At 63.8% G+C, this 114799-nt stretch carries 101 protein-coding genes and 1 pseudogene; 47 read left to right on the top strand and 55 right to left on the bottom strand.

Annotated features, from left to right (window positions below):
- Positions 1-373 precede the first annotated feature (373 nt).
- Genes AC1DE1_RS16245 through AC1DE1_RS16255 form a run of 3 tightly spaced genes read left to right on the top strand, consistent with a single transcriptional unit; the run spans position 374 to position 2682 of the window.
- Positions 374-1099 (top strand): SseB family protein, encoded by a 726-nt coding sequence (locus AC1DE1_RS16245; protein ID WP_477179138.1) that lies wholly within the window; start codon positions 374-376, stop codon positions 1097-1099.
- A 60-nt stretch (positions 1100-1159) separates the two neighbouring features.
- Positions 1160-1846: a DNA adenine methylase gene (locus tag AC1DE1_RS16250; protein ID WP_477179139.1), complete on the top strand. Its 687-nt coding sequence runs from the start codon at positions 1160-1162 to the stop codon at positions 1844-1846.
- Positions 1837-2682, top strand: a complete 846-nt coding sequence (locus tag AC1DE1_RS16255; RefSeq protein WP_477179140.1) for an 8-oxoguanine DNA glycosylase — start codon at positions 1837-1839, stop codon at positions 2680-2682. The genes AC1DE1_RS16250 and AC1DE1_RS16255 overlap by 10 nt, the downstream gene beginning before the upstream one ends.
- 562 nt (positions 2683-3244) lie before the next feature.
- Here AC1DE1_RS16255 and AC1DE1_RS16260 read toward each other — a convergent pair.
- Genes AC1DE1_RS16260 through AC1DE1_RS16270 form a run of 3 tightly spaced genes read right to left on the bottom strand, consistent with a single transcriptional unit; the run spans position 3245 to position 5410 of the window.
- Positions 3245-3868: a 7-cyano-7-deazaguanine synthase gene (locus AC1DE1_RS16260; RefSeq protein WP_477179141.1), complete on the bottom strand. Its 624-nt coding sequence runs from the start codon at positions 3866-3868 to the stop codon at positions 3245-3247.
- Complete coding sequence (locus AC1DE1_RS16265) at positions 3865-5082, bottom strand: PfkB family carbohydrate kinase (RefSeq protein ID WP_477179142.1); 1218 nt, start codon at positions 5080-5082, stop codon at positions 3865-3867. The genes AC1DE1_RS16260 and AC1DE1_RS16265 overlap by 4 nt, the downstream gene beginning before the upstream one ends.
- 1 nt (position 5083) lies before the next feature.
- Positions 5084-5410 (bottom strand): hypothetical protein, encoded by a 327-nt coding sequence (locus AC1DE1_RS16270; protein WP_477179143.1) that lies wholly within the window; start codon positions 5408-5410, stop codon positions 5084-5086.
- A gap of 485 nt (positions 5411-5895) precedes the next feature.
- Here AC1DE1_RS16270 and AC1DE1_RS16275 point away from each other — a divergent pair, with 485 nt between their 5' ends.
- Together AC1DE1_RS16275 and AC1DE1_RS16280 are read left to right on the top strand one after the other, a co-directional pair.
- Positions 5896-6618 (top strand): hypothetical protein, encoded by a 723-nt coding sequence (locus AC1DE1_RS16275; protein ID WP_477179144.1) that lies wholly within the window; start codon positions 5896-5898, stop codon positions 6616-6618.
- Between the two features lie 290 nt (positions 6619-6908).
- Positions 6909-7613 carry a hypothetical protein gene (locus AC1DE1_RS16280; protein WP_477179145.1) on the top strand — a complete coding sequence of 235 codons (705 nt, stop codon included), beginning with the start codon at positions 6909-6911 and terminating at the stop codon, positions 7611-7613.
- 38 nt (positions 7614-7651) lie between these two features.
- Here AC1DE1_RS16280 and AC1DE1_RS16285 read toward each other — a convergent pair whose 3' ends face one another.
- The 3 genes from AC1DE1_RS16285 to AC1DE1_RS16295 all read right to left on the bottom strand — a co-directional run bounded on the left by AC1DE1_RS16285 (position 7652) and on the right by AC1DE1_RS16295 (position 10244).
- Entirely contained in the window at positions 7652-8401 is a 750-nt protein-coding gene (locus tag AC1DE1_RS16285) for a DUF6988 family protein (protein WP_477179146.1), read from the bottom strand.
- 101 nt (positions 8402-8502) lie between these two features.
- Positions 8503-9684: a nucleotidyl cyclase domain-containing protein gene (locus AC1DE1_RS16290; RefSeq protein WP_477179147.1), complete on the bottom strand. Its 1182-nt coding sequence runs from the start codon at positions 9682-9684 to the stop codon at positions 8503-8505.
- On the bottom strand, positions 9681-10244 hold the full coding sequence (locus AC1DE1_RS16295) for an ImmA/IrrE family metallo-endopeptidase (RefSeq protein ID WP_477179148.1): 564 nt from the start codon (positions 10242-10244) through the stop codon (positions 9681-9683). Before AC1DE1_RS16295 ends, AC1DE1_RS16290 begins: the two co-directional genes overlap by 4 nt.
- 361 nt (positions 10245-10605) lie before the next feature.
- Here AC1DE1_RS16295 and AC1DE1_RS16300 point away from each other — a divergent pair.
- From AC1DE1_RS16300 to AC1DE1_RS16310, 3 genes and pseudogenes are all read left to right on the top strand, one after another.
- A pseudogene (locus AC1DE1_RS16300) lies at positions 10606-10752 on the top strand (JAB domain-containing protein); the annotation flags it as partial.
- A 522-nt stretch (positions 10753-11274) separates the two neighbouring features.
- The gene (gene argS, locus AC1DE1_RS16305; RefSeq protein WP_441601699.1) at positions 11275-12966 is read left to right on the top strand and encodes an arginine--tRNA ligase; all 1692 of its coding nucleotides are present in this window, start codon (positions 11275-11277) and stop codon (positions 12964-12966) included.
- On the top strand, positions 12967-13719 hold the full coding sequence (locus AC1DE1_RS16310) for an SPOR domain-containing protein (RefSeq protein ID WP_441601700.1): 753 nt from the start codon (positions 12967-12969) through the stop codon (positions 13717-13719). It begins immediately after the preceding gene.
- A gap of 149 nt (positions 13720-13868) precedes the next feature.
- Here AC1DE1_RS16310 and AC1DE1_RS16315 read toward each other — a convergent pair whose 3' ends face one another.
- The 5 genes from AC1DE1_RS16315 to speA all read right to left on the bottom strand — a co-directional run bounded on the left by AC1DE1_RS16315 (position 13869) and on the right by speA (position 19622).
- A complete protein-coding gene (locus tag AC1DE1_RS16315; RefSeq protein WP_441601701.1) occupies positions 13869-14729 on the bottom strand; it encodes an NAD(P)-dependent oxidoreductase in 861 nt (286 codons plus the stop codon).
- A 16-nt stretch (positions 14730-14745) separates the two neighbouring features.
- Positions 14746-15936: a DUF3734 domain-containing protein gene (locus AC1DE1_RS16320; protein ID WP_441601702.1), complete on the bottom strand. Its 1191-nt coding sequence runs from the start codon at positions 15934-15936 to the stop codon at positions 14746-14748.
- 16 nt (positions 15937-15952) lie between these two features.
- Entirely contained in the window at positions 15953-16693 is a 741-nt protein-coding gene (locus AC1DE1_RS16325; protein WP_477179149.1) for an acetoacetate decarboxylase, read from the bottom strand.
- Positions 16694-16798: 105 nt separating this feature from the next.
- Complete coding sequence (locus AC1DE1_RS16330; protein WP_046971977.1) at positions 16799-17584, bottom strand: 3-hydroxybutyrate dehydrogenase; 786 nt, start codon at positions 17582-17584, stop codon at positions 16799-16801.
- Positions 17585-17732: 148 nt separating this feature from the next.
- Complete coding sequence (gene speA / locus AC1DE1_RS16335) at positions 17733-19622, bottom strand: biosynthetic arginine decarboxylase (RefSeq protein ID WP_441601703.1); 1890 nt, start codon at positions 19620-19622, stop codon at positions 17733-17735.
- Positions 19623-19899: 277 nt separating this feature from the next.
- Between speA and speE the strand changes: the two genes are divergently transcribed.
- Complete coding sequence (gene speE, locus AC1DE1_RS16340) at positions 19900-20754, top strand: polyamine aminopropyltransferase (protein WP_121883865.1); 855 nt, start codon at positions 19900-19902, stop codon at positions 20752-20754.
- Between the two features lie 62 nt (positions 20755-20816).
- Here speE and AC1DE1_RS16345 read toward each other — a convergent pair whose 3' ends face one another.
- A complete protein-coding gene (locus AC1DE1_RS16345) occupies positions 20817-21017 on the bottom strand; it encodes a hypothetical protein (protein WP_046971974.1) in 201 nt (66 codons plus the stop codon).
- 166 nt (positions 21018-21183) lie between these two features.
- On the opposite strand from AC1DE1_RS16345, the gene AC1DE1_RS16350 reads away from it, so the two are divergent.
- From AC1DE1_RS16350 to AC1DE1_RS16370, 5 genes are all read left to right on the top strand, one after another.
- Positions 21184-22212: a hypothetical protein gene (locus tag AC1DE1_RS16350; RefSeq protein ID WP_441601704.1), complete on the top strand. Its 1029-nt coding sequence runs from the start codon at positions 21184-21186 to the stop codon at positions 22210-22212.
- 110 nt (positions 22213-22322) lie between these two features.
- Positions 22323-22955 (top strand): ParA family protein, encoded by a 633-nt coding sequence (locus tag AC1DE1_RS16355; protein ID WP_046971972.1) that lies wholly within the window; start codon positions 22323-22325, stop codon positions 22953-22955.
- A gap of 202 nt (positions 22956-23157) precedes the next feature.
- The gene (locus AC1DE1_RS16360; RefSeq protein WP_441601705.1) at positions 23158-23631 is read left to right on the top strand and encodes a SixA phosphatase family protein; all 474 of its coding nucleotides are present in this window, start codon (positions 23158-23160) and stop codon (positions 23629-23631) included.
- Positions 23628-24212 (top strand): YceI family protein, encoded by a 585-nt coding sequence (locus AC1DE1_RS16365; RefSeq protein ID WP_441601706.1) that lies wholly within the window; start codon positions 23628-23630, stop codon positions 24210-24212. The genes AC1DE1_RS16360 and AC1DE1_RS16365 overlap by 4 nt, the downstream gene beginning before the upstream one ends.
- A gap of 30 nt (positions 24213-24242) precedes the next feature.
- Complete coding sequence (locus AC1DE1_RS16370) at positions 24243-26108, top strand: phospholipase D-like domain-containing protein (protein WP_441601707.1); 1866 nt, start codon at positions 24243-24245, stop codon at positions 26106-26108.
- Positions 26109-26514: 406 nt separating this feature from the next.
- Here the strand turns inward: AC1DE1_RS16370 and AC1DE1_RS16375 are convergent, their stop codons facing one another.
- Positions 26515-27045 (bottom strand): energy transducer TonB, encoded by a 531-nt coding sequence (locus AC1DE1_RS16375; protein WP_441601708.1) that lies wholly within the window; start codon positions 27043-27045, stop codon positions 26515-26517.
- 26 nt (positions 27046-27071) lie between these two features.
- Positions 27072-28355, bottom strand: coding sequence for an acetyl-CoA C-acetyltransferase (locus AC1DE1_RS16380; RefSeq protein ID WP_441601709.1), 1284 nt, complete (start codon positions 28353-28355; stop codon positions 27072-27074).
- Positions 28356-28471: 116 nt separating this feature from the next.
- On the opposite strand from AC1DE1_RS16380, the gene AC1DE1_RS16385 reads away from it, so the two are divergent.
- Together AC1DE1_RS16385 and AC1DE1_RS16390 are read left to right on the top strand one after the other, a co-directional pair.
- The gene (locus tag AC1DE1_RS16385; RefSeq protein ID WP_441611134.1) at positions 28472-29599 is read left to right on the top strand and encodes a hypothetical protein; all 1128 of its coding nucleotides are present in this window, start codon (positions 28472-28474) and stop codon (positions 29597-29599) included.
- 104 nt (positions 29600-29703) lie between these two features.
- The gene (locus tag AC1DE1_RS16390) at positions 29704-32169 is read left to right on the top strand and encodes a sensor domain-containing protein (RefSeq protein WP_441601711.1); all 2466 of its coding nucleotides are present in this window, start codon (positions 29704-29706) and stop codon (positions 32167-32169) included.
- Between the two features lie 48 nt (positions 32170-32217).
- On the opposite strand, the gene AC1DE1_RS16395 is transcribed toward AC1DE1_RS16390, so the two are convergent.
- From AC1DE1_RS16395 to AC1DE1_RS16410, 4 genes are all read right to left on the bottom strand, one after another.
- The gene (locus tag AC1DE1_RS16395; RefSeq protein ID WP_441601712.1) at positions 32218-32667 is read right to left on the bottom strand and encodes a GNAT family N-acetyltransferase; all 450 of its coding nucleotides are present in this window, start codon (positions 32665-32667) and stop codon (positions 32218-32220) included.
- Between the two features lie 10 nt (positions 32668-32677).
- On the bottom strand, positions 32678-34075 hold the full coding sequence (ntrC, locus tag AC1DE1_RS16400; RefSeq protein WP_441601713.1) for a nitrogen regulation protein NR(I): 1398 nt from the start codon (positions 34073-34075) through the stop codon (positions 32678-32680).
- The gene (locus tag AC1DE1_RS16405) at positions 34068-35081 is read right to left on the bottom strand and encodes a two-component system sensor histidine kinase NtrB (protein ID WP_441601714.1); all 1014 of its coding nucleotides are present in this window, start codon (positions 35079-35081) and stop codon (positions 34068-34070) included. The genes ntrC and AC1DE1_RS16405 overlap by 8 nt, the downstream gene beginning before the upstream one ends.
- A gap of 142 nt (positions 35082-35223) precedes the next feature.
- Positions 35224-35898 (bottom strand): type 1 glutamine amidotransferase domain-containing protein, encoded by a 675-nt coding sequence (locus AC1DE1_RS16410; protein WP_441601745.1) that lies wholly within the window; start codon positions 35896-35898, stop codon positions 35224-35226.
- 278 nt (positions 35899-36176) lie between these two features.
- On the opposite strand from AC1DE1_RS16410, the gene AC1DE1_RS16415 reads away from it, so the two are divergent.
- Positions 36177-36950, top strand: coding sequence for a class I SAM-dependent methyltransferase (locus AC1DE1_RS16415; protein ID WP_477178520.1), 774 nt, complete (start codon positions 36177-36179; stop codon positions 36948-36950).
- Between the two features lie 215 nt (positions 36951-37165).
- On the opposite strand, the gene AC1DE1_RS16420 is transcribed toward AC1DE1_RS16415, so the two are convergent.
- The 3 genes from AC1DE1_RS16420 to AC1DE1_RS16430 all read right to left on the bottom strand — a co-directional run bounded on the left by AC1DE1_RS16420 (position 37166) and on the right by AC1DE1_RS16430 (position 39696).
- Positions 37166-37354: a hypothetical protein gene (locus AC1DE1_RS16420; RefSeq protein WP_441601747.1), complete on the bottom strand. Its 189-nt coding sequence runs from the start codon at positions 37352-37354 to the stop codon at positions 37166-37168.
- 105 nt (positions 37355-37459) lie between these two features.
- Positions 37460-37912, bottom strand: coding sequence for a fasciclin domain-containing protein (locus AC1DE1_RS16425; RefSeq protein ID WP_441601748.1), 453 nt, complete (start codon positions 37910-37912; stop codon positions 37460-37462).
- A 239-nt stretch (positions 37913-38151) separates the two neighbouring features.
- The gene (locus tag AC1DE1_RS16430) at positions 38152-39696 is read right to left on the bottom strand and encodes a glycoside hydrolase family 30 protein (RefSeq protein WP_441601749.1); all 1545 of its coding nucleotides are present in this window, start codon (positions 39694-39696) and stop codon (positions 38152-38154) included.
- A 481-nt stretch (positions 39697-40177) separates the two neighbouring features.
- Here AC1DE1_RS16430 and AC1DE1_RS16435 point away from each other — a divergent pair, with 481 nt between their 5' ends.
- Positions 40178-40690, top strand: coding sequence for a PepSY domain-containing protein (locus AC1DE1_RS16435; RefSeq protein ID WP_441601750.1), 513 nt, complete (start codon positions 40178-40180; stop codon positions 40688-40690).
- Between the two features lie 68 nt (positions 40691-40758).
- Here the strand turns inward: AC1DE1_RS16435 and AC1DE1_RS16440 are convergent, their stop codons facing one another.
- Positions 40759-41667 carry an alpha/beta hydrolase gene (locus tag AC1DE1_RS16440; protein ID WP_441601751.1) on the bottom strand — a complete coding sequence of 303 codons (909 nt, stop codon included), beginning with the start codon at positions 41665-41667 and terminating at the stop codon, positions 40759-40761.
- A gap of 173 nt (positions 41668-41840) precedes the next feature.
- Complete coding sequence (locus AC1DE1_RS16445; RefSeq protein ID WP_441601752.1) at positions 41841-43067, bottom strand: MFS transporter; 1227 nt, start codon at positions 43065-43067, stop codon at positions 41841-41843.
- 203 nt (positions 43068-43270) lie between these two features.
- Here AC1DE1_RS16445 and AC1DE1_RS16450 point away from each other — a divergent pair, with 203 nt between their 5' ends.
- Positions 43271-44998, top strand: coding sequence for an aspartyl protease family protein (locus AC1DE1_RS16450; protein ID WP_441601753.1), 1728 nt, complete (start codon positions 43271-43273; stop codon positions 44996-44998).
- 10 nt (positions 44999-45008) lie between these two features.
- Positions 45009-46418: an FUSC family protein gene (locus AC1DE1_RS16455; RefSeq protein ID WP_441601754.1), complete on the top strand. Its 1410-nt coding sequence runs from the start codon at positions 45009-45011 to the stop codon at positions 46416-46418.
- On the opposite strand, the gene AC1DE1_RS16460 is transcribed toward AC1DE1_RS16455, so the two are convergent.
- Positions 46419-48224: a family 43 glycosylhydrolase gene (locus AC1DE1_RS16460; protein WP_477179150.1), complete on the bottom strand. Its 1806-nt coding sequence runs from the start codon at positions 48222-48224 to the stop codon at positions 46419-46421.
- A gap of 226 nt (positions 48225-48450) precedes the next feature.
- Between AC1DE1_RS16460 and AC1DE1_RS16465 the strand changes: the two genes are divergently transcribed.
- The 3 genes from AC1DE1_RS16465 to AC1DE1_RS16475 all read left to right on the top strand — a co-directional run bounded on the left by AC1DE1_RS16465 (position 48451) and on the right by AC1DE1_RS16475 (position 52466).
- Positions 48451-50010, top strand: coding sequence for a GH39 family glycosyl hydrolase (locus AC1DE1_RS16465; RefSeq protein ID WP_441601756.1), 1560 nt, complete (start codon positions 48451-48453; stop codon positions 50008-50010).
- 148 nt (positions 50011-50158) lie between these two features.
- Positions 50159-51301 carry a M23 family metallopeptidase gene (locus AC1DE1_RS16470; RefSeq protein WP_441601757.1) on the top strand — a complete coding sequence of 381 codons (1143 nt, stop codon included), beginning with the start codon at positions 50159-50161 and terminating at the stop codon, positions 51299-51301.
- 289 nt (positions 51302-51590) lie between these two features.
- Complete coding sequence (locus tag AC1DE1_RS16475) at positions 51591-52466, top strand: polysaccharide deacetylase family protein (protein ID WP_441601758.1); 876 nt, start codon at positions 51591-51593, stop codon at positions 52464-52466.
- 42 nt (positions 52467-52508) lie between these two features.
- Here the strand turns inward: AC1DE1_RS16475 and AC1DE1_RS16480 are convergent, their stop codons facing one another.
- Positions 52509-53840, bottom strand: a complete 1332-nt coding sequence (locus AC1DE1_RS16480; protein ID WP_441601759.1) for a hypothetical protein — start codon at positions 53838-53840, stop codon at positions 52509-52511.
- 97 nt (positions 53841-53937) lie between these two features.
- Positions 53938-55353 carry a type I glutamate--ammonia ligase gene (gene glnA / locus AC1DE1_RS16485; RefSeq protein WP_441601760.1) on the bottom strand — a complete coding sequence of 472 codons (1416 nt, stop codon included), beginning with the start codon at positions 55351-55353 and terminating at the stop codon, positions 53938-53940.
- A gap of 323 nt (positions 55354-55676) precedes the next feature.
- Between glnA and AC1DE1_RS16490 the strand changes: the two genes are divergently transcribed.
- Positions 55677-56474 carry an undecaprenyl-diphosphate phosphatase gene (locus AC1DE1_RS16490; RefSeq protein ID WP_441601761.1) on the top strand — a complete coding sequence of 266 codons (798 nt, stop codon included), beginning with the start codon at positions 55677-55679 and terminating at the stop codon, positions 56472-56474.
- Positions 56475-56519: 45 nt separating this feature from the next.
- Complete coding sequence (locus AC1DE1_RS16495) at positions 56520-58085, top strand: winged helix-turn-helix domain-containing protein (RefSeq protein WP_477179151.1); 1566 nt, start codon at positions 56520-56522, stop codon at positions 58083-58085.
- Here AC1DE1_RS16495 and AC1DE1_RS16500 read toward each other — a convergent pair.
- The gene (locus tag AC1DE1_RS16500) at positions 58082-59200 is read right to left on the bottom strand and encodes a serine hydrolase domain-containing protein (RefSeq protein ID WP_441601763.1); all 1119 of its coding nucleotides are present in this window, start codon (positions 59198-59200) and stop codon (positions 58082-58084) included. The two genes, AC1DE1_RS16495 and AC1DE1_RS16500, sit on opposite strands and share 4 nt — an antisense overlap.
- A gap of 116 nt (positions 59201-59316) precedes the next feature.
- Complete coding sequence (locus AC1DE1_RS16505; RefSeq protein WP_204634934.1) at positions 59317-60267, bottom strand: LysR family transcriptional regulator; 951 nt, start codon at positions 60265-60267, stop codon at positions 59317-59319.
- A gap of 145 nt (positions 60268-60412) precedes the next feature.
- Between AC1DE1_RS16505 and AC1DE1_RS16510 the strand changes: the two genes are divergently transcribed.
- The 8 genes from AC1DE1_RS16510 to AC1DE1_RS16545 all read left to right on the top strand — a co-directional run bounded on the left by AC1DE1_RS16510 (position 60413) and on the right by AC1DE1_RS16545 (position 71533).
- Complete coding sequence (locus tag AC1DE1_RS16510; RefSeq protein WP_441601764.1) at positions 60413-61609, top strand: efflux RND transporter periplasmic adaptor subunit; 1197 nt, start codon at positions 60413-60415, stop codon at positions 61607-61609.
- Between the two features lie 217 nt (positions 61610-61826).
- Entirely contained in the window at positions 61827-65027 is a 3201-nt protein-coding gene (locus AC1DE1_RS16515; protein WP_441601765.1) for an efflux RND transporter permease subunit, read from the top strand.
- 97 nt (positions 65028-65124) lie between these two features.
- Complete coding sequence (locus AC1DE1_RS16520) at positions 65125-66603, top strand: efflux transporter outer membrane subunit (RefSeq protein WP_441601766.1); 1479 nt, start codon at positions 65125-65127, stop codon at positions 66601-66603.
- 71 nt (positions 66604-66674) lie between these two features.
- The gene (locus tag AC1DE1_RS16525; protein WP_441601767.1) at positions 66675-67364 is read left to right on the top strand and encodes an SDR family oxidoreductase; all 690 of its coding nucleotides are present in this window, start codon (positions 66675-66677) and stop codon (positions 67362-67364) included.
- A 139-nt stretch (positions 67365-67503) separates the two neighbouring features.
- Positions 67504-68475, top strand: coding sequence for a TolB family protein (locus AC1DE1_RS16530; protein ID WP_441601768.1), 972 nt, complete (start codon positions 67504-67506; stop codon positions 68473-68475).
- 112 nt (positions 68476-68587) lie between these two features.
- A complete protein-coding gene (locus AC1DE1_RS16535; RefSeq protein WP_441601769.1) occupies positions 68588-69664 on the top strand; it encodes a sensor histidine kinase in 1077 nt (358 codons plus the stop codon).
- A complete protein-coding gene (locus AC1DE1_RS16540; RefSeq protein WP_441601770.1) occupies positions 69661-70428 on the top strand; it encodes a LytR/AlgR family response regulator transcription factor in 768 nt (255 codons plus the stop codon). The genes AC1DE1_RS16535 and AC1DE1_RS16540 overlap by 4 nt, the downstream gene beginning before the upstream one ends.
- Before the next feature lie 127 nt (positions 70429-70555).
- A complete protein-coding gene (locus AC1DE1_RS16545) occupies positions 70556-71533 on the top strand; it encodes a hypothetical protein (protein WP_477179152.1) in 978 nt (325 codons plus the stop codon).
- Here AC1DE1_RS16545 and AC1DE1_RS16550 read toward each other — a convergent pair.
- The 13 genes from AC1DE1_RS16550 to AC1DE1_RS16610 all read right to left on the bottom strand — a co-directional run bounded on the left by AC1DE1_RS16550 (position 71527) and on the right by AC1DE1_RS16610 (position 80297).
- Positions 71527-72468, bottom strand: a complete 942-nt coding sequence (locus tag AC1DE1_RS16550; protein WP_441611144.1) for a prolyl oligopeptidase family serine peptidase — start codon at positions 72466-72468, stop codon at positions 71527-71529. The genes AC1DE1_RS16545 and AC1DE1_RS16550 overlap by 7 nt on opposite strands.
- 34 nt (positions 72469-72502) lie before the next feature.
- The gene (locus AC1DE1_RS16555) at positions 72503-72964 is read right to left on the bottom strand and encodes a GNAT family N-acetyltransferase (RefSeq protein ID WP_441601773.1); all 462 of its coding nucleotides are present in this window, start codon (positions 72962-72964) and stop codon (positions 72503-72505) included.
- On the bottom strand, positions 72961-74028 hold the full coding sequence (locus AC1DE1_RS16560) for an AI-2E family transporter (protein WP_441602133.1): 1068 nt from the start codon (positions 74026-74028) through the stop codon (positions 72961-72963). Before AC1DE1_RS16560 ends, AC1DE1_RS16555 begins: the two co-directional genes overlap by 4 nt.
- 95 nt (positions 74029-74123) lie before the next feature.
- Positions 74124-74435, bottom strand: a complete 312-nt coding sequence (locus AC1DE1_RS16565; RefSeq protein ID WP_441601774.1) for a hypothetical protein — start codon at positions 74433-74435, stop codon at positions 74124-74126.
- Entirely contained in the window at positions 74432-74893 is a 462-nt protein-coding gene (locus tag AC1DE1_RS16570) for an ABC transporter ATP-binding protein (RefSeq protein ID WP_441601775.1), read from the bottom strand. The genes AC1DE1_RS16565 and AC1DE1_RS16570 overlap by 4 nt, the downstream gene beginning before the upstream one ends.
- A gap of 20 nt (positions 74894-74913) precedes the next feature.
- Positions 74914-75279: an ElaB/YgaM/YqjD family protein gene (locus AC1DE1_RS16575; protein WP_441601776.1), complete on the bottom strand. Its 366-nt coding sequence runs from the start codon at positions 75277-75279 to the stop codon at positions 74914-74916.
- An 84-nt stretch (positions 75280-75363) separates the two neighbouring features.
- Entirely contained in the window at positions 75364-75519 is a 156-nt protein-coding gene (locus AC1DE1_RS16580; protein ID WP_441601777.1) for a DUF1328 domain-containing protein, read from the bottom strand.
- A gap of 130 nt (positions 75520-75649) precedes the next feature.
- A complete protein-coding gene (locus AC1DE1_RS16585; RefSeq protein ID WP_441601778.1) occupies positions 75650-76270 on the bottom strand; it encodes a YbhB/YbcL family Raf kinase inhibitor-like protein in 621 nt (206 codons plus the stop codon).
- Between the two features lie 55 nt (positions 76271-76325).
- Complete coding sequence (locus AC1DE1_RS16590) at positions 76326-77420, bottom strand: PQQ-dependent sugar dehydrogenase (RefSeq protein WP_477179153.1); 1095 nt, start codon at positions 77418-77420, stop codon at positions 76326-76328.
- Between the two features lie 61 nt (positions 77421-77481).
- On the bottom strand, positions 77482-77871 hold the full coding sequence (locus tag AC1DE1_RS16595; protein WP_441601780.1) for a DUF3224 domain-containing protein: 390 nt from the start codon (positions 77869-77871) through the stop codon (positions 77482-77484).
- A gap of 75 nt (positions 77872-77946) precedes the next feature.
- Positions 77947-78954, bottom strand: a complete 1008-nt coding sequence (locus AC1DE1_RS16600) for a YheT family hydrolase (RefSeq protein WP_441601781.1) — start codon at positions 78952-78954, stop codon at positions 77947-77949.
- The gene (locus tag AC1DE1_RS16605) at positions 78951-79769 is read right to left on the bottom strand and encodes a lysophospholipid acyltransferase family protein (RefSeq protein WP_441601782.1); all 819 of its coding nucleotides are present in this window, start codon (positions 79767-79769) and stop codon (positions 78951-78953) included. The genes AC1DE1_RS16600 and AC1DE1_RS16605 overlap by 4 nt, the downstream gene beginning before the upstream one ends.
- Before the next feature lie 51 nt (positions 79770-79820).
- A complete protein-coding gene (locus AC1DE1_RS16610; RefSeq protein WP_441601783.1) occupies positions 79821-80297 on the bottom strand; it encodes an Lrp/AsnC family transcriptional regulator in 477 nt (158 codons plus the stop codon).
- A 145-nt stretch (positions 80298-80442) separates the two neighbouring features.
- On the opposite strand from AC1DE1_RS16610, the gene phhA reads away from it, so the two are divergent.
- The gene (gene phhA / locus AC1DE1_RS16615) at positions 80443-81333 is read left to right on the top strand and encodes a phenylalanine 4-monooxygenase (protein WP_441601784.1); all 891 of its coding nucleotides are present in this window, start codon (positions 80443-80445) and stop codon (positions 81331-81333) included.
- Between the two features lie 169 nt (positions 81334-81502).
- Positions 81503-82120: an OmpW/AlkL family protein gene (locus AC1DE1_RS16620; protein ID WP_441601785.1), complete on the top strand. Its 618-nt coding sequence runs from the start codon at positions 81503-81505 to the stop codon at positions 82118-82120.
- A gap of 70 nt (positions 82121-82190) precedes the next feature.
- Here the strand turns inward: AC1DE1_RS16620 and AC1DE1_RS16625 are convergent, their stop codons facing one another.
- Both AC1DE1_RS16625 and AC1DE1_RS16630 read right to left on the bottom strand, forming a co-directional pair.
- On the bottom strand, positions 82191-82874 hold the full coding sequence (locus tag AC1DE1_RS16625) for an RES family NAD+ phosphorylase (RefSeq protein ID WP_441601786.1): 684 nt from the start codon (positions 82872-82874) through the stop codon (positions 82191-82193).
- 161 nt (positions 82875-83035) lie between these two features.
- Complete coding sequence (locus AC1DE1_RS16630; protein WP_441601787.1) at positions 83036-83428, bottom strand: MbcA/ParS/Xre antitoxin family protein; 393 nt, start codon at positions 83426-83428, stop codon at positions 83036-83038.
- A gap of 162 nt (positions 83429-83590) precedes the next feature.
- On the opposite strand from AC1DE1_RS16630, the gene AC1DE1_RS16635 reads away from it, so the two are divergent.
- The gene (locus AC1DE1_RS16635) at positions 83591-84133 is read left to right on the top strand and encodes an SRPBCC family protein (protein ID WP_441601788.1); all 543 of its coding nucleotides are present in this window, start codon (positions 83591-83593) and stop codon (positions 84131-84133) included.
- A 51-nt stretch (positions 84134-84184) separates the two neighbouring features.
- Here the strand turns inward: AC1DE1_RS16635 and AC1DE1_RS16640 are convergent, their stop codons facing one another.
- From AC1DE1_RS16640 to AC1DE1_RS16670, 7 genes are all read right to left on the bottom strand, one after another.
- Positions 84185-85975, bottom strand: coding sequence for a DUF885 domain-containing protein (locus AC1DE1_RS16640; protein ID WP_441601789.1), 1791 nt, complete (start codon positions 85973-85975; stop codon positions 84185-84187).
- Positions 85972-87642 carry a SulP family inorganic anion transporter gene (locus AC1DE1_RS16645; RefSeq protein WP_441601790.1) on the bottom strand — a complete coding sequence of 557 codons (1671 nt, stop codon included), beginning with the start codon at positions 87640-87642 and terminating at the stop codon, positions 85972-85974. The genes AC1DE1_RS16640 and AC1DE1_RS16645 overlap by 4 nt, the downstream gene beginning before the upstream one ends.
- An 870-nt stretch (positions 87643-88512) precedes the next feature.
- Positions 88513-89220, bottom strand: a complete 708-nt coding sequence (locus AC1DE1_RS16650) for a helix-turn-helix transcriptional regulator (protein WP_441601791.1) — start codon at positions 89218-89220, stop codon at positions 88513-88515.
- A gap of 127 nt (positions 89221-89347) precedes the next feature.
- Positions 89348-89977 carry a glutathione S-transferase family protein gene (locus tag AC1DE1_RS16655; protein WP_441601792.1) on the bottom strand — a complete coding sequence of 210 codons (630 nt, stop codon included), beginning with the start codon at positions 89975-89977 and terminating at the stop codon, positions 89348-89350.
- A gap of 37 nt (positions 89978-90014) precedes the next feature.
- Positions 90015-90419: a GFA family protein gene (locus AC1DE1_RS16660; protein WP_441601793.1), complete on the bottom strand. Its 405-nt coding sequence runs from the start codon at positions 90417-90419 to the stop codon at positions 90015-90017.
- Positions 90416-90610 carry a hypothetical protein gene (locus tag AC1DE1_RS16665; protein ID WP_441601794.1) on the bottom strand — a complete coding sequence of 65 codons (195 nt, stop codon included), beginning with the start codon at positions 90608-90610 and terminating at the stop codon, positions 90416-90418. Before AC1DE1_RS16665 ends, AC1DE1_RS16660 begins: the two co-directional genes overlap by 4 nt.
- A 23-nt stretch (positions 90611-90633) precedes the next feature.
- Positions 90634-91251 carry a DJ-1/PfpI family protein gene (locus tag AC1DE1_RS16670; protein WP_441601795.1) on the bottom strand — a complete coding sequence of 206 codons (618 nt, stop codon included), beginning with the start codon at positions 91249-91251 and terminating at the stop codon, positions 90634-90636.
- A gap of 327 nt (positions 91252-91578) precedes the next feature.
- Between AC1DE1_RS16670 and AC1DE1_RS16675 the strand changes: the two genes are divergently transcribed.
- The 7 genes from AC1DE1_RS16675 (at position 91579) to AC1DE1_RS16705 (ending at position 99415) form a co-directional block, all read left to right on the top strand.
- Entirely contained in the window at positions 91579-92592 is a 1014-nt protein-coding gene (locus AC1DE1_RS16675; RefSeq protein WP_441601796.1) for a class 1 fructose-bisphosphatase, read from the top strand.
- Between the two features lie 194 nt (positions 92593-92786).
- Positions 92787-93728 carry a patatin-like phospholipase family protein gene (locus AC1DE1_RS16680; RefSeq protein WP_441601797.1) on the top strand — a complete coding sequence of 314 codons (942 nt, stop codon included), beginning with the start codon at positions 92787-92789 and terminating at the stop codon, positions 93726-93728.
- 102 nt (positions 93729-93830) lie between these two features.
- Positions 93831-94349, top strand: coding sequence for a hypothetical protein (locus AC1DE1_RS16685; RefSeq protein WP_441601798.1), 519 nt, complete (start codon positions 93831-93833; stop codon positions 94347-94349).
- A gap of 68 nt (positions 94350-94417) precedes the next feature.
- The gene (locus AC1DE1_RS16690; protein WP_441601799.1) at positions 94418-96445 is read left to right on the top strand and encodes a S9 family peptidase; all 2028 of its coding nucleotides are present in this window, start codon (positions 94418-94420) and stop codon (positions 96443-96445) included.
- Positions 96446-96559: 114 nt separating this feature from the next.
- On the top strand, positions 96560-96943 hold the full coding sequence (locus AC1DE1_RS16695) for a GntR family transcriptional regulator (RefSeq protein ID WP_441601800.1): 384 nt from the start codon (positions 96560-96562) through the stop codon (positions 96941-96943).
- A gap of 88 nt (positions 96944-97031) precedes the next feature.
- Positions 97032-97928 carry an ABC transporter ATP-binding protein gene (locus AC1DE1_RS16700; RefSeq protein ID WP_441601801.1) on the top strand — a complete coding sequence of 299 codons (897 nt, stop codon included), beginning with the start codon at positions 97032-97034 and terminating at the stop codon, positions 97926-97928.
- Positions 97925-99415, top strand: a complete 1491-nt coding sequence (locus AC1DE1_RS16705) for a hypothetical protein (protein ID WP_441601802.1) — start codon at positions 97925-97927, stop codon at positions 99413-99415. Before AC1DE1_RS16700 ends, AC1DE1_RS16705 begins: the two co-directional genes overlap by 4 nt.
- A gap of 27 nt (positions 99416-99442) precedes the next feature.
- On the opposite strand, the gene AC1DE1_RS16710 is transcribed toward AC1DE1_RS16705, so the two are convergent.
- The gene (locus AC1DE1_RS16710; RefSeq protein WP_441601803.1) at positions 99443-100534 is read right to left on the bottom strand and encodes a PA0069 family radical SAM protein; all 1092 of its coding nucleotides are present in this window, start codon (positions 100532-100534) and stop codon (positions 99443-99445) included.
- A gap of 74 nt (positions 100535-100608) precedes the next feature.
- Positions 100609-102816 carry a hypothetical protein gene (locus AC1DE1_RS16715; RefSeq protein ID WP_441611148.1) on the bottom strand — a complete coding sequence of 736 codons (2208 nt, stop codon included), beginning with the start codon at positions 102814-102816 and terminating at the stop codon, positions 100609-100611.
- Positions 102817-103007: 191 nt separating this feature from the next.
- Here AC1DE1_RS16715 and AC1DE1_RS16720 point away from each other — a divergent pair, with 191 nt between their 5' ends.
- On the top strand, positions 103008-103268 hold the full coding sequence (locus AC1DE1_RS16720; protein ID WP_441601805.1) for a GlsB/YeaQ/YmgE family stress response membrane protein: 261 nt from the start codon (positions 103008-103010) through the stop codon (positions 103266-103268).
- Between the two features lie 62 nt (positions 103269-103330).
- On the opposite strand, the gene AC1DE1_RS16725 is transcribed toward AC1DE1_RS16720, so the two are convergent.
- Complete coding sequence (locus AC1DE1_RS16725; protein ID WP_441601806.1) at positions 103331-104989, bottom strand: MFS transporter; 1659 nt, start codon at positions 104987-104989, stop codon at positions 103331-103333.
- A gap of 179 nt (positions 104990-105168) precedes the next feature.
- Positions 105169-106674, bottom strand: a complete 1506-nt coding sequence (locus AC1DE1_RS16730) for a hypothetical protein (protein ID WP_441601807.1) — start codon at positions 106672-106674, stop codon at positions 105169-105171.
- 217 nt (positions 106675-106891) lie between these two features.
- Between AC1DE1_RS16730 and acs the strand changes: the two genes are divergently transcribed.
- Both acs and AC1DE1_RS16740 read left to right on the top strand, forming a co-directional pair.
- Positions 106892-108832, top strand: coding sequence for an acetate--CoA ligase (gene acs / locus AC1DE1_RS16735; RefSeq protein WP_441601808.1), 1941 nt, complete (start codon positions 106892-106894; stop codon positions 108830-108832).
- 156 nt (positions 108833-108988) lie between these two features.
- Positions 108989-109663, top strand: coding sequence for a response regulator transcription factor (locus tag AC1DE1_RS16740; RefSeq protein WP_441601809.1), 675 nt, complete (start codon positions 108989-108991; stop codon positions 109661-109663).
- 897 nt (positions 109664-110560) lie between these two features.
- Here AC1DE1_RS16740 and AC1DE1_RS16745 read toward each other — a convergent pair.
- On the bottom strand, positions 110561-114028 hold the full coding sequence (locus AC1DE1_RS16745) for a hybrid sensor histidine kinase/response regulator (protein WP_441601810.1): 3468 nt from the start codon (positions 114026-114028) through the stop codon (positions 110561-110563).
- Positions 114029-114136: 108 nt separating this feature from the next.
- Between AC1DE1_RS16745 and AC1DE1_RS16750 the strand changes: the two genes are divergently transcribed.
- On the top strand, positions 114137-114781 hold the full coding sequence (locus AC1DE1_RS16750; RefSeq protein ID WP_441601811.1) for a 4'-phosphopantetheinyl transferase family protein: 645 nt from the start codon (positions 114137-114139) through the stop codon (positions 114779-114781).
- Positions 114782-114799 lie beyond the last annotated feature (18 nt).

A 114799-nucleotide genomic window follows, 5' to 3' on the forward strand; every position in this document is an offset into this window, starting at 1 on the left:
TGCCGAAGGTGACCAAAGGGATCGATGTGGTCCCCGCATGACAGAGCCAGAGCGTTTGCCTGTCGATTCTTCACTTGGGAACCGACCAACTCATCATCGGACCGACGAGCCACTGGCGAAATGACGACTTTTTCAACACCATCGGTCGATAGCGGACCTTTCCAGAATATAGCCGTAAGCGCCCCTGACACCCATGGTCAGTACCAGCGGGGTGTTCAGTGGGCCACCTCCCGGCAGATTCACCTCAAGCTGGATGCCCGCATGATATATATATGTATCATCGCGCATTGCTATTTACGCAACGCGCTCAGGGCCACCAGTTGAGGTGACTATGCGCAGATCAGCCACGTCCGCCAGGGAGTTGCAAGAATTGATGGCACAGGCTCGCATGGATCCTGGTCGCGAAGAGGCGTTTCTACGAGCCCTACTGGACGCTACGGTCTATGCCCATGTCCCCGCCCTCGCCCCGCCGAAGGGGAGGATGCAATTCATTCAGTTCACGCACCCTGACACCGGCCGCCCTGTCTTGCCGTTTTTCAGTGATTTATTGAGAGCGCAGATCGCGGCCGATGGTCGCGTAGGCATTGTTGCCATGGCGGGGCGGGAGCTGTTTGGACTGACACTCGGCGCGACGCTCATGCTGGATCCCAATGACGCTCATATGGCCATTTATCCGGAGGAGATCCGCGCCCTGCTTACAGGGGAACGCATCGGTACATTTTCGCTTGAGCACCTGGAAGAGGATGACACCGTACAGGCCAGCCCTCCATCGAGGCCTGTGGACCGACTTGTATCGCTCCTACGCAAACGCCTTGAAGCCGAACAAGACGTCCAAGCCGCCTACCTCATTGAGATTCGTCGAGGGGTTCGTTTTGAGGATGCCTCCCTCTTGGCCGTGATCGTTGGTGACCCGCGACAGGCTGAACGTATCGCCAGGGGCTGCGCGCAGCTCTTGCAAGCTGAGCAGTCCATCAGCCCACTGCCAGTATTGATCACGTTTCGCGCGCCCGCGGAGGCAATGCCAGAGATATGTCGCGCGGGCTATCTGTTCTACGAGCGGCTCAGCGGAGAGGGCCGCGTTGATTCCTCTTTCATCTAAGGCGCAGTCGTTAGTCGGATAGCATTTGACATCATCGGCATTTTTGCCGATGATTCGCCCATGAAATATCCAGGTGGGAAAGGAAAGTGCTACCAGCATCTGATCAATCTGATGCCAAAGCACAGTACCTACATCGAGTCCCATCTTGGTGGTGGTGCGGTTATGCGCCACAAGAAAGCTGCCGTTCGAAATATTGGCATTGAGCGTGACCCGGAAGTACTGTCGCGCTTGCACGGAAACACACCAGACCACATCGAATTGGTGGCTGGCGATGCCGTTACCTATCTTGAAGCATTTCCGTTCTCGGGTACGGAACTCATCTATTGCGATCCTCCCTATCTACAGGAGACTCGTCGCGGTGGCCGCCTGTATCGTTACGAATACACAGATGCTGATCACAAAAGGCTTCTTGGCGTTCTGACTCAATTGCCCTGCATGGTCATGGTCTCTGGGTACGCCAATCCGCTCTATGAGATGCACTTAGCCCATTGGCGCACGCAAACATTCATGGCTAAGACGCACGCCGACGTACGGGAAGAAACCGTATGGATGAACTTCCCCGTCCCCGACGCCCTGCACGACAGTCGTTACTTGGGTGAAAGCTTCAGGGAGCGACAGGACAATCAGCGTCGACGCCAAACTCTCCACCGGCGTCTTCACGCCATGGACAAGTATGAGCGCGTAGACCTGATTCAGTGGATGGCGACATCCTTCAGCGACGAGTTCAAGGAGGCCCTATGCAACTAGCCTCAGTCACGGTGGGATCCCTGGCAATTAGCGTCGAGCTACCGGATCCTGATGCTGAAGTCATTCGAAACGTCCGATGGGGAGAGGTGTATGCCTTCCCCACTCCCGCCTATTGGGCCTACCAGGTCATCGCACGCCGCCTGACGGGATCGACAATCCGTTACCGTTTGGGGGCAACGCTTCGTCAGGAGCTTGCCGCGTGCCTGCTCGGCGGACATGGCATTCCTGCCAATGTGGGTGTTGCAGCGTACGAACAGCTGCGACGCAAAGGCGCTTTCGATGGAGCCGCACCGCCATTGGAGGCGCTCACTGCTTGGCTATCGGAGCCTTTGACAATCGACGGGCGCACCGTCCTGTATCGCTTTGCCAAGCAGAAGGCCCGGTACCTCCATGCCTCACTGAGCCGCCTTGACACCGAACCGGCTCCGATTCAGTCGGGGCGCGCGCTTCGTGACTGGCTCCTGGCGTGTCCCGGTGTGGGATACAAGACCGCATCTTGGATAGCCCGCAATTGGCTGGAGGCGAATGACGTAGCAATCCTTGATATCCATCTCCTTCGGGCGGGCATCTTTGCCGGCTTTTTTGATTCTGCACTCACCGTCGAGCGTGACTATCTCGCGCTGGAGGCGCAGTTTCTGGCCTTTAGCGAAGGGCTCGGAGTGATGGCCTCTGAACTGGATGCGGTCATTTGGCACGACATGATGTCTTCGCCAAGCGTGGTTCAGACCATTGTCGAGCGCCTGCCGAGCGAACTGCGCACGGCCAAGGTGATGCCATCACGGGCGAGAGCCCACAAGCGCAATTCCGACGCCGCACAACTCACCCTTCTCGGATAAAGACGAGACCCAGGGCTCGCCCGTCATCCCCAAAAGGCAGAAATTGAGACCCATTGCCTCCGCGACCAGGGCGCACCCACCTTGAAGTACGCCGGCGTCACGCCACACCAGACTGCCGCTGTGTTCGTACTTGGCCGCCGTCTTCCCGGGCTCGGCAGCAAACAGCAGAAGCGCTCCCTCTTGGGGTGACATCAAGTTAGTACTGGCATTCAGGAGCGCCTGTGGAATGGATATCGCCAGACGCTCGAGAGCATGACTTCGCCCGTCGTAGCGGTCGAGTCGACCGCTACGCGGGTCGCCCACTAGAACGTGAATCGGATGAATCGCTCCCGCAGACGGTACGCCCCTCCTCTCGATGGGAAACCCCATGGGAGAATCGGCACTACGCTTGCAGGCAGCCAGGTGCCAAAGGAACTCCGATAACAACGCTTCTGAAAGGGGGCCAAAGGTGCGACGACTCTCCCTAGCCGCCAGGATCTCAGCCCATGAATGCGTATTCGATGGTGTCGGTAAGGAACGACTTGCTTCGATAGGCCACACGTACTCTGCATATCGCAGAGGCTCAGCTCGCGGCGATGGTGGAATGAACGCGTTCAAGGTCGAATCCCAGCTCATCGTATACCTCAAAGTACTTGTTGCAGCCGCGGCATTGCCCGCATGACACGTTCGCTTTATGGCAGCTGTGTGCCCAAGCAAGAGCACTGGATGGGATTCCACTCTGACGCACGAGTTCGGCCGTTGTCATGGCGATGGCTGGAGCCTCCACCGTAAGCTGACCTTCTTGAAACACCATAAGCTCATTGATGAGCTCGAAGAAGCGTGGCCTCCCATCCGCGTGCGTACCATCACTAGCTACGGTACCGATCACAAGGCGCGAGGCACCCATCGCAATAGCCTTCATACCTGCGAAGGTGATGAGCATCTGATTCCTGTAAGGCCACCAATCCGTCGAGGGGGCATGGGGATCCGGCGTCTCGCCCGCCATGTCGCCGGAGCCAAGTGCGCTGCAGTCTACACGCACAAGAATATGTGGGATCTGAAGAAGCTCGCAGATGGCAGCGGCGGCATTGGCCTCAGCCTGGGCGGCCAGCTGTCCGTAGTCGATGGTGATGGCTATATCCGGACGCAGCCACCATGCCAATGCACTGGAGTCCATACCGCCGGAAAGAAGCAACGCCGTCTTCATACCCCTGCAGCCTCCCAGGCGGTCAGGTAAATCGCACTGACAAAATCATCCGAGATCAGGCATTGTGAGCCTTCGATCATCTTGCGGTCTTCCCCCGGCTCATTCTCCGCGTAGAAGATCACGGGCTTGTCGAGCGCTCGCGCATAACCCACCTCAAAGATGGTGCCAGGATCCATGCCGTCGCCTATAGCCAAGACCACATCGCACTGGCGGAGAAACTCTAAATCCTTACCCACAACATCGTCCGCCGAACCGTGGCCGACATCGTGATAAGGGGACAACACTCTGAAGCCCATGCCCTCCAGTGCAGCCTTCGCTTCTTCAACGACCCACAATTGCCCCAACGTGAAGAACGGCCCGGCAAGGTAGACACAGGCGCGATAACCCTCTCGGTAACGGCCAATCTGGATGGGCACCAGGGAAGAGGCGTCCAGCTGTTCTCGCGTCGGAAAGACGCCGGTCTCGCCATTGCAGTAAAGCGCCGTGGCGCGTGAGGCACGCTCAGCGGCTTCGTGAGCCGACCGTCGCTCTTCCATCCACGCGTACGCGAAGTGGGCCACGAACTGATCGCCCGATCCAATTTTCCATACACGCTGCGTGCGGTAGGCCGGCACATGGCTGACCTTGCCATTGTCGTAGACAAGGGCACCCAACGGCCCCTGCTTGATGATGACAACCTCGGCGCCCGCCTCGTCGGCAAGTTTCGCAGCCATCTCGTCGGGGGTGGTACCCAGCGCACGGAGCAACGACCTCGCCTCATGAAGGTTCAGCACGAGAGCTAAGTGCTTCGCCGTCGAACCGTTGCCAGAGAAAAGGCGCGGATCATCTACATTCTGGGGGTCATAGACGGCGTAATCGCAGGTGACGATCGCCTCACCCATCAGCATGCCGAAGCTCACGACGTGCGTCGCGTTGATCTCGATAGGGTCATACGCTTCCTCAGGACGATGGATCGTGGGCGTCTGAAGCCCGTGTGCATAGTGGAAGCCCGCCACTTCACCAACGCCATGGGCAATGAAACGCGCATGCGACCCGAGAAAATGCGTGCGAACCCCAATGGCTGCTTTGGCCGCTTCGTCGACGTATCCGACCAATTCAACTTCGCCACCAAGGGTAGCTATTGCAGCTGCTGCGCGTCCTGCGGAACCAAAGTATTCGTCCCAACGAGGACGGGTACAGAACTCCCGATAAATCCCCCCCGTCACAACGATCATGTCAGACCACCTGGACTCGGATTTTCACCTGTCCACCGCTGATCGCCGTTACGGTCGCTTGATACTTATAGCCATCAGTTAGGCACTGCATGAGGCGGTGAATCTGTGGAGCAGCAATGCCGCCGGCCACCTGGCCTTGAAATACCGCCTCCACCAGCGTCACGCCTTGCCCAGGCCTACTGCGCACTGCCAAGACATCATCAACTTGAAGCTGCCCTACAACCTGCGCAACGGGCGAACTAAGCTGCGTGTGAATGACGAGACTTTCGCAACTATCCACGCCCTGGCCAAATCCACCGCCATATCCACTACCACCCGAACCCGACATAACCCATCCCCTTGGTTGAAAGCAGTGGTGACGCATAACTCCTCTGCGCCCCCAAACGTGTAACCCCCATCTCGTCCACTACCAAAACTTTCGTTCGCGCCCGTCCCGCACAGCCTTGCTCGGCTGCCGTATGACAGACATGGCACTCGGGAAGAGAGACAGAAGCCCCTGTGGCTGTCGCAATCTTCTGATGACGAGCAACGCGGCAACGCGGCAACGCGGCAATGGGTCATTGCGCCTCTTATGAACCCGCCGCCTCAATATCACTTCAGTTGTAGGAATACGCTGACGCAGCCGGTCAGCCCGGCCTGCCGATATCATTGACCCACTCAAGCACCAACCCGTTCTGCCGATACCCTATGACAGTTTGGGTTGCTGGAGCAAAAGCCCAGGCTAGGTCCCAACTCCGACGACTCTGCGAAGCATCATGGCGCGGGTCACAGTGGGTCGAGCAAGGGGACTATCAATTTCCACTGGGGGAAAAGATGGAGATCAAGGACAAGATGGCACTGGCGGCGGCCATCGTCGCCGGCGCACTTGCGGCTGCCAAGTTGGTCGCGGACAAAGAGAGCAAGATTTCGGACTTCCGCAAGGAGTGGATTGCATCGTTCCGTCTTGCGTTAGCCGAGTGCTTGGCAGAAGCACACGTCATCGCTGGACGTATCAAGATTCGCATGGTTCACCAGAGCGGCAGTCCTTTGTCGGACGAGGATAAGTCTCTGCTGGAGAAGGACCTAAAAGACCATTGGAAGGCATTGCGATTGAGCTACCGAACGGTGCTTCTGCATCTCAACTTCGCAGAAACTGGGCGCGTCCTACTGAGCAAAGATAAGTTGGGTCTGTCGGAGGGCACGACAGCACATTGCTGGGAGCTGCTCTCGACCGAACCGCCGAAGTATGCTGACCTACTGTACCTTGAGAAGGCCAATCCTCAGTTCGTTGATCGCCTTGAGCGCGCGTCACCCGCGGCATTGCAATTGACGCGAGAGCTTGACGCGTTAATTAGGCTCCTGCTCGGCGACTACACGAGTACCTTCGCGCGTTACGACGACATTGAGCGCCACATCGTCAATGCCACCTTGCTGGGCAACCTAGCAATCAAACCTGAGTGGAATCGGATCAAGCGTGGAGAGCTCTCTTACAGACTGACTATCTGGTTCTCGGTCATTCTGATCGTGGGAGCGCTTTTGGCGATGTGGTTGACGTGATGTGTCTAGGGGATCCCGACACGCATCTTTTAGTGAGGCAACGTCAGCAACAGCCTTGGCCGTATCGCGGATGTCGATGGCACCTAATGGCCAATCAACAGCAACGTCAATCTCCAACTCAGTTCGCATGAACGGTCTGGGCCGTTTGCATCCGGAAAGGTTCGATACCAAGATGCGCGGCTCTCAATCCTAGGGTTCTCGAAGTGCTCCCCAGCCTATACCCAGATCTAGCCGAGTTTCCTAAGAAGTTCTACGAATGGAGAATGCCCGATTCATACTGGTGGCACTCCTTGAGCCCCGCCGAGCAAGCGGCGTGGGCTGTCGTTTGGGCGACCGCCATCGCTGGCACCCTGGCCGCGATTGGCTCCTTCCGCGCAGCGTGGGCAGCGGAGGCCGCAGCTAGGAAGGCACTCGAAATTGCGGCTGCAGACCGAGAGGAGCGTCGCGAGTCGAAGCTGGCGACGGACCTCGCAGCAAACTGGCGGGTGGCGTTACGCTTACAGCTCCCATTCGACAACTTGCTTACTGTTGCTCGCAAATGCGCTGAAGTTCTGCAGGCCGGCAAGACCTACTACACAACAGGTCGCCATGGGACGTGCATTCTTGGCCACAATTTTGGCTTCACCAAGGCAGACGTGGGTAGCCGCGAATTGGCGCGCATCGGAGCGCTCGATCAGCATGCAGGCGATGTTACAGGCGAGCTCGGCGAAAAGGTTCTTCTAGCCTTGTCTTACAGCAGGGAAACGGCCGCCCTGACTGATCGATTGATCACAGAGCTAACGGCACCTATCTCGGTGGGAATGAGCTCCTTGGATGTTTTAGAGAATGATGGCTTGGATCATGCCTTGACGGTTTGCCAGCAACTCATTGCATACACCGAGTCAGCTGTTGAATTGATTTCGACCACACGCAAGAACGGCCCTAATTGGTCGACAAAGGAAGAAAGGCGTCCGTGGTGGCGGCGACTTCTGGAGTGGATGAAAAGTTTCGCTTAACGCCTCGGCATCGGGCGCCTCCTGCCGCGCCCGGAGACTCAAGTAATCTCATCAGAAGCGCCAAGCCTAAATGGAGCAACAGTCGTGCCTGCAACCTTTTGGCTGAATTCCGGCCACGTTTTGGCTAGCGGGTTGACATCAACCTTGCTGGTATCGATGGCCAGAAGGTCCGTGGCAAATGAGAAGGCGAGCTGTGCAAGGCGCCCTACGTGCAGCATGAATTGGCGCGCACTGTTGTCAGACAGGCTAAATCCGATGCCGTTGAGTCCGTATTGATACATGTGGACAAGCACCTTGCCGCCATGAATGAAGCCATGCAGTTCCTTCCTATCAAAATTCAGGAACGTCTTGAGCGGCTCTTCGTGCGCACTGTCTCCCCACCCCCTCGCGTGCTTGTTCATTTCCTTCAACGCAATATCCGAGACGGCCTCAAACCAAATAGGCACCCGTTTGCCATCCGGATTCGTACGCTTGGGCAACTTGTCGTCGTTGATGAAGGCTTGAATCTCCGCGTCTGATACTTCGGCAGGCTGCGAGAACATGACCGCTCTGCAGAACGCCTCCAGTTGCGGACGAAATAGCGCCACGGCAGACACACCATGGGCTAAAGGATCGGTTGCAAGGAGCACGGCTGACGACTCAGCGTGATCAAGTGATGCCAATAGCAGAGTCAGCGCGAGCCGTTCGCGCGGCGATTCCCGAAAGCGCATCTCTGAGAGCAATTGGTGGTGCGCTCGAATCAAATGACTCGTGACGCGCGCCCACTCCGTTATGTCCTTCTCGCTCATAGCTCTTGACCGACGGAGTTGTCTTGAATATCCGCCGGACTACGAAGGATTGCTGAAGACACCAGCATTCTGCGGTGAGGCTACCAGCACTGAGCAGTTAGTCAGTTGCGACTCTTGGCCTTGGTCGCCTGTTTGGCAAGCAAACTGACTAGCAGCTCGTTCAGAATCTTCTCAGTAGTCAGAGCTGACTTTCCTTCTTCCGGGGCCTCGTTTTGCTTGGCCTCGCTGGAAAGCGCTTTGTCTTGGGCTTCGTATGACTTCTGCCGCTTCAGTAGTAGTTGCACTTCCGCCTGGGTAATCGACGCGTACTCTTCAGGTCGATCGAGTTCAGAGTGCATGTAGAGCGAGCAGAGTTTGGCGGGATGCGCGCGTATGTACGCCTCAGCAAATTTCCTAACTTTCAGTGCGGTTGGCGCAACGACACCCGCCAATTCGTCTTCTGCAATATGCAGCGGATCGCTGGGTAGCACATCTAGCCAAAGCGTCGGGTACGGCGCACCACTGAGCACGCCCTTAAGCGGTGCCATATTGTCGTATCGGAAGAGGAATGGCTTAAGCTGGAACGAGCCCATGTTGTAAATGGGATCATTTGCGCGCGCGTCCTCACCAGCCAAGAGATGGGCAAGCTCGACAGAAATCGCAAGCTTGCGAGGCGAAGCGTTTGCGCTCAACCGGAACCCCGTGTCGATCGACGGGCCGACGTAATCTTTGATGAAGCCAACGCCACCGTTGGCGATGAACTTCTGTAACAGTTGGTCATTCCACCAGTGGAAGTATTCATCGTCGCCGGTATCGCCGATGCGCTCTTCGCTGGCCGCATATCGAAGTACAATTTCTCGATTGCGCAGCGGGAAATCCGCCAACCAAGCGGAGGCCTTTACGTCAAGGCGATGCTTGCGGAGTAATAGACGCACCTCGGCTAAGGTTGCGATCCACGCATGAAGCGTCGTCACCGCCTGAGCTGGGTGGGTGAGCTTCTTGGAGAACGTTACTTCGTCGCCAATGGTCTTCCATAGGGTCGGCGGATCGCCATACAGCGAATCCATCTGTTTGCCCTTGCTGTGCGACCCTTGCCCCAATGACCAATGGCGCATCAGCTCTGCTTCGGCGAGCTGGTAGAAACGAAGAACAACGGCGAACCATTCACGTTCGTCGCTGCCCTGCTTAAACGCCGTCGAGCCGACAATGTCAGCACTCAAGAAAAGCCGCAAATGCGGCTGCAAAGACGGGCGCAGCGACGCCAGCGCCTCTTCCGGCGAAGTGGCGGGAGACGCCTCTGTCACGCCAGAATGCGAAGCGACTTCGCGCGAACGGCCGCCGCTGACTGTGAAACCTTGAAGAAGTCAGAAACCGCCAGGAGATCCTGGTCAAGCTCTTCAAAAGCAGCACGGAATGCAGCACCAGGCATCAGGAACGCAGCGGCAAACCAATTGGCTTCCCACTCTGCCTGATCTGAACCATAGCGATTTGCCTTGAGGTGGGTTATCCCTGCGGCGTGCACATTGTTTTGATAGAGATAGTGCAACACGTAGTGCCCAATCTCATGCGCGAGCGTAAACCGGTCTCTCATAGGTCCGCTATCCAGCGGCAACGATATGAGGAATCCATCCGGCGAAATACGGATCGAACCGTAATTCGCGTCATTCTCGCTCACGTCAACGTATTCGATCCGACCGCCCAGGCTTTGGACTATCGGTTCCAACGCACCACCCGGCCGATATTCGAGCATTTCGGCAACGTCTTCGGCTATCCGCGAAACGTCAACCCGAGGCAAGTTCAATGCTTCTGGGGAAGACCAGTCTAGGTTGAGATCAAACTCTTCACGGAGCAATTCTGCAGTCATTGCACAGCCCCCCTTCGCCCAGACCTAATAGATACATCTGCGGAACTATAGCAGATGTCAACCCTTGCACAGATTGCGAGATTTGAGAGGTCTTCGTCCAGCCCCCCCTAGTCAGCAGGATCCCAAGTGGTCGTCGCACGGGCTGACACAGCCTGGTTATCGGCAACAAAGGCCGGACCGTTAGGCCCCGACTCCCCGCTTTTCAATGCCTTAAGAGTCACACGGAAATGCTTCGAAATGCGATCCGTTGGGGGGGCGCCCAACTTGACCGTAGCCCATGGACACGGTCATGCCTTGTAATTGGTTGATAATTCAAGAATTAGGTAATGTCCATGGACTGCCAACTAACCTGTACTCGATCAGCGGCGTAGCCGAACCAAGCGCCGCCGACCGCACCATCACGCGGCAACTGCGGGACGCCCTCGAGCTGGTCGGCGTGCGGGTGCTCGACCATCTGGTGATCGGCAGCGGCGAGCCGGTGTCGATGGCGATGCTGGGGTTGATCTAGCTGCGTTGATAGCACGCTGACTTAGATCAGAATTTTCCTGTCGCCCAAAAAAAACAACGGCGCGGGGGGAGATCCGCGCCGTATGGCCGTCTTGTGGGGAGAAAGGAGAGTAACGGCGTGCTCCTGCCCCCGTCGGCGGGGAGGTGCCTAAGGGACGAGAGATAGTGTGGCGCTGCCGCATGACAGGGTCGTTACGTGGATCGAGACAAATGCATAAGGCTGGCAAGAACGATTGGTCCTGCGACTTATGCACATTCGGCCTGAGACGGCACTTTCCGTTCACATTCTCTTGAGTCCCGCAGAAGTGCATCGCAACTGCATGATTTAGATTGCTATTTTTTGTGACGGTGACATTTCCGTCGGGAAAACCCTGCGATGCCTCTTGCGGGGACAGACATTCCCCACAGAGTTATCCACAGACTTCGCCACTGCATCGCAGCACGCCGGCGCGCGACACCGGGGCCGGCTCGACCGGCCCTGGTCTGATAGGATTAGGGGTTCCATCGCCGTCAGACACTTACCGTGAAAGAACAGCTGCGCGAACTGCTGCTGCAGGCCATTCGTACCCTGCAGAATGAGGCCACCCTGCCCGCCGACCTCGAAGTGCCCCACTTCGTGATCGAGCGTACGCGCAGCCGCGATCATGGTGACTTTGCCGCCAACGCGGCGATGCTGCTGGCCAAGCCTGCCCGCGCCAAACCGCGCGAGCTGGCCGAGAAGCTGGTGGCAGCGCTGCCGGCCAATGGGCTGGTGGGCAAGGTCGAGATTGCCGGCCCGGGCTTCATCAACTTCTTCCTCGCACCGGGCGCTTACCACGCCGAAGTGGGCCAGGTGCTCGCCGAGGGCAATGCCTACGGCCGCAGCAGCACCGGCAAGGGCGTGACGGCGGGTGTGGAATTCGTCTCCGCCAACCCGACCGGCCCGCTGCACGTGGGGCACGGCCGCAACGCGGTGCTGGGCGACTGCATCGCGCGCGTGCTCGACGCCACCGGCTGGAAGGTAAAGCGCGAGTTCTACTACAACGATGCCGGCGTGCAGATCCACAACCTGGCCGTGTCGACCCAGGCGCGCGTGCGCGGCCTGACGCCAGACGACGCCGGCTGGCCGGAAGACGGTTACCGCGGCGACTACATCGCCGACGTGGCGAAGTCCTACCTCAACGGCGACACCGTCGAAGTGGAAGGCCATGCCGTCACCGGTGCCAAGAACCCGGACGATCTGGAAGCGATCCGTCACTTTGCCGTGGCCTACCTGCGTCGCGAGCAGAACCTGGACCTGGCCGCCTTCGGCGTCGGCTTTGACGTCTACTACCTCGAGTCCTCGCTCTACAACGACGGCAAGGTCGAGGAGACCGTGCGCGAGCTGGTCGCCCACGGCCATACCTACGAGGACGGCGGCGCGCTGTGGTTGCGCTCCACCGACTACGGTGACGACAAGGACCGCGTGATGCGCAAGTCCGACGGCACCTATACCTATTTCGTGCCGGACGTGGCCTACCACATGACCAAGTGGCAGCGCGGCTATGTGAACGCGGTGACCGTGCTGGGTTCCGATCACCACGGCTCGCTGGCGCGCGTGAAGGCAGGCCTGCAGGCGCTGGACACCGGCATTCCCAAGGGTTATCCGAACTACGTGCTGTACCAGATGGTGACGGTGATGCGCGGCGGCGAAGAGGTGAAACTCTCCAAGCGCGCCGGCAGCTACCTCACCCTGCGCGACCTTATCGAAGAAGCCGGCCGCGACGCGACCCGCTACTTCCTGATCGCGCGCAAGGCCGATTCGCAACTGGTGTTCGACATCGACCTGGCCCGCTCGCAGAGCAACGACAATCCGGTCTATTACATCCAGTACGCCCACGCCCGCGTCTGCCGCGTGCTGGAGGAGCTGGCCGAGCGCGGTCTGCCGCCGGTGGACACCAAGGCCGGCGTTGCCCAGCTGTCGCGTCTGGACACCGAGCACGAGCAGGCGCTGTTCACCGAGCTGTCGCGCTACGCCGAAGTGGTGGAGGCGGCGGCGGCCAATCTGGAACCGCACCTGATCGCGCAATACCTGCGCGAGCTCGCCGGCTCGCTTCACAGTTACTATCACGAGCACAAATGGATCGTGGACGACGCCGAGCTGCGCAATGCGCGCATCACGCTGGTGCTCGCCACGCGCCAGGTCATACGCAACGGTTTGGATTTGCTGGGACTCAGTGCCCCGGAGAAGATGTAAATGGCAGCACGCAAGGGCAAAGGTCGACAGGCCGTCCGCAATAACAGCGGTGGCATGCCGGGCTGGGGTTGGGCGGTGATCGGCATCCTGATCGGTGCCGTGCTCATGTTCGCCATGCGCGGCCACCTGCCGATGGCGCCGCGCGCCGGCGACGGCCCGCAACCCAACGCGCAGGCCACGGCGCAGCGCGGCAGCGATGCCGGCGCGGCCGGCACGGAATCCACTTCGGCCACCGATGCCGCGCCCGCCGCGAAGAAGCCGCAATACGACTTCTATTCGGTGCTGTCGGAGAAGGAAGTGCGCATTCCCGACGCGGTGATCAGCGCGCAGGCCAAGGCTGAGCAGCAGCAGAAGCAGCAAGCCGCCCAACAGGCAGCCGCGCAGCAGCAGGCTCAGGCCGCCGCGCAGAAGCCGGCGCCGGGTCCGGCCGCCGTGGCTGAAGCCATCACGCCTGCGCCCGAATCGGCGGTGCATGCGCCGGCGCCGGCACCGACTGCTGCTGCGGCTGCACCTGCTGCCAGCGGATACCTGCTGCAGGTCGGCGCCTTCCCCAGCCCCTCCGATGCCGAAACGCTGAAGGCCAAGCTAGCCATGCAGGGCTTCGTCGCCAACGTGTCGCCGGTGAACGTCAACGGCCAGACCTATAACCGCGTGCGCCTGGGCCCGTTCCATTCGGCCACCGAGCTGGAATCGGCCAAGCAGCGTCTGACCTCGGCGGGGATCAACGCGATTGCGCTGAAGGAAGGCAGATAAGGCCGGTCTTGCAACGCAGCCACAAAAAAAGCCGCGCACTGCGCGGCTTTTTTTATGTGCGCATGTTTGTGGGAGCGCACCCTGTGCGCGACGGTCTCGATACAACGCAGCGCCGTCGCGCACAGGGTGCGCTCCCACAGTCGCCCTGATCAGCCCTTGCGCTTGAGCCTGATCAAACCGGAAATATCGTCATCGCCGTGGCCCTGCGCCATCAGCTCGGCGTAGTCGGCGAGCGAGCGTTCGATCACGCTGCGGTTGGTGCCGGCTTTTTCAGCGATGCCGCGGACGATGCCCAGATCCTTGTGCAGCAGGCCGAGCTTAAAGCCGACGCTGAACTCGTTGCGCAGCATGGTGGCGCCCCGCTTTTCGAGGAACCAGTTGCCGGCTGCGCCCGCGCCCAGCGTGGGCAGCAGACGTTCGGGATCGAGACCGAGTGCCTCGGCGAGGGCGAGTCCTTCGCAGACGCCCTGGGCGATGCCTGCCACCAGCACCTGGTTGACGGCCTTGGTGGCCTGACCGGCGCCGACGTCGCCCAAATGGGTGACGCGCAGGGCATACGCTTCGAGTACCGGGCGAGCGCGTTCAAGCACATCGGCATCGCCGCCGACCATCACGGAAAGCTTGCCGTTCTTCGCTCCTTCCACGCCGCCCGATACCGGTGCGTCGAGGAATTGCGCGCCGACGGCGGCCAGCTTGGCAGCGGCCTGCTTGGCGGTATCGGGCGCCACGGTGGAGTGATCCACCACGATGGCGCCCTTCTTCAGATGCGGCAGGAGTGCGTCGACGGTGGAGAGTACGTCGGCATCGGCGGTGACGCATAGCGCGATCACGTCGCACTGCGCGGCGATCTCCGCCAGCGACGGCGCGAGCACGCCAAGGTCCTTGGCCACGGCATCGGCATTGGCCTGCGTGCGGCTGGCGACGGCGTGCAGCAGGCCGTGGGCTTTGAGATGACCGGCCATCGGCGTGCCCATGGCGCCGAGTCCGATGAATGCTGCCTTGAGACTCATGAGTGTTCCTGGGTTTTCAATCTTCGCAGTGTACGTCGTGGGTGATGAAGGGGTGTTCGGGCGTCGGTCGTTCGAACCACTCCGGTTCGTCGAGCGTGCACAACATGTCGTCCATGCCGCTGGTCCAATGCAGCCTCATGCTGTCGACGCTGAACTCGTAATCCTTGTAATGCCCTTCGTACGGCTTGTTTCGGTAGATCAGGTGGAACAGGTTGATCAGCGCACCACTGGCGTGGACCTCGGCCTGTTTGTAGGCGAGATGGTTGCGCTGCTCTTCCGGCACCAGCTTCATCAGGTCATGAAGTATGCGTTGTTGGCGCTGCCGCTGCGCCATGTATTCGGTGATCAGTCGCGTGCGGCTGGAATACTGGATGTCCTTCGAACGCGTGGTGACTTCGGCAAGATCGCGCGGCAGCTCGCCGCGGGCGCTCCACAGATCCACCTGGAAAACCAGCGAATCGCGACAGGCCGGATCGGACAGGACCTTGTAGAGCGGCGTGTTGGAGACCATGCCGCCATCCCAGTAGAACTCGCCATCGACTTCGATGGCCGGGAACCCGGGCGGCAGCGCACCGGATGCCATGAAGTGCTCGACGCGCAGGTTGCCTTCGGTGTTGTCGAAATACGCAAAATTGCCGGTTCGTATGTTGACGGCGCCCACCGAGACGCGCATCGATGTCTTGTGATTGATGCGGTCGAAATCGACGAGGCGTTCGAGCGTGGACTTCAACGGCGCCGTGTCGTACCAGCTCGCCGAGGCAGGCGAGGCTCGCCACGGCATCAAGGGAAACGGGCGCGGCGTGAAGAAGCCGGGCTGTCCCTCCGTCAATGCGCGCAGTGCGGCCAGGCCACTCAGGCCGTTCTGCCACGGAAGCTCCCATGCAGCTGGGTCCATCGGCGGCGTGAACCAGGCAGGGAACAGCTGCGGCCGGGTGATGCTTTCCCAGAACTCGCGCAGCCGCGCCACACGATGCTCCGGTGCGTTGCCGGCGATGATTGCCGCGTTCAACGCGCCGATGGAAATGCCGGCCACCCAGTTCGGATGTAAGCCGGCCTGGTCCAGGGCCTCGTAGACACCGGCCTGATAGGCGCCCAGCGCGCCACCACCCTGCAGCACCAGCGCGATCGTCTGGTACTTCTGGTGGTGCTCTTGCAGCAGGTTGAGTGCGGCGGTCTTGTCGCTCGCGGATTTCTTTCGGACGTCCATACGGATCAGCCTCGACTCACTCGGCCAGATAATCGTGTACCACGGTGCCCAGGTCGAGCGTCAGGTCCGTGATGAAATGCAGGGCCGACTCCACCTTCAACACCGGCAGGTCGGCCACCGGCGCCAGCGCATGCGGATGTAGCTCCAGCGAGCCTGGCCCGGTCCATGCGCCCTTGAGCGTCACGTTGGTGGTGAAGTAGCGGACCAGCTCGCAGATGCGCGGCGTGCCGTCCACGTGCGGAATGATCTTGAGCAGGTAGTTGGGGGCCGCCAACGAAGCCAGCACCGCCTGACGATCGGCTTCGCGGTGCTTGAAGCCCATGGTGGCCTTGGCCACGCGCACCTTGCCGTAATCGAGCGTGCCGACCAGGGTGTCGATCTCGGTGTCCAGCTGCGGGCTGGCCAGCTTTTTCGGAAAGCCCCATAGCTCGCGCCCGCCGGCAATGGGTGGATGATCGTTCAAGTACATCGAATGCACGTAGCCGCCATGTTGACCCTGGAAGCTGACGGGGATCACCTGGCCTGATTCGGTGTAGTCGCCGAAGCCGGTGGAATCGGGCATGCGGATGAATTCGTATTTGACCAGCGGCTCGGTGACTTCGAGCGGCTCGGGCACCACCGCGCGCAAGGCATCGAGGTCGGTGCGATAGGTGATGACCAGGAATTCGCGATTGACGAAACGATAGGGGCCCACGGGAAACGCGGGACTGGTCAAGGGCATGGCGAAAGCATTGGCTTTTACGTCGGCGATCTTCATGCAAGGCTCCGGACAGACGGCCACGCGCTGCTCATTGCTGCGCGTGGCGCGGTATCGACCCACTCCGATGGCGACCGCCCGGCACAACCGGGCGGATCACCGCGATTACTGCATGTACCAGCCGTGGCTGACCACGATCGATTGTCCCGTAAGCGCGGCCGACGGGAAGCTGGCCAGATACAGCGCGGTCTGCGCGATGTCTTCCACGGTGGTGAAGACGCCGTCGACGGTGTCCTTGAGCATCACGTTTTTGATCACTTCGTCTTCGCTGATGCCGAGCTCTTTCGCCTGCTCGGGAATCTGCTTTTCCACCAGCGGGGTGCGTACGAAGCCGGGGCAGATCACGTGCGAGCGCACGTTGTGCGCGGCGCCTTCCTTCGCCAGCGTGCGCGCCAGACCCAGCAGGCCGTGCTTGGCGGTGACGTAGGCGGACTTGAGCTTGGAGGCTTCGTGCGAATGCACCGAGCCCATGTAGATGACGGTGCCGCCGCGGTCGTCCTTGTACATGTGCTTGAGCGCGGCCTTGGTGGTGAGGAAGCCGCCATCGAGATGGATGGCAAGCATCTTTTTCCAGTCGGCGAAGGCGAACTGCTCGATCGGATTGATGATCTGCACGCCGGCGTTGGAAATGAGGATATCCAGGTGACCAAACTGCGCGACCACCTTGTCGGTGCCGGCGTTGACGGCGTCTTCGTTGGTCACGTCCATCGCGATGCCGATGGCCTTGCCGCCTGCCGCATTGATCTCGTTGGCCGCTGCGTCGGCCGCTTGCTGGTTGATGTCGGCGATGGCGACCGCCGCACCGTTCTTCGCGTAAAGCTCTGCAATGGCCTTGCCCAGCCCACTGGCCGCGCCAGTGATGAGTGCCACCTTGCCGTCGAGACTTGCCATAACCACTCCTGTCGATGGGGAACGGGGAAAGCAGAAACGGTTGTCAGGCTGTCACAGCCTGGGGTGTGCATCCATAAGACGAATGGACCGCGTGTCTTTTATTCCGTCATTCCGGCGTAGGCCGGAATGACGAGCGGGTCCTATCGCCTCAACGCACACCTTCCGACAGATAGGTATAGCCGGTGAGACCTTCATTCAATGTGACAAACAACTGCTCCGCTGCGGCACCTTCGACACCCGCCGCCGCGATACGTTCGCGGTAGCTGCGACGCAGGGCTTCCAGGTCGTAACCGACGTAGTCGAGCATCAGGTCGGTGGTGTCGCCTCGGCGCTTGTGCGCGAAAACATACGAATCGCCGTCGACGCGCACATTCACCGCGTCGGTGTCGCCGAACAGGTTGTGGATGTCGCCCAGCGTCTCCTGATAGGCACCGACCATGAAGATGCCGAGGCGATAGCTTTCGTCTTCTTTCAGGGCATGCAACGGCAGGCTCACGTCCACACCTTCGGCGTCGACATAGTCATCGATGCGGCCGTCGGAGTCGCAGGTGAGATCGACGATCACGCCGCGACGCGTGGGCTCTTCGTCCAGTCGCGCGATGGGCGCGATCGGGAAGATCTGGTCGATGGCCCAGATGTCCGGCACCGATTCGAACACCGAGAAATTGGCGAAGTACTTGTCGACCAGTTTCTCGTCGAGTTCGTCCATGGCCTGTCGATGCGAGCGCTCGGCCGGCAGCAGGCGCGTGCGCACGGCATTGGCGATGGCGTAGTACATATCGTCCAGATGCGCGCGGTGTTCGAGGTTCAACTGACCCAGCGAGTACAAGGCCTGGCCTTCGGCAAGATGATGTTGGGCTTCATGGAACAGCTCCAGCGCCGGGCGCGTGTCGAGCTCGGCCCAGGTTTCGCGCAAGCGGCGCAGCACGGCCGGTTCGTGGTCGTGCGCGTCGGGGATATTGCCCTCGGGCACCGGCTCCACTTCGGTCACGTTGACCACCATCACGGCGTGGTGCGCGGTCATGGCGCGGCCGGCCTCGGTGATGATGTGCGGCGCGGGCAGGTTTTCTTCCGCCACTGCTTCGGCCAGCGACTGCACGATGGTGGAGGCGTACTGCTCGATCGAGTAGTTGATCGAGTTGTGGCTGCGCGAACGCGAGCCTTCGTAATCCACGCCCAGGCCGCCACCGACGTCGACGATGTCGAGTGGCACGCCCATGCGCTTCAATTCCACGAAGTAACGCGTGGCTTCGCGCATGCCATTGGCGATGTCGCGCACATTGGAAATCTGCGAGCCCATGTGGAAGTGCTGAAGCTTCAGCGTGTGCTTGAGCTGGGCCTGGTCCAGGCGCTCCACCAGGGTCAGCACCTGGCTGGGCGACAGGCCGAACTTGCCCTTGTCGCCGCCGGTGTTCTGCCACTTGCCGGCACCGATGGAGGCCAGTCGCACGCGCACGCCGAGCAGCGGCTCGACGTTGAGCGCCTTGGCTTCGGTGAACACGTGATCAAGTTCGGAAAGTTTTTCGATCACGATGTGCACGCGCAGGCCGAGCTTGAGGCCGATCAGCGCGAGACGGATGTATTCGCGATCCTTGTAGCCATTGCAGATCACGATGCTGCCCGGGCGCGCCATCGCCAGCACGGCCATCAGCTCGGGCTTGGAGCCGGCTTCCAGACCAAAGCCGTGTTCGCCGGCGGCCACCAGCTCGCCGGCGACGCCGCGCTGCTGGTTCACCTTGATCGGATAGACGGCCGTATAGCCGCCTGTGTAGTTCCATTCGCCGATGGCTTTGGCGAAGGCGTCCTGCAAACGCTTCAAACGATCGGCGAGGATGTCGGGAAAACGTACGAGCAGCGGCAGGCGCAGGCCTTCGGCGCGGGCGCGATCGACGATGACCGGCAGCGACAGCGCCGGGCCGGTGGCGCCCTTGGGACGCATCACGATATGGCCGGCTTCGTTGACGTCGACATAGCCATCGCCCCAGTGCGGAACGGCGTAGGTATGACGGGCAGCGTCGATGTTCCAGTGCTTCGACATGGAGGGCTCCTTGTTTTACGGGTGTAACACCCTGGACATGTCGTCGCAGCGGCGAGCCTTGACGAAACAAAGTCAGCCGGGCCGGAAGCCTCGCACGCCGCGGGGCCGCGGCTGACCTGGCGTACCGCGGGCGGCTAAGCGCGGCGGTACGGACGGCTATTGTAACGGCCTCTTGTGACAATGTGCCGAAGATCCGGGCATCTGCGGGCACCCCAGAGACCCCGTTCGGCTACAATTACGGATTCTTTGAACCCATCTTTTCGTCAGGAACATCCCCATGTCGCAGCATCCCAGCTGGTTCACCGAAGCCCACCAGGCCTCCGGCTCCTCCATCGGCTACCGCGTGGAGAAGCTGCTGCACGCCGAGAAAACGCCGTTCCAGACCATCGAGATCTACCAGACCACCGACTGGGGCAACCTGATGGTGATCGACGGCTGCGTGATGCTGACCAGCCGCGACAATTTCCTCTATCACGAAATGATGACGCACCCGGCCCTGTTCACCCATGCGCGCGCCAAGCGCGTGGTGATCATCGGCGGCGGCGACTGCGGCACGCTGCGTGAAGTGCTCAAGCACGAGGAAGTGGAGCACGCGGTGCAGGTGGAAATCGACGAGCGCGTGACGCGCCTGGCCGAGCAGTATTTCCCGGAACTGTGCGACTCCAACAACGATCCGCGCGCCGAGCTGCTGTTCATCGACGGCATCAAGTACATGGCCGAAGCCGAGCCCGAATCGCTCGACCTGATCATCGTGGACTCCACCGACCCGGTCGGCCCGGCCGAAGGCCTGTTCAACGCGGCCTTCTACAGCAGCTGCTACAAGGCCCTGCGCCACGGCGGCATCCTGGTGCAGCAGTCCGAATCGCCGATTGCGCACCTGGAGCTGATCAAGTCGATGCGCTCGGCCATGCGTACCGCCGGCTTCAGCGCGGTGAAGACGCTGCCGTTCCCGCAGCCGTGCTACCCCACCGGCTGGTGGAGCTGCACCATGGTCCGCAAGGGTGGCGATCTGGCCGGCTTCCGCGAGCGCGGCGCACTGAGCAAGAACTTCCCGACCCGCTACTACAACGCCGATATCCACAAGGCGGCGCTGGCCCAGCCGGAATTCATGCGCGAAGCACTGGGCGAGTAAGTTTTGCCGGTTCCCCGAACCCGGTGCGGCAACGCACCGGGTTTTTTCGTTTCTGGACCCGCTTAGAACAGCGTCTGGCGCGCCTTGGGCATCAACACCAGCACCAGCGTGGCCAGCGGCCCGAGCACCAGCGACAGCAGAAACCACAGCAGGCCGCTGCGGTTCTTGCCCTGGGCGAGGCCTGCGTTGATCAACGCCAGCGTGCCCCAGCCCACGAACCAGGGCGCCGCACGGCCGTCGGCCAAAAAGGAAATGTCGTTCACGTGGTTTTCTCCTGTGCTGCGCAGGATGACGTATCACCCCGGGGCGTCGCGAAGCGGCCATGCTAACAAGCTGGGACGCATTCTCCCGCCCGTCGCGTCCAGCGGATCAGGCGAGCTTAATCCTTGGACGTTATCCTGATTGTTGGCTCAGTGTAAGGACTACTCGATGCTTGGACGGCGCTTCTTCACATTTGCCCTGCTGCTGGCCGCGGCCTGTGACCCGGCTTTGGCGGCCAAGGCCCCCGCAAAAACGCCGCCCGCTGCCACGGATGCCACCTCGCCCGCCCGCCGCCAGGCGCTGCTGCAATACCAGAAGGATCTGGTCAGCGTGACCGCCCCGCAGGCCGATCCGATCCCGCTGATGGGCGCCGCCTTGCTGGCCCGGCCCCTGTCGGACCAGCCGGATTTCAACAGCTACCACACCCTGATCGACCGGGCTGCGGCCGCCCAGGGAGCCGGCCCGGAGATCAGCTGGGCCCGCCTGAGCGACTGCGACGCCAAGGCCTCGGACTGTCCCAACGCCGACGCCGTGGCCAAGCTGGTGCAGCAGGCGCCGGACAACGCGGCCGTGTGGCTGCTCAAGCTGGGCCAGGACCTGCGCGACGGCAAGAACGACGACGCCCGCCAGGATCTCGCCAAGGCGGCCGCCGCAAAGATTTACGACGACTACACCGGGGCGACGCTGAAGGCGTTGTCGAGCACGGTGACCGTGCTGCCGCCGCCCACCAACGTGGTGGGACCACTTTCGGCCACCAATGGGGCCGACGTGCAGCTGACCCTGGTATTCGGTCTGGCCGAAGGCCAGCCGCAGCCTGCCCTCCAGGCCACCGCCCGCCTTTGCGAAGAGAACGCCGACAAACCCCAGATCAAGGCGGATTGCCTGACCCTGGGCAAACTCTTGGAATGGGGCTCGAGCCCGCTGGCCCGTTCCCTTGGCCTGCATCTGCGCGAAGTACTGGCCGACGATGCATCCCAGCAGGAAGACGCCAAGCGCCTGCGCCGCAACCTGGTGTGGCAGGTGCAGAGCTTCTCCCAGCTCTCCGTGCGTGCCAAGGGCGATACCGCCGTGGCCCAGCATCTGCTCAAGCTGGCCCGCTCGGGCGGCACCCAGATGAGCCTGGTGCTCACCGCCTTGCACGACTACAACATGCCCGTCGATGCGCCGTCCGAATGGGAGCCGACCAAGGCCGGCTGATCGCCACGCCGATCCAGGCAACGCCAGCCCTGCAGAAGGACACTCATGCTTGCGTCGACGCCCCGGCCATCGTGTAGGCTGGGGCCCGGCTTGGACACTGGGGCGGCATCATGCTGACGGTACTGGTAGCAAGCAGCAAAGGCGGTTGCGGCAAGAGCACGCTGGTCACGCAATTGGCCTCGCACTGGGCGCAGGATGGCAAGCACACCGCCATCGTCGACGCCGACCGGCAGAAGTCTGGTTTCCGCTGGGCAGCCAATCGCCCTGACAACGTCCCCGGCGTTCTGGCCGTGGAAGGCGGCCGCCGCTCGATGGAAAAACTCCCTCCCGATACGCAGCGCGTACTCATCGATACGCCGGCGGGCTCGCAGGAAAAAGACCTGGAGCCCTATCTGGAGAAAGCCGACATCGTGCTGGTGCCGGTGCTGCCGTCAACCTTTGACCTCGATGCCACGTTCGGCTTTCTCGAGGAACTCAAGCAGATCAATCGCGTCAAACGAGGCAAGTTGCCGGTGGGCCTGGTCGGCAACCGCCTCAAGCCGTGGACCAACGCCAGTCAGGACGCGATGTCGCAGCTGTCCGAGCAGGCGCCGTTTCCGCTGGTGGCGCAGTTGCGTGACAGCCAGGCCTATGTGCTGCTGACGGCTCTGGGCAAAGGGATCTTTGATTACGGGTCGGAAAACGTGCGTAGCCATCAGGAAGACTGGAAACATCTGCTCCGCTGGATCAAGCGCCAGCACTGAATGGTCTAACCGTGATCCGGTGCGGCCAAACGGTGCTCTGTTCTGCTCAGCGAGGGTGGCATGATGTCCAGCAAGTCGGCGAGGTGGGAGGCGCGGCGTTGCGCAGGCGGTTGGCCTGGGCCCGTCGAGCATCGCGACCCGCGGGCCCACGGAAGCAGTGGCCCTGTCACTGCGTAGTACAGCGTATTACCAGGAGCCAACCATGCACGAACTCATCCTGTTGCGTCACGCCGAAGCTCAGCCGGCTCCCACCGGCGGCGACGACCACAGCCGGCGCCTGAGCGGACGCGGGGAGCAGGAAGCCAAGGCCGCCGGCAAGTGGCTGGCGTCGCACGGCGTGAAGCCCGACCGCGTGCTGTGCTCGCCTTCCGAGCGTACGCGCGCCACGGCGGCGCTGGCCCTGGCCGCGTACAGCTACGTCCCGGTCACCGAGTTTGCCGACGACATCTACGACGCCACGCCCGGCGAACTGCTGGCCCTGCTGGACCAGCACGGCGATGCCGGCACGGTGGTCCTGGTCGGCCACAATCCCGGCATCGAACGGCTGGTGGCGCTGCTGGTCGAAGGCCGTTCCGACGAATTCCGCGGCATGCCGCCCGCGGCCCTGGCCGTGCTTCATCTCGATGGCGCACTTGAACCCGGCAACGCCCGCCTGGATGCTTTCTGGTCCCCATGAGTTTGCCGTACGTCAGCTGCTGTCTTGTGCTGTTGTTGCTCACCCTGCTGCCGGCACAAGCAGCGGATTACCGCATCGATCCGGCCCGCTCGCATGCCGACTTCGGCGTGAAGCTGTTCTGGCTGACCCAGCTCAACGGCCGCTTCCAGGAGATCGATGGCGACGTCACGCTCAGCAGCCTGCACGACACCGCCGTCGTCGACGCCCATATCACGGTGGAGAGCATCCACATGAACTCTGACCGCATCCGCCGCTGGGTGTTGGCGCCGGAGTTTTTCGATGCGTCGCGTTTTCCTTCGATCCATTTCGTGTCCGAACCGATTTCGCTCGCCATGCTGGAGAAAGGCGGCGACCTGGACGGCGAGCTGACCATGCGCGGCGTCACCAAGCCGGCGCATTTCGAAGTACTGCCCTCGCACTGCCCGCTCGACTTGCCGCAGCAATGCGTGATCTCGGTGCGCGGCACCATCCAGCGCAGCGATTTCGGCATGAGCAACCATCGCACGGCCATTTCGGACCAGGTGCAACTGGGCATGATGATTAGTCTGGATTACGCCGCGCGTTCAGCCAACACTGACTGAGTGCGCCGCGGTCTCCCGTATCATCGCGGCATGCGCCAACGCTGGATCGCCGTCTCCTTTGTGCTTGTAGCGATCCTGATCCTGTCGGGATGCAGCGTCTCGCCCTCGCGCATCCGACGCGCCGACGACGCCGTCGCCGCGGGCGTGGAGCGCCAGCTCAATTGCGGCCATCCCGACCACTGCGCCATCGCCTCGCCGCTGCTCGATGCCGCGCATCAGGCGATCAGCGATTCGACGCCCGACGAGCCGGTGCACGTGGTCACCCTGCTCAACGACAGCGAGGCGGCGATGGTCGCGCGCCTCAACCTGATCCGCGCCGCCCAGCACAGCATCGATGTGCAGACCTACATCTGGGACCAGGACGATGCCGGCCAGCTGGTGCTGGACGAACTGATCAAGGCGGCGCGACGCGGCGTGAAGGTGCGCATCCTTGCCGACCAGCTGTTCTCCTTCGGCGACCCCGTGCTGCTGGAACGGCTGGCCACGGTGCACGAGAACCTCCAGGTGCGTCTGTACAACCCGACCTTCCATGAGGCGCAGACCTCGGTGGTGGAATTCAGCGCGAGCATCGTGTGCTGCTTCATGACGTTCAACCAGCGCATGCACAACAAGCTGCTGCTGGTGGATGACACGATCGGCATCACCGGCGGTCGCAACTACCAGGACCGCTATTTCGACTGGGACAACGACTTCGACTACGTCGATCGTGACGTGATGGTGGGCGGACCGGCCGCACGAGAGATGGCCTCGAGCTTTGCGACGTTCTGGAACCACAAGCGCTCCACGCCGCTGACCCACCTGCGCGACGTCAACCACTATCTGCTCGACGACTTCCATCCCGGCCCCTTGCCGGAACCGCGCTATGCGCATCCGCAGCGCGTGGCACGCGTGGTGGAGGAAGCAGGCGACACCGACTGGATCGACGACGTGCTGGTGTCCGACACCTTGCGCACCGGCCGCGTCGATTATTTCAGCGATCTCCCGGCCAAGACCGACGAGCCCGGCAAGCGCAGCGCCCACGAATTCACCACGCACCTCATGCGCATGGTGGGCTCCGCGCAGCACGAAGTAGTGCTGCAGACGCCGTACCTGGTGATGAGCGACCGGGCCAAGGCGATTTTCGAACGGCTGCACCAGGGCGACTCGCCACCGCGCATCGTGGTGTCGACCAACTCCCTTGCCTCGACCGATGCGTTCGCGGTGTATGCGCTCTCGTACAAGCACCGCAAGCGTTATCTCAAGGATTACGGTTTCGAGATCTACGAGATGAAGCCGCATGCGGCCGGTCCGGCCGAGGACAACGCCGATGCCGCGGCCGATGAAGGTCCCCCCCCGCTTGCCCAAGGCGGCACGCAGGCGCGCCACCGGGTCGGCACGGAGCGCGGCCTGCTCGGCAGTCGCAGCACCGCGCGCCGCAACCGCCCGGCCCCGCTGACCACGACCGGCCGCCGCTTCGGCCTGCATGCCAAGTCGCTGGTAGTCGATGACGATTTCGCCATGGTCGGCTCGCACAATTTCGATCCCCGCTCGGATCACTACAACACCGAGGCAGGCGTGATCGTCTACGACGCCCGTTTCGCCAGCGAGTTGCGCGACAGCATCCTGCGCGACACGCAGCCGGAGAATGCATGGGTGATCGCAAAGCGAGAGCAGAGCAGCCTGAGCATGGCGATCGGCGATTTCTCCGCCAGCCTGCCGATCTTCGACCTGTGGCCGTATCGCTACGCCACCAGCTATGACCTCAAGGCCGGTTGCATACCGATGCGGCCCAGCGATCCGGCCTTTCTCAGCTGCTATACGCCGGTGGGCGATTTCCCCGATGTCGATGTGTCGCCGAAGCTGATCTATACGCGGTTGATTACGGCGTTTGGTGCGGGCGTGCAGGGCGTGCTGTAGCGCGAGACCTCATCTGTGGGAGCGCACCCTGTGCGCGACAACCCAACCACGAGGCAATCATCGATGCCGCAGTCGCGCACAGGGTGCGCTCCCACAGGAGACGGTGTTGCCTGGAGCTGATCGATACTCTCGCGAAAGCGTGCAGAGCGTGCCGTAACCCGGAATCTCTCGTTGTAAGAGCACCCTGTGCGCGACAGCCCCACGGTGCGGCGAACATCGAGGCCGCAGTCGCGCACAGGGTGCGCTCCCACAGGAGGCGGCGTTGCCTGGAGCTGATCGATACACGCCCGAAAACAGCGTGCAGGGCGTGTTGTAACCCGGAACCTGTTTTTGCAGGAGCGCACTTGTGCGCGACAGCCCCAGGGCGAGGTACCCATCAATGCCGCGGTCGCGCACAAGTGCGCTCCTACAAGGGTGCGGCTGTCGGGGTGTCGTCGAAGCGCATGACCAATTGGCCCATCAGACCGTTGGGGTGGTCGCCGGGGACGGCGAAGCGCCAGCGCGTTGCGGTACGCAATGCGCGGTCGTCGAGGCCTGCGTTGCCGCTGGATTCGGCTACCGCTGCCTGACCCACGCGGCCTTCGCCATCGATGCTGAGCTTCAACACCACGCGCCCGCTGGCGAAGACAGCGCGCTGCAGCCATGGCGTCGCCAGTGACGGCATGTCGATGGGCGTGAGCGTGGGCAGCTCGTCGGTGGTCCGCGCTGCTGCAGCCACGATGCGTGTACGTGCAGTTGTGGTCGGAGCTGCAGGTTCGCGTGCGGCCGGTGCGCGTGTATGACGGCGCAGGATCCGGCGGACTTTGTCGCTGCTGGCGGACGCTGCGCCTGCCGGGCCTTGCCAGTCGCCGGTGAACGTGCTGAGCCATGCCGTGCCCGCCACGCCGATCGCCAGCGCGAGCAGGCTCAGGCAGACGGTGGTGCGCAGTCGAAACATCGCGATGAGCGGGCCGAGCGGATCGCTCAGCGTTCGAGGATGGCGGTGACGCCCATGCCGCCGGCGGTGCAGATGGAAATCAGGCCACGCCCCGAACCTTTCTGCTCAAGCAGCTTGGCCAGCGTGGCGACGACGCGCGCACCGGTGGCCGCGAACGGGTGACCGGCGGCGAGGCTGGAACCATTGACGTTGAGCTTGGCCGGATCGATCGCACCCAGGGGCTGGTCGAGGCCGAGACGGTGCTTGCAGTACTCGGCGCTTTCCCATGCACGCAGCGTGCACAACACCTGGGCAGCGAATGCCTCGTGGATTTCGTAGAAGTCGAAATCCTGCAGGCTGAGTCCATGGCGCGCCAGCATGCGCGGCACCGCGACGGTCGGCGCCATCAGCAGGCCTTCGCCATGCACGAAATCGACCGCAGCCACTTCCGCATCGCGGAACCAGGCCTGCACGGTCAGGCCGCGCTTGCTCGCCCATTCCTCGGTGCCCAACAGCACGGCGGCAGCGCCATCGGACAGACCGGTGGAATTGCCTGCGGTGAGCGTGCCATGGCCGGAGCTCTTGTCGAATGCCGGCTTGAGTGAGCCGAGTTTCTCCAACGTGCTGTCGGGACGCAGGAAACCGTCGCGCTTCAGGCCGCGGAACGGCACCACCAGATCCTCGAAGAAGCCGGCGTCATAAGCCGCGGCGAGCTTGCGGTGGCTGTCCAGCGCGAGTTGATCCTGCGCCTGACGCGCGATATGCCACTCCTTGGCCATCTTCTCGCAGTGGTCGCCCATCGACATGCCGGTGCGCGGCTCGGCCACGCCGGGGAACGCCGGCTTGAGTTCCTTCAGCGAAAAACCCTGCGTGGCGGTGCGCAGCTTCTCCTGCCAGGTCTTGGCACGGTTGACCGCCAGCAGACGCTTGCGCAGGCGCTCGCCCAGCACGATGGGTACGTCGCTGGTGGTATCCGAGCCGCCCGCAATGCCCGCTTCGATCTGCCCGGTGGCGATCTTGTTGGCAATGATGATGGCGTTGTCCAGCGAGGTGCCGCAGGCGCGGGCGGTGGTGATACCCGGCGTGGTGGGCGCCAGTCCCGAGGACAGCACCGCTTCGCGCGCCAGGTTCCACTCGGAGGCGTGCTTGATCACCGCGCCCATGGCCACTTCGCCCAGCTCCACGCCGTGCAGGCCGTAGCGTTCCACCAGGGACCCAAGCACTTTCACCGACATGCCGAAGTTGCCGACATCGGCGTAGGCGGTGTTGTTGCGGCAGAACGGGATACGTACACCGCCGATCACACCGACGCGCTTGAGCGTGTTTTCCATGGCTGGAGCAGTCCGAAGAGCCGAGTCGTCAAGGCTAACCCGCCCCGGCATGCCAAGAAAGTCCAAAATGCCTCAAATGCTAGAATCCAGTTCTTTGCTGTTCGGGTTCGTCAACCGTGGAAGCACAAACACTCGTCGCCCTCCCCGTGGTCCTCGCGTTGGAGCTTTCCGCCGGTGACACGCCCTCGCACCGTACGCTGAGCCGCGATGAGGCCGCCGAACTGGCCGCGCTGGTCGCCGCCGACCTGCACACGCTGGTGCCCCAGGTGGACGAGGCCCGCCTCGCCCTGGCCGGGGCCCTGTTCGACGCGGTGGAACTGCTGCGCCCGGGTTTCCCGGTGTGGACCACGCTGGACGAGCTGGCCCGGCGCGTGCCGCGCGGCCATCTGGAGAACGTGGTGGCCTTCGGCACCCACGAGGGCCACATGCCTGCCCAGCCGCTGGAACCCGAAGCCGCCTTTGCCGATGGCCCGATGCGCCTGCTGCCGATCTCGCTGCTGGCGCCCGAAGCGCTGGCCGAGAGCCTCTCGGAAAAGCTCGAAGTGGAGCTGGTGGGCCGCGGCGAAGCCGGCGCCCGTACGGCGGACTGGCTGATGCGCACGTTTGGCGTGCGGCTGGAACACGCGCGCTACCTGAGCCGCAACGACCTGCTCGCGCTCACCTGCGTGCAATACGAACACGTCAACCTCGCGCCGCTATGGAGCCTGCTCGAGGCCGCCCTGCTCACGCCCTATCGCGATGAGAGCACGCTCAGCGCGCGTGGCCTGGCACTGCGCTATCACCAGGGCAAGGTCGAAGTGCAATCGCCTGCCGACTGGTTGCGCAGTCAACCGAACGATCTCCATCAGCGCGCCCACGATGTCGCCGGTGCGGTATTCGAACTGCGCCAATACGCCGCACTGCTCGATGCGCATCACGTGCCGCTGGTGTTTGCTGATGGCGAGCCCGGCTCGGGCTACTTGCTCGAAACCTTCGGCAACGCTGATGCCGGTTACGACGCGCCGGCGCTGTATGCGCACGAAGCACCTGGCCTGGGCGTGGTGGCGGTGACGCTTGCGCAGCGTGGCGACGGCGGCCGTGCCCGCGTGCTCGCGCATGGCTATCCGCTGCATCCCAAGGCCCTGGGTCCGCTGGTGACCGAGCTGGCGCAACGCCATGGTGTGCCTGCCGATTTACATGCGCTGGGCTGCATCCTGCTCGATGCCGATGGCCAGCTTGGTGCGCCCGCCCAGGCCTTGCACTGAATGCTTGCTCGTTGGAGTTGAGCAAGGACCCTGCACAGCCGGCTTCAGTTGGCGCATGATGCGCTGACAAGGCGCGGGGGGTGCGCCAGCGGGCCGAACCGAAGATGCGCGAAACCGATCACGAGTTCGTCCCAGCAGGAGGCGAGGCGCATTGGCCCGCCCACGTGCTGGACGGCGCGCCCGCCTTGATCACCTATGTGGATCGCGACCGGCGTTTTCGCTTCGTCAACGCCACCCATCGCACCTGGCTGGGCATCGACCCCGCACGCATGATGGGTCGCACGGTCGACGAAGTCATCGGCATGTGGAATCTGGAACGCGCCGGCGCCTGCCTTGAGCAAGCCCTGGCCGGCGAGCCCGCCGTCTACGAAGGCGAACTGTTTGCCGGCGCCGCGCGCTGCTATGTGCACGGCAATTTCCAGCCGGACGTGGATGACGACGGCCAGGTGCGCGGCGTGTTCACCGTGTTTACCGACATCACCGCGCGCCATGCGCTGGAATTGCAGCTGCGCGAAAGCGAGCAGCGTTTCTTCGGCGCGTTCCAGCATGCGCCGATCGGCATGGCGCTGGTCACCACCGAAGGCCAGATGCTCCGCGTCAACGCAGCACTGTGCGACATGCTGGGCTATAGCGAACAGGAACTGCTGACGCGCGCCCTGCCCGATCTCACCCACGTCGACGACCTGCCCGCCTCGCGCGAGCTGTCGCGCTCACTACGGGAGGGCCGGCGCGAGACGTATCAATTGGAGAAGCGCTACATCCACCGCGATGGTCATGTGGTGTACGTGCTGCTCAGCGTTTCGCTGGTGCGTGCAATCAATGGCGAGCCGTATCACGCCGTCGCGCAAATCCTCGACATCAGCCAGCGCAAGTCTTATGAGGAAGCCCTGTTCCGCGAACGCGAGCTGGCCGAAGTGACCTTGCGCTCGATCGGGGACGCGGTGATCACCACGGATCTGCGGCATTGCGTGACCTCGCTCAACCCGATCGCCGAGGCGATGACCGGATGGAGCCAGGCCGAAGCGGTCGGCAAGCCGATGAGCGAGGTGTTCCGCCTGATCGACAGCCGCACGCGCGAACCGTTGCACAGCCCGCTGCTCGATGCCATCACGCGCGATGCCATCGTGGAACTGAAAGGCAATGCGGTGCTGCTGCATCGCAACGGTTTCGAAACGCCGATCGAAGATTCCGCCGCATCGATCCACGACCATGCCGGCAGCGTCATCGGCGGCGTGCTGGTGTTCCACGACGTGAGCGAGACGCGCGCGCTGGCGCTGAAGATGGCGCACCTGGCGCAGCACGACACGCTCACCGGCCTGCCCAACCGCAGCCTGCTGCAGTCGCGCCTGGAGCAGGTGCTGGCCGCCGCGGTGCGCCGTCACGACGAAGCCGCGCTGCTGCACATCGACATCGATCACTTCAAGCTGATCAACGACGCGTTGGGCCACAGCGCCGGCGACGATCTGCTGCGTGAGTTTGCGGCACACCTTCGCCATCACCTGCGCAACGAAGACACCGTCAGCCGCATCGGCGGCGACGAATTCGTGGTGCTGCTTTCGCACGTTGACGGGCGTTCGGGTGCCAGCCAGCTGTGCGAGAAACTGATGCGGCTGTGGCAGGCCTCGCCGGCCAGCAAGATGGGCGAGTTCAACATCACCTATAGCGTGGGCATCAGCGTTTATCCCGACGATGCCCTCGATGCCGAAGCGATGCTGCGCAACGCCGACATCGCCATGTACGAAGTGAAGATGAAGGGTCGCAACGACTACCGCTTCTTCACCTCGCAGATGAGCGAACTGCCGGCGGCGCGCCTGCGCATCGAGCAGGATCTGCGCAAGGCGCTCAAACGTGGCGACCTGCATCTGCACTACCAGCCCAAGGTCGATGCGCGCACCGGCGTCATCGTCGGCGCCGAAGCGCTTTTGCGCTGGCAGGTGGAAGGCCGCGACGTCTACATGCCGGACCAGTTCATTCCGGTGGCCGAAGAAAGCGGCCTGATCGTACCCATCGGCGAGTGGGTCATCCGCCAGGCTTGTCGACAGGCCGGTGCGTGGTATCGCGCCGGCAGGCCCATCGTGGTGGCGGTGAACGTGGCTGCGCCGCAGTTCCAGCACCCGGGTTTCCATGCCACGCTCAAGAGTGCGCTGGAAGAAGCGCAGCTGCCGCCATCGCTGATCGAGCTGGAACTCACCGAGCGCATGGTGATGTCCGCGGGCGACCAGAGCCGGGCGCTGATGCAAGGCATCAAGGACCTGGGCGTCAGCCTCGCGCTGGACGATTTCGGCACCGGCTATTGCAGCCTGTCCTACCTGAAGTATTTCCCGATCGACGCGCTGAAGATCGACCGCACCTTCGTGCGCGATATCGCCACCGATGCGGACAACGCTGCCATCACCGACGCCATCATCACCATGGCTCGCGGCCTGGACATGAGCGTGGTGGCCGAAGGCGTGGAGACTGCGGCGCAAGCGGAACACCTTCGCCGCGCCGGCTGCTCACTGCTGCAGGGCTTCCTGTTCGGCACCGCGATACCGCCCGAACAGTTCAGTCAGCAGCTGCTGCCCGCCTGAGCCATACCGCGCCCCTTGTAGGAGCGCACCCTGTGCGCGACCAACGCCTCAGAATTCCGCTTCGTACATGAAGTAATGACACCGCTCCATGCCGAGCCCAGCATACGTGCGCTGCGCCCGCTCATTCTCCGTCTCCACATACAAACGCAAGCCAACGGCTCCAGCCTGACCCGCGCGCTGCTTCGCATCGTCGTACAGGCTGCGAAACACGCCTTCCCGACGCGCCGACTCCACCACGTAGACGCTCTGGATCCACCAGAAGTCTCCCGCACGCCAGTCGCTCCATTCGTAGGTCACCAGCAGGCATCCCACCGGCTCGCCCGCACGTTCGGCCACCAGATAGAAGCCGCGTCGCGGTTCGTCGAACACCGCCGTCACGCCACGCTCGATCACCTCGGGCGCCAGTGACTTCTGCTCGGTTTCCCACGCCATGGCGGTGTTCCATTGCGCAATATGCGCAATATCGTCGCGGTGGGCGATGCGTATCTCGATGCTCATGCGGGATCTCTCAAGGCTTGGCAGGCCCGCGCGTTCGTGACGCGCCGAGCTTGCGGGTCAAGGTGTTGCGGCCAACGCCCAGCGCGGCGGCCGCATGCTGGCGATGGCCTTCGTGCGCTTCGAGCGCGACTTGCAGCAGGGTCTGGTCGAGCGCTGCCCGGGCACGTGTGTGGATGTCGAGCTCGCCATCGGCCAGGGCCTGCGTCACCCATTCGCGCAAGGCGTCGGTCCAGCCGCCAGCCGGACTGTTCGCGGCACCCGCGCCCAGGTCCGCGGGAAGAATCTCGTTGCCCGGCGCAATCACCGCCAGTCGACGGCACAGGTTTTCCAGCTCGCGCACATTGCCCGAGAAGTCGCGCTGCCCCACGACCTTGAGTGCCGCCTTGGAAAACCGCTTGGGCGCGAGATGCAGTTCCTGCGCGGCACTGGCAAGGAAGTGCCGTGCCAGCAGCGGGATATCCGAGCGTCGCTGGCGCAGCGGCGGCAGTTCGATGCGCACCACATCGAGGCGATGCTTGAGATCGGCACGGAACTGGCCGGCGGCGACGCGCGCATCCAGGTCCTGGTGGGTGGCGGCGATGATGCGCACATTGCCGCGGATCAGTTCACGACCGCCCACGCGATAGAACTCGCCGCCCGCCAGCACGCGCAGCAGGCGCGTCTGCAAGGCCAGCGGCATATCGCCGATCTCATCGAGAAACAGCGTGCCGCCTTCGGCCTGTTCGAAGCGTCCGGCATGGCGGCGCGTGGCCCCGGTGAAGGCACCCGCCTCGTGGCCGAACAATTCGCTTTCCAGCAGTTCGCTGGGAATCGCCGCCGTGTTGAGCGCCACGAAGGGTTTGCCGCGGCGCGCGCTTTCGTCATGCAGGGCACGCGCCACCAGCTCCTTGCCGGTACCGGTTTCGCCGGTGATCAGCACGTTGAGATCGCTTGCCGCCACGCGACCGATCAGGCGAAACACTTCGCGCATGGCCGGGCTATCGCCCAGCAAGGCGTGGGTTGGCGCAGGGGCCGCTTCAGGCGTCGTCGTCGCAGTCGGCAGATCGGCCAGCGCGCGCTGCACGGCGGCCACCGCCTGATCGAGATCGAACGGCTTGGCGAGATAGTCCACCGCGCCGGCGCGATAAGCCGCCGCCGTGGTCGCCACATCGGTAAAAGCGCTCATCACGATCACCGGGCCCAGGCCTTGTGCCTTCAGCGCGGCGATGAGGGCAAGTCCACCCTCGCCCGGCATGCGTACGTCAGTGAGCAACAAGGCGGGCGACGAGGAGCGCAGTGCGTCGCGTACCGCCTCGGCGTCGCCGAACTCGCGCACGTCGAGGCCGGCGTCGCGCAGCGCTTCGGCGAGCACGAAGCGCACGCCGCGATCATCGTCGGCAATCCAGATCTCGTGGGCTGATTCAGTCATGCGCGTGCCCCATGGGCAGATAAAGGGAGAACGTGGTTTCGCCTGCGCGATCCACATGGCGCAGCTCGCCACCGTGCTCGCGCGCAATCTCCCGCGCCAGCGCCAGTCCCAGTCCACTGCCATCGGCGCGACCGGATACCAGCGGTTCGAACAAGGTATCGCGCAGATGTTCGGGTACGCCCGGGCCGTCATCGACCACGTCCACGCGCAGCGCCATGCGCGCCATGCGTTCGCCCAGCCGTACCGATGGTTCGGCACGGGTGCGGAACACCAGGGTTTTCGCGCCTGCTTCGACGGCGTTGCGCGCCAGGTTGAGCAGCAGCTGCAGCAGACGGTCGGCGTCGCCGTAGATGTCAGGCAGGCTCGGGTCGTAGTCGTGGCGTACGGTCGGTGGCGCGGGTTCGGCCATCAGCAGGTCGCCGAGTCGCTCCAGTTGCACGTGGATGTTGACGTCACCCAATTGCGCTGCGGCGCCGTCATGGTGCAACAGGCGATTGGCCAGGGCGGCCAGCCGATCGGCTTCGGCAATCACCAGGCCGGCAAGGCTGCGCAGCTGGTCGTCCTCGACGCGCCGCTGCAGCAACTGCGCCGCACCGCGCAAACCGGCCAGGGGATTCTTCACCTCATGGGCGAACCCGCGCAACGTAGCCGAAAGCGGCGTGCCCGAGGGAGCCGGCGGCGCCAGCGCATGCACTTCGAGCAACAGCTCGCCACTGGCAAGCCGCTGCATCGACACATCGACCCGCGCCATCTCGCCGCGCGCCGACGGTATGTCGATGCCACGCAATTGGTGCGGCGATGGCTCCTGCAGGGCGCGCTCGGCCAGCGCCATCCACTCCGGTCGATGCAACAACACCACCAGCGACTGCCCCACGGCACTGCGCGGACCGATATCGAGCAATTCCGCCAAGGCCGGATTCACCCACAACAGGCGCAGCCGCTCGTCCGCCAGCGCCATCCCGGTCGCCAACGGCTCCGCCCACCCTCGCGCTGCTGTATCGTTCATTGCACCATCATGGACAATGCGCCGGCTTGGTGCAACGCCGCATGGGGCGGGGGCCGATCTATGGGGTTGTCGAAGCCGGTCGCCCAGGCGCGCTTCTGTCAGCGCCCGATGCTCGTCGCGGTCGGCTCCACTCCTCGCCAACCTATTTGAACAGGGCCATGAGTGCCTTCGCGCCGGCCGTCGAAGAGGCAGGGTTCTGACCGGTGACGAGGCGACCGTCGGTGACGGCGAACACTTCCCAGTTGGCCTTCTTCTCGAAAGTGGCGCCGAGCTTCAACAGCTCGTCTTCGACCAGGAAGGGAACGACGTGGGTGAGCTGGACTTCTTCTTCTTCGCCGTTGGTGAAGCCAGTGACGTGCTTGCCCTTCACCAGTGGCTCGCCCTTGTGTTTGACGTGCCTCAACACGCCGGGAGCGTGGCATACAAAGGCAATGGGTTTGCCGCTGTCGTAAAACGATTCGATCAACTTGATCGAGACCGGATCTTCGGCGAGATCCCACATGGGACCGTGGCCACCCGGATAGAACACGGTGTCGAAGTCCTTCGAAGACACGGAGTCGAGGCGTGCGGTGTTGGACAAGACCTTCTGTGCCACCTTGTCTTCCTTGAAACGGGTCTGCGCAGGAGTCTGATTGCTCGGGTCATCGCTCTTGGGATCGATGGGTGGCTGCCCGCCCTTGGGTGATACGACCGTCACCGATACGCCGGCATCGGTAAAAACGTAATACGGCGCCGCAAATTCTTCGAGCCAGAAGCCGGTCTTCCTTCCCGTGTTTCCGAGTATGTCGTGTGAGGTGAGTACCATCAGTATCTTCATGCCGTAACCCCTCGTTAGATGCGACCAGGACCTGTCATCTCGCCCGATGGAATGCCTCCCGCTTCAGGCGACCACGCTCGATGGATCGATGGTTCGGTTCTCTGTCCGCGAAGATTGCCCCGGCTTTGCAAAGGGGTCTATCAAGCTTTGGTATCAGTTTTCCGCCACCGGACTTCTCAACCCTTGCATCGCAAGATCTGACATGCGTGCCACGTGCGCACGCCCAAGCGTCCTGATGGATGGATCGACGTGATGGCAAGAACGTCGCCAGCAGGTGCATGAGACTCAGCGCTGAAAACACGATGCTGTCGCCGTGTACCCTATCGACGCTTTCGCACCTTTCCCCATCCCCGCCTGAAGCACTGTTACCTATGAGCAAACCTTCCGCCCCCCTCGATTCCGAGCACGGCGCAGCCGTCTACTCAGATCGCGTATTGAAGATTTATGACCGCTGGGTCCTGGGCTTCTCGAACAACTATGCGTGGAAGTGTCCAACGGACGCCGTGCTGTTGCCTTTTTTCCAGCAACACCTGAGCTCCAACCATCTCGATGTGGGCGTCGGTTCGGGCTACTACCTGGCGCATAGCGCGGACAAGCCCGGGCAGAAAGTCACCTTGCTGGATCTCAATGACAACAGCTTGAAGGCTGCAGCGTCGCGCATCGCGAACTTGCAGCCAACGCTGGTGCGCGATGACGTATTGCAGCCCAGCGGTGCGCTCGGCGACAGGACGTTCGATTCGATTTCCCTGTTCTATCTCCTGCATTGCCTGCCGGGCACGATGACCGACAAGGCGCGCAAGGTGTTTTCCACGCTTGGTACTCACCTGACCCCGGGCGGCGAGCTGTATGGCGCGACCATCCTCGGCGATGAGGCCAACCACAACTGGCTGGGGCGCCGCCTCATGGGGCTTTACAACCGCAAGGGCATCTTTGGAAACCGCCACGACACGCTGGCAAGTTTGCAGTCGGCACTCAGCGAATATTTCGCCAAGGTCACTGTATGGCAGGTTGGAAAGGTGGCGCTGTTCAGGGCTGAGATGCCGCTGACTTAAAAGGGGAGCACGCCAATCCGTGCTCCGGCAGGGCCCCATGGGCTAGCGCGAGACCGCTTCCACGGCGGCGCGTACCCAACGGCGGCGCAAGTCGGTGACTCGCGACAACCAGCTCTTGCGCATCACATGCAGCTCTTCGATCGATGGCGCGTGTCGATACGCGCCTCGTCGAAAAGGTCGGAAGAAATATCCGAATCGCGTGACGGCGCCGAGGATCATCGTCCGGCGCCGCGTTTGAGCCGGCGCGCCGCTTCCATCGCTGCGGCAAGCTGCTGCCGCTGCGACAGCACCGGTGAGAGCTGCCTGTAGGGTTCACCAAACACGTGATCGAACAGATCACCGACGGACTGGATGAGCTTAGCTAGCCGAGTGGGTCGGGAGGTAAAGCGAAAATGGCCAGCCATGATAGTCACCTTGAGTTTTGACGCTGCGCCCCGGTGGACGCGAATCCCTGTCGATGGGTCGACAGGTGTTGTGGCGGGGCGCTGCCCCACCACAACCCGTACTGGTTAGTGCTTGGTGGGCACGTTCACGGTATCAATCGCGTGGATGATGCCATTGCTCGAGGTGATGTCTGCCTTGGTGATGGTGGCTGCGCCAATGCGGAGCTTGTCGCCATCCTTGGTGACCGTCGCGGTCTGACCCTGCATCATCTTCGGTGTGGTGAGCTTCTCGACGTCCGCGGCCGAAGCGCGGCCCGGCAGCACGTGATACTTCAGCACCGAGATCAATTCGGCCTTGTTTTCCGGCTTGAGCCAATTGGACAGCACATCCTTGGGCAGCTTCTCGAATGCCTCATCCGTCGGCGCAAAGACCGTGTACGGGCCGGTGCCCTTCAACACGTTGGTGAGTTCTGCCGCTTCAAGCGCCTTGCCAAGGGTATGGAAGCTGCCGTTGGCAGCCGCTGTTTCGACGAGGTTCTTGCTGCTAACGCGAGACACGTTGGAATCGTTGGTGGACATGAGTATTTGCCTTTAGTGAAGATCCGAAATGCGGATCCAGAGCGGACGTAGCCGCAACTCCGATACAGATCGGAGAAATACTCAGATGGCGTTAGGGAGAGGACCGCGAGGCTGAGACGCCTGCCAAGGAGGAGACTTTCTATCCTGGCGCCCATGCAGCATGCACGTGTGGTTGTTACGTAAGGGTGATGTGGCAACTGTTCGTCGTCATGCCACGTGGGCGGTTCACTTGACGTTGGTCAACGGGATCGTTGCAGCCACTCGAGCGCACGTCGCAGCCATGCGTTCGCCTGGTTCGGATTCCACACCAGGGTCGCCACGCTTTGCGGCGGCATGGTGTAGTCGAAACGGGTCTGGCCTTCCGCCACGGAGACGTTGCGTGGGTCCACGCTGCTGTTCACCATCACCAGTACGATCGAGCCATCGCTGGGATTGAGGAAGGCCACGTTGTCCAGACCCTTCTCGGTAGCGGTGGAGTTGATCCGCAGCGCACCGGGCAGCACGAATCGACTGAAGTGCGCCAACGCGTAGTATTCATCGTTGCGGCTCACCTCACCCGTGGCCGAGTCGATCGTCACCACGCCCTTGCAGGCGTCGCAGCCGCCAAAGTGCGGGCCATGTTTCTCATCGAGAACCAGGTTCCAATAGATGACGCCGCGCGCCCACTGCCGGATGCCTGCAATCAACAGGTCGCGCGAGAACCACAGCAATTCGCCCTTGACGCTGGAGGCCCAGTCGCCACCGGAACACTCGGTGATATAGGCGTCCTTGTCGGGGAAGGCACGATGCACGCGGCCCTGCGCATAAGGGCTGCCTTCGTAGCAATGCCAGGCAACGCCGTCGATGTAGCGTGCCGCCTCGGCGTCGCCCAGGACGGCCAGGGGCTGCTCGGGCGCATTCCAGTTGTGGTCCCATTCCAGGATGCGCGTGTTGGATTTGCGGCTTGCCAGCTTGGGACCCAGGTACTGCGCGACGATGCGTGCCCGCGTGGCCGCCGGCATCTGCATGCCCGGATAAGTGATCGGTATGAAGCCGGGCTCGTTCTGCACGGTCAGGGCGAAAATGGGGATGCCGTAACCGCTATAGGTATCGAGGTACTTGAGCAGATAGTCCGCGTATGTCTCCTCGTACTGCTCCAGCAACTCGCCACCAATCAGGTTCTCGCTGGTCTTCATCCAGGCCGGTGCGCTCCATGGCGTGGCCACGATCTGCAAGTCCGGATGGATGGAAAGCACTTCGAGCACGCTCGGAATCACGTCGCGCAAATTGCTCGTGATATTGAAATGCTCCAATGTCGGATCGGTCTGCCCGAACGGCACATCGTCCAGCGTGTAAGGCTTGAGCGAGAAATCCGACGCGCCGATGGTCAGGCGCATCATGTTGAAGTTGAGGTTGGGCGGCGGACCGTACAGCTCGTGCAACAGCGCACTGCGCTGCGTATCGCTGAGATCGTTCTGCAGCAGCCACGCCGACGAGTCGGTCATCGCGGCGCCGAAGCCGACCATGCTTTGGTAGGTGGTCTGCACGTCGATCACCACATCGGCAGGCGCCGAGCCGCGGGCGCGCATCGCAAGGTCGGGTTGTCGGGCCAGCTTCAGGCGACGGTCGGCCGTGCTCAACCATAGCTCGACCGCGGGCAGCAGCGACGGCGTCGCAGGTGCAATGTGGGCGCCGACCACCGGACGCTCCAAGCGCGGCGCATAAAGGGCGGTCAGGGTCAGCAGGGCAATCAAGCCGACCGGGACAAGCGTGGCCCACCTGGATTCGGATCGATGCTCATCCATGGCGCACACAAAACCCTACGCTCGCGCTGCAGTTCAGTTGGATCACGAAACTCCCGGGTCTGCGCATCAACACAAGATCCTGGCCGATCACGGCGACAGGATCGGATTCATTGCGCCAAAACCCCGGCATGAACCCGATGCCATGCGCGCAGCATAGCGAACCTGCGCCGTCTTGACTGTGGCCGAGCGCATTGAATGGCCGCATCGGCCTGCGCGGATGGATCAGCTGGCAAAGCCAGCAAGCTCGTGCGAAGCATCTTCGCGGGATGCCCGTCGCGTCTTTTATCCATAGCCTCTCAACGCATCGCCACGCTCTGTTGGCACGCGTTCATCGCCGCGCTCCGCTACGACGCTCAGGGCCGTGCGCGGCCTTTTTTTTCTTGAATCGCGGGTAAGTGTCACGGACGGTTTCACGCAGCCTTTGACTGGGACATGCGCGCGCCGGCGGCACGATGCGCCGCCAACAGCAAAGGAGTTCATCATGATCAAGCGCATGCTTCCCTTAGTGATTGGACTGGCTGTTTCCAGTATGGCGTCCGCGCAGACCATGCCCGCCGCGGCGCAGTCCACTACCAGTGCCACCACCCAGACGACCCAGACCACCACCGTCACGACCTGGAGCAACCAGCCTCCGACCGGTGCGTTGACCGAAGAGGCGATCAAGTCCTCCATCGCCAACGCTGGCTACAAGGAGGTCAAGGGCCTGGAGTTCAAGGACGGCGTGTGGCGCAGCGAGGCCCGCGGCGGCGACAAGAAGTGGGTCAAGCTCTCCGTCGGTCCCGTCAATGGCAAGGTCTACCCGGCCGATGCGCCGTCCAAGCTCAACGAAAACGAAGTCAATGCACAGCTGGCGACGGCAGGCTTCCAGAACGTCAAGCACGTGAAGTTCGCCGAAGGGCTGTGGAGCGCCGACGCCAAGAGCAAGCGGGGCACCGACGTGAATCTCCTGGTCGATCCCACCGATGGCAGCGTGGTGGCCCGCTCGCGCGATTGATGCGTCGTCACCCGTGCGGTAAACAATGGAACCCGGCGCCGCCATCGCGACGCCGGGTTCTGACATGCTCAGTGGGGGATTACGCCGATCGTCCGCAACCAGACCTGCACGAGTTTCGGCCACTCGTTGATCGGGAACTCCGGATGCTGCATGCCGAACGCATGCCCACCGTGCGCATAGATATGCATTTCAACAGGCACGTCGGCGTCCTTGAGCGCGGCGAAGTAAACGAGCGATTGCTCCACGCCATCCACCTGATCGTCTTCCGCCTGCGCCAGGAAGGTCGGCGGCGTGTCGTGAGAGACCGGCACACGGGGATTCAAGGTGTTGTGCTCGGTGGCTAGATGGCCCGGGTAAATCGCCACCGCAAAATCGGGGCGGCTGCTTTCCTTGTCGGCATCATCAACCGGCTTATACAGCTGGCGCTTGAAGTTGGTGCTCGCCTCGGCGACCAGATACCCACCTGCAGAAAAACCGAGCACGCCGATCTTGTGCGGATCGATCTGCCATTGGGCGGCATGCGAGCGCACCAGCCTCAAGGTTCGCTGGGTGTCCTGCAGCGATGGCACGGACAATTGAAAGTTGTGCGGGCGGCTGTCGGTCTGCCAGACGTAGGGAATGCTGGGCACGCGATACTTCAGCAACACGCAGGTGATGCCTTGCGAGGTGAGCCAGTCGCAGACGTCGGTACCTTCGAGTTGGATGGCCAGAATCTGGAAGCCACCGCCCGGAATCACCACGACCGCTACGCCGGTGTTGACGCCTTTGGGGGCGTACACCGTCATTGTCGGACGGGTCACGTTGGTCACCGCACCTTTCGTTTCCTTCTCGGGCCCTGGCACCGGTTGCAGGTCAGGCGCAGCGCCCGGCCAGATCGGTATTTGCGTATGTCCCGCTGACGGCTGCCATACCGACGGTTCGGCATTGGCGCTTGCGCTCGCAGCCAGCAAACACGCGGCGATCATCCACCACTTCATTGCGCTCCTCCCTGTTGGCGCTCGGCCAGTGTTGTGCGGTCGAGAGAAATCCATGGGGATTTCCCACCTTCGCGATCCTGACTGACGCATCGGCCCGGCTGCTGCTGCGCTGATGGAATTTTTCGGGCAAGCAGTTGGCCAGCGCCTGCGCGCAACGCGGCGCATGTGCTCCGTCAGCAGGATTGGGCCGCAACGACCGCATCGCCACGACGATCCATCGCCACGGAAACGGACCACAGCAACAAGCCGCCCAGCGCCAGTCCGCTGCCGACCCAGCCAGGCGAGGTCCAGCCATAGCCGTGTGCGATGGCCAGCCCGCCCAGGAAGGGGCCGAGCGCATTGGCGGCATTGAAGGCGGAATGATTGAGCGATGCGGCGAGGCCTTGGGCGTCGCCGGCCACGTCCATCAACCGGGTCTGCAGCACCGTGCCAAGCGCACCGCCGATGCCGATCAGGAAAACCGTGGCACCGAGCGCCCACACATGGCCCGCGGCGAACGGGAAACAGGCGAGGATCAGCGCACTCCACAGCAGCAGGCCGCCGGCGGTGCGCATCAACGCGCGATCGGCAAAGGCCGGCACGATCATATTGCCCAGCGTCATGCCGATGCCGAATACGCCCATCACCCAGGGCACGCTTTCGAGCGGCATATGGGTCACGTGCAGCAGGATGTCGGCCAGATAGGTGTACACGGCAAACATGCCGCCAAAACCGATCGCACCGATGCCCAGCGTCAGCCACACCTGCGAGCGCCTGAGCGCGCCCAGTTCACGCAACGGGCTGGCGTTGGCGTCGGCCGGCGTGTTCGGTGCGAAGGCCAACACGGCGCTCATGGTCGCCACGCCCAACAGGGCTACCAGCGCAAAACTCCAGCGCCATCCCACGGCCTCGCCAAGCCAGCTGGCCAGCGGCACGCCCACCACGGTGGCGCAGGTGAGGCCCAGAAACATCTGCCCCACGGCGCGCGTGCGTCGATTGGCAGGCACCAGCGAGCTGGCCACCAGCGCGCCCACGCCAAAGTAAGCGCCGTGCGGCAGGCCGCTGAGAAAACGGAACAGCAGCATCCAGTGATAACTGGGCGAGAGTCCGGTCAAACCGTTGAACACGGTGAACATTGCCATCAGCATCACCAGCAGACGGCGACGCGGCATGCGCGCACCCAGCACGGTGATCACCGGCGCACCGACCACCACGCCCAAGGCATAGGCGCTGATCGCGTGGCCCGCTGTCGGCGCATCGATGCCCAGCCCCTGCGCGAACAACGGCAGCATGCTCATCGTGGCGAATTCGGTGGTGCCGATGGCAAAGCCACCGACCGCAAGCGCAAGGATGACCAGTCCAACGTGGGGAACGCGAACAGGCGGCGCGCCCGGAGCCAGGGCGGGGGAAGAGGCGGACATGGGGACAACTCGGGCCGTGGGGCAGCGCAGTGGTGCGCTGCAGCACGAAAGAGTAGCGGCTATGCCTCCGGGTTGCCAGCCTGGAAGGTTGGGAGTTTCGACATGCCGCTGCTGAACGCCGCTGGTCGCCGTTCTATGCTTCGGCCACGGCCAAACGGGGGAGAGGCATGGGGATGCTGCGGTTGTGCTGCATGGGGATCGGCATGTTGCTCGCAGGCCAGGCCTGGGCTGACGACTGCCATTTGAGCGACTACGGCAGCCTGCCAGTAGCCATGGTCGGCAGTCGTGCCACCACCATGGTGAAGATCAATGGCACCGATACGCGCTTCATGCTCGACACCGGGGCATTCTTCAACTTCATGTCGACTGCCAACGCCGCATCGCTGGGGCTCAAGCTGGAACCCGCACCTTTTGGCTATCGCATGGGTGGCGTAGGAGGCCAGACGAGTATCCAGCAGGCCCACGTCAAGGAGTTCGGCATCCTTGGCACCACGCTCAAGAACGTGGACTTCATCGTGGGCGGGACCGACATAGGCGATGGATTGCTCGGCGCCAACCTGCTCGATTTCGCCGATCTGGAGATCGATCTCGCCCACGGCAAGGTGACGCTGTTCAAGGCGGAGCACTGCGAGAAGAGCTCGCTCGCGTACTGGGTGAAGGACGGCAACTACAACGTCGTGGATCTGGAGCCAGCTGACCGGGAGTACGACCGGCGCACTTTTGTCACGGTCATCATCAATGGCAGAAAGGTGCGGGCGGTGCTCGATTCAGGCGCCGCAGCCACCGTGCTGAGTCGCGATGCGGCCAAGCGCGCGGGCATCGATGTGAAAGCCCTGGGCCTCCAGGCCGGCACCAGCACCTTCGGCATCGGCGCCAAACCGGTCAGGACATGGACCGCGAACATCGATACGTTTTCGGTGGGGTCCGAAACGATCCAGCACAGCCAGATGATGGTGCTCGACGGGAATTTTGGCGACCAGACGGAGATGCTGCTGGGCGTGGATTTCCTGCTCGCCCATCACATGTTCATTGCCAACAGCAAGAAGAAGGCCTATTTCACCTATAACGGTGGGCGCGTCTTCAGCTTCGCAACCGCGGCGGACGACGAAACCAAACCCGCTGGCACGATGACCCAAGACAATGGCACGGCATCCCAGAGCGCCAGCGACCATGCGCTGCTGGGCCAGGCGCACCTGTCCCGCGGCGAAGCGAAGGCTGCCGTGGCCGAGCTGGATCAAGCAATCCGCATGGCGCCCGATCAATCGGCTTACTACACCGCCCGTGCGCGAGCCCATATGGCGGACAAGCAGCCTGGGGCAGCGCTCGCTGACCTGGACAAGGCGCTGAGCCTGGATCCAAAAAATCTCGATGCCTTGCAGATGCGCGCCGAACATCGCTACGCCAACAACGACCTGGCTGGAGCTGCCACTGATGCAGCGGCGGCTGGCGCGCTGGCGCCGGCTGGATCTGCCCGGGCACGTTCCATTGCCGCCTTGTACATCAGGCTCGACCAGCCCGCCGCGGCCTTGCCCTTGCTCGACGATTGGATCCGTCTGCATGACAACGACGCCATGCTGGGCTCCGTACTCAACGAGCGCTGTTGGGCGCGCGCGCTCAGCAATCAGGTGCTGGACGATGCCTTGAAGGATTGCCGCAAAGCCATCAAGCGCGACGGCGCCGATCCGGCTTATCTCGACAGTCTGGGCCTGGTCCAACTGCGCCTGGGACATTATCCCGAGTCCATCAAGGCTTATGAGCAAGCCGTTGCATTGGGCCCGGGTTCCGCGTGGTCGCGCTACGGACTTGGCCTGGCGAAAGTCCGCAGTGGTCAACCGGATGCAGGCAACGCCGACCTGGTTGCCGCGCGCGCGCTTGATCCGCAAATCGAACGACATGCCAGCAAGTTCGGTTTGACCGTACCGCAACCGTAGGAACGCGCACGTGACCAACGCCCTTCCCACCTGGATCCGCATCGCCCGCACGCGTGCGTCGGTGTTGATCCAACCGCTGGTGGAAGCGGTGGTGACCATGTTTGCCGTATTGGCCACGTTACTGTGCACACTGGGTATCGCACCCGGCAGCGGGCCGGCCGTGCTCGCGGTGGTGTTGAGCCTGTCGTTGTCGCGCAGTCATCTGGATCGCGACCTGCGCGGTCGGCTGGAAGCAGCAGTGGTCCTGCCGCTGGTGGGCCTGGTGGCGATCGGCGTGGGCATGCTGCTGCGGCAGACGCCATGGGTGGGTGCGCTGACCTTTGTCGCCGGCATGTTCCTGTCGATCTGGTTGCGCAACTTCGGCCCGATGGCACGCCGCGCGGGGCACTTGATCGCCCTGCCGTTTGTCACCTTGCTGACCGTGCCCCATGTGCACGCTGCCCATAGCGGCGCGCTCCCTGTCCTGCTGGTGCCGATCGTGGTGGCCTTGTTGGCGCTCTTCTGGGTCACGCTGTTCCATCTGCTGGGGCGTCGGTTGGGCCTGCTGCCGCCGATCACGGCACCGTCGCATGCGCACGCGACGCCGACGCAGGAACGCGGGCTGCGTCCCACCGCCAGCACGCGTATGGCCATCCAGATGGCAGTGGCCCTGACGCTTTCGTTTGTGGTCGGCTACCTGTGCTTTGCCGAACGCTGGGCTTGGATCGTACTCACGGCGTTCATCGTTCATAGCGGCAATCGCGGGCGGCTGGATGTGGCTTACAAGAGCGGCCTGCGCGTCCTGGGCGCGGCCGCAGGCACCGTGCTCGCGATGTCGCTGAGCTTTCATGCACAGGCGAACCCGGGCACCACCGGCGTGTGGATCCTGGCGGCGTTGTTCTTCGGTGTATGGCTGCGTCCGCTCGGTTATGCGTGGTGGGCGTTGTTCGTCACGCTGGCATTGGCGCTGCTGCAGGGCTTCGAGCCCCAGCCGCCGGGCATGCTGTTGTGGCAGCGACTTGAGGAGATCGTCATCGGCGCCGTGATCGGCCTGGCTTCGGCGTGGCTTGTGTTGCCGGTGCGTTCTACCGATGTATTGCGCCGCCGACTGGCGGACGCGCTTGCGGCGATGGCCGAGGCCACCGATCCGGCGACGCCCGAACGCAGCCCCGCACGCGTGGCCAAGGCGCTGGATGAACTGGCCGACATGGCCGCACCATTTCGCGCCGCGCGGCGATTCACCCAAGGCTTTCATGGCATCCAGCCTGCCGATTGGGTGGATACGCTGCTGGCCTGCCGCGCACCGGCCATCGAGGTGATTGCGCGAGGCGAAACCCCGGGCCGGCTGCGTCAGGCCATCGGCGCCGCACGCAAGTCGTTGCGCGAACCCGACACGCTGTTGCCGGCGCTGCAGCAGTTGCGCCAGACGCTGGCGGGCTGATCAATCGCCCGCAGGCAGGTTCTGTACGCGCGACAGCACGGATACACCGTGCTCATCGAACGCTTCCACCGCCACCACGTAGTTCACGCCCTTGTTCAACGAATGCAGCACAAGTCGGGTGGGCTGGTCGGCGAAGCGCTGATAGGTCGAATGCAGGCGATCGGCCGCCAGCCCCCAGCGGACGTTGTAGCCCACGGCGCCAGGCACGGGCGCCCAGACGATCTGGGCATCGCGCGTGTCGCTCGAGCGCCTGGCCGATAGCAGCGTGGGTGCCGCGGGCAGCGCGCCAGTGGCGTTGCCGAATACGCGTAGATCGGCAATGGCCAGCGTGTGTGCGCCGACATGTCGGTGGTTATAGCGAACATAGCGAACAAGAGCCGCCTGATCGAGTTCGATATACGCGTTGGCGCGATCGCGCGTTTCATGGGAGAGATCGGCCAGCGTGCTCCAATGCGTGCCGTCGCGCGATCCCTCCAGCACGAACTGCGTGACGATGTCGGGCGCATCGCCGTAGCGACCTGATTGGTAGTCGGCAATATTCACCTGCACGGCGCGTACCGTGCGCTCGCCACCCAGATCCACCGTCAGCGTCTGGCCCGCCGTGTTGCTCGCGGCAAGCCAGAACGTGCGTGGATTCTCATCCGTCGCTGCCGAGGCAGGATGCCCGGGCTGGGACGACGATGCAGTGGCCTTCTTGCGATAGGACAGCAGCATCCATCCGGTGAAGGTGTCTTCGCCGTCCTGCAGGGCATGGTCAGGCATGCGATGCGGAAAATCACCGAAGCGCGTATCGATCCACATTTGGCCGTCTGTATGAAAACCGGCCGGGTACAGGCCGATGCGTCGCTCGAAGGTCCAGTTGGACCCTATCCACGACGTGCCGCTATTCCACACATTGCCGTGGGCATCCTCGAAGGTTGAGCCGTGGCCCACGCCGGTGACGAAACCGCCGGGCTTCTCGCCGACGGGGTTGTAAGGCGCATAACGGAACGGGCCGAGCGGCGCATCGCTCACCACCACGCCCGTGCCGTAGACATTGAACTCGGTACCCGGCGCTGCGTATTGCAGGTAGTAGCGGTCACCGTGTCGATTCATCCAGGCGCCCTCGAGAAACGGCTTGGTCGTTTCGTCGGTGTGGTCCTGGCCGAACCGTTCCCAGCCGTGCTGGGCCGGGTCCAGTTGAAGCAGCGGCTGCGGTCGGGTGACGAAGGCAAGCCGCTTGCCCTCGCCCTGGTCGATGTCGGCAAATCGGAGGTCGAGCCGGGCGCCGTAGAGCGGGTGGACGTTGGACGAATCCCAGTACAGATAGACCTTGCCGTCGCGGTCCTGGAACAGCGCCGGATCCCAGGGACCAGGCGGCAGCTCGTCCGGTTTCATGGTCGCTTCGCCCACGCTGGAGACTGCGCCTGGCACAGGCGGCAGCAGCCGGGTCCAGAAGGTCCAATGGCCATGCGCGGGGTCGGTGGATACGAGCAGCGGTCGCGGTTCAGTGGCGGACTGCATGAGGAACAGGCGGCCATCGGCGACCAGGGTCGCCGGCGCCACCTCGCTGTCGAACGGCCAGTGATCGGGCTTCACGAAATCCCAGTGCAGCAGATCGGTGGAGTGCCAGTAGCCGTCGGCGAGCGTCATGAACAGGTAGTAGGCGTCGCCGTAGCGCACCATCGCCGGGTCGGCGCCGGTGCGATAGGAAATACCCTCGTTCATCTGCTCGAAGTTGTAGCGGTAGTCGATGTCGATGGGGTTGGCCCAGGTCTGCGGGGCCGCCGGTGCAGCGGAAGCGGCGGTGGCGACCAGCCATGCCATGCAGCAAAGCATGACTCGCCGCAGAGGGGCAAAAGCCTTTGATATAGGGTCTGACATCGGATGCATGCTCATGCTGCAGCGCAGCGGCGCCGGATTCTGTGAACTTCCCTTATTGATCAGGTGACCCGGTCTGTAAGAAACTCCGTCACCATCGCCGTAAACGTTTACATCGTAGCCGCCCGATCACGGCCGGCCAACCCACTCCCCGTTGATCGAAGGACTCGTCATGACTACCCCGTCGCCGCTCCGCCGCCTTGCCCTGCGCACTTGCGCCGCGGCCTGCCTCGCCCTGCTTGGCTCAGTGCATGCGGCGCCCGCCGGTAGCGACGCCGTGCAACTGCAGGTCGACGCGACGGCCAAGGGCACGCCGCTGCCCCACTTCTGGGAAAACATGTTCGGCTCCGGCCGCGCCGTGCTCGCGCTGCGCGATGACTACCGCAAGGATCTGGAAGCGGTGAAGGGCGCCACCGGCTTCAGCTATATCCGCTTCCACGGCATCTTCGACCGCGACATGGGCGTGGCCTATCGCGATCCGCAGGGCAAGCTGCAATTCAATTTCAGCTACGTGGACCAGGTCTATGACGGCCTGCTCGCGCGCGGCGTGAAGCCGTTCGTGGAGCTGGGCTTCATGCCGCCGGAAATGAGCACCGATCCGGCCAGCCATCACGACTTCTGGTATCACCCCAACGTGATGCCGCCGAAGGATCCGGCCGAGTGGGACGCGCTGGTGCGCGCCTTCCTGCAGCACGAGATCGCGCGCTACGGCATCGAGGAAGTCTCCAGCTGGTACTTCGAGGTGTGGAACGAGCCGAACCTCGCGTTCTGGGGCGGCAAGCCCGAACAATCCACCTATTACGACCTGTATGACCGTTCGGCCCGCGTGGTGAAGTCGGTCGACAAGCGCTTGCGTGTGGGCGGCCCTGCCACCGCACAGGCCGCATGGCTGCCGGACTTCCTCAAGCATGTGAAGCAGAGCGGCGCGCCGATCGATTTCGTCAGCACACATGTGTACGGCGATGACACCGCCGACAACGTGTTCAAGACCAAGGAAAACATTCCGCGTCGCGACATGGTGTGCCGTGCGGTGGACAAGTCGCACCAGGAAATCGTCGCCTCGCCGTTCCCGAAGCTGCCGCTGATCTACAGCGAATACAACGCCTCGTACGCCAACCTGCCCAACGTCACCGACACGGTCTACATGGGCCCGTGGATGGCCAACACCATTCGCGAATGCGCGGGCAAGGTGGAGCTGATGAGCTACTGGTCGTTCTCGGACGTGTTTGACGAACAGGGCGTGGTGAAGACCCCGTTCTACGGCGGCTTCGGCCTGATCGCCGCCGACCGCATCGAGAAGCCGGCGTTCAACGCGTTCGCCATGCTGCACAAGCTGGGCGATACCCAGCTGCCGCTGAAGACCGACAGCGCGCTGGCCACGCGCCGCGCCGACGGCACCGTGGTGCTGGCGCTGTGGAACTACACCAAGCCGCTGGGCGACACCGCCGACTACACGCCGGGCGTGCCGACTGGTGCAGCCAAGCACTTTGATGTGGACCTGAAGCATCTGGGCAGCGCCAGGCAGGCCACGGTGTGGCGCCTGGACCAGGATCACGGAAACGCGGTGGCCGCGTTCGACAAAATGGGCCGCCCGGCAACCCCGAGCCGCGATGAGATCACTCAGCTACGTGAGGCGGGCAAACTCGCCGCTCCGGAACAGGCCACCCTGCAGAACGGCCGCCTGAGCATCGATATCCCGCCGCAGGGTCTGGTGGTGGTGGAACTGCACTGACCACCAACAAGCGTGTGACGCCGCCATCCCCTCGTGGTGGCGTCACACGCTGCTTTACCTCGCTGCAGCGGGCGCAGTGACCTCTGGCATTGGCGCCCCACTCTGTACGGATCAAAGCTCGCGCTGCTATCCACCACGGATGACGGCTATGCGTTTCTGGCGCGAGTGCCTGCTCGCTATGCTCATGTTGCTCGCGGCACCCGCCGTCATCGCGCAACGTGCACCGCTGCATCAGTCATTCGACCTACGCGTGCCATGGATGCCGCAGCCGGTGGCGGTCGCCGGCAAGGTCTCGCTGGTATACGAACTGCATCTCACCAACGAGGCGCAGGAGACGTTGACCATCCAGCGCATCGACGTCCTCGACGACCAGCAACACCTCCGTGCCGAACTGACTGGCAGCGAACTCCATGCAGCCATCGGCAGGGCCGACCGGGCAAAAGGCGACGAGCGCCTGCGTGTGGCGCCGGGCATGTCGGCGGTGGCATATCTTTCCGTTCCGCTGGCCGACACCGCCGCCGTGCATCTGCGACACCGTGTGGTTTACGTCGATCAGGCCCATCAGAACCTCACCACCGAAGGCGGCGACGTCGCGTCAGTCAGTAACGCACCACGGCAACTGGGTCCGCCATTGCGTGGCGGCCCATGGGTGGCGATCTACGATGCGCGCTGGGAGCGAGGCCATCGCCGTGTGCTTTACGCCACCGACGGCAGCGTGAAAGTGCCGGGCCGCTTCGCCATCGACTGGATCCGCGTCGGGCCGCACGGCGGTTATGCGCAGGGCAAGGGTGAGTCGCCCAAGCAGTGGTTTGGCTATGGCGCCGATGTGCTCGCCGTGACCGATGCGACCGTGGCATCGACCGGTGAAGGCGTGTCCGAGCCACCCACGCTGGCCGACGGCGCCGCGCACAAGGTGTCGCTGGAGGATGCCGCCGGCAACTACGTGGCGCTGGATCTGGGTGATGGACGCTACGCGTTCTACGAACATCTCAAGCCCGGCAGCATCCGTGTGAAAGCCGGGCAACGCGTGCGCCGTGGGGACGTCATCGGGCAACTGGGCTTCACCGGCGAGTCCACCGGTCCGCATCTGCATTTCCATGTGAGCGATGCCAATGCGCCGCTTGCCGCCGAAGGTTTGCCATACGTGCTGACATCATTCCGTGTCCTTGGCGCCTATGCCTCCATCGAGGAGTTCGCACAAGGCCGAGCATGGACGGCGGCCACGTCGCCCGCGGCCGGCAACGGATTTCCTGCGCCGCTTTCCGTAGTCGACTTCGACGTTGGTCGTTGACGCTGCACCATGCAGACATGCGGGGAACGCAGCAGGAGCGACCAAACGCGAACCTGACGAATGCCGGCGCCAAGGCCCGAAGACCGTTTAGGGCAAAAAGTGACCCGCTCTCTCGCTGGCATGCGCTCATTACGTCGCCCCCTTTCCTGGCCTTTCGTCCAGCACCGCGCTTTGCAGGCGAAACATCGTCACTGCTGCCGTTGCATTTACTGGTCCAGACCTGGTGCGAACAGGTTGGCACGCTCTGTGCTCTGGCAGTTCTCAGTCGAACTGCCAGATAGATCGCACAATGCAAAAGCTTGTTCTTTTCCTGGACACTGATCTTCGCACGCTCGAAGTGGTGCGCTGGCTCGCCGACCGTGTCAAATCGCTACCTTCCAAGTGCGCAGCACTGCCTTGGGTGCGGGCCATCCATGCCGTATTTCGCCTGGCCAAACCCATCGCCATCACGGTGGTGGCGCTGGACATCATCCTTTTGACGACCGCTTGGCTCACGCCCCGACCCGAGCATTTCAGGATTGATCCAGGCCAGCACGGCATCGCCCCGTCGGCTTACTCGCCCTGGTACAAATTCACCGATCGCGTTCAACATCGCTCGTACGCCATGCTGACGTTCGACGATGGCCCGGCCGGTGGCGGACTCGACGAGAAGTTTCTCGAAGTCTTGAACCGCCACCACGCGCACGCGATATTTTTCCTGGTCTGCAAAAACATCAACGAGCGCACGCTGCCCGTGCTGGGAGAGATGGAGCGCAGCGGGAACGTGATCGGCAACCATAGCCTCGACCATCTGCACGTCCCCAGCTTGTCCTACGCGGATGCCTGGCATCAGGTCGATGCATGCAGTTCGCGCATCGCCGACATCACCGGGCATCGGCCGAAATATTTTCGGCCGCCCTTTGGTCATTCGTCAGCCTACGCTGACCAGGCTGTCCAGGCGGCCGGCATGAAGTCGGTGTTCTGGAACGTCAATTCCAAGGACTACATGTACCACGACCCGAATAAGATCTACGAATTGAGCACGCAGAGTCCCGGCGATATGTCGATCTTTCTCATGCACGAGCGTGCCGGCACCGCCGAAGCCCTCGACAAGATCCTTACCGACCTGGAGCACCGCGGGTTCACCTTTGTACTTCCGGATGATCAGAACGCAACCGGTGTTTGAGGTTTAGCGGCAGTCAGATCACCTTGACGTAGCTTGTCGCGCTCAAAGTCCGGGCGCGAGCGGCCACGTTGTAAGCCATGGGTCGTCCGCCCGGTTGTCCCGCAGCCCCATGGCGAGCGCTTTGCCGTCGGCCGTGACGGCCACGTGGCGATCATCGGCAAAATGCATCCACGCCGGACGCGCGGCCATGCGTTGCTGCAAGGTTTCGTGGCGATCCCGGGTCTCTCGCAACCAAAGCATCAGAGCGCCCATGCGAAGACTGGCCGCCACGTCCTGTTGGCGTGCAAGGTAAAGATCAAACTCAGGGCCCGGCATGCGAGACAGCATCGTGCCTCCGCTATTGGCCACCAGGTCGAAGATGTCGAAACGTGGGCTCGCGCCCGGCATGGCAAGGTGTTCGTCTGCCAGCAGCTTTTGCGGCAGGGTGGCATCGCATACGGCGCTGTAGCGTGGCGCCAACAGGCGCTGCGTGCCTTTCACGTCCAAGCTGAGGTTGTCGTACCAGTGTTCCTGTTTTCCAAAGAGGTCCGGCGACGCCAGCAGCGAAAATTCCGACCGGATGCTGGGGCACAGATCGACATCCGCGTCGGTGACTGGCGCGAATGCCGCGGCACACGACTCAGGCATGGGTTCATCGATCGGCGATGCCGCCAGCAATTGCGCAAACAGTTGTATGGCGCCGCGCAAACGAGCGGCGAAGATCATGCTGCTGATCAGGGTATCGCTGTGCGCATGCAGGCGACGCATCGTGGCCACCTGCGTGCAGGCCGCATCCATCGCTTGCGCCTGGTGTCCGTCGAGGAAGCTTGCTGCGATCGCGGTTTGCCATAGCCCCATGGACGCGCCGAAGGACGGTGTCGATGTCACAGGACTGATGGGCTTGTCCGTCCAGACGTAGTCAAAACCGCTAAGCGCTTCGTCACGCACAAGCCGTTGCTGATGGCGGGCCAGCACCTCGCTGACGGCATCGCGATGCGCCCGCACCTTGCCCAGGCAATCGGCTTCGCGCGATTTGCACAGCACGTCGCGATCGGCTTTGGATATCCTGGGAATCGAGGGGAAATCGGACTTGGGATCGGGTAGGGGGTCGGTGCTGCCGGTTCCAGGCTTGAAATGCGACTCCCACGCGAGCACGCGCTGGCGATCCTTGGCGAAAGCCGCGTCGAGCTGGTCGGCCGGCACATCGAAGTCCACGAACCAAAGCCATGGATATGCATTGCGACCCTGCGTCGGCTTGCTATCCGCCTGCAGCGCGGCCAGCGCCTCTTTTTGCTCCGGCGTCGGCGGACGCAGCCGCCCCCATGCAAACACCGCCACCACGGCGACGACCAGTCCAGCGACCGCCCACAGCAATCCCTTCAGCGCGCGATGCATGCGTGTTCCCCTTGTGTCCCTGCACGCATTCTAGCCACAGAAAAAACGAGGGGCGCCTAAGCACCCCTCGTCTCTCAGTGATCGCGGAAACTTGCGATCAGAGCGCGTAATACATCTGGAACTCCAGCGGATGCGTGCTGGCGCGGTAACGGGTCACTTCCTGCATCTTCAGCGCGATGTACGCATCGATGAAGTCGTCGGTGAACACGCCGCCGGCCTTGAGGAAGTCGCGGTCCTTGTCGAGCGCGTTGAGCGCTTCGTCGAGGCTGGCGCAGACCTGCGGGATGTTCTTCTCTTCTTCCGGCGGCAGGTCGTACAGATCCTTGTCGGCCGGTGCGCCCGGGTCGATCTTGTTGATGATGCCGTCCAGGCCGGCCATCATCAGCGCGGTGAACACCAGGTAGCCGGAGTTCATCGGATCGGGGAAGCGCACTTCGATGCGGCGGCCCTTCGGGCTGGACACGTACGGAATGCGGCAGCTGGCCGAACGATTGCGAGCCGAGTAGGCCAGCATCACCGGCGCTTCGAAGCCCGGCACCAGGCGCTTGTAGCTGTTGGTGGTGGAGTTGGCGAACGCGTTGATGGCCTTGGCGTGCTTGAAGATGCCGCCGATGTACCACAGCGCCGTCTGCGACAGGCCGCCGTACAGGTCGCCCGCGAACATGTTGTTGCCATCCTTCGCCAGCGACTGGTGCACATGCATGCCGCTGCCGTTGTCGCCGACGATCGGCTTGGGCATGAAGGTGACGGTCTTGCCGTTCTGGTGGGCGACGTTCTTGATGACGTACTTCATCGTCATCAGTTCGTCGGCCTTCTTCACCAGCGTGTTGAACTTCACGCCGATCTCGCACTGGCCGGCATTGGCCACTTCGTGGTGATGCACTTCAACCACCTGGCCCAGCGACTCGAGCACCTTGCACATGTCGGCGCGCAGGTCGCCCAGCGAGTCGACCGGGCTGACCGGGAAGTAGCCGCCCTTCACGCCCGGACGGTGGCCGGTGTTGTTGTCTTCGTACTTGTAGCGCGAGCTCCACGCGGCTTCTTCGGAGCCGATTTCGTAGAACACGCGGCCCATGTCGTTCTGCCAGCGCACGGAATCAAAGATGAAGAATTCCGGCTCCGGACCAAAGAACGCCGTGTCGGCGATGCCGGTCGACTTGAGGAACGCCTCGCCGCGCTTGGCGATGGAACGCGGATCGCGGCCATAGGCCTGCATGGTGGACGGCTCGAGCACGTCGCAGTGCAGAACCATCTGCGTGTGGGCGCTGAACGGGTCGAGGTAGGCGGTGTCCGGATCGGGCATCAGCACCATGTCCGATTCGTTGATGCCCTTCCAACCGGCGATCGACGAACCGTCGAACATCTTGCCGTCTTCGAACGTGCCCTCGTCGATGGCATGGGCCGGGAACGTCACGTGGTGGTGCTTGCCGAGCATGTCGGCGAAGCGGAAGTCGACGAATTCGACCTCGTGTTCCTGGATCAGATCGAGCACTTTCTGGACGGGGGACGACATGGACAACCTCGACGGGCGAAAAGGTGAGTAATCGACAGGCGTCTGAGCAAGCCGCGTGCCAAGGGGAATGATCTTTTTATATCAATGGTTTAATTACTGCAAATCGATGATGACGCCGCTTGATTGCACGATGATGAAACATCACAAAGCACCATATTGGTGCAATGACGGCGGGTCGGGCGTTCCTGCTTTTGTGGGATTTGCCGTGCGGCGAAATCAGCCACATCGGATGCAACGTGCCCCAAAAACGCCACGCCAGTCCCTTAAGCTATGCCGCTTTGCGCCGGTATGGAACCGGTGCTGACCTCACTGCCGGAGTCTGTGTGAGCGACATCATCAACGTCATCCTGCTTGGCATCATCGAAGGCATCACCGAGTTTCTGCCCATTTCCAGCACGGGTCACCTGCTGATCGCCGAAAAATTCGGCCTGGGCCAGCGCTCGGACTTGTTCAACGTGGGCATTCAGGCGGGTGCGATCCTGGCGGTGACCTTCATCTATTGGAGCCGCATCTGGCAGTTGTTCACGCAGTGGCGTGACCCGGCCAACCGCGATTACCTGGCCAAGCTGTTCGTGGCCTTCATGATCACGGCGGTGCTCGGCTTTATCGCGGTGAAGCTCGGCTTCAAGCTGCCCGAAGCGGTGACGCCGGTGGCGTGGGCGCTGGTGATTGGCGGCATCTGGATGATTGCAGCGGAACGTCTCGCTGCCCGCCAGCCCGATCGCACGCAGGTGACGTGGCGCGTGGCCATCCTGGTCGGCATCGCGCAGATGATCGCGGGCATCTTCCCGGGCACTTCGCGCTCGGCGGCCACGATCTTCACGGCGATGCTGTTTGGTACCAGCAATCGGGCGGCGGCGACGGAGTTCGCCTTCCTGGTCGGCATTCCCACCATGTATGCCGCGACCGGCTACGAGCTGTTGAAAGTGTTGAAGGATGGCGGGGCGCACCACGAAGACTGGACGGCCTTCGGCATTGGTTTCGTGGTCTCGGCCATCGTCGCCTTCGTGGCAGTGAAGTGGCTGCTCGGCTATATCCGCAGCCATCGTTTCACGCCGTTCGCGATCTATCGCATCGTGCTGGGCATCGCCCTGCTGTTGTTGATCCCTGCAGGCGCCTGAGCAAACCATGCGAGGATGATGTCGGCACACTGACCTCCTCACCGCATGAGCGCCACGCGTTACCGACTGCTGGATCTTTCCATCGACGCGATGCGCCAGCGCGTGACGCGCGATGGCGCGACGCTCGATGTCCAGGGACTCTCGTTTCAGTTGCTCGCGTGCCTGCTGCAGCACGGCGTGGACGTGGTGGATTTCGACACGCTGATCGCCGAAGTCTGGGCGCCCGCCGTGGTCAACGAGGAAACCGTCACGCAGCACGTGAAATTGCTGCGCCAGGCGCTGGGCGATGACGGCCGCGCACCGCGCTACATCCGCTCCGTGCGAGGGCGCGGCTACCAGTTGTGCGATATGCCGGTGGTCGAGGAAACAGATGCACCGGCAGCGACTCGCGTGCCACGGCGATGGATCGCGCTCGCCATTGGCGTGCTCCTGCTCGCGGCGGCTGGCATCGCCTGGTGGCTCATGCCCCAGCGCATCCACAAACCCTCCGCCACGCAGGAGGTGGTGCAGCGCGCGAGCTATTACGCCGGCATCGGCCAGCGCGACAACAACGAACGCGCCATCGCGCTCTATCAGCAAGCGCTCGCCTCGACGCCCCAGAATGCCGATGCGCGGATCGGCCTGAGCCGCGCGTACAGTGCGCGCGTCTGCCTCTACAATTTTCCCTACCAGTGGGCGCAGCAAGCGCAGACGCTGGCCGACGACGCCGTTGCTGGCGAACCTTCCCGCGCTTCCGCCTGGTCGGCACTGGGCTATGCACGCGACTGCCTGGGCGACATCGATGCCGCCATCGCGGCCTACGAAAAGGCCCTGGCACTGGACGCGGGTGATGACGCCACGCGCGCCTCCGTCGCCTACCTCTATCAGGAGCGCGGACGCATCGACGAGGCGCTCCATGCCAACCTGGACATGCGCGGCGACGCTACGCGCGTGCGCTTCCGCGAAGTGCAGATTGCCCGTGAGATGGCCTTGCTTGGTTTCGACGACGCTGCCGAAGCACGTCTCGCGCGCAGCTTCCAGCTTTATCCCGACAATGTGTTTTCCAACATCGCCTGGCCGCGTCACCTGTTTCTGCACGGTCGCCTGGTGGAGGCGCAGCAGGCACTGGACGAAGCGCTGACGCGCAACACACCGCATGTGGAGCTGTACGTGCTGCAGGGTGAACTCGCGCTGCTGCGCAACGATCGCGATGCGGCGCTTGCCGCCTTCGTGCACGCCCGGCAACTTCGCCCGCAAATGGGTTTGCCGGGTACGCTTGAAGGGCTTTATGGCAAGGACGCGCCCAGCGCCAGCTGGCTTGCCGCGCGCGTCGATGCGGTGCGTGACGAAGCTTCACGCCATACGCTGTATCCCGGCGAATGGCTCGAACTGGCGATGCTGCTGCAGGCGCAAGACCAGCGCGATGCCGCCATCGATGCCGTGCAGACCGCCGTGAGGCAGGGCTATAGCGATGCGGCTTATCTGCAGCTGTCGCCGCTGCTCAAGTCGTTGTCGTCCGATCCGCGCTACGCGGCGGCAATCGCCGTGATCAACCGCCGCGTGGCCGAACAGCGCCAGCGCGTGCTGGCAGCGACATGGTGTCCGCCCGAATTGAAAGGCGCGTCGCGCTAGGGCAACGCCTTCAACACATAGTCGCGAAAGATCTGCTGCGACTGCTGATGCGCGTTGCGCTGGTTATAAGCGGTGCTGGTGATCACGGCGACCAGTTGCTGGGACGGCATCACCAACACATAGTTGCCGCCGTTGCCGGACATGGCCCATGCCACCTGCTCCGTGCCGTGCACGGGGAAACGGAAGCACCACCACAGGTAACCGTAGTCGGCGTCCTCGCGCGCCTGCGCATGGGGGGTGAGCATCTGCTTGATCCAGGCTGCAGAGATCACCTGGCGCCCGCCCCAGCGTCCACCGTCGAGCGCCAGTTCGCCGAGCTTGGCCAGGTCGCGGCTGCGATAGCGCGTGCCACCGCCACCCATGCCGATGCCTAGCGGTGACTGGTTCCACTGCACCGCGGTGATGCCCAGCGGTTTTTCCAGCGTGTCCGCGGCGAACGCGGCGAGGCCTCGATGCGCGGCGCGCTCCACCACCGCCCCGGCCGTAAATGCGCCGGCCGTGCAGTAAGAGAACGAGCGCCCGTACGGACTGTCCTTCGGTTTCGGCATCCACGGCGCAAAGCCCTTGATGGGCAGGTCGAGCGCAAACTGCAGCCAGTCCTCGGTGACGTACATCCGCTCCTCGTTGCCGCTTGAGAACTCGTTGTCGTCATTGCACTCCCACAAGGAACTCATGGTGAGCAGGTCTTCGAGCGTGATGGCCGACTTGCGCGTGTCCGGATGCTGCAGCGGCTGCTTGTCGGGGAAGAAGTCGTACACGCGCGCCTGCACGTTGGCGATCAGGCCGCGATCGATGGCTGCACCAACCAGCAGGGCCGTCACGCTCTTGCTGGCGGAACGCACGTCGTTGAGCCGCGCGGCATCGCTGCCGTTGAAATAACCCTCGTAGACCAGCTTGCCGTGCTGGGCGACGACGACGCTGGTGATGCCCTTGACGCTGCCGTCGTTGAGCTTCGCTTCCATCGCAGCCAGGGACGCCAAGTCCCAATGGGCAGTGCGGGCATCGCCAACTGCCCAGCCATCACCGCGGGCGACGGGCGGCTGATAGTCGGCGCAGGCGAGAGAAGGCACCGCCAGCATCAGCGCCAGCAGCCATCGGTGAGAACGATTGGACATGGGTGAGCTCCGTGGGAAAACAGAGCCCAGCCCAACAGGTCACCGAATGAAGCGCCTGAAATGCGTATGAAGAATTCTGAAAGCGCACAGCCGTGCGCTTTTCCGCCGTTGTGCGGTCAGGCGCTGAGCCGCTCCGGCACCGCCGCCATCACCGGCTTCTTGTGCTTGCCCGGCTCGCTGGTCTGCTCGAACACCTCGCGCACCCATTCGATAAAGGCCTGCACGCGAGCGGACAGGTGTTTCTTCTGCGGGTAGACGATCCACACGGGTTTGCCGGTGGAGGTGGTGTCGGTCATCACCAGCTCGAGCTTGCCGAAGTCGAGCATGCAGGCGGCGATGACATGCGGCGCCTGGGTGATGCCCAGCCCCGCGACTACCGCCTGGATCACCGACTCGGCATCGTTGATCAGCAGGTGCGCGTCGATGTCCACGGCGACCTGGCCGCTGGGCGTCTCGAACTGCCACTGGCGCGGGCGGCCGTTGGGCAGGATGTAGTTGATGCAGCGGTGATCCTTCAGATCCTCGATGCTCTGCGGCGCGCCATGCTTCACCAGGTAGTCCGGCGAGGCGATCATCACATTGCGCAGATAGCCGATCTTGCGGGCGATCAGGCTGGAATCTTCCAGCGGCCCGACCCGGACAGCGCAATCGATGCCTTCCTCATTGAGGTCGTAGGGGTAATCGCACATCGACAGCTCAAGACGGATGTCCGGATAGCGCTGTTCGAATTCCGCCAGCCTGGGGATGATCACGGTGCGGCCCACGGCGGCCGGCACGCCGATGCGCAGCTTGCCGGTCGGCTTGCGCTGGGCATAGCCCAGGGCCTCGGTGGCCTCGGTCAGATCGGCCAGGATCTCCTTGCAACGTGCATGGAACGAGGCCCCATCGTCGGTCAAACGCAGCGAACGCGTGGACCGGAACAACAGCCGGGCACCCAGCTGTTCTTCCAGTCGCGACACCGCACGGCTGACGCCGGAGGGGGTCATGCCCAGTTGGGCGGCGGCCGCGGCAAAGCTCTTGGCTTCGACGACGCGGACAAAGGCAGAGATTGCGGCAAAGTCTTCCATAGGCTGGATTTTCACCCCATTCGTGACTGGGAGTCACTATTGCATTGCATCAAAAACCATTTATTGAACCAGATAGTACACCTAATCTTCCGCTCCTGATCGTCGGGGTACCCCCACGTCGACGAGTTCATTCCGGGAGCGCAACATGAAAAACCGATGGATCCTCGCCATTCTTGCCCTCGCCGTGGTGGGCGGCAGCTGGGCCCTGCTGGGCCATAGCGCCGACAGCCACGCCCAGGCCGGCCCGCCGCCCGCACCCGCCGTCACCGTGTCCCAGGTTCTGGTCCGCCCGGTGGACGATGCCGACGAATTCACCGGCCGGCTGCAGGCGGTCGACACCATCCAGCTGCGGCCCCGCGTCAGCGGATATGTGGACTCGGTGCACTTCAGGGAAGGGGCGATCGTGCGAAAAGGCGATCTTCTTTTCCGCATCGATCCGCGTCCCTATCAGGCTGAAGTGGACCGCCTGAGCGCCAACCTCGGCCAGGCCAAGGCTGAGCAGGTGCTGGCCCAGTCCAATGGCGAGCGTGCCCAGCGCCTGCTCGACCAGCATGCGATCTCCAAGGAAGAGGCCGACCGCCAGCAGACCACGGCACAGAGCGCCAAGGCCCAGGTGGCCTCCACCACCGCTGCACTGGACGCCGCCAAGCTCAACCTCAGCTTCACCGAAGTGCGCGCGCCGATCGACGGTCGCGTCAGCAATGCCCTGGTGACGCCCGGCAACCTGGTGACCAGCAACGACGTGCTGACCAGCGTGGTGAGCGTCAATCCGATCTATGCGTACTTTGACGTCGACGAGCACAGCTATCTGAAATTCGATCGCCAGCGTCGCGAACATGGCGCCGCGCCGCAGATCTCGATGGCGCTCGCCGATGAAAAAGGGTTTCCCCACACGGGCCGCGTGGACTTTGTCGACAACCAGCTACGCGCCGGCAGCGGCACCATCCGCCTGCGCGCCGTGTTCGACAATGCCGACGCGGGCTACACGCCCGGCCTCTACGTCCGCATCCAGCTCCGCAGCGACAGCCGCCAGCCGCGTGCGCTGGTCGATGACCGCGCCGTCGGCGCCGACCTTGGCAACAAGTACGTGTACGTGGTCGACAAGGACCGCAAAGTCGAATACCGCCGCGTCGTCACCGGCCCGCTACTGGACGGCCTGCGCGTGGTTACCGAAGGTCTGGACGCCAAGGACACCGTGATCGTCTCGGGCATCCAGCATGTGCGTCCGGGCGTGGAAGTGAACCCGACCAAGGTGGCCATGGAGACGCGCAGTCTGGATCCGAGCAAGCAGATTGCGATGGCCGGCAGCGCTTCTGGCAAGAACGCGGCGCAACAGAAGTAACGCTCTATAGCTCGTCATTCCTGCGAGGCGCTTCTCAACAGCCGAAGGCTGGTCAAGCAGGGATGACGGGTCAGGACACCCGTAAGCAAGAAACGAACGCCCTCGCTCTCTTGAGCCGAGGGCCAGGGACGCTTTGTCTTCGCATCACGCAGGCAAAGCGCCGGAAGTCCCCGCCTCGCGCGGGCATTGGTGCCAGCGAGCAACCAGGACGAATGCAATGAAAATCGCACAATTCTTCGTGGACAGGCCGATTCTGGCCGGCGTCCTCTCCGTGCTGATCCTCATCGCGGGCAGCATTTCGCTGTTCAAGCTGCCGATCAGCGAATACCCCGAAGTCGTACCGCCTACCGTGGTGGTGCGTGCTTCCTATCCCGGCGCCAACCCCAAGGTGATCGCCGAAACCGTCGCCACGCCGCTGGAAGAACAGATCAATGGCGTGGAAGGCATGCTGTACACCAGCTCGCAGTCCACCAGCGACGGCGCGATGACGCTGACCGTCACCTTTGCGCTGGGCACGGACCTGGACAACGCCCAGGTGCAGGTGCAGAACCGCGTCGCGCAGGCGCAGCCGCGTCTGCCTGAGGAAGTGCAGCGTCTTGGCGTGACCACGCAGAAGAGCTCGCCCGACCTGACCATGGTGGTGCATCTGATCTCGCCCGATCAGCGCTACGACATGCTGTATCTGTCGAACTATGCGCGCCTGCACATCAAGGATCAGCTCGCCCGCCTCGATGGCGTCGGCGACGTGCAGATCTTCGGTGCCGGCGAATACAGCATGCGTGTGTGGCTCGACCCGCAGCGACTGGCCTCGCGCCAGCTCACCACGGGCGACGTGGTGCATGCGATCCAGGAGCAGAACATCACCGTGGCCGCTGGCGCGCTGAATGCACCGCCGGGCCCGACCAACTCTGCCTTCCAGCTCAACATCAACACGCAGGGCCGACTGATCACCGAGGAAGACTTCCTCAACATCATCGTGCGCAAAGATGCCGATGGCTCGTTCACGCATCTGCGCGACGTGGCCCGCGTGGAGCTGGGTTCAAACAACTACGCGCTGCGCAGCCTGCTCAACAACCAGCCGGCCGTGGCGTTGCCGATCTTCCAGCGCCCGGGTTCCAACGCCATCCAGATCTCCGATGAAGTCCGCGGCCTGATGGCGGATCTGAAGAAGGATTTCCCGCAGGGCGTGGATTACCAGATCGTCTACGACCCGACCGTGTTCGTGCGTGGTTCGATCGAAGCGGTGGTGCATACGCTGTTCGAAGCTATCGCGCTCGTCGTGCTGGTGGTAATCCTGTTCCTGCAGACGTGGCGTGCTTCGATCATCCCGCTGGTCGCCGTGCCGGTGTCGTTGATTGGTACGTTTGCGGTGATGTTGATGGCGGGCTTCTCGCTCAACGCGCTGTCGCTGTTCGGCCTGGTGCTGGCGATCGGCATCGTGGTGGATGACGCCATCGTGGTGGTGGAGAACGTCGAACGACATATCGAGCACGGCCTGTCGCCAAAGGAAGCGACGCGCAAGGCGATGAACGAAGTAACCGGACCCATCGTGGCCACGGCGCTGGTGCTGTGCGCGGTGTTCGTGCCGGCAGCCTTCATCAGTGGCCTGACCGGTCAGTTCTATCGCCAGTTCGCGCTGACCATTGCGATTTCGACCGTCATCTCCGCCTTCAATTCGCTCACCCTCAGCCCGGCGCTTGCTGCCTTGCTGCTGAAGGATCGCGATGCGCCGAAGGACAAGCTGAGCCTGCTGATCGATCGCGCCTTCGGCTGGCTGTTCCGTCCGTTCAACCGCTTGTTCATCAGCAGTGCGAACCGTTACGTGGGTGGCGTCAAGCGCATCCTGCGTTCGGGTTCGATTGCGCTGATCATCTACGGTGGCCTGGTGTTGCTCGGCCTGTTTGGCTTCGCCCACGTGCCGACGGGTTTCGTGCCGCCGCAGGACAAGCAGTACCTGGTGTCGTTCGCGCAGTTGCCGGATGCCGCCTCGCTCGACCGTTCGGAAGACGTGATCCGTCGCATGAGCGACATCGCGCTCAAGCAACCGGGCGTGGAAAGCGCCGTGGCGTTCCCGGGCCTGTCGATCAACGGTTTCACCAACAGCACCAACTCCGGCATCGTGTTCGTGACGCTCAAGCCGTTCGAGGAACGTCGCGATGCATCGCTGTCGGCCGGTGCGATCACCGCTGCCCTGCAGCAGAAGTATGCGGGCATCCAGGACGCTTACATCGCGATCTTCCCGCCGCCGCCGGTGAACGGCCTGGGCACGATCGGTGGTTTCCGCCTGCAGGTGGAAGATCGTTCCGATGCGGGCTTTGAGGAGTTGTACAAGCAGACGCAGAACCTGATCCAGGCAAGCACCAAGGTGCCGACGCTGGCAGGCCTGTTCTCAAGCTATCAAGTGAGCGTGCCGCAGATCGACGCGGACGTGGACCGCGAGAAGGCCAAGGCCGAAGGCGTGGATCTGGCTGATGTGTACCAGACCATGCAGGCTTACCTCGGCTCGCTCTACGTCAACGACTTCAACCGCTTCGGTCGCACCTATCAAGTGAACGTGTCCGCCGAGCCGGGCTTCCGTCACGAGCCGCAGGACATCCTGGGCCTGAAGACGCGCAGTTCGACTGGCGAGATGATCCCGCTGGGTTCGTTCCTTACGGTGAATCAGACCGTGGGCCCGGATCGCGTGCAGCACTACAACGGTTATCCGACGGCCGAGATCAACGGTGGTCCGGCGCCGGGCTTCAGCAGCGGTCAGGCCCAGGCGGCGATTGAAAAGCTGGCCAAGGACAACCTGCCCAACGGCATGACGTTCGAGTGGACCGAGCTGACTTATCAGCAGATCCTCGCCGGCAATACCGCCGTACTCGTGTTCCCCTTGTGCGTGCTGCTGGTGTTCCTGGTGCTGGCCTCGCTGTACGAAAGCCTGTTGCTGCCGCTGGCGGTGATCCTGATCGTGCCGATGGTGCTGCTGTCTGCGATCTCCGGTGTGTGGATGACCGGTGGCGACAACAACATCTTCACCCAGATCGGCTTGATCGTGCTGGTGGGCCTGGCGTGCAAGAACGCGATCCTGATCGTGGAGTTTGCCCGCGAAGCGCAGATCCTCGAAGGCATGGACCGCACGCAGGCGGTGTTGGAGGCAGCTCGCCTGCGACTGCGCCCGATCCTGATGACCTCGTTCGCTTTCATCATGGGCGTGGTGCCGCTGGTGACCTCGCACGGTGCGGGTGCGGAGATGCGTCATGCGATGGGCGTGGCGGTATTCGCCGGCATGCTTGGCGTCACCTTCTTCGGCCTGATCTTTACGCCGCTGTTCTATGTGCTGGTGCGCGGCTGGGGCGAACGCAACAGCGAACGCCGCCGCGCTCGCAAGGCCGCGCGCCTTGCGCAGTCCGGCAACCTTATCGAGGAGCGTTGATATGTCCTTCTTCAAGAACCTCAAAGCCTCACTGCTCCCTCTCCCCACGCGGGAGAGGGGCCAGCGGAGCGACACGCTAGAGTCGGGCGTCGGCCACATGGATTTCGCACTGGTCGATGACTGCGCCTGCGAACCCGTATCGCGCCGCAACACCGCCAAGAAAGTCACCGCCATCGCCGCCGCCATCATGCTGTCCGGCTGCGTGAGTGTTGGCCCCGACTACCATGCGCCCCAGGAAAAGCCGGTGGCCCTGCAAGGCGTCAATGCGCAGGAATCCACCCAGACCTTCCAGGCCCAATGGTGGAAGCAGTTCAACGACCCCACGCTGGAAGCACTGATCCAGCGCGCGGCGGCGAACAGCCCCGACCTGAAGATCGCCTATGCGCGCCTGCGTGAATCGCGCGCCTTGCTCGGCGTGGCGAAGTCGCAGCAGATTCCCGACGTGGAAACCGTCGCCAACTATTCGCGAGCCCGCGAACAGCAGCCGGGTTTCACCGACCAGCGCACCACCATCACCAGCTACCAGGCCGGCTTCGATGCCAGCTGGGAGATCGACTTGTTCGGTGGCGTGCGTCGCTCGGTGGAAGCCGCGCGTGCCGACGCCGGCGCAAGCGAAGCATCGTTGCAGGATGCGCAGGTGACGTTGTTCGCGGAAGTCGCGCGCTACTACTTCGATCTGCGTGGCGTGCAACTGCGCATCGACGTGGCCAATCGCGACATCGAGAACCAGCGCGAATCGCTGCGCCTGATCCATGCCCGTTCCGATATCGGCACGGGTTCGGAGCAGGATGTGGCGAGCGCCACCGCGCGACTGAACTTCGTCGAAGCGCAGCTGCCCACCCTGCAGACCCTGGCCCAGAACGACACCTCGCGTCTTGCCGTGCTGCTGGGCGAGCGTCCGGGCGAGCTGGATATCGATGTCTCGCCGAAGGGCTTCAAGCCGATCGACGTGGCACTGGATATCGGCAACGCGGGTGACGTGCTGCAACGCCGTCCGGACATCCGCATCGCCGAGCGCGAACTGGCCGCCGCCAATGCGCGCATCGGCGTGGCCAAGGCGGATTACTACCCGCATATCCAGCTGGGCGGTTTCCTCGGCTTTCTTGCTGGCCGCAGCAACGACTTCGGCGGGGCGCAATCACGCGCCTGGTCGATCGCGCCGAGCATCACCTGGTCGGGCCTCAATGTGCAGCGCGTGCGTTCCAACGTGAAGGCCAGCGAGGCGCGTTCCGATGCCGCGCTGGCGAGCTATCAGCGCACCGTGCTGCAGGCGGTGGAAGATGTGGACAACGCCATCGTCGGTTACAACCTGCAGCGCGAGCGCGTGCTCAAGCTGCAGGATCAGGTGACCAATAGCCGCCACGCGGCCGACCTCGCGCGCATCCGCTACAACGAAGGTGCTGCCGACTTCCTGCTGTTGCTCGATGCCGAGCGCACTCAGCTGGAAGCGGAGGACTCGCTGGCCGATGCGCAGGCCGCCATCAATCTGCGCGCCGTGTCGGTGTACAAGGCGCTTGGCGGTGGCTGGCAGGCCTGCGCCAGCGAGCGTTGCGACCAGCTGGCCGCGACGCCATGAACGCGGTGGCGTTTCCGGGGAGGCCTTCACGACGTCGCGCGGCGACGGCCGACCCGGAGCCGTCACAGCGCGTGGCGCTGATCAGCGGCGCCAATCGCGGGCTGGGTTTTGAGATCTCGCGCCAGCTCGCCGCCGAAGGCGTCACCGTGTTGCTGGGTGCACGCCGTCCACTGGCTGGCGAAAAGGCAGCACGACAATTGCGGCGCGAAGGCGGCACGGTGGTATCCGTGCCGCTGGATGTCACCTCGCTGGAGTGCGTGCGCGAACTGGCCGCGCGCATCGAGGGCGAATATGGCCGGCTGGATATCCTGATCAACAACGCCGGCGCGTATTTCGATGTGGACAATCAGGCATCGTCGGTCGACCTCAGCCTGGTCCGGCAGGCGTTGGAAACCAACCTGATCGGCGCCTGGCAATTGACCGAGGCCATGCTTCCGCTGATGCAGCGGCATGGCTACGGGCGCATCGTGAACGTCTCCAGCGGCTGCGGCGCCAACGACAGCGACGGCGCGAGTTGTCCCGCCTATCGCGTGTCCAAGGCCGCGCTCAACAGCCACACGCGCATGCTCGCCGCGGAACTCGCCGGCAGCGGCATCCTGGTGAACGCCGTATGCCCCGGCTGGGTCGCCACCGATATGGGCGGCCACGGTGGACGCCCCGTCGCCGATGGCGCCGCGGGGATCGTCTGGGCCGCCATGCTGCCCTCGCGCCCGGCCGTCAACGGCGGCTTCTTTCGCGACAGACAGCGCATCGACTGGTAGCGCATCCCACCGGTAGTCCATGGCGAGAGACCGCTCGTGGCTCCCACCACGCCGGTCGTCACAAATGCGGCGACGCCATGCCGTGATCGCTCTAGTTTGTGCGTGCTGAAGGGCTCCGGTTGGCCCGGGAGTTCGCACCATGTGGCAACAGATGATATGCGTCGTGCTGTTGGCGATCTGGCCGTTGCTGCCATCTTCATCGATCGAGCCATCGGCGGCCGCGCCGACTGTGTTTGTTCCCGGCGGCGACCTGCATGCCTCCGATGACGCCTCACCGGCCTTCACACCGGACGGCAACACGGTCTATTTCATGCGCGGAACCGACCATGGCGCCACGGTGATGGCGTCGCACCGCGTCGACGGACACTGGTCGACGCCAGCGGTCGCTTCCTTTTCCGGCCAATGGCGCGACGGTGACCCGGCGATAGCGCCGGACGGTTCGTTTTTGTTGTTCGCCTCCAACCGGCCCGCCACGAAGGACGGGCAAGCCCTCGACGCCATCCGCAAAGGCCAGCGTCTGGTCGGCCAGGGCATGAACCTGTGGCGCGTCGATCGCAAAGGCGACGGCTGGAGCGAACCCGTGCGCTTGCCCGACGCCGTCAATACCTGCACCAGCACGTTCGCGCCCAGCATCGCGGCGGACAACAGCGTCTATTACATCGGCTGTGCACCCGATGGTGTGCTGCGTCCGCTGCGCGCGGCGTACGAGCACGGTCAGTACCAGGCATCTTATGTGGTGGCGGTGGGCGACAAGGACGCGCAGATCCGCGATGTCGCCATTGCCCCCGATCGTTCGTTCATGGTCTTCAGCATCAAGCACGAACCCTCGCAGCCGTATCGGCTGGCGATTGCCTTTCACACCGACGACAACTGGAGCACGCCGCAGGACCTGGGCGACGCGGTGAACGGCGGCACGCACAATATGGGCTCTCAGCTGGGCTGCGACCATCGCACGCTGTATTTCTCCAGCGATCGCGCCCTGCCCGCCTCGCTTTCAGGGAAAACGTCGAGCGCCAACGCGGACCATATCTGGCGCGTCTCGCTCGCTCCCTGGCTGGCCAGACTGGGCGATCGCCTGGTGGCGGCCGCTGCAGCCTGCATGGCAAGTTGAGCGAGGCCGCACTAACGATGTCTTCAGGCACTGTTGCCGTACATTACGGGCGTCCAGACTGGGGGAGTTCACTGCAGCGGCTCGTGCCTGCGAGGTTCCGGTGTCCGACCTGATGACTGCGCCACGCTGGAAGATCTGGGCGCTCGTGTTCGTCTTCTGGACCCTGCTGGGCCTGTCCTACACGGCCAGCTCGGTGATCTCCATGATCAGCGAGGGCGAGGTGTTCACCTGGACCCGCCCATTCACCTGGAACCTCACCAACGCCTATCTGTGGATGTTGCTCACGCCCGTCGTGGCGTGGCTGGGCAGCATCGGCGGCCACGGTGGCTGGCGTCGCTTCTGGGCAGTGCACCTGCCCGCCAGCATCCTGCTCGCGGCGCTGCAGGTGATGCTGGTGCTGGCCATCTACTGGACGCTGTGCGGGCCGCCCCTCTCGCGACCGAACATCAGCTTCAGTGCGTTCTCGCGCATGCAGTTCGCCTATAACTTCCATCTCAGCTGGCTTACTTACGGCGTGATCCTGGTGGTGTTGCGCGCCATCGATTCACAGCGCCGGCTGCGCGACGAACGCCTGCGCAACTCGCAGCTTGAAACGCAGCTGGTGCAATCGCAGCTGCAGACCTTGCGCGTGCAACTGCAGCCGCACTTCCTGTTCAACACGCTCAACGCCATTTCGGCGCTGGCATTGGCCAACCCGGTGCAGGCGCGGCAGATGATCGCGCGACTGAGTGATTTTCTTCGCCTCACCCTGGAAGAGCGGCACGCGCAACAGGTACCGCTATCGCGTGAAGTGGAATTCCTCACCTGTTATCTCGGCATCCAGCAGGTGCGCTTCCAGGATCGTCTGAGCACCCACATCGATGTTTCCGCCGACACGCTGCGAGCGCTGGTGCCCAACATGATCCTGCAGCCGCTGGTGGAGAATGCGCTGCGCCACGGGCTGCTGGAGAAGACGGAGCGCGGCACGCTGCATATTTCCACGCGACGCGATGGCGACAATCTCCTGCTGCGCGTGGACGACGACGGCATCGGCCTGCCGCCCGACGGTCCCAAGGACGGGCTGGGCCTGGGCAATACGCGCACCCGGTTGGACATGCTGTTCGGCCAGGACGCCACCTTGGAACTGCAACGCAAGCCCGAAGGCGGCACACGGGTGGAACTGCGCTTTCCGTTCCGGGAGGCCGCATGACTACGCCGCCTATCCGCACCTTGATCGTCGACGACGAGGTCCTGGCACGGCTGGCCATCCGGCAGGCGCTGGCATCGCATGCGGATGTGACGATCGTGGGCGAGTGCGGCAACGCGAGCGAAGCGCGACAGGCGATCGAAGCGCTGGAACCGGACCTGATGTTCCTCGACATCCGCATGCCGGGCATGGATGGCTTCCGTCTGTTGCATGGACTCAAGCGCGACGGTCTGCCGATGGTGGTGTTTGCCACCGCGTACGGCCAGCACGCGCTGCGCGCCTTCGACGCCAATGCGATCGACTACGTGCTCAAGCCGATCGACCAGGAGCGTTTTGACCAGGCGATGATTCGCGTGCGGCGCCATTGGCAGGGCTTGCACGCTCTGCCCGTCCCGGTCGCGACTTCAGGTGCAGCGCAGGTGCCCGCATCGCCCTATCTGCAGCGGCTCAGTGTCCAGCATGGCGAGCATATCCGCGTGATTGCCGCCAGCGATATCGACTGGATCCGCGCCGACGGCAACTACGTGCATATCCATGCCGGCAGCGCGACCTATCTCCACCGCGAGTCGCTGCGCCACCTGCTTGCCGTGCTCGATCCGGCCTGCTTCCTGCGCATACACCGCGGCATCGTGGTGAACGTGGAACGCATACGCGAAGTGCATCCCCTGTTCCAGGGCAGCGCGGAAGTGGTGTTGCAGGACGGCACGCGGCTTAGCCTCAGCCGCCGCTTCCGCCTGCACGCACGTCGCGCCCTGGGTATGGCCTGACCGCCGACGCGCCTGCGTCGACCGCTCATCACGCCGCTCTGGCCGCCAGTCACAAACCTGCTGCAGCTCGCACACCTGTGCTCCATGGTGTGGCGGACCCACCGTCCCCTCTGCTGGAGCATCGTGCATGCCGTCGCAACTGTTCATCCCGGCCGGCCTGTTGGCCCTCGCCCTGATAGCCGCCAATGCCGGTGCGGGCGAGTTGGTCGGGCCAGGCGTGATCTCCACCGGCTTGCAGGAGACCTCGGCGGCCGTGAGTCCCGATGGCAAGACGCTGTATTTCATGCGCTCGGATTTTGCCGAGAAGGACGACACCATTCTTGTCACGCATCGGCGCGGCCAGGACTGGACCACACCCGAGGTCGTGTCGTTTTCCGGCCAATGGCACGATTCCGAGCCGGCGCTGTCACCGGATGGCAAGCGCCTTTACTTCGTCTCCAATCGGCCTGTGCATGATGGCGACGTGCCGGTGATGGCCGAAATGGGTGGCCAGACGTTTGCCGGCACCAACCTGTGGTACGTCGAACAACAGTCGGACGGCCGTTGGGGCAAGCCCGTCCATGTCGATGGCGCACTCAATGATGGCGCGATGATTTACAACCCTTCGGTCGCGTCCAATGGCGACATCTATTTTTCGGCTCATCGCGACGATTCGGGCAAGGCGTATCAAGTCTATGTGGCGCGACACACCGCCAACGGCTACGCGAAACCTGAGCGCGTGGCGTTGGGCGACCTGGAACACAATCGCATGGATCCTTGCGTCGATCCGGACCAGCGCTTCCTCATCTACGCTGGCAACGAAGGCGATTCGCTAGGCAGCGCGGACTTGTACATTGCCTTTCGCGAGCCCAATGGCCGCTGGGGCAAGCCGCTGCATCTGGCTGGCGACGTCAACAGCACCGCGCTGGAAAATGCGCCCTCGCTGGGCCGTCAATTCGGCGAGCTGTATGTTTCGAGCAGCCGCCAGAGCACGGTGAATTTTCCCAAGCCCAAGGACGATATCGCGTCGCTGCAGCAACGCCTGGGTGAACCGCTCAATGGTTCGCGCAACGTGTGGCTGTTCGACATCAGCGATGTGCTGAAGGCGCATGGCATCGATCAATGAGTCGTCGTCGATGCGGCTGGGATATCCGAGAACCATGCGCCGACGGCCTTGCGCACCAGCGCCAGCGACGCAGGATCGGCGGCCCATTGATGGGACATGCCGGCCAGCAGGCGACACTGCAGCCGCGATACCTGATCGCCATACAACGGCTTTAGCCCGGCGCACAGCGCCGACACCGCTTTCCCATCGAGCACCGCGTCGTTCGCACCTTGCAGGAACAGCAACGCGGGACGATGTCGTGCGATATCGGCGGTGTGCGCGGCCGCGTCGGTCTGGTGGGCCAGTTCGCGCGACGCGGGTGACCAGGTGTAGGTCTGCCTCGTCGCTTTCTCATAGGCCTGCACCGAATCGGTCAGACCCGTTGACGGGTTGAGCAGCACCGCGCCTTCGATCTTCACCCTGCCCTGCGACAACGCGTAGAGCGCTGCTGCGCCGCCGGCGGAGAAGCCGACCAGGCCAACCGCGCTGCCAGCCTTCATGCAGCCATGCTCGACCAAGGCCGCGACCACGTTCGACAGCTCATCCGCGGCGCCAGCGACCACGGGCTTGAACACTTCCAGGCCAAGATCCTCGCCCTGCCGCCGCGCGAGTTCCTTCATGCCACCAGACGGTGCTCGCGCGCCGAACAGAGGGAGGCCGAGGTAGATCTTCACCGCACCGACCTCGTCGAGCGGCAGCGCCTCCATCATGGCGCTCTCGCTGGCCGGTGGGCCGAAGCCGTGCCACAGGATGATCGGCGCTTTGTCGATATGCGTGGGGATGCGCACGATGGCGGGCACGCCATTGAGCGTCGTTTGCGCAACCGTCGGCGTGGCACGGCCTTGCGCCTCGCAACGATGAAGCCCGTCCGTCGACGTCGTCGCTGCCATCGCGGAACAGCTGCCCGCAAGTAGTAGCGCCATGGCGCCGAGTCGGACCGCGAACGAAACGTGCATGGCGCTTACCCGCGTCGGTGAGTCTACGGCGACGCTACAACGGCTTGCGGTAGACAATAAACCCTGACTTCTCGGCTAGCTGGTCGTAGAGCTGCATCGCGTTGGTATTGGTTTCATGGGTTTGCCAGTACACGCGCGATGCACCGGCCTGGCGTGCGTTGGCATACACCGCTTCGATCAACGCGCGTCCGACACCCATGCCGCGTGCCGCCGGTATGGTGAACAGATCCTGCAGATAGCAGCTGTTCGCGCGGCTGATGGTGCTGCGATGGAACAGGTAGTGCGCCAGTCCCAGCAGCTGGCCATCGCCTTCGGCCACCAGCGCGTGCATCGGTTCGTCTGCCGCGAGAAAGCGCGACCACGTCTCGCGCGTGATCTCTTGCGCCAGCGCGGTGTCGCCGCTGCGGCCGTAGAACGCGTTGTAGCCGTCCCATAATGGCTTCCACGCATCGAAGTCCTGCGCGCCAACCGCGCGGATCGCGAAGCGAGCCGTCAACGCTGCACCATGCGTGCAAACCAGCGCCAGCCGCGCACGCGTTCGGCCACCAGCTTGGCGCTGGTGAGCATCGGCACCGCCAGTAGCGCACCCGGGATGCCCCACAACCAGCCCCAGAAGAGCAGCCACAGCAGGATCGCGATCGGGCTCAGGCGCATGCGATGCCCCTGGATCAGCGGCGTCACCAGGTTGCCTTCGACCGCCGTGATGCCGGCGAACGTGAGAGCCGGCAGCAGGGCCGCACCCGGCTCGTTGAAGTTGAGCAGGCCCACCACCGCAAGCACGGTCGTGGTGCTGATCGCGCCCACGTAGGGAATGAAGTTGGCCAGCATCGCCACCGTGCCCCACAGCAAGGGATCGGGCATGTGATACAGCCACAGCATGCCGGCGGTGACGGCGCCAAGGCCGAAGTTGATCAGCGTCGCCGTGAGGATGTAACGCGACACCTCGTACTGGATGCCGCGCACCACGTGGACGGCGTGTCGCTTGTAGCCGAAGTTGGGCGATGCCTCCACCAGTCGTCGCAGCATCAGGTCGCCGTAGACGAGGAAGAAGAACACCAATAAGACCACGGTGAGCACGCCGGCCAGGACCTTCGGCGTGGTCGCCACGATGTCCCACACGGTGATGGAGAGCGGCGACTGCGCCGAAGCCTGTACCTTCGTGGGCCCCGTGAGGCCTTGGGTGGCGCGGTTGGCCGCCTCAAGCGGCTGGGTGAAGTTGCGCAGCTTCGGGATAAAGCTGCGGATCGCCGTCGGCGCTTCGTGCACCCAGCCCAGGGCGGGCTGGGTGAGCGCACCCACGCCGAATCCGATGGCCGTCATCAGGCCGATCATCAGCACGCTGGCCGCCAGCCAGCGCGGAATCCCGATGCTCGAGCAACGCGCCACGATGGGATTGAGCGCAAGGCCGATGAACGAGGCGAGCACCAGCGGTATCAGCAGCTGCTTGGTGATGGTCACCGTATACATCAGCGCCAACGCCAGGAAGATATTGAGCACGACGCGGATACCGCGCAGGTGCCGGCGTGCACTCTGCGTGCGCTGCACCCGCATCAGGTTCATCCGCGGCTCGCGGCTGGGCACCATCGCGTCGACGGGTACCTCCGGTTGCGCCGCGTCACCTTCAGCGACGGGCGGCAGCGATGACATCGGCGTGTTCATGTGAAGTCGCCGGTGTCCTGCGTGACGTCGCCGGCGTTCTGCGTGAACTCGGCCACCAGTCGCATGGCCTGGCCCACGACTTCGGCTGCGGTGCCGCTCAGCAGCGCGCCCAGGCCCGGCACGCGTAGCGGATGCACATTGAGCTTGCCGAGCACGAAACCCGCGCCCGCGGCCAAGCCTACGGTCGTGAGCGGATGGCGTTGTCCACGCGCCAACAAGGCCTGGGCGGGTACCGCCAGCTCCTCGCGGGCATCCCGTGCACGGTTCTCCGCCGTACGTACCGCATGCAATTGCTTGAAGAGGCTCACGGCACGTCCTCCGGGTTGCTGCCCTGCGGACCGGGACGACGCAGGGTGTCACGCATCATCGCACTCCACTCGTTCCGCGTCGCGGGCAGCGTCATCCAGTGCATGCAGCGGCGGAACAACAGCATCGCGCCGGCGAGAAACAGCAGCTCCACCAGCGATAGCGCGGCCAACGCCCAGGCCCACGAGCCGAGCCACTGCGCCAGCAGCCAGCCGATCAGGCCCAGCAGGGTCAGCCCCATGCCTACGGCCGCCACGGTGGCGACCAGACCGGCGATGAGCAGCCAGTGGACGGCGCTGCGCGCCAGCCCCAATTCGGCGGACAACAGCTTCAGTTGTGCCCCAAAGAGCTTTTGAAAAGCCCGACCGAGACGGCCGATATCGTCCAGCAGGCCCGGTGGCGCAGGAGGTGGCGTCTCGTCAGGCGCGGCGGGCGCGTCTTCGCGTCCGGTCTGGTCCATCCCCTGTCCTCAGTCGTCTATCAGCGACGGAGTATGCGGCCAAGCAGCCAGCCGGCGCCAAGGGCGATGGCTACGGACTGCACGGGCTTCTCGCGCACATAGTCGCGTGCACGGTCCAGCCATTCGTCGGCGCGGTCGACGGCCTCGTCGTACACCTCACGTCCACGCTGGCGATATTCGTCGGCTTTCTCAGAGGCGCGGGTGGCGGTATCGGCGGCCTTGTCGGTGGCGCGATGCAGGCTGTCCTCGACCTTGTCGGCCGCGCGATCCACCGCTTCCTTGGTGCTGCTCACGGCGCTGGTGGTCGCCTGCTTGATGCGCTCGGCGCGTTCCTCGATGCGCTCGGCAGCGGTGTTTTCCTCGTGCGCCTGGACTTGCTTGTTCATGACGTTCTCCGTTGAAGCGGACATGCAATGGTCTTGAATCGGTGCCGCGAAGCGCATCGGGATTCAGCCCGATGCGCCGTTCGCTCAGCTCGCGCGCCTGAAAAAGGCGATCACAGCCAGGATCAGGAAGACGACGAACAGGATCTTCGCGATACTGGCAGCGGTACCGGCAATGCCGGTGAAACCGAACAAGGCAGCAATGATGGCGATGACCAGGAATACCAGGGCGTAGTGCAGCATGGGGCGATCCTCTCAGCGGACATGACATCGTCCTGCCGACCATTCACCCACAGCCCATGCCTTGCGAGCGTGAAAATGATCTCAGCCCACGCCGCCCTTTGGTCGCCGTTCACGCTGGCGACAAGGTCGTCTAAACGGCTGCGGGATTGATCGTATAGCTGCCCATCAGCTCGGCCTCGGCCAGCACATGGCCGTCCATCGCCGCGCGCAATGCGCTGACGGTGAAACCATCGGCCAGCTTGAGGCTTTCCACATCCAGCGCGTACAGGCGGAAATGGTAGTGATGCACGATGGAGTCGTTCCACGGCGGGCACGGGCCGTCGTAGCCGAGATATTCGCCGCGCATGTCGGCATCGCCGGCAAACCAGCCGGTGTAGTCGTTCACGCCCTGCACGCTGCCCGGCGGGCCGTACGGCGCGCGCTTGCCGCGCGGCACGATGCCGTCGCTGCAGGCGCCTTCGGCCAGTTCGCCGCATTCCACCGGAATATTGGCCATCAGCCAGTGCACGAATTCCACGCGCGGCAAATCGGCCGGCACGGTGCGTCCTTCCTGGTTCACGTCGTCCGGCTTGCTGGGCACGTCGAAGTCAAACACCGCCAGCACGAAGGAACGCGTGGCATGCGGTGCATCCTTCCACGCCAGGTGCGGGCTGAGGTTGTCGGACAAGGCGAAGGGTTCGCCGCGTTTGCCGAAAGCCAGTCGGGCCGGCATCGCCTGACCGTGTTCGAAACTGTCGCTACGCAATTGCAAGGTCGTTCTCCGGGATCAAAGCGAGTGGGTGAAGCGTCGCGCAAGCCGCGGCGCGTCAGGGGTTTTGGTACGTCACGCGGTAGAGCGCGCCGGCCAGGTCGTCGCTCACCAGCACGCTGCCGTCGGGGAGCGGCTGCACGTCGACCGGCCGGCCCCAGGTTTGTTCGTTCTGCTCGAATCCGTCCAGCAAAGGCTCATAGGCGGTGACCTTGTCGCCGCTCAGATGAGCGACCATCACGCGATAGCCGGACTTCCTGGTGCGATTCCACGAGCCATGCTCCGCCACGATGATCGCGCCCTTGTAGTTGGCGGGGAACTGCGAACCCTCGTAAAAGCGCATGCCCAGCGCCGCCACGTGCGCACCGAGCTTGTAGATCGGCGCACTGTAATCCTTGCAGTTCTTGCCCTGGCCGAACTCCGCATCGAGTGTGTCGCCCTGGTGGCAATAGGGATAACCGAAGTGCTCGCCCACGTGCGACAGGCGATTCAACTCGTCGCTGGGCATGTCATCGCCCATCAGGTCCCCTCCGTTGTCGGTGAACCACAGCTGCCTGGTCTTGGGCTGCCAGTCGAATCCCACGGTATTGCGGATACCTGAGGCGACATCTTCCAGGCCGCTGCCATCGGCGTTCATGCGCGTGAGCTTGGCGTAGTCCTTGTCCTTGTCGCAGATATTGCACGGCGCACCCACCGGCACGTAGAGCTTGCCGTCGGGACCGAACGCGATGAACTTCCAGGCGTGATGCGTCTCGGTGGGAAACTTGTCGAAGACCACGTCGGGCTTGGGCGGATCGTCGAGATGATTCTCGATGTCGCGCAGCACCAGGATCTTGCTCACCGCCGAGATGTACAGATCGCCATTCCTGAAGGCCACGCCCACCGGCAACTTCAGGCCGCTGGCGATCACGCGCACCTTGTCCGCGTGGCCGTCGTGCCTGCTGTCGGTAAGCGCATAGACCTTGCCCGCGCTATTGGAGCCGACGAACACCGTGCCCTTGGCGCCCAGCGCGATCTCGCGCGCATTGGGCACCTGGTCCGAGTACACGGCGACATGGAACCCCTTGGGCAAGGTGAGCTTTTCCAGTTGGGGCGCCGCCATGGCTGTGCAGGCCACCAGACATCCGAACAAACCCAGCATCAACTTGAGCATGGACGGCACTCCATCGCGGGAGTGTCGAAGCGTAGCGCCATCGCGGCGACGGGGAAACGTTTCACGCCAGGCTGTAGTGGAGGTCGTAGGAATGCACGCCGTTGGCGACGGTGATGGTGAGCGCGCCTTCGATGCCCGCCAGTTCGTCAGTGCCCGAATCGGGCACGATGGTTACCGACAGCTGCGGCGACCCGCGATGCATGCTGCCGCTGTGTTGCAGTGCGAAACGACCATGACGCCCGTGCAGGCTGCCTTCGACCCACTCCATCGCCACGTAGCCTGCCGAACCGTCGATCGGCGTGCCGACGGCGAGCATCGTTCCCTTGCTATGGCCCTGCAGATCGCCCTGGAAGACCTTGTCGATCACCAGACGGCCAACACCGGGATCGTCAATGCCTGCCTGCGGAGGCTGCGGCGTGATCTTCACTTCGAACGTGCCCTTGGCATGCATGGCCGGGTCTCCAGGCAGAACGGTGGTGAGACGGATGATGGAATGCCGTTGTGACAGCCACAAGGCCGCGCAGTGCTATCGCTGCGCCACCACGGCATTGAAACGTGCGGCGATGTACTCGTCAGTGAAGCTGGTCATGTCCCAGCCGCGGATATAGCCGCAATGGCCGCCGTAGTCGGAGATATCCAGCTCCACATTCGCCGGCAGATCGAGTCGTTCGAATGCCGCCACGGGGATGACCGGATCGTCGCGCGCGGTAAGAATGGTGCACGGCACGTGCATGCCTTCCAGCGCGCGACCGGCCACGGAATAGCCGTCCAGATAGGCTTCGAGCGAACCGAAATCGGTGTGCCGCGAGACCAGCGACGCGGTCAGTCCGCGCAGACTCTGCTTGAGCTCGGCCAGTTCGAAATACTGCACGTGCGGGAAGGCCGCCTGCTTGGCCTGCAGCGAACGCCGCCACTTGTGCATGAAGTACGCCTGGTAGAACCACGGCGCCTGCCCTTCCAGCGAGAACAGGCCTTCACCCGGATCGATGATCGGGCACACCGCCAGCGCATAGCTCAATGGCAGGCCTGCCGCCGGCGCGTGCATGGCCGCGCGCAAGGCGAAGTTGCCGCCGAGCGAAAAACCCGCCAGCGCAAGCGGTCGCGACGGGAAGCGTTGCGCAATGTCGTTCAGCGCATGCAGCACTTCGTCGATGCGGCAGGAATGGAACAAGGCCTCGTTGAGGTGATGGCTGTCGCCGTGATCGCGGAAATTCAGGCGGAACACGTCCCAGCCATCGGCCAGCAGCCGGCTTCCCGTCTGCAGCACATACGTGGAATCAACGCTGCCTTCCCAACCATGGAACAAGACGGCCAGACCGCGCGATTCCGATTGCGTCCTCTGCCTGGTGTAGGCACCGGTGAGGCGCACGCCATCACCGCCATTCACCACCACCTGCTGGGAATCCTGCAGCACCGTTTGCGCCGCCTTGGGCAGCATCAGGCGCCGCACGCCGCTGGAGGACAGCATGGTCTGGATGTGGCCACTGCGTAGCGGCCACGGTGGCTGAAAATCCTTACCCCGGGGCAGCGTCATGCGTGTTTTTCGTGTTCCGGCTTGTCTTCCAGCGCCATCGCAATGCGCTCGCGCGAGGTTTCCGCCATGCGACGGCGCGCGTCCGGCGCAGCCGGCACGGGTTCAAGGAAATGCACTTCGGCGTCGAGCGGGGCTTCGCCCAGCAGCCGCAGGAAGTTCTGCATGAAGTTCTCGTGCTCGCGGAAACCGGCATCCAGGACGCGACGGCCGTCGCGCGCAAAGCGCAGCGCCACCGGCTGCACCGGCACCTCGGCATCGAGCGCCGCCTGGAAGATGCGCGCATGGAAGACGCGCAACACGCCGTTGTGTCCGGTACCGCCCTCCGGGAAGACCGCCACGGAACGCCCCCCGCGCAGCCGATCCACCATCACCTGCATCACCGCTGCCAGCGAGTGATTGCTGCCGCGGCGATGGAAAATGGTGCCGCCCGCCGACGCCAGCCAGCCCACCAGCGGCCAGCTGGCAATTTCCGCCTTGGCCACGAAGCACGCCGCGCGCTGGCTGTGCAGCAGCTCGATATCGATCCAGGAGGTGTGGTTGGCGACGAACAGCACAGGATCGGCCAGCGGCTGGCCAACGCGCACAGAGCGCAGACCGAAGATGCGGAGCAGGGCTGTCGACCACCAGCGGATGGTGCGATGCGCAAACGGCTCGCGGCCATCTTTCATCACCGCGTCACGGCGCCAGGTAAGCACCAGGGCACACAGCAGCACGCCCAATACGATGTGCAGCAGCAGCAGCGGCACGCGCCAGAAGTAGCGCAGGGGCCGAATGACGTCTCGGCGGGCTGGGGCGGAGAGGGATTGGCTATTCATCAGTCCGGTTAGTTTAGCGTTAGTCGACCCCTGCGTCCCCGCGTCGCAGCATCAATGTTCCAGCTGCGACAGGGGCAAGGCCGAGGACCGTTTCACGGTCCGCAGCACGAAGCTGGAATTGACATCGGCCACCCCCGACGCGTTCAGCAGGCGATCCAGCAGGAAGCGCGAAAAATCCTGCAGGTCAGCCACATAGACATGCAACAGGTAGTCCATGTCGCCGGTCAGCGCATAACAGGACACCACCTCCGGCCAACCGTTCACCAGCTCCACGAAGCGCTCGACCACGGCGCTCTCATGCTTGCCCAGCTGCACGCGGACAAAAGCCTGCAGGCCCAGCCCTACGGCCTGGGGATCCACCTGGGCGGTATAGCCGGTCAATACGCCGTCGGCCTCCAGGCGCTGGAGGCGGCGCAGACAGGCCGAAGGCGACAGGCTGACCTTCTCGGCCAGGTCGGCATTGGTGATGCGGCCGTCGGACTGCAGGACGGCCAGAATCCGCAGATCGGTGCGGTCCAAGGTAGCCATGGCAATAAATCTCCATAGATACGGATGAGGGAACACGATTATTGCTTAGCTGAACTGAATCAATGCAATAAAACAATCATCGTGCGCGGCAATCGCCCTATGCTGGCTTATCCAAGCAGGTCGGCCTTGTTTCCAGGAGCACGCCATGAACACCCCTCCCCGCCGCGTCGAACATCAGCAGACCGATCGCGGCTATGTCCCGGTGTATGCCACCGGCGTGGTGGAGCAGCCTTGGGCGGATTACTCCGCTACCGACCATGAAGTGTGGGACACGCTCTACCAGCGCCAGAGCGACCTCCTGCCTGGCCGCGCCTGTCAGGAATTCCTTGATGGCGTGGCACGTTTCGGCATGGGCGCCGGCGGCATCCCCAAGTTCTCCGAGCTCAACAAGGTGCTGGGCGCTGCGACCGGCTGGGAAGTGGTCGCGGTGGAAGGCCTGCTGCCGGACGAGGTGTTCTTCGACCATCTCGCGCATCGCCGCTTTCCGGTGAGCTGGTGGATCCGCAAGCCGGACCAGCTCGATTACCTCAGCGAACCGGACCTGTTCCACGACCTGTTCGGCCACGTGCCGTTGTTGCTCAACCCGGTGTTCGCCGACTACATGCAGGCCTACGGCCGCGGCGGTATGAAGGCCTTCGCGATCGGCCCCGAAGCGCTGATGAACCTCACGCGCCTGTACTGGTACACGGTGGAGTTCGGCCTGATCAACACCAAGGACGGTATGCGCATCTACGGCGCCGGCATCGTGAGCTCCAAGGGCGAGTCGATCTACTCGCTGGATTCGGCCTCGCCCAACCGCATCGGCTTCGGCCTGGAGCGCGTGATGAGCACGCGTTACCGCATCGACACGTTCCAGCAGACGTATTTCGTCATCGACAGCTTTGAACAGCTGTTCGAGGCGACGCGTCCGGACTTCACGCCGATCTACGCCAGCCTGCGCGAGCAGCCGGCGTATGCGGCAGGCGACGTGCTGGAGAGCGACCGCGTGTTCACGCGCGGCAACCGCGAAGGCTGGGCGACGAACGCCGACACCTGATCGTCAGCTCTACCGCAAAGACACAGAAGGCCCGCCTCGCGCGGGCCTTTTCGTGCGTGCGCGCCTGCGTCCGAATGCCCTACGAGCACATGACCTGGATCAACAGCGAGCAACGACTTCCTAACGACCATGACGTTGTCCCCCAACGAAAACATGATGGAACAACGCCATGAAAGTCCTGCTTCCCCTCGTCATTGCCGCGGCTCTTGGCACGCTCGCCGCTCCCACGGCCCACGCTGAAGGCACCGATTCGTGGGTGCTGCGCGTCGGCGGCGCCGTGGTCGCCCCCAAGGACAACAACGGCACCCTGGCCGGCGCACGTGCGAACGTGAGCAGCAGCACGCGACCGACCATCGACCTCGAATACATGTTCACCCCGAACTGGGGCGTGGACGCGCTGGGTGCGTGGCCGTTCCTGCATGACGTCAAGCTCGCCGGCCTGGGCACAGTGGCGCGCACCAAGCAATTGCCGCCGACCTTCGGCGTCAACTATCACTTCATGCCTGATGCGGCCTGGTCGCCGTTCCTGGGCGTGGGCGTCAACTACACCAACTTCTTCGGCACGCATGGCACCGGCGCGCTCTACGGCAACAGCGTGAGCATCGCCAACAGCTGGGGTGGCGCCGTGCGCGCGGGTTTCGACCTGAGGATTTCCGAGAAGTGGCTGGCCACGGTGGACGTGCGCTGGGCCAATATCGAGAGCGACGTGAAGGTCAACAACACCAAGGTAGGCACCGCCAAGATCGATCCGGTGGTGTTCGGCGCCAGCGTCGGCTACCGCTTCTAAGGGGAGACCAGTCGGCACGGAAGCTGCGCGGGGCCCTTCGCAAGAAGGGCCCCGTTTTTTTCGCAGGCGCTCAGCCGCGCTTCCACTCATCCACGGTGAGCACCTGGCCGATGCGCTTGCCGTCCCAGCGGTACATCAGGTGCTGCGCCTGCACGCAGGGCGCCACGCGGTCGGGATAGAACACGGCGACGCATTCGCCCCCGGCATGCCGCACGCTGTCGTAGACCAGCCCGTCGGAACCTTGCTCACGCAGCTTGCGCGCCAGCGCAACGCCTGCCGCGTAGTTGTCCGGATCGTGCTCGGGTTTCCAACCGCCACGCAGGTCGTGCAACTTGGCCTGGATGCTGGTGCTGTAACAGCGCATCTCGATATCGCACGGCGGCTCGGCCGTTGCCGCCAGAAACAGCTCGCGGTGATAGACCGTCTCTTCGACCGCCGTGGCCACACTATGCGCGGCGTAGAACACGCCCCAGCTGCCATCCGAAAAACGGCTGCCTTCGGGATTGAGATGGGTGAACGCGGCCATCACCGGCGTGCTGCCGGGGCCACTGATGCGCCGATCCGGCGGGACCAGATGCAGGTCGCCGATATCGTTGCGCAGACGCGGATTGGTCATCGCCTCGATGGCGTACAGCGCTTCAAGGTCGCCCGGATCAGCGATACGGTCGAACACGCCGATGGGCGGAAAACGGCTGGGCACGATGCGGTAAGCGTGACCCCAGCGGACGCGTTTGAGCGGTGGAATGTCGGCCATGACGTGAAGCTCTCGCGCGGTCTGCCAGAGGGGAGAAGTATGGCCTGAGGGCGTATCGGGGGTTGCGACGTGGAGCGCAGGGTTTTGTCTGGGGTGGATGTCTGAGGAAAGCCGCAAGTCTGCGGTCGCGCACAAGTGCGCTCCTACAAAAGGCGTCGGGGTCAGCCGCGTTGGGCGTCGAGGTACTGGCGCACCACATAAAGGTCGGCGACGTTGCCCGAGAGCATGCGTTCCAGTGCCGATTGGCCGCCGAACAAGCTGGAGCGGTTGGCGCGATGGACCCAGCCGTCCGCCTGGTCCGCATCGGGAAACAGGATCTGCAGGTCCTTGAAGATGCCCAGCAGGTAGCTGATGCGCTCGAGCGTGTCGCGCCCCAGGGTGCCGCTCTGCAGCCGCTTCCACTTGTAGAAAGTGGATTCCGGCGGATCGCCCAACAGGCGGCGCTGGTCGGCAATGCGCAGGTTCCAGCGCTCGGCGATATTGAAGAAAGCGCGCAAGGCGGGGCCGCCGAGATCGGCGATGGGATGGGTTTCAGGCTGGAGATGAGCCGCCATGGTTCAACTCTCCCAGTGAAGTTAGGAGCCAATTTACTCCACTGATGCATTTTTCGCCAGTGGTCCGGTCATCCGCCGTTCGGCCAGTACAGCGCGCGCACGGGTCGCCGCATACTCGGCCCGCCCGGTGACGCCCACGTGGCATCGATCAGAGGGAAACCCATGCGTATTCAAGTCATTGCCGCCGCCACGCTGCTGTCGTTCCATGCCCTCGCCGTCCACGCCGAGGTGAAGGAAGCCGCGCCCGATCACCTGCTGATCCAGGACGCCCGCACCGTCCACGCACCGCCCGAGAAGCTCTATGCGGCGCTGATCGACGTAGCCAAGTGGTGGAACAGCGAACACACCTACTCTGGCGACGCCTCGCACGTGAGCCTCAAGGCCGAGGCCGGCGGCTGCTTCTGCGAACGCTGGAATGACCAGAGCGTGCAGCACGGCCGGGTGATCTGGGCCGCGCCGGGCCATCTGCTGCGCATGGATGCCGCGCTGGGTCCGTTTCAAGCCATGGCCGTGCAAGGCGTGCTGACCTTCACGCTCAAGCCCGCGCCGGAAGGCACCGCGTTGGCGCTGGAATACCGCGTCAACGGTTCCAGCGCCAGCGGGCTCGACAGGATTGCGCCGGTCGCCAACGGCATGCTGATGGAACAGCTGCAGCGACTGCAGCGTTATGCGGAAACCGGCAAGAGCACACCGGCCAAACCCTGAGTTTTCGCGAATGCCACGCCCCCAGCCAAGCCGGGGTCGTGGTGGGGCGACTTACTTCTTCGCGTCCTTGTCCTTTGCGCAATCGCAGCCGAAATCCGGTGCCGGTCCACCGTCGGCAATGAAACGATCGATGCGCTGCTCCAGCACCGGCAGCGGCACCGAGCCGATCTGCAGCACGGTGTCATGGAAGTGGCGGATGTCGAACTTCGAACCCAGCGCCTGCTCGGCCTTCTGGCGCAGCGCCAGGATCTTCAGGTAGCCCAGTTCATACGACAGCGCCTGGCCCGGCCAGCTGATGTAGCGATCCACTTCGTTGGCGATCTCGCGATCGGACAAGGCGGTGTTCTGCGTCATGAAGTCGATCGCCTGCTGGCGCGTCCAGCCCAGGTGATGGATGCCGGTGTCGACCACCAGTCGGCAGGCGCGCCACATCTGGTAGGTGAGGTAACCGAAGCGATCGTAGGGCGTCTTATAGATGCCCATCTCATTGCCCAGGTACTCCGAGTACAGGCCCCAACCCTCGCCGTAGGCCGAGATATAACCCTCGCGACGGAAGTCCGGCTGGCCGCGCTGCTCGGACGCCAGCGCCAGCTGCAGTGAATGGCCGGGCGCCGATTCGTGCAACGTCAGCGCCGGCATGTTGTACAGCGGACGCGACGGCAGGTCATAGGTGTTGACCAGATACGTGCTGGCGCCGCCGCGGCCCGAGGTGTAATACGGCGCGATATCGGCCGGCACCGGCACGATGGCGAAGCGCTGGCGCGGCAGGCGGCCGAATTCCTTGCCGAGCTGCGCGTCTACCTGCTTGGCCACCCACGCGGTGCGCATCAGCAGTTCGTCGGGCGTCTTGGCGTAGAACTGCGGATCGGTACGCAGGAAGTGCAGGAAATCGGCGAAGCTTCCCTTGAAGCCCGACTCCTGCATGGTCTTGACCATCTCGGCATGGATCTTGTCCACCTGCTCCTGGCCGATCTTGTGGATGGTGTCCGGATCCAGATCGAGCGTGGTGTATTCGATGATCTGCTGGCGATAGAACGCCTTGCCGTCGGGCATGGCTTCGGCGGCGAGCGTGGTGCGTGCCTTGGGCACGTAGTCGTTGCGATAGAAGCTGAGCAGGTTGGCGTAGGCCGGGATTACCTTGTTGCTGATTGCCTTCTTGGCGGCATCGCGCAGCTTGATCGCGTCGGCGGCCGGCACGGTCGAGGGCATCTTCTCGAACGGCTTGTAGAAAGTGCTCTGGGTCGGGTCCTTCAACTCCGATACCGAGCTGATGGACGCGTCGCGTCCCTTGAGCACTTCGCGCGGCACGGTGAAGCCACGCGCCAGACCGTCGCGCATATTGTCGATCTGCTGCTGGAAGTACGCAGGCACCTGGTTGAGGCGATCGATGTAGCGCTGATAATCCTGCGTGGTGCGCAGCCGGTCGCCTTCGAGCACATAGCCCAGGTCGCTCCAGAACGCCGAGTCGCTGTTGAACGGCATCTGCCACTGCTTGAACTTCTGCGAGGCGAGCAGGTTCTGGATCTGCGCCCGGTATACGGCGTAGTTCACCTGGTCTTCCGGCGACAGTTGCTTGACGTCGATGCCATCGAGGTCGTTGGACACCTTCTGCCAATAGTCCTGGCGCTTCTGCTGGTTGGCCGCGTCCACATTGTCCAGGCGCGAGCCATTGGGTTGTGCTTCACCCGAGCTGGCAATGCCGGACTGGCCGTTGCGCCACGTCCACTCCTGCTCGTAGATCTGCTTGAAGCGTGCATCGGCGCTGGTATCGGCCCAGGCCGGCGCGGCCAGTGCGAGCGTGGTGGCCGCGGCCAGCCAGGTGGTGCGTAGAGCTTTCTTCACTGCGGGTTTCCCTTTGCCAAAGAGGTCGTGAGCGGCGATGCCGACACGGCATCCTCCACGCTCCAGTCATCCAGCGCCTGTGGCGGAAGCTGGGGTAGCGCTATGCGGGACAGCGCGTCCCGCGCATCGCCCTTCAATCGTGCCACGCGCAACTCAATGCCACGACTGGCCAGCCATGTAGCGAAATCGGCGAGGGATTCGAGCGAGGTGCCGTCCAGGTCCGGGCTTTCCTCCAGGCTGAGCACGACGCGACGCAGGCCTTGGCCCGCTTTGACGCGTTCGCGGGCCTGGGCCAGCATGGCCTCGGCATTGGCGAAGAACAGCGGCTCCTCCGGCCGCACGATCAGCATGCCCGGTACCTGCAGCGCCTCGGGATGTTGCGCCGTGTCCACGAAATCGTGCCCGTCGGCCAGCCGCCCCAGTATGCCCAGCCGGGGCGTGGCGAGCTGGCGCAACAGCATTACCAGACTGAAGGCGATGGCGAACAGCAAGCCGTTGAGGATGCCCAGCGACAACACCGCCACCACCGCCGCCAGCAGCACTAGCCGGTCGCGTTGCCAGCGAAAATACGGTGCGAACACCGACACCCGCAGCGATTTGCTCACCGCGTGGATCACGATGGCCGCCAGCACCGGCTGGGGAATGCGCTCGATCCAGCGCAAGGCCAACAACACCAGCACGAGCACGCTGACGGCACCGATAAGGCCGGCAAGGCGCGACCGCGCACCGGCCGCCTCGTTCGCCGAGGTGCCGGAATATCCTGCGCCCACCGGCATGCCGTGCAGCGCACCGGAGATCACATTGGCGATGCCGAGCACCAGCAGGTCGCGATTGGGATTCACTGTGTCGCCATGCTTCAGCGCAAAGCCGCGGATCGAGCTATAGGACTCTGCATAGAGAATGAGCAGCAGCGCTGCCGCCAATTCCACACTGGGCAACCACTGGTCGCTGCGCGGCCACGTCGGCCAACCCAGATCGGTCGCCAGCTGGATGGGGCCCGTCAACGCCACGCCATGCGCCGCCAGCCAACCCGATGCCAGCACGCCCAGTGCGATGGCCACCAGACTTCCCGGCAGCCGACGAATGCGCTCGCAGGCAAACAGCAGCAGCAACGCAACCAGGCCCGCACCCAACGCCGCCACGTTCACCTGCGGCAACACCTTCGCCAATTGCACGATCAGCAGCGGCATGAAATCGCCATGCACGTCCGCCACACCCAGCAGATGCGGCAGCTGCTTGAGTGCGATGACACAGGCAAGCCCAAAGGTGTAGCCACGCAGCACAGGACGCGCAATCAGATGCGACAACCCACCCAGTCGCGCCGCACCGGCCACCAGAAAACAGCCGCCTGCCAGCACCACGAGCGTTCCCGCCAATGCGACCCTCGAAATACTGTCACCACCAGACAGCGCCAACGTTCCCGCCGCCAGCACAGCTGCCGACGACGAAGTGGCGGACACGATCGCATAGCGACTGCGCCCCAACAGCCCATACGTAGCCAACCCCACGAACAAAGCAATCACGCCCGCCTGCGGCGGCAGGTTGGCGATACCGGAATAAGCGACCGCTTCGGGGATCAGCAGGCCGGCAATGGAGAGACCTGCGACCAGATCCAGATGCCAGGTGGATGGCGCTTTGGCTACGACGGGTGGTGTTGTCGTGGGCATGGGGCGCTTCCGGCATGGATGGGGGGGAGGGTAGCTGATTGCGGGGATGGTTCGTTGTTGCCGACCTCGGGTTGCTCGCCGCTTAGGCGCGGGCGGATTTTCGCTACCCATCGGCTCGCAGCACCGTCGCGCCCGCTCTTCTGTGGGAGCGCACCCTGTGCGCGACCGCCACGCTGCGGTGCACCGCTCCGTAGGTTTGTCGCGCACAGGGTGCGCTCCCACAAAGAGCCGAGCGGCAAGATTGATCGGCCATCTCCATACCTGCGTCCCCCTTGTAGGAGCGCACTTGTGCGCGACCGCACTACCTGGATGTACCGCTCCGTCGGCTGGTCGCGCACAAGTGCGCTCCTACAAAAGAGCCGCCCGACAGCGTCGGACGTCGCGTGGCTCTTGATGCGGCTCTTGATCTCGGGGTCCCCGTATGACGCGGCGGGCGGGTGGAGGAAAGCCCGAAGGGTGGCCGCAGGGATGCGGCCAGTTTTTCGACAGGACAGGGATGTCCTGTCGAAAAACCCCGGAGCCCGACCGCGCACCTGGAGGGCGCAGCCCGGAAGGCGCGTCATCCGGGGGGCCCTTCTCTTTGGTTACTTTCTCTTGGGCAAGCAAGAGAAAGTAACCCGGCCTTCCCAAAAAGGGGACTAGCTTTGCGTCGCCGGCAGGAGGTCGGAAGCCCGCGGCAGGCGGGCCAGGTCGCTGTATCGCGACAACTAAAGACCGAGGCTCTGGATGACCAGCCTTTGGCTGTTGAAAAGCGCTTCCGGCCTACGCCGGAATGACGAGCGAAAGAAGACTGCGGCACCTCCAAACAACGAGGCAGGGTTGGCCCCTCACCCCAACCCTCTCCCCGGCGGGGAGGGGGAGCGAAAGGCCTCAGCTCTCCATCCCCTCGTAATACCCCCGCATCGCCTGCAGATAGGCGTCCAGATTGCGCCCCTCCACACTGTCGAAGCGCTCACCCGTAATCGAACACCCATGAATGCGATCCGGGCGAAAATTGCGGAAGCCCACGCGCAACCGACACCAGCTGCCCAAGGTCCACGCACCACCCCAGAACGCCAGACACAACGGCTCAACCTCGCGCGTACTGGTACGGCCAGCTTCATCGCTGTATTCCAGCCGCAGCACCTGGTTATCCGTGATGGCCGCGTTGAGACGGTCAATCAACGCGGCGAAATCGGTCTTGGTCTGGTCACGCCAGATCGGCGCATAGATGCGCGTACGCGTGGAGCGCTCGCGCAACTCGGCAGGCAGGACGGCTTCGATCTTCAGCAGCGCGGCCTGCGCGCTCTCCGCCAGTTTCTGCCCGGCGAAGGCACGCACGAAGCGCGTGCCGACCACCAGCGATTCGAGTTCGTCGGCGGTGAACATCAGCGGCGGGATGTCCGAACCTTTGCGCAGCACGTAACCGACACCGGCTTCTCCCTCGATGGGCACGCCGGAGAGCTGCAGGTCAGCCACATCGCGGTAAACGGTGCGCAACGACACACCGAGTGTGCCCGCAAGCTGACGCGCCTGCAGCGCGGTCCGGCGACCCCGCAAGGCGTGGATGATGAGGAACAACCGGTCGGCGCGACGCATCCGTGGATGATGGCGGAGCGGCGCGCCCGGGAACAGCGCCGGGAGTCATGGTTTGCCTGGCCGCTCACCTCAGAGCCACTCGGCACGCTCTCAACAAACGCCATGACAACCGGCCGGCCATACGCCTTCACGCCGCCTGCGCTTCCGCCAAGGCCGCGTCCAGCGCCATCGCGCGCTGCATGGCCGGCCGGGACATCACGCGAGCCACATAGGCGCCGATCACCGGCACCTCGGGGATGAGCTTGAACATCGTCATCCAGTTCAATGCGCAGCCCCACAGCACATCCACCGCGCTGAAGCGTTCGCCCAACATGTAGGGGCCACGCTCCAGCTGCGCCACCAGCGTGGCGAACATGGTGTCCCAGTCGCCATAGGGACACGTGGATGGCGGCACCGCGTCGCGCTTCAGCGCGCGGTCCACCGCGGCCGGTTCGAAGCACGAGCCGTAGAACACCATCCAGCGCAGGTACGGCCCACGCAGCGGATCGTCCAGGCCAGGCGCCAACCCCTTATCCACGTACAGATCGGCGAGATAGAGATAGACGGCCGGTTGCTCGGTGACCAGTTCGCCGCGATGCCAGATGGCCGGAACCTTGCCCATCGGATTGACCGCCGTGTACGGCGTTTCACGCTGCTCGTTCTTGCGCAGGTTGAGCACGTGCATGTCGTATTCGACGCCCAGTTCTTCCAGCAGGGCGCGGGCGCCGCCGGAGCGGCTATTGGGTGCGTGGTAGAAGGTGACGCGTGGAGTGGTCATGGCACGTTCCTCGCTGCGAGAGAGCTTGGCGTCGAGATCAGAGATAGCTGGTGATGGCGGGCGCGTTCCACCAGTTGTTGTCGCGCCCATCGGAATAGCGGACAGGTGCGGCGGCCCATTCCTCGTCGCTCACGTCGTCCAGGCAGACCACGTTGACCGCCACGAACTCGCCGCCGATTTGTTCCACATAGCCGCGATGGAACGAATGCGTGCCGCAATGGCGACAGAACAGGTTGTGCGTGCTGTCGGTGCCGAAGCGGTAATCGACCAGCGCGTCCTCGCCGCTCACCACGCGAAACGTCTTGAGGTCGGCCCTCGCGCTCCAGAAGCGCAACTTGCGACAGATGGAGCAGTTGCAGCGTCCGGTGCCCGCGGACAGATCCAGGTCCGCTTCGTAGCGAACGGCGCCGCAGTGACAACTGCCGTGATAGGTGCGGGTCATGCGCGCGCTCCTCGCAGTCGGCGCGGCGTCAGCGATGCGCGCTCGGCGGTGACCTGCTTGCTGACCTCCTCTTTCTTGCCGTTCGCCGTTTCCGGTGTGGTTACCGGAAAGCGGTATTGGCCATCCATCAACAGCCCGCGCAGGTACAAGGGCCGGTATGCCATCAGGATCTTTCCGATCGACAGTGCCATGACATTCTCCTCGTCGTGTTCGCTCAGGCCGCCACGGCGGTGGCGGCGTCGCCCGCGCACCACGGCGGCGGCAGGGCGTGCTTGAACAAGCGGTACCAATGTTCGCGATCGCTCGGGTTGTAGAGGTCGAGCGTGCGGATCACTTCGCGGGCAAATTCCACGCTGCCCAGCTGGCTGGCGGTGATGACGCCCTCGTCGCTCACGGCGAGCGCGTTGGCGTCGTACTGCTCGGCGCCGGCATAAGCGGGCACATGCGTGCCGATGTGGCCCGGCCAGCTGCCGGTATGACGGCAGGCATCGAGCAGCCCGGCCCGGGCCAGCACCAGCACACCACTATCGACGGCCGCCACCGGCGCGCCTGCCGCGTGCACGCGCCCCACGGCCTGCACCGCCTCGTCGCCATCGCCGTGTTCCCACAGATAGCCGCCCGGGACGATCAGCAATGCCGCGCGCCGCAGGTCCAGCTCATCCAGGGTGAGCTCGGGCACCACGCGCAGGCCGGCCATGGAAAGCACCGGCTGCATGGAAAAACCCACCGTCTTCAACTGCCAGTCGCCCGGCCGACGGATTTCACAGAGCGCATGCGCCGCATGCCAGTCCGCAAAACCGTCGAACGCCAGGAAATACACCGTATCGCGCATGAGAGTCCCTCCTTATGACGGAGGCCAGTGTGGCTACCCCCTGCTGCCAACGTGTTGTCAGTAGGGGAGCCGCCGTGTAACCACCTGTGGGAGCGCACCCTGTGCGCGACAGGCGCCCGAGCGCCCCGCGAAGACCGGTTCTCGCCAGGCGCTCGGGCGCCTGTCGCGCACAGGGTGCGCTCCCACAGGGAGGGGGCCGACGCTCGTGGCGGTGGCTTGTCCGAAAAGGTTTTCAGGACGGATAGATGAACCCACTGGTCATACTTTGAGCTGACAAGTGTCGGCATCAACCGGGACAATAGGGGTCCCTTTGCTTGCGGGTTCGCCATGAAGTCCATTTCGCTCATCCAGTTCCTGATCGAGGAACGCCGCGCCGGCCGCATGAACGCCGAGCTGTCCCTGCTGATCGAAGTGGTCGCCCGTGCCTGCAAGCGCATCGCGGTGGCCACCAACAAGGGCGCCCTTGGCGGCGTGCTGGGCGAGGCGGGCACCGGCAACATCCAGGGTGAGGCGCAGAAGAAGCTCGATGTGATCTCCAACGAGATCCTGCTCGAAGCGAACGCCTGGGGTGGCCAGCTCGCCGCGTGCGCCTCTGAGGAAATGGAAGATCCGCAGCCGATCCCCGACATGTATCCGAAGGGCCATCACCTGCTGCTGTTCGATCCCCTCGACGGCAGCTCCAACATCGACGTGAACATTTCCGTCGGCACGATCTTCTCGGTGCTGCGTTGTCCCGACGGCATCACCGAACCCAAGGCCGAGCACTTCCTGCAGGAAGGCACCACCCAGCTGGCCGCCGGTTACGTGGTGTACGGCCCGGCCACGGTGCTGGTGATCACCTTTGGCCACGGCACGCACGAGTTCACGCTCGATCGCGAAGTGGGCAGCTTCATCCTGAGCCGTCGCAATATCCGCATCCCGGAAGAGACCGCCGAGTTCGCCATCAACATGTCCAACCAGCGTCATTGGGAAGCGCCGATGCAGCGTTACATCGGGGAGCTGCTGGCCGGCACGGAAGGCCCCCGCGCCAAGGATTTCAACATGCGCTGGGTCGCCTCGATGGTGGCCGACGTGCATCGCATCATCACCCGCGGCGGCGTGTTCTTCTATCCGCTGGACGCCAAGATCAAGTCCAAGGGCGGCAAGCTGCGCCTGATGTACGAAGCCAACCCGATGGCCTTCATCGTCGAGCAGGCCGGCGGCGCCGCCACCACTGGCCGCGAACGCATCATGGGGTTGCAGCCCACCGGCCTGCACCAGCGCGTGCCGGTGTTCCTCGGTTCGAAGAAAGAAGTGGAAGTGGCCACGCACTACCACGTCGAGGCAGACGCCGCAGGCTAAAGGCCGTCCCCCTTTGACGCTCGTCATCCCGGTACAAGCCGGGATGACGAGCAGTTTGCTGACCGTTGCACAACGTGCGCCGCAACCTGCCATCGTGCCGCCCTCTGGCGGTCGTACACTCGCTCGCCAGTGACCGGCCTGCCGAAGGATCAGCAGGCCGAACCTTCCTCTACGAGCCGCCCGCGCCCATCGACATGACGTCCACCCGCTTGTTTCGCCCTGTCCTGCCCCTGCTTGCCAGCCTGGTGCTGTGCGCCTGCTTCGGCAGCACCAAGCCCACGCCGCCGCCTGCGCCGATCGCGCCGCCTCCGGTGGTGAAGCTGCGTATTGGCCTGGCCCTGGGCGGCGGTGCGGCCAAGGGCTTTGCGCACATCGGCGTGATCAAGATGCTGGAGGCCAACGGCATTCGCCCCGATGTGGTGGCCGGCACCAGCGCAGGCAGCGTGGTCGGCGCGCTTTATGCGAGCGGCATGGACCCGTTCCAGCTGCAGGAGACCGCCATTGCGCTGGACCAGGCCAGCCTGCGCGACGTGCGTCTGTTTTCCGGCGGCGTGGTGCAGGGGCAGAAACTGCAGGACTACGTGAACGCCCAGGTGAAGAACCGTCCGCTGGACAAGCTCAACGTGCCGTTCGCGGTGGTGGCGACGCAACTGGAAACCGGTCAGCGCACGGTGTTCGTGCGTGGCAATACCGGCCAGGCCGTGCGTGCTTCCAGCAGCGTGCCCGGCGTATTCGAGCCGGTGGACATCAGCGGCAAGCATTACGTGGATGGCGGCGTGGTCAGTCCGGTGCCGGTGGATGCCGCGCGTCAGCTGGGTGCCGACGTGGTGATCGCGGTGGATATTTCCAGCAAGGCCAACGGCAGCAACCCGCAGGGCATGCTCAATATTGTCGGCCAGTCCATCAGCATCATGGGCCAGAAGCTCGGCGAGCAGGAGCTGGCGCGCGCAGACATCGTGATCCGGCCCAAGGTGAATCAGATCGGCGCGGCGGACTTCGAGCAGAAGGACCAGGCCATCATGGAAGGCGAGCGCGCCGCGCTGGCGGCCATGCCTGCGATCAAGGCGAAGATTGCTGCGATCCAGGTGGCGCGCCAGCAAGCGGCCAGCGTCGTGGCAACGCCGGTAACGCACTAACCCACAGCAGTTTCTCGCCTGGCTGTCCAGACGGCCATCTGGATGATTGGCCCAACGGACAGCTGCGCGCTAGTTTGCGCGCGGGGACAACCAGGGGGTTCCATGGGCGCGTGCAGCCAGTGCGGCAAGTCGATCCTGTTCGGTGGCCGACGACTCGATGGGCGACGCTATTGCAGCGCTGCCTGCGCCCGTTCCCATCCGCTGCACCTTGCTGCCGACCAGGTGCCACTGGACATCCTGCAGCGCCAGGTGAGCGAGTGGCGCCAATCGCGCTGCCCACGTTGCAAGCGACAGGACGCTGCCATCGACGTATACGAACACCACCGCGTGCATTCGCTGCTGCTGATGACGCAGTGGAGCACACGACGCAGTGTGTGCTGTCGTCGCTGCGGTCGACGCGACCAGCTGCTGAGCACGCTCTACTGCCTGGGGCTGGGCTGGTGGGGCTTTCCGTGGGGTCTGCTGATGACGCCGGTGCAGATCGTTCGCAACATCTTGGGCCTGTGCCAAGGCGAGCCGGCGCGGCCAACGACCGCCTTTGAACACGTCGTGCGGCGGCAGATCGCCAGGCACTATTTCGAGGCCCAGGGCGCGCTGCCGTCGTTCTCCGCGCACCGCTGAGCGACTTGGCGGCGCGCGGCCTGGCCTGCTAGCGTGTGGTAATCCCCATCGCAATCCAGGCGCCCGCCATGCAACACCCTGCCCGTCTGCTGCTGCCCCTGTTGGTGGCGGCTTTTGTTCCCGGCCTCCATGCGGCGACCCGCACCGACCCGCGCATCGAACAATTGCTCACCGACCTCGGCAAGACGCGCGCCATCAGCGCCGTACAGCTGTCGCCCGATGGCAACCAGCTCGCCTGGGTGGTGCGCACGGACGGCAAGGATGCCATCGAGGTGGCCAAAGCCGACGGCAGCGACGCGCATCGCGTGGGCATCGCCAAGCGTGGCGATTGCAATGAGACAGATCCCGCCTGGGCGCCCGATTCGCATCATCTGGCCTTTCTTTCCAATTGCGCCAACGGCGGCAAGCAGAAAGATCTGCTGGTGGTCGACATGCAGGCCAAGGAGTCGCCTAAACATATGGCCTCGCTGCCCGGCGTGGCGCAGGACCTGAGCTGGGCCCCTGACGGCAAGTCGCTCGGCTTCCTTTACGTGCCCAACGGCACGCGTCGTGCCAGCGCGGTGTATGCCGCCAAGCCGGCCTCGGGCGAGATCGGTGTGGATGGCATGGAAGTGCAGCGCGTGGCGACGGTGGATGCCGCCGGCGGCAACGTGCGCCTGCTTACACCGGAAAGTACCTACGCGTATGAATTTGCGTGGTCGCCGGACAGCCAGCGCATCGTCTTCACCGGTGCGCCGCCGCCGGGCGACAACAACTGGTGGCTGGCCAAACTGTATGTGCAGAACGCGCAGGTCGATGCGAAGGCCACGGCGATTCTCGATCCGGCGACCGCGAAGGGTTCACTGCACGGCCTGCAGATGGCATTGCCGCAGTGGTCGCCCGATGCTCAGCGCATCGTCTTCATCGGCGGCCTGATGAGCGACCAGGGTTCCACCGGCGGTGATCTCTACGCGGTCTCTGCCAGCGGCGGCGATGCGATCAATCTCACGCCCAACACGCGCGTGACGCCGGCGTGGTTCACCTGGTCCGGCACGCAGCAGTTGCTCGTCGCACAGGTCAGCAATGGCCAGAGCCAGGTGGCCGAGTACGCCATCGATGCGGCCAGGGCGGCGCAAACGCGTCTGCTCTTCACGCTGCCGGCGACGATCGGCGACGGCAGTGCGGAGATGGCGCTATCGCTGTCCGCCAATCGCAACAGACTCGCCTTCGTGCAGAGCTCGTACACCGAGGCTCCCGAAGTGCACGCAGGCGCCTTGGGCGACACCCCGCCGCCCGCCGTCACCCAGTTCAATGCTGCACTCAAGCCGCAATGGGGCAAGGCCGAATCGGTGGAATGGGATATCGAAGGCCGCCACGTGCAGGGCTGGCTGCTGTATCCCGCCAATTACGATGCGAAGAAGTCCTACCCGATGATCGTCACCGTGCACGGGGGTCCGTCGAGCGCGGTGATTCCGCGCTGGCCGCGCATGGGTTTTGCGGGCGAGCCGTTCTCGGCGCTGGGGTACTTTGTCTTCATGCCCAATCCGCGCGGCAGCTTTGGCCAGGGCGAGGCGTACGTACAGGCCAATCGCAAGGACTTCGGCCACGGCGATCTGCGCGACATTCTCGCCGGCATCGACACGATCGAAAAGAAGCTTCCCGTCGACGACAAGCGCCTTGGCCTCACCGGCTGGAGCTACGGCGGTTTCATGAGCATGTTCATCCCCACCCAGACGACGCGCTTCCGCGCGGTGGTGGCGGGCGCAGGCATCGCCAACTGGCAGAGCTATTACGGCCAGAACCTGATCGACCAGTGGATGATCCCGTTCTTCGGCGCCTCCGTTTACGACGATCCGCAGGTGTACGCGAAGAGTTCGGCGATCAACTTCATCAAGCAGACCAAGTCGCCCACGCTGATCGTGGTGGGCGACCGCGATGCCGAGTGTCCGGCGCCGCAGTCGTTCGAATACTGGCATGCGTTGCGCGCGCAGGGCGTGCCGACCTCGCTGGTGGTGTATCCCAATGAAGGCCATCACTTTGTGGATCCGGAGCATCAGCGCGATGTGTTGCAGCGCGCCTTGCTGTGGTTCGAGAAATATCTGCCGGCGTCGAACTGAGTCTGGCCGCACCACCGAAAGCCTGAGCCGCCGATGTCCGCATCGGCGGCTTTTTTGTGCCCCTGCCATCCGGCCTATTGAATTTGGTCAAAGTGTATTGTTGTATTAATACACATGGATGCCTCGATGTTCGCCATACAACCCACCTCGGCCGAACCGATCTACCGGCAGATCGTGGAGCAGCTGCGCCGACTGATCGCCGGCGGCCAGCTGGTGACCGGCGACCTGCTGCCCTCCGTTCGCGATGTCGCAGGATTTCACGCGATCAACCCGATGACGGTATCGCGCGCCTACGGCATGGCCGAGACGGAAGGTTTGCTGGAGCGCCTGCGCGGCAAGGGCATGGCGGTGGCCGCGACCACGCGCAGCACGGCCACGCAGGCGCAACGCATGGCGTTGCTGGAGGCCCAATTGCAGGCACTCGCGCGCCATGCGCGTGAGCTTGAATTGCCGGGCGATGCCGTACTGCGCCGGCTTGGCAAGCTGCTGGACGAATGAGATTGGCAGGGAGGGGCACACCGCCCCTCGCATCGCCGGCGGCACCGCGCCGCACGGTTAAACAAGCGTCTGACGTGAGGGTAGTCCGATGAATGCCGCACTGCGATCCATCAACGACAATGCCGCCGCACCGCTGGCTGTGCGCGGTCTCTCGCATGGCTACGAGGATGGCCAGGTGTTGTCCAACATTGACCTGGCGATTGCACCGGGCAGCGTGTTGGGCCTGATCGGGCGCAATGGCGCCGGCAAGTCCACGTTGATCCGCGCCATGCTTGGCCTGCTGCAGCCGCATGCCGGCGAATGCACCGTGTTTGGTGAGGCGGCGCTCAAGCTGTCCGATCACAGCAAGGCGCGCATCGCCTATGTGCCCCAACAGCCGGATGCCCTGGCGTGGCTGAGCGCACGCCAGATGCTCGACTACGTGGGCCGCTTCTATCCCACCTGGGATGCAGCCTATGCGAAAAGCACGCTTGAGCGCTGGCTGATTTCGCCGAACAAGCTGCTGGGTAAACTGTCGCCAGGCGAGCGCCAGCGTGTCGACCTGATCCGCGCACTCGCCTCCCGGCCCGAGTTGCTCGTGCTGGACGAACCGGCTGCCGCACTCGATCCCGTGGCGCGCCGCGACCTGCTGCGTGAGATTGCATTGCGCGCGGGCGAAGCCGGCACCACGGTGCTGTTTTCCACCCACATCGTGTCCGACCTGGAACGCGTCGCCTCGGAGATCGCCTTTCTGCACGAAGGCAAACTGCTGCTGCATTGTGGCGTGGACGAAACCAAGGAACGCTTCGCACGTCTGTGGCTGCCAGCGGCGATGTCTGCGGCTGCACCGACCCAGGTGTTCGGGCGTCATCGTCATGAAGATGGCAGCGTGAGCCTGGTGGTGGAGCGCGATGCCCACGGCCGCTGGCCCGAGGCCTCGTCCTTGCCGGGCGCGCGCGTCGATGCGCTCGGCCTCGAAGATCTTTTCGTGGAGATCGCGGGATGACTGCCCATGGCATGTTGATCGCACCGTGGTATGCCATGCGCCAGACGACGCGCTGGATCGTGCTGGCGATCAGTGTGCTGCTGGCTGCGGGCGCCAGCGCGTTTGCCCTGTTCGGCCTGCACGGCGCGGAACGCGTTTACTGGGCGCCGGTCACCGGCATGCTGGTGGCCACGGGCGTGTTCATGCTGACCCTGTTTGGGCTGTCGCCCTGTCTGCTGCTGGCCATCGACGGCAGGAAGATGCGTTTGCCCTGCGTCGAACGCGAGGCGTCCGGTGCCGTGCTGCTATACGGTGTGTTGCTGGTGATCGTGCCCAGCGTGGTCATCGGCAGTCTGGGCGGCTACACCTGGAACGTGATGGCTGCGCTGGCCGCCGCCGTGACGGCAGGGCTCGCCATGGCGCTGCTGCCGCGCGTCTTCAGCTTCTTCATCTGGTTGTTGCCTGCGGTATTCAACATGCTGCAGCCCGTGTTCCATCTGCCGCGCCCCGCCGAGCCTGGATTTCCCCTATTGGGCGGCACCATCGCCCTGGTCTTCGCCTTGATCGCGCTGGGATGCTGGCGCCGCGTGGCACACTCCGACCAGCCTTACGGCGGCATGGGGGCGCCGATGATGATGCAGTTCGGTGCAGCCTCGCGCGGTGGCTGGGGCAGCTGGGGCGGCGCCGGCATGGACGCCAGCACCCTGATCCGTCGCAACCCGGCATGGCTGCAGCCGCGTGTCGAGCTGCGCCAAAGCGGCCCGGCGCACCCCGTGACCAGCCTGCGCATCGGACTCGGCGGCGTGTTTGCGCCGCTCACTACGGGTGGGCGTGCGATGCAGCTGAGCATCGTGCTCGGCGCCTCGCTGATCTTTGTGCTGCAGCTTGGCGTGCAGGCCGTACAACGCCATCCGGGCCACTTCAGCGAAAGCTTCGTTCATACCGGTCTGGTTGGCATGCTGATGTGGGGCGTTGGTTTCGGCGGCAGCATGATCGCGCTGCTGCCGATCGCCCAGCTGGTTCAGCGCTGGATGAAACAGAACGCCGAATTGCCACTGCTCGCGCTGATGCCAGGACTCGGCGATGCCGCCCACGTGAAGCGTCGCCTGCTGTGCGCCTCGCTGCTGCCGCCGCTGGCTGCCCTGGGTGCGCTGATGGTGTTGGCGCTGGTGCTGGCGACGTTGCTGCACGCGAGTGCCATCGGCACCTGCGCGCTGATGCTTACGCTATGCGGCGCGATGGCCTTCGTCTCCGCCTTCGTGGTGTCCGTCCTGGGCGGGCGCCCACTGGGTCGCTGGCCAAGCATCGGTCTGTGTCTGTTCGGCTATGTGCTGTTCTCGGTCAGCATCATGGTTCCCCTGCTGAGCTCCGGCGACCAGGTCCATGGCTACGTCACCTGGTTCGTGGGTGCGTGGGGTGTGCTGCTGGCCCTGCTCGCATGGCTGGCGCTACGCGGGTGGCGTGGCCTCGCACGACGGCCGCATCCATTTCTTGCCAACTCCGTCTGACGCGAGCCCTCAACGAACGACAGCGCGTCAGAACAACTGACCCTGCGGTGACGGTTTGCGCGGCGGCACGAACTTGGTCGTGTCCAGCTGCAACTCGCGGGCGCGGCCAAAGCCGTGCTTGCGGCACGCCACGTCGAAGCGGCGGCGGATAAGGTCGGCAAACACGCCCTGCCCGCGCATGCGCGTGGTGAAGTCGCTGTCGTAGTCACGGCCGCCGTGCATCTGCTGCACCAGGCTCATGACATGCGCTGCACGCTGCGGCACGTGCAGCGCCAGCCATTCGCGGAACAGCGCCTTCAGTTCGTACGGCAGGCGCAGCGTGGTGTAGCCCGCACAGGTCGCTCCGGCATCGGCCGCCTGCTGCAGCACGGCTTCCATATCGCGATCGTTGAGCGCCGGAATGATCGGCGCGACCAGCACACCCACCGGGATGCCTGCGTCGCGCAAAGTGCGCACGGCCTGGATGCGCCGGTGCGGCGCGCTGGCGCGCGGTTCGAGTTTGGCGGCCAGATGGTTGTCCAGCGAGTTGATCGACACGAACACCTGCACCAGGTTGTCGCGCGCCATCGGCGCGAGGATGTCGATATCGCGCTCGACCATCGCGTTCTTCGTGACGATGGTGCACGGATGCCGGCACTCGGCCAGTACCTCCAACGCAGCGCGCGTGAGTTTCCAGCGCCGCTCGATGGGCTGATACGGATCGGTGTTGCTGCCGATATTGATCGGGCTCACCGTATAGGACGGCCGGGCCAACTCATGGCGCAGCACCTCGGCGAGATTGCTCTTGGCACGCAGCTTGGTTTCGAAATCGAGCCCGGGCGAGAGGTTGAGATAGCTGTGCGACGGACGGGCGAAGCAATAGATGCAGCCGTGCTCGCAGCCGCGATACGGATTCAAGGCCTGGTTGAAATGGATGTCCGGCGAATCGTTGCGCGTGATGACGCTGCGCGCGCGTTCTTCGGTGACCTCGGTGCGCGGTCGCGGCGCCTGCTCGTCGAGCACCAGGCTTTGCCAGCCGTCGTCCTCGGCGTGGTGGCGGATCGACTCGAAGCGGCCTTCCGGATTGGAGGCGGCGCCTCGGCCCTTGAACGCGTGGGGAGGGAGAAAGGATTCGGCCATGCCGGCAGTTTGCACCCGCAGGGTCTCAGGTGGCGCGACATCTCCGGGGCCTGCGGTCGCGCACCAGTGCGCTCCTAGAAGGGTGCCAGCTGGGTTCGCAGTGCCTCGCCCATGGCCTCCAGGGGATAGTGGTTCAGTTGGTCGGACATCTCGGTGAACACCGGCGCGGAGATGGTCCAGCCCATGGGGATGGGATAGTTGCCCGGACACAGGCGGAAGTGCCACAGCATGTCGCCACGCGATGGATCGGCGGCGTCGGGCCGTAGCGCGTTCAACAACTGTACGCGGGCGTAGTCGCCGCGGGCGCTGCGGGTATCGAGCAGGGCGTCGAGTGGGGCAGTCGCCTCGCCACGGACATGCGCAGGCATGGCGCCGGGTACGGCCTGACATGCCGTGGAATAGAACGGCAGCGGCGCTCTGGCGTCGTGTTGCTCGACGAAATCGCTCATCAGCGGATCGTTGCTGATGTGAATCACGATGAAGCGCATCGACACGCCATGCTGCCTGGCCTTGCTGCGAAGCAGGCGCATCAGTTCAAGCAGGGTGGTGGTGCCTGAGTTTTCGAAGTAACCGCCATCTACCAGCTGCATGCGATTGGGCACGGGCGGATTGGCCAGATGCGCTTCGAGGGTGCCGGCCGGGCTCACATAGGTGAAGCGCGCGCTGTTGAGCACGACTTCGCTCAGCGGCACGCGTGGGTCGAGCCAGCTCGAACCATCGAAGCCCGCGGTCCACGGCTGGCGCTGGGGTGTGGCCATCGGCTGGAACGGATGCTGGATAAAGCGCTTGCCTTCGGCCACCGTGGTGCTGTTGAGGAAGAGCGCCGGCAACGATGGCGTGACCTGCGGCCCTTCGTAGAGGCCTGAAAACGGTTGCTCAAAGGCGGGCATGCCTTGCTTGCGGGCAGCCGATTCCCAGGCACGGGTCAGCGCTCGGGCGCGATCGTCCAGCCACGCGCCGGGCAACCAGCGTTGGGTGAAGTCGACAAAGAATGTGTTGGCCAGGGTCGGCGCGAGAAAATCGTGGCTCAGCATGCGCTGTGCGCGTGGTTCCAACGCTGAGGTATCCAGCGGATGGGGTTGCGCCAGCGCACTCACATAGACGGCCAGACCAAGACTGCCACCGGAGACGCCGCTGGCTGCAAAGAGATAGCGCGCGAACAGTGGCTCATTGATTGCCGGCTGTCCCTGTTGCGTGATCGCGGTAAGACGGCTCAGCACCTGCGCCGTCCACGCAGCGCCGCGGATGCCGCCACCTTCGGCAGATACAAGGATGACCGGGCACGGATCGTGGCCGGCGCAGCGGTCCTTGATCCACGCATCGGCATAGGCATCGAAGCTCGGCCGTGAATCCGGCGGCTGCATGGCCGGGCGCTCATGCGTGCTCATGCCGGGATACTGCCGCACCTGGTGGTTGTCGTTCAGATGCAGCCAATGCAGCGAAGCGCTGACCAGCAGCAGGATGGTCAGCAGCGGCACGCCGCGCCGGTCACCAATCATGCATAACAGGCCGCCGCTGTAGCAGAGGAAAGTGGCGGACAGCAGCAGGATGGCCAACGGCCCCATGCCGTCGAGCAATTCGGGCATGAATGCGATCAGCACCGTGGCCAGCACGTTGAGCGTCACCACCACGACATACATGACCACGGCAAACGTACCGAGATCACGCACGCGCCAGACGCGTTTCTCATCGCGCGGACGCGCATGCGGCGTGGTCAGTCGCGGCATGCGCCGGGTCAAGGTGCTCCAGAGCCGACGGCGCGTGGTGAAGAACACGATGAGGAAGGCCGCCTCCGCCAGCAATCCCAGCGCCCGCCAGCTGCGTTGCGCACAGTGCTCGGTAATGCCGCACGGCCCATGCGGAAGTTTGACCAACGCCAGCACATAGCCAAGGCACACCAGCAACGGAACCAATGCGCCGAGCAGCCGCGGCAACCAGTCCCGCAGGAAAGCCGCGCGTTCGTCCTGCAGGGCGGGCCAGCGTGGATAGCGCAGACGATAGGCCTGACGTGCCGCATGCCACATGGCCAGACCGGCCAGCGCGCTGCAGAGCAGCAGGGCGAGATAGCGCGCCACGCTGGGATCGGTCCACAGGGCGATCAGGAACAGTTCCGCAGCCTGATCGACGCCGATCGCGACCATCACCGCCACGGCGAGCACCAGCAGCGACACGCGCACGGGCTTGAGATGGTCGAGCACCAGGGCGGTCCAGCCGAGCAGTTGGCGCCAGCGGCGGCGGATGGTCGGCCGTCGGGAAGACGTTGCACGTTCGATGTCGGGCATGCGGCTTCCTCCATCTTCCGTGGGTCGCGGCAAGCATAGTAGGCTGCTACGTTGCCCCCACCCGTGACGGCCTTCGCATGCACGGTTCGGCGACGTCGCCGACTCGATGCTGAAGGGAAGATCTTGCGTCACGCCTGGGCGACACGTCGCTGTGGATACTTCGCGCACTGCTTCAGGGCAAGGAGTATGCGATGACCGTCGAAGGCCTGCTCGTCTTCCTGTTGATCGGCGCCATTGCCGGCTGGCTGGCCGGGCTGATCGTGCGCGGCTTTGGTTTTGGAGTGCTCGGCAACATCGTGGTCGGCATCATCGGGGCGTTCTTCGCCGGATGGCTGTTGCCGCGGCTTGGGGTGCACTTCGCCGTGGTGAGCCCGTTCGTCAACAGCGTCCTGCATGCGTTGATCGGCGCCGTGGTATTGCTGGCCATTGTCGGCGTCATACGCAGCGTCTGATTCGCGCAAACGAAAAGGCGCGACGGTTGCCCGTCGCGCCTTCTGGTTGATACGAGCGGGACTCAGCTACGGATATCCACGTCCTTGGTCTCGCGCAGGAACAGCAAGCCGATGAAGAACGTGGCGATCGCCACGATGATCGGATACCACAGGCCGTAGTAGATATCGCCCTTCCATGCGACCAGCATGAAGCCGATGGTCGGCACGAAACCGCCGAACCAGCCGTTGCCGATGTGGTAGGGCAAACTCATCGAGGTGTAGCGGATGCGGGTGGGGAACATCTCCACCAGCCATGCCGCAATCGGGCCATACACCATGGTCACGTAGAACACGAGGATGGCCAGCAACACGATCAGCATCGGGTAGTTGCTCTTCGCCGGATCGGCCTTCTCCGGGTAGCCTGCCTCCTTCAGCGCACCGGTAAGCTGCGCGCCGAAGGCCTTGTTCTGGTCGGCAAATGCCTTGCTGTCGAGCGCGCCGCCTTCGAACGAGGAGATCGTGCGGTCGCCGATCTTGACCTCGGCAATGCTGCCGGGCTCGGCGGCTATGTTGGAGTAGGGAATACCCTTTTTCGCCAGCGCGCTCTTGGCCACATCGCACGAGCTGGTGAATTTCGCCTTGCCCACCGGATCGAACTGGAAGCTGCAGCCGTTGGGATCAGCCACCACTTTCACTGGCGAGGTGGCGGCCGCCGCTTCGATGGCTGGGTTGCCGAAATGCGTAAGCCCCTTGAAGATCGGGAAGTAGGTGAGCGCGGCGAGCAGGCAACCGGCAAGCACGATGGTCTTGCGACCAATGCGATCCGATAGCCATCCAAAAAACACGAAGAACGGCGTGCCGATGGCAAGACCCGCAGCGATCAGCAGATTGGCCGTGGTGCCGTCGATCTTCAGGCTCTGGGTGAGGAAATACAGCGCATAGAACTGACCCGTGTACCACACCACCGCCTGGCCGGCCGTGGCGCCGAGCAGTGCGAGTATCACCAGCTTGAGGTTTTTCCACTGGCCAAAGGCTTCGGTCAGCGGCGCCTTGGACTGTTTGCCCTCGGCCTTCATCTGCTGGAACACCGGCGACTCGCTCAGCTGCAGTCGGATGTACACCGACACGATCAGCAGCAACAGCGAGATGCCGAACGGAACGCGCCATCCCCAGTCGTCGAACTTCTCGGTGCCCAGCCACAGGCGCAGGCCGAGGATCACCAGCAGCGAGAGGAACAGACCGAACGTTGCGGTGATCTGGATGAAACTGGTGTACAGGCCACGCTTGCCTTGCGGTGCATGCTCGGCCACATAGGTCGCCGCACCGCCGTATTCGCCGCCGAGGGCCAGGCCCTGCAACAGTCGCAGCGTGATGAGGATCACCGGTGCGGCCACGCCGATGGTCGAGTAATTAGGCAGCACGCCGACCAGGAAGGTCGACAGGCCCATGATGACGATGGTGATGAGGAAGGTGTACTTGCGACCGATCATGTCGCCCAGGCGACCGAATACGATCGCGCCGAACGGACGCACCGCGAAGCCGGCTGCAAACGCCAGCAATGCAAAGATGAATTGGCTGGTTTCGTTGAGACCGCTGAAAAAGTGCTTGCCGATGAGCGCGGCGAGCGAACCGTAGAGGTAGAAGTCGTACCACTCGAACACGGTGCCCAGGCTGGAAGCCAGGATGACGCGGCGGTGGCCGGTGTCGAGCGATCCCCGCATGTCGACGGCGGTCGTAGCCATGATGTAGCCCTCTGTTGTGACGCCCCATCGAATCGATGGATGGTGGTTTCAGGGTGCAACTCGCTGGAGCGGCGTTGGCCACTCGCTGCGTCGTTCTCTACTCGTCCGGTTCGGGCGCCTCCCGTCGCCCCACCCGGCGGTGGCGATGGCAACGCCTGGACGTTGCCACCGTCGCTTCCTCAGAACTTGTACATGCCGCTGAAGCTCACCTGGTTGCCGTTGACGGTCTGGCTCGAGGGCGAATTCTTCAGCTGGTAACGCAAGTTGTCGTAGATCCACTCCACCCCAAGCTCGTAGTTACCCGAGGCATATTGCAGGCTCAAGGCAGACATGTTGTTGCGCAGCAGGCCCACGCCCGGTGCAGCCGCCGTGCCGGGTGCAGTCCAGGCCATCACGTCTTCGCGGTTGGGACGCGCGGCCGCATAGAAGGCGTTGACGCTCCACTTGGGTGTGAAGTTGTAGCCGGCCTGCACGAAGCCGCCCGACTCCTTGATGTTGCCGAACTGGGACATCGCACCAAAGATCTCGCCCAGCGCCTTGCCGGTATAGATCAGGCCTTTCAGGGTCCACGGACCGGGCTTCCACTGGCCGCCCAGGTCGTAGCCAATGCTGTTGAGCGTGTCACGCGGCGGCTTGGGCACGATATCGCCCACGCCATGCAGATCGATTTCGGAGTAATGCGCCGTGAGGTAGCCCAGCCAGTCCTTGCCCTGCGCATGCAGGCGCGCTTCCACCTGCGGCTTGAAATGCGCCGCGCCGCCGTTGAGATAGTTGACGGTTGCGGTGCCAGCGGGGTTCTGCGGGCCGCTCCAGTTGCCCTCGAGCACGGCGAAGTCGAAGCGCCACTTCACGCCGTCGGTGCCGTGGTTGAGGTCCTGCATCACGATCACGCCAGGATAGCGCCAACCCACGATGCCCGAGCCGTAGCCCAGCGGGAAGGCGATATGCGAGAGCGAGGTCGGCGTGTTTTCCAGCGGGAACATCAGATCCCACATCTGGCCGATGCGCACCGTGGTGCCCCAGGTGGGGTTGTTGATGTCCATATAGGCCTGGCGCAGGCGCGGAATCGGCTGCTGCTGCGCGTATGCACCGGTGCCGTTGTTGCCGCCGAAGAAGTCCATCTCGAGGCGGCCGCTGCCATTCCAGTTGTCGTTCAACTTGGCGCCGGTGAAATCCAGCCAGAAGCGGGTGTTGCGCACGTCCGCGCCGCTGAGCGATCCGGTATAGCCGTTCGCCTTGTTGGCGGCGGTCGGCGGCGCGGGAATTTCCGCGTTCTGGCCGTTGCCGTAGTTGATGAAGGTGCGGTCCTGGCCAAACACGGTGGCATCGATAAAGCCATGCAGCGCCACCGTCAGCCCCGGCGCGGTGGTGAACTGCGGCTTGGGCGCCGCTTCGACCTTGGTGGAGGTCGCCTGCGCCGTGGTCTGCGCTTGCGTGGCGGCCACCTGCGCCTGCTGCGCGGTTTGCGTGGCCTGCGTGGTGGCGGCCTTCTGTTCCTGGATCATGGCCTTCAGTTCGGCCAGTTGCTGTTCCAGCTGGTTCACGCGCTGCTCGAGTTGTTGTTCGCGCGTACTGCCTTTGCTCGTGGTGGTGCTCTGCGCATGGGCTGCCAGCGGCAGGCTCAGCGCGCAGGCGATGCTTAGCGCCAGCGCGGCATGGCGGCGGGCGGTGGTGGGCAATGTCATGGCAGGCCTCCCCAGGTCGATGACCACCCGAGCATGTCCATGCTGCATTGCGGACGCCTATTCACCATTGGTCGAACCTCGACCAAAGTCGAAAGTGGGGCGAAACGTATCGATCACCGGCCAGCCGGTACACTCGGTCGTTATCGCCGACAGTGGGTTGCTGCGGCGACATTCAACGCATGAGGAGGCCGGCTGGGCCGGCCGCAGGAGCCCCACGATGACCAAGCTCTACCCCGTCAAACCCGATTTCGCTGCCAAGGCGCGCATCCGCAAGGACGATTACCAGCGGCTCTATGCCGAGTCGGTGAAGGATCCGGAGGGTTTCTGGGGCAAGGTCGGCCAGCGCCTGCAGTGGACCAAGACGCCCACCAAGATCAAGAACGTCTCGTTCGACCCCAGGGATCTGCACATCCGCTGGTACGAGGACGGCGAGCTGAACGTCTCGGCCAATTGCCTGGACCGCCACCTGGCCGAGCGCGGCGACAAGACCGCCATCATCTTCGAGGGCGACGACCCGAATGAGTCGCGCCACATTACTTACAAGGAACTGCACGCCGAGGTGTGCAAGTTCGCCAACACGCTCAAGCACCTTGGGGTGGCCAAGGGCGATCGCGTGGCCATCTATATGCCGATGATCCCCGAGGCAGCCGTGGCCATGCTGGCCTGCGCGCGCATCGGCGCGATCCATTCGGTGGTGTTTGGCGGCTTCTCGCCGGACTCGCTGGCCGGCCGCATCGCCGACTCCGCCTGCAAGGTCGTCATCACCGCCGATGAAGGCGTGCGCGGCGGCAAGAAGATTCCGCTCAAGACCAACGTGGACGCCGCGCTCGAACGCCCCGGCACCAACAGCGTGGAGACCGTGATCGTGGTGCGCCGTACCGGCAGCGCCGTGCCCATGCAGTCGCCGCGCGACCGCTACTACCACACGCTGATGGAAGGCCAGTCGGCTGATTGTCCGCCGACGCCGGTGGAAGCGGAGCACCCGCTGTTCATCCTCTACACCTCCGGCTCCACCGGCAAACCCAAGGGCGTGCTGCACACCTCGGGCGGGTACCTGGTCTATGCCGGTTACACACACGAGCTGGTGTTCGACCTGCGCGAAGACGATGTCTACTGGTGCACCGCCGACGTGGGCTGGGTCACCGGCCACAGTTACGTGGTCTACGGGCCGCTCTCCAACGGCGCCACCACGCTGATGTTCGACGGTGTGCCCAACTACCCCGACACCAGCCGCTTCTGGAACGTGGTGGACAAGCACAAGGTCACCTCGTTCTACACCGCTCCCACCGCCATCCGCGCACTGATGCGCGAAGGCGAAGGCCCGGTGAAGAAGGCTTCGCGTGCGTCGCTGCGCTTGCTGGGTTCCGTGGGCGAGCCGATCAATCCCGAAGCCTGGGAGTGGTACTACCGCGTGGTCGGCGACGAGCGCTGCCCCATCGTGGATACCTGGTGGCAGACCGAAACCGGCGGCATCCTGATCACGCCGCTGGCCGGCGCGATCGACGCCAAGCCGGGTTCGGCCACGCTACCGTTCTTCGGCATCAAGCCCGCCATCGTCGATGCCAGCGGTGCCGTGCTGGAAGGCGCGACCGAGGGCAACCTGGTGATCACCGATTCCTGGCCGGGCCAGATGCGCACGGTCTACGGCGATCACCAGCGTTTCATCGATACGTATTTCAGCGCCTATCCGGGCAACTACTTCACCGGCGACGGCGTGCGTCGCGACGAAGACGGCTACTACTGGATCACCGGTCGCGTCGACGACGTGATCAACGTGAGCGGCCATCGCATCGGCACCGCCGAAGTGGAGAGCGCGCTGGTGGCGCATCCGAAGGTGGCTGAGGCCGCCGTGGTGGGCGCGCCACACGACATCAAGGGCCAGGGCATCTACGCCTTCGTCACCCTGGTTGCCGGTGAGCAGGGCAGCGACGAGCTGCGCAAAGAACTGGTCGCCTGGGTGCGCAAGGAGATCGGGCCTATCGCCACGCCGGATTTCCTTCAGTGGGCGCCGGGACTGCCGAAGACACGCTCGGGCAAGATCATGCGCCGCATCCTGCGCAAGATCGGCGAGAACCAACCCGACCAGCTCGGCGATATCTCCACGCTGGCCGATCCCGGCGTAGTGAAAAACCTGGTGGACGAACGCCTCATCAAATAAACACGCACTTGTAGGAGCGCACTCGTGCGCGACCGCAGCGACCCGATGTTCCCCATGAATGATCGTCGCGGTCGCGTCACCCGTCTCGATGCTGTTCCGGCCTCGAGGCACTTGATCGCGCACAAGTGCGCTCCTACAAAGTGAAGCAGGGAATCCATGCCTGACGTACTGATTGCCGACGATCACCCGCTGTTTCGCGACGCCCTGCAACGCGCCGTCGTGGCGGCCGTTCCCAATGCCAACGTACACAGCGCGGACAGCGTGTACACGCTGCTTGGCCTGATCGAGCAGTATCCCGACGCCGAGTTGCTCCTGCTCGACCTGCACATGCCCGGTGCGCGCGGCTATTCCGCACTGGCGCATATACGCGGGCAAAATCCTGGCCTGCCGACCATCGTCGTGTCAGGGCATGAAGATGTGCAGGTGGCGCGACGCGCACTCGCCCATGGCGCATCGGCCTATATTCCAAAGTCGACACCGGGCGAGGACATCATCACCGCCATCCGCAAGGTGCTCGATGGCGATGTGTGGCTGCCGCACCAGCTTGTCGGCGGCGGCACGGCGCTCAAGCCTGACGAAGCCGCCGTCGCCGATCGCGTCGCCACCCTGACGCCGCAACAGTTCCGCGTGCTCACGATGATCGCCGAAGGCCTGCTCAACAAGCAGATCGCCTACGACCTCGGCGTATCCGAAGCCACAGTGAAAGCGCACATGACCGCCATCATGCGCAAACTCGGCGTCAACAACCGCACCCAGGTCGCGCTGGCTGCAAGCCATCTGGCGATCGACCAGGAAGCGATGCCGTCGTTGCCTGCGGATGAGGAAGGTTGATTGGCGGCATCGTGGTGCGAGGAAGCTGCAAACAGGCGTCCGCCGCGATTGGGCAGCCTTTGCGGCCTTCAGACGTCCAACCATTGCGCCAATACCTCCCAAGACAACACCCAGCCGTAACCCATCTGTAGGAGCGCACCCTGTGCGCGACAAACCTGCACAGCGGTACATCCCAACGCCGCGGTCGCGCACAAGTGCGCTCCTACAAGGGGTTTCGCACGCWGTAGCGGYAATTCAATTCTGCGATCGCTATTTGTGGGAGCGCACCCTGTGCGCGACAAACCTACGGAGCGGTACATCCCAACGCCGCGGTCGCGCACAAGTGCGCTCCTACAAGGGGTTTCGCACGCTGTAGCGGYAATTCAATTCTGCGATCGCAATTTGTGGGAGCGCACCCTGTGCGCAACAAAACTACGGAGCGGTACACCCCAGCGTGGCTGTCGCGCACAGGGTGCGCTCCCACAGACAAGCAGCCGCAGCAGAGGAAAGGAGCGATGCCTAAGCCGATGCGCAGCGAGGCCCGGCTTTAAGTCCTCAGCGATTCGGGCGCGTTGCGCAGCGCTTTGAAGTATCCCCTGTGTACCCTCGGAGGTTGTCCCACAACAGCGCACCTCGAGCGTTCGGGCTTATCCCAACACGATGCTGCGGGCGTTTTAGGCCATTCTCTTTGGGTTACTTTTCTCTTGGGCCAGCAAGAGAAAAGTGACTCGAGCGGCGGCAGCCGTTCGAAACGCCCGCCGCGCAGGCGGCACCCTGGCCCCAAGGTGACAAGGGAACACCGAAGTTCTTGATGACCAGCCTTCGGCTGTTAAAAAGCACTCCGGCCTTCGCCGGGATGGCGATCTAAAGAGAACAACCCGCAAGACGCTGACGCACGCTCAGCTCCCGCATCAGGAACTAAGCCATCGTCTGCCTGCGCACCAACGCACTCAACAACGCCCTCAACGCCGCCGGCCTCACCGGCTTATGCAAAATCGGATACCCCAACCCCCGCGCCCGCTGCTTCAACTCACTGCTGCCATCCGCCGTAATCATCGCAATCGGCGGCAATTCACCCAGCACCGTGCGCAGTTCCTCGAGCGCCTGCAAGCCATCCATATCATCGGTGAGGTGATAGTCGGCCAGGATCAGGTCGACACCACCGCGTCGCAGTTCCTGCTCGGCCTCCGCCACGTCGATCGCTGTTCGGCAATCCACGCCCCAGCGCTGCAGCAGCGCACGCATCCCGTCGAGAATGGCAGTGTCGTTATCCAGGCATAGCACGGTGAGCGGCAACTGCTCGTTCGACATCGGATGAACATTCGTGCGGCGACGCGGTATCGCGCTTTCCGCGCGCGGCACGCGCACCGCGAAGCGACTGCCCTTGCCTTCGCGGGAAACCAGCTCGAGTTTGTGCTGCAGAATGCCGGCGATGCGCTCGCAAATGGAAAGGCCCAGGCCCAAGCCCTTCTCGCCCCAAGGCGATGGTCGATCCAGTCGCTGGAACTCGCCGAAGATCCGCGCCCGTTGCTCCGCCGCGATACCCGGCCCGGTGTCCCACACCTCGAGTCGCACTTCATCGCCCATGCGGCGCGCACCAACCAGGATGCCGCCTTCGCGCGTATAGCGCAGCGCGTTGGAGATGAAGTTCTGCAGCACGCGACGCAGCAATTGAGGATCGCTGCGCACGGCCAGCTTCGTGGGCACCACGCGCAATCGCAGTCCGCGCTGCTGCGCGATCACGGCGAACTGCGCCATCAACGATTCGAACAGATCCGACAACGCCACATTGCTGATGTCCGCGCGATAGCTTCCGGCATCCAGGCGCGAGGTATCGAGCAGTGCATCGAGCAGATCTTCAGCTGCACGGAAGGAGGCGTCGATGCGCTCGGCCAGCAAGCTGGCTTCGCCGTCGAGCCCGGGATGTTGGCGCAACGCCGCAGTGAACAAGCGCGCAGCATTCAAAGGCTGCAAGAGGTCATGACTCGCCGCTGCCAGAAAGCGCGTCTTCGACGCATTCGCCATCTCTGCTTCGCGACGCGCATGTGCGGCGGAGTTGAGCGCTTCGCTGAGCTCGGCCGTGCGCAGCTCCACGCGCTGTTCCAGATTCTCGTTGGCCTCGATCAGCGCCTGCTCGGCATGCTTGTACGCCGTGACATCGGTATAGGTGGTGACATAGCCGCCGCCGGGCAGCGCGCGTCCGCGCATTTCGATCACCGAACCATCCGGACGGATGCGCTGGAATACATGCGGCGAACCGGCGTGCATGTGGCCGAGGCGCTTGGCCACATGAGCCTCGACTTCACCCGGACCCAACTCACCGTGCTCTGCGTTCCATCGGATCAAATCGGCCACGTGCACGCCGACGTAGACCATACCGTCGGGATAGTCGAACAATTCGAGATAGCGCCGATTCCACGCGACCACGCGCATGTTCGCGTCGATCACGCTGATGCCTTGCGACACGTTTTCCAGCGTGGTGGACAACAGCTCGCGGTTGAAGCGCAGTTCCTGCGAGGCTTCGTCCATCAAGGCCATCGCTTCGGCGATATCGAGGCCTGAGCCCGACAGTGCGCCCATCAGGATGCGTCGCGCACTCGCAGCGCCCACCGCAGAGGCAAGCAAACGCTCGGTGTATTGGATCAGCGCGCGATCGGCAGCCTCGCTGGCTTGCAGCGGCTTGCCGCGGCGCTCGCCATAGTCCTCGAACGCACGCTGGCTGCTGCGCTCGCCGACGATCCGTTCGGCAATGGTGCGCAGATCCGCCACCGCGACGCGACCGCGCCAATCGCCCGCACCGCGACTATCGACAGCATAGGGGTCGATGAACATCGCAGCGTGCAGGCGCTCTTCCAGGTTGGGTCGAAAGCGCAGCGAGACGAAGATCAAGCAGGACACGTTGACCAGCAGCGACCAGAACGTGCCGTGCATCACCGGGTCCCATCCGCTCAAATGGAACAGTGCCTGCGGCTGCAGCCAGCTCAGGTGCATCGGACCCGTATCCAGCCAGTCCGCCTCCCGGTTCAAGCCTGGCAGCAGCAGGGTGTAGGCCCAGACCAGGAAGCCCGCGCCCAGCCCCACCGCCACGCCTTTTCGACTGGCACCACGCCAGTAGAGCGCGGCAACGATGCCCGGCGCGAATTGCGCGACGGCTGCAAACGCCAGCAAGCCGGTGGTGGCGAGATTGGTGGTATCGGCCACCACGCGATAATAGACATAGGCCATCGCAGCGAGCGCAATGATGGCGATGCGTCGCACCAGCAACACCAGTTGCGACAGATCCGCGCGTTGCTCGAGCTTGAGCGCATGAATGCGCAGCAGCATCGGCATGACGATGTCGTTGCTGATCATGGTGGACAACGCCACGCACGCCACGATCACCATGCCCGTCGCCGCGGAGAAGCCACCGATGAAGGCAAGCAGCGCCATGCCGCGATCGCCGTAGGCCATCGGCAGGGTGAGCACCCAGGCATCCTTGTTGCCACCCTGCAGCTGCGGCAGGTGCAGGCCCGCCGCCACGATGGGGAGCACGGCCAGGCTGACGATCACCATGTAGATGGGAAACAGCCAACGTGCGCGCGATACGTCGTGCGGGTCCTCGCATTCCACCACGCCAATCTGGAATTGCCGTGGCAGGCAGAACATCGCGCAGAACGCGAGCAGCGTCTGCGCAAGAAAGCCGGGGGAGACGCCTTCGGAGAGTTGTTGAAGCGGCAACTGCGTGGTGACCGCCAGACCCGGTCCACGCCAGAGCGCGTAGCCAGCCAACACGATGAAGGCGATGAGCTTGATCAGCGACTCGACGGCAATGGCCAGCATCATGCCGTGATGGTGTTCGGTGGCGTCGATGGTGCGCGTGCCGAACAGGATGGCAAAGGTGGCCAGCAGAATCGCGCACCAGAGCGCGCTGTCGCTGAATTGCGAGGTGCCTGCCGGCGATGGGCTGCCGAGCACCGCGTAAGACATCGCCACGGCCTTGAACTGCAGCGCCAGGTACGGCACCACGGCGATCACCGCGATCACCGCCACCAGTGCGGCCAGGCCATGCGATTTGCCGAAGCGCGCACCGATGAAATCGGCGATCGAGGTGATATTGCGCTGGCGTGCCAGCAGCACCAGGCGCCGCAACAAGCCGAAGCCGAACACGAACAACAGGATCGGACCCAGATAGATCGGCAGATAGCTCAGCCCTTCGCGGGCCGCCGTACCCACCGCGCCATAGAAGGTCCACGAGGAGCAATACACCGCCAGCGCAAGGCTGTAGACGATCGGACGAAGCCGCGGCTGGCGCGGGTAGAGCGGCCGGCGATCGCCCGCATAGGCAACCACGAACAGCAACCCGACGTACAGCAGCGAGACCAGCAGCAGCAGCCATCCGGCTATCAAGCGGTGTTCTCCGAGATGAGGGCTTCCTGCAGTGGCTGAGACCAGCGTGCCGTTCCGTGGCGACCGCCGTGCTTGTAAGTATCGCCCCTTAGCCGGCAACATGGGCAGATGATCACGACCGACGGCCAGACACCGGCCGAGCTGGCTGCGCAGCTGGGTGACGAGGATATTCACGTCTGGCGGCTCGCCTACGACCACCATCAAGGCCGCGCGCCTTTGCTGGCGATGTTGGGCGGCTATCTGGGCGTCGGCGCGGACGCTGTGGAACTGGAGATTTCCGAGCATGGGCGGCCGGAGCTGTCGGGCAGTCAGCGCGATGCGTTCTCCTTCAATTGGTCGCACAGCCACGACCAGGCACTGATCGCCATCGCGCGCGGCGTGTTGCCTGGAATCGACCTGGAGCGACTGCGGCCGCATCCCAAGGCTGTACCCATTGCGCAGCGCTATTTCAGTCCCGACGAAACGGCAGCGCTCCAGGCGCTGCCGGTCGACCAGCGCGACCGCGCCTTTCTGGAACTATGGACGGCCAAGGAAGCCGTGCTCAAGGCAGTCGGCCGCGGCCTGGCGTTCGGACTGCACCGCTTGAGCATCAGCGGCCCATCCCATCTGCCCGTGCTGCATCGACTGGATGGCTATGAGCCCCAGCAGTGGCAGCTGCATCGCCTGATTCTGGATGACGCACATGTGGGCACGCTGGCCTGGCAAGGCACACCGCGTCGGATCCGCCAGTGGACACTTGCCGGTACGGATTGATCGGCGCAATGTGTGCAA

This window comes from Dyella sp. 05T440 (genome assembly GCF_056395965.1).

Excerpts from the sequence above, each read along its gene's own strand:
- speA (WP_441601703.1), bottom strand. The coding sequence starts at position 19,622 with ATGTCGAAGCACTGGAACATCGACGCTGCCCGTCATACCTACGCCGTT.
- AC1DE1_RS16360 (WP_441601705.1), top strand. The coding sequence starts at position 23,158 with ATGCACGAACTCATCCTGTTGCGTCACGCCGAAGCTCAGCCGGCTCCC.
- AC1DE1_RS16575 (WP_441601776.1), bottom strand. The coding sequence starts at position 75,279 with ATGAACAAGCAAGTCCAGGCGCACGAGGAAAACACCGCTGCCGAGCGC.
- AC1DE1_RS16460 (WP_477179150.1), bottom strand. The coding sequence starts at position 48,224 with ATGGCATGGCTGGTCGCCACCGCCGCTTCCGCTGCACCGGCGGCCCCG.
- AC1DE1_RS16370 (WP_441601707.1), top strand. The coding sequence starts at position 24,243 with ATGCGCCAACGCTGGATCGCCGTCTCCTTTGTGCTTGTAGCGATCCTG.
- AC1DE1_RS16495 (WP_477179151.1), top strand. The coding sequence starts at position 56,520 with ATGAGCGCCACGCGTTACCGACTGCTGGATCTTTCCATCGACGCGATG.
- AC1DE1_RS16260 (WP_477179141.1), bottom strand. The coding sequence starts at position 3,868 with ATGAAGACGGCGTTGCTTCTTTCCGGCGGTATGGACTCCAGTGCATTG.
- AC1DE1_RS16690 (WP_441601799.1), top strand. The coding sequence starts at position 94,418 with ATGCAACACCCTGCCCGTCTGCTGCTGCCCCTGTTGGTGGCGGCTTTT.
- AC1DE1_RS16510 (WP_441601764.1), top strand. The coding sequence starts at position 60,413 with ATGAAAAACCGATGGATCCTCGCCATTCTTGCCCTCGCCGTGGTGGGC.
- AC1DE1_RS16605 (WP_441601782.1), bottom strand. The coding sequence starts at position 79,769 with ATGAATAGCCAATCCCTCTCCGCCCCAGCCCGCCGAGACGTCATTCGG.
- AC1DE1_RS16680 (WP_441601797.1), top strand. The coding sequence starts at position 92,787 with ATGACGTCCACCCGCTTGTTTCGCCCTGTCCTGCCCCTGCTTGCCAGC.
- AC1DE1_RS16270 (WP_477179143.1), bottom strand. The coding sequence starts at position 5,410 with ATGTCGGGTTCGGGTGGTAGTGGATATGGCGGTGGATTTGGCCAGGGC.
- AC1DE1_RS16675 (WP_441601796.1), top strand. The coding sequence starts at position 91,579 with ATGAAGTCCATTTCGCTCATCCAGTTCCTGATCGAGGAACGCCGCGCC.
- AC1DE1_RS16390 (WP_441601711.1), top strand. The coding sequence starts at position 29,704 with ATGCGCGAAACCGATCACGAGTTCGTCCCAGCAGGAGGCGAGGCGCAT.
- AC1DE1_RS16500 (WP_441601763.1), bottom strand. The coding sequence starts at position 59,200 with ATGTCCAATCGTTCTCACCGATGGCTGCTGGCGCTGATGCTGGCGGTG.
- AC1DE1_RS16530 (WP_441601768.1), top strand. The coding sequence starts at position 67,504 with ATGTGGCAACAGATGATATGCGTCGTGCTGTTGGCGATCTGGCCGTTG.
- AC1DE1_RS16445 (WP_441601752.1), bottom strand. The coding sequence starts at position 43,067 with ATGTCCGCCTCTTCCCCCGCCCTGGCTCCGGGCGCGCCGCCTGTTCGC.
- AC1DE1_RS16265 (WP_477179142.1), bottom strand. The coding sequence starts at position 5,082 with ATGATCGTTGTGACGGGGGGGATTTATCGGGAGTTCTGTACCCGTCCT.
- AC1DE1_RS16315 (WP_441601701.1), bottom strand. The coding sequence starts at position 14,729 with ATGAGTCTCAAGGCAGCATTCATCGGACTCGGCGCCATGGGCACGCCG.
- AC1DE1_RS16595 (WP_441601780.1), bottom strand. The coding sequence starts at position 77,871 with ATGCATGCCAAGGGCACGTTCGAAGTGAAGATCACGCCGCAGCCTCCG.
- AC1DE1_RS16705 (WP_441601802.1), top strand. The coding sequence starts at position 97,925 with ATGACTGCCCATGGCATGTTGATCGCACCGTGGTATGCCATGCGCCAG.
- acs (WP_441601808.1), top strand. The coding sequence starts at position 106,892 with ATGACCAAGCTCTACCCCGTCAAACCCGATTTCGCTGCCAAGGCGCGC.
- AC1DE1_RS16700 (WP_441601801.1), top strand. The coding sequence starts at position 97,032 with ATGAATGCCGCACTGCGATCCATCAACGACAATGCCGCCGCACCGCTG.
- AC1DE1_RS16395 (WP_441601712.1), bottom strand. The coding sequence starts at position 32,667 with ATGAGCATCGAGATACGCATCGCCCACCGCGACGATATTGCGCATATT.
- AC1DE1_RS16350 (WP_441601704.1), top strand. The coding sequence starts at position 21,184 with ATGCTTGGACGGCGCTTCTTCACATTTGCCCTGCTGCTGGCCGCGGCC.
- AC1DE1_RS16730 (WP_441601807.1), bottom strand. The coding sequence starts at position 106,674 with ATGACATTGCCCACCACCGCCCGCCGCCATGCCGCGCTGGCGCTAAGC.
- AC1DE1_RS16570 (WP_441601775.1), bottom strand. The coding sequence starts at position 74,893 with ATGGACCAGACCGGACGCGAAGACGCGCCCGCCGCGCCTGACGAGACG.
- AC1DE1_RS16635 (WP_441601788.1), top strand. The coding sequence starts at position 83,591 with ATGCGTATTCAAGTCATTGCCGCCGCCACGCTGCTGTCGTTCCATGCC.
- AC1DE1_RS16665 (WP_441601794.1), bottom strand. The coding sequence starts at position 90,610 with ATGGCACTGTCGATCGGAAAGATCCTGATGGCATACCGGCCCTTGTAC.
- AC1DE1_RS16365 (WP_441601706.1), top strand. The coding sequence starts at position 23,628 with ATGAGTTTGCCGTACGTCAGCTGCTGTCTTGTGCTGTTGTTGCTCACC.
- AC1DE1_RS16725 (WP_441601806.1), bottom strand. The coding sequence starts at position 104,989 with ATGGCTACGACCGCCGTCGACATGCGGGGATCGCTCGACACCGGCCAC.
- AC1DE1_RS16420 (WP_441601747.1), bottom strand. The coding sequence starts at position 37,354 with ATGGCTGGCCATTTTCGCTTTACCTCCCGACCCACTCGGCTAGCTAAG.
- AC1DE1_RS16475 (WP_441601758.1), top strand. The coding sequence starts at position 51,591 with ATGCAAAAGCTTGTTCTTTTCCTGGACACTGATCTTCGCACGCTCGAA.
- AC1DE1_RS16505 (WP_204634934.1), bottom strand. The coding sequence starts at position 60,267 with ATGGAAGACTTTGCCGCAATCTCTGCCTTTGTCCGCGTCGTCGAAGCC.
- AC1DE1_RS16620 (WP_441601785.1), top strand. The coding sequence starts at position 81,503 with ATGAAAGTCCTGCTTCCCCTCGTCATTGCCGCGGCTCTTGGCACGCTC.
- AC1DE1_RS16295 (WP_477179148.1), bottom strand. The coding sequence starts at position 10,244 with ATGACTGCAGAATTGCTCCGTGAAGAGTTTGATCTCAACCTAGACTGG.
- AC1DE1_RS16590 (WP_477179153.1), bottom strand. The coding sequence starts at position 77,420 with ATGCTCAAGTTGATGCTGGGTTTGTTCGGATGTCTGGTGGCCTGCACA.
- AC1DE1_RS16625 (WP_441601786.1), bottom strand. The coding sequence starts at position 82,874 with ATGGCCGACATTCCACCGCTCAAACGCGTCCGCTGGGGTCACGCTTAC.
- AC1DE1_RS16695 (WP_441601800.1), top strand. The coding sequence starts at position 96,560 with ATGGATGCCTCGATGTTCGCCATACAACCCACCTCGGCCGAACCGATC.
- AC1DE1_RS16670 (WP_441601795.1), bottom strand. The coding sequence starts at position 91,251 with ATGCGCGATACGGTGTATTTCCTGGCGTTCGACGGTTTTGCGGACTGG.
- AC1DE1_RS16715 (WP_441611148.1), bottom strand. The coding sequence starts at position 102,816 with ATGCCCGACATCGAACGTGCAACGTCTTCCCGACGGCCGACCATCCGC.
- AC1DE1_RS16415 (WP_477178520.1), top strand. The coding sequence starts at position 36,177 with ATGAGACTCAGCGCTGAAAACACGATGCTGTCGCCGTGTACCCTATCG.
- AC1DE1_RS16655 (WP_441601792.1), bottom strand. The coding sequence starts at position 89,977 with ATGACCACTCCACGCGTCACCTTCTACCACGCACCCAATAGCCGCTCC.
- AC1DE1_RS16660 (WP_441601793.1), bottom strand. The coding sequence starts at position 90,419 with ATGACCCGCACCTATCACGGCAGTTGTCACTGCGGCGCCGTTCGCTAC.
- AC1DE1_RS16435 (WP_441601750.1), top strand. The coding sequence starts at position 40,178 with ATGATCAAGCGCATGCTTCCCTTAGTGATTGGACTGGCTGTTTCCAGT.
- AC1DE1_RS16405 (WP_441601714.1), bottom strand. The coding sequence starts at position 35,081 with ATGAACGATACAGCAGCGCGAGGGTGGGCGGAGCCGTTGGCGACCGGG.
- glnA (WP_441601760.1), bottom strand. The coding sequence starts at position 55,353 with ATGTCGTCCCCCGTCCAGAAAGTGCTCGATCTGATCCAGGAACACGAG.
- AC1DE1_RS16380 (WP_441601709.1), bottom strand. The coding sequence starts at position 28,355 with ATGGAAAACACGCTCAAGCGCGTCGGTGTGATCGGCGGTGTACGTATC.
- AC1DE1_RS16245 (WP_477179138.1), top strand. The coding sequence starts at position 374 with ATGGCACAGGCTCGCATGGATCCTGGTCGCGAAGAGGCGTTTCTACGA.
- AC1DE1_RS16685 (WP_441601798.1), top strand. The coding sequence starts at position 93,831 with ATGGGCGCGTGCAGCCAGTGCGGCAAGTCGATCCTGTTCGGTGGCCGA.
- AC1DE1_RS16520 (WP_441601766.1), top strand. The coding sequence starts at position 65,125 with ATGGATTTCGCACTGGTCGATGACTGCGCCTGCGAACCCGTATCGCGC.
- AC1DE1_RS16375 (WP_441601708.1), bottom strand. The coding sequence starts at position 27,045 with ATGTTTCGACTGCGCACCACCGTCTGCCTGAGCCTGCTCGCGCTGGCG.
- speE (WP_121883865.1), top strand. The coding sequence starts at position 19,900 with ATGTCGCAGCATCCCAGCTGGTTCACCGAAGCCCACCAGGCCTCCGGC.
- AC1DE1_RS16430 (WP_441601749.1), bottom strand. The coding sequence starts at position 39,696 with ATGGATGAGCATCGATCCGAATCCAGGTGGGCCACGCTTGTCCCGGTC.
- AC1DE1_RS16275 (WP_477179144.1), top strand. The coding sequence starts at position 5,896 with ATGGAGATCAAGGACAAGATGGCACTGGCGGCGGCCATCGTCGCCGGC.
- AC1DE1_RS16440 (WP_441601751.1), bottom strand. The coding sequence starts at position 41,667 with ATGAAGTGGTGGATGATCGCCGCGTGTTTGCTGGCTGCGAGCGCAAGC.
- AC1DE1_RS16540 (WP_441601770.1), top strand. The coding sequence starts at position 69,661 with ATGACTACGCCGCCTATCCGCACCTTGATCGTCGACGACGAGGTCCTG.
- AC1DE1_RS16600 (WP_441601781.1), bottom strand. The coding sequence starts at position 78,954 with ATGACGCTGCCCCGGGGTAAGGATTTTCAGCCACCGTGGCCGCTACGC.
- AC1DE1_RS16325 (WP_477179149.1), bottom strand. The coding sequence starts at position 16,693 with ATGAAGATCGCCGACGTAAAAGCCAATGCTTTCGCCATGCCCTTGACC.
- AC1DE1_RS16560 (WP_441602133.1), bottom strand. The coding sequence starts at position 74,028 with ATGAACCTGATGCGGGTGCAGCGCACGCAGAGTGCACGCCGGCACCTG.
- AC1DE1_RS16410 (WP_441601745.1), bottom strand. The coding sequence starts at position 35,898 with ATGAAGATACTGATGGTACTCACCTCACACGACATACTCGGAAACACG.
- AC1DE1_RS16750 (WP_441601811.1), top strand. The coding sequence starts at position 114,137 with ATGATCACGACCGACGGCCAGACACCGGCCGAGCTGGCTGCGCAGCTG.
- AC1DE1_RS16610 (WP_441601783.1), bottom strand. The coding sequence starts at position 80,297 with ATGGCTACCTTGGACCGCACCGATCTGCGGATTCTGGCCGTCCTGCAG.
- AC1DE1_RS16450 (WP_441601753.1), top strand. The coding sequence starts at position 43,271 with ATGTTGCTCGCAGGCCAGGCCTGGGCTGACGACTGCCATTTGAGCGAC.
- AC1DE1_RS16320 (WP_441601702.1), bottom strand. The coding sequence starts at position 15,936 with ATGGACGTCCGAAAGAAATCCGCGAGCGACAAGACCGCCGCACTCAAC.
- AC1DE1_RS16480 (WP_441601759.1), bottom strand. The coding sequence starts at position 53,840 with ATGCATCGCGCGCTGAAGGGATTGCTGTGGGCGGTCGCTGGACTGGTC.
- AC1DE1_RS16645 (WP_441601790.1), bottom strand. The coding sequence starts at position 87,642 with ATGCCCACGACAACACCACCCGTCGTAGCCAAAGCGCCATCCACCTGG.
- AC1DE1_RS16580 (WP_441601777.1), bottom strand. The coding sequence starts at position 75,519 with ATGCTGCACTACGCCCTGGTATTCCTGGTCATCGCCATCATTGCTGCC.
- AC1DE1_RS16550 (WP_441611144.1), bottom strand. The coding sequence starts at position 72,468 with ATGCACGTTTCGTTCGCGGTCCGACTCGGCGCCATGGCGCTACTACTT.
- AC1DE1_RS16470 (WP_441601757.1), top strand. The coding sequence starts at position 50,159 with ATGCGTTTCTGGCGCGAGTGCCTGCTCGCTATGCTCATGTTGCTCGCG.
- AC1DE1_RS16535 (WP_441601769.1), top strand. The coding sequence starts at position 68,588 with ATGACTGCGCCACGCTGGAAGATCTGGGCGCTCGTGTTCGTCTTCTGG.
- AC1DE1_RS16720 (WP_441601805.1), top strand. The coding sequence starts at position 103,008 with ATGACCGTCGAAGGCCTGCTCGTCTTCCTGTTGATCGGCGCCATTGCC.
- AC1DE1_RS16465 (WP_441601756.1), top strand. The coding sequence starts at position 48,451 with ATGACTACCCCGTCGCCGCTCCGCCGCCTTGCCCTGCGCACTTGCGCC.
- AC1DE1_RS16250 (WP_477179139.1), top strand. The coding sequence starts at position 1,160 with ATGAAATATCCAGGTGGGAAAGGAAAGTGCTACCAGCATCTGATCAAT.
- AC1DE1_RS16740 (WP_441601809.1), top strand. The coding sequence starts at position 108,989 with ATGCCTGACGTACTGATTGCCGACGATCACCCGCTGTTTCGCGACGCC.
- phhA (WP_441601784.1), top strand. The coding sequence starts at position 80,443 with ATGAACACCCCTCCCCGCCGCGTCGAACATCAGCAGACCGATCGCGGC.
- AC1DE1_RS16515 (WP_441601765.1), top strand. The coding sequence starts at position 61,827 with ATGAAAATCGCACAATTCTTCGTGGACAGGCCGATTCTGGCCGGCGTC.
- AC1DE1_RS16355 (WP_046971972.1), top strand. The coding sequence starts at position 22,323 with ATGCTGACGGTACTGGTAGCAAGCAGCAAAGGCGGTTGCGGCAAGAGC.
- AC1DE1_RS16630 (WP_441601787.1), bottom strand. The coding sequence starts at position 83,428 with ATGGCGGCTCATCTCCAGCCTGAAACCCATCCCATCGCCGATCTCGGC.
- ntrC (WP_441601713.1), bottom strand. The coding sequence starts at position 34,075 with ATGACTGAATCAGCCCACGAGATCTGGATTGCCGACGATGATCGCGGC.
- AC1DE1_RS16255 (WP_477179140.1), top strand. The coding sequence starts at position 1,837 with ATGCAACTAGCCTCAGTCACGGTGGGATCCCTGGCAATTAGCGTCGAG.
- AC1DE1_RS16310 (WP_441601700.1), top strand. The coding sequence starts at position 12,967 with ATGGCAGCACGCAAGGGCAAAGGTCGACAGGCCGTCCGCAATAACAGC.
- AC1DE1_RS16425 (WP_441601748.1), bottom strand. The coding sequence starts at position 37,912 with ATGTCCACCAACGATTCCAACGTGTCTCGCGTTAGCAGCAAGAACCTC.
- AC1DE1_RS16330 (WP_046971977.1), bottom strand. The coding sequence starts at position 17,584 with ATGGCAAGTCTCGACGGCAAGGTGGCACTCATCACTGGCGCGGCCAGT.
- AC1DE1_RS16545 (WP_477179152.1), top strand. The coding sequence starts at position 70,556 with ATGCCGTCGCAACTGTTCATCCCGGCCGGCCTGTTGGCCCTCGCCCTG.
- AC1DE1_RS16650 (WP_441601791.1), bottom strand. The coding sequence starts at position 89,220 with ATGCGTCGCGCCGACCGGTTGTTCCTCATCATCCACGCCTTGCGGGGT.
- AC1DE1_RS16285 (WP_477179146.1), bottom strand. The coding sequence starts at position 8,401 with ATGAGCGAGAAGGACATAACGGAGTGGGCGCGCGTCACGAGTCATTTG.
- AC1DE1_RS16710 (WP_441601803.1), bottom strand. The coding sequence starts at position 100,534 with ATGGCCGAATCCTTTCTCCCTCCCCACGCGTTCAAGGGCCGAGGCGCC.